A 93,072-nucleotide genomic window follows, 5' to 3' on the forward strand; every position below is an offset into this window, starting at 1 on the left:
TGGTCGGCGGAGCGGGCCAGGGCGGCGACGACGAGGCCATCCTCGTGGACCTCCAGCGGGTGCCGGTCCACATCGACCAGATCGTCTTCACGGTGAACTCCTTCACCGGTCAGACCTTCGCAGAGGTGCAGAACGCGTTCTGCCGCATCGTCGACGAGACCAACGGCCAGGAGCTCGCCCGCTACACGCTCACCGGCGGTGGTCAGTACACCGCTCAGATCATGGCGAAGGTGCACCGCGTGGGCGGCGGCTGGCAGATGACCGCGGTCGGCACCCCGGCCAACGGACGTACCTTCCAGGACCTGATGCCGACGATCCTGCCGCACCTGTAGGCGCGGAGCGTACGGCAGACACGCAGCTCCCGGAGGCACCAGGCCGCCGGGAGCTGCACCGCTCACCACCACCGCACAGCACTGAGGGGACAGAGCGATGACGGCCGAGCTGGTACGGGGGCAGAACCACCCCCTGCCCCACACCCGCCTGGAGATTCGGGTGTCGGCAGGCCATCCGGTCGTGGCCTGCGCCACCGGCTCCGACCCGCAGGGAGCCTTGCGGGACGAGTGGATCGCGCACCCCGGCGCACCCACGCTGCCCGGCATCGAGGTGCCTCGGCGGGCCACCGAAGCCCCCCGGTTCACCGTCGACCTGGATGCTGTGCCCGAGGCGGTGCATCAGGTCAATGTGCTGCTCGCCCTCCCCGAAGGCACCGGCGGCCCGGCCCAGTTCGGTGCCACCGCGGCTCCCTTCGTCGCCGTCATCGGCCAGGAGGACGCCGAGCTGGCGAGCTTCACCATCACCGGCCTGGACGCCGAGACCGCGCTCGTCGCGGTCGAGTTGTACCGCCGCCAAGGCGCCTGGAAGGTGCGCGCGGTGGGCCAGGGGTACGCGGGCGGGCTCGCGGAGCTGCTGGCCGACCAGGGGCTGCACAAGGCCCGTGAGACGGCCGCAGGCATCCAGGAAACGGCGGCCGGCCGCACACTACGGGCGGAGCCGGCACAGCTGCGTGCGAGCGGCGCCGACGGCGCTTACACCAGGCCGGCCATGCCGCGGCCGAATCAGACGCCCGGGCAGAATCAGACGGCGGGGCAGAGCCAGACGGCCGGACCGGACGCGACGCTTGCGCCGGACGCCACGCTTGCGCCGGGACCGGACGCGACGCTTCCGAACGGCCTTGCGGCTGCCGGCGCCCAGTCCGGCGCCGCGGGCTCCCAGCAGACACCCACGCCCGACGCCCCGCAGCCGACGGGCGGGCCGATCAACTATGCGCACCCGCGGCGCCAGTCCGTCGCGCCCCCGCCGCCGCCCCCGGCCGCCCATCCCGCCCAGCCCGGGCAGCCCGCCCGGCCCGTCGCGGGCGACGCCACCGGCTGGTCCATGGAGGAGCGGCTCTACAACCAGATCTGGGGCATGTTCGAGGACCTGGCCCGCAGCGTGGCCGCGTACCGCAGCGCCGTCGAGTTCGCCGAGACCCGGCTGGACCAGGAGCTCGACCAGGCGCTCTCCGACCCGCGCAGCCGCATAGGCGGCGCGGGGGACGCCGCCCGCGAGGCGGCCCGCGCCAAGTGCGAGCAGCTGACCGACCGGGCCCGTCAGGTCCTCGACCGAGACCTGGCCCAGCTCACCGCCGAGTCCGAGGTCGTCGAGCCCGCGCTGCCGCCCGCCTTCGCCCGCTGGGACAACCCGGCCTGGCATGCGTACCGCGTCCCGATGGAGATCCCGATGGCGCTGCGCCTGGGCGATCTCCAGCTGCCGGAGAGCCCCGAGCTGCGCATTCCGTTCCTGGTGCGGCTGCCGCTGGAGCGGGGGCTGTGGGTGGACAGCGGACGTTCCGGTTCCGAGGCGGCGATCGTGCTGGACGAGGCAGAGCTGCGCAAGCTAGCCATGGACTGCGCGGTCGCGCACGCGGCCCGGCTGCTCGCGGTCTATCCGCCGGGCGAGTTCACGGTCCATGTCATCGACCCGGCGGGCACGGCAGCCCCCTCACTCGCCCCGCTGGTCGGCTCCGGGGTCCTCGCCGGTCCGCCGGCGGCGGGCGCGCAGGGCGTGAGCGACACGCTCGCGAAGCTCCTCCAGCGGGTGGATCTGGTGACGATGGCGGTCCGCGGCGGCGCGGCCGACTCGCTCCCGCCCGACCTGGACACCGCGGAGCAGCTGCTGATCGTCAACGACTTCCCGCACGGTTTCGACGACCGCGCGGTCACCCAGCTGCGCTACCTCGCCGACGAGGGCCCGGCGGTCGGCGTCCATCTGCTGATGGTGGCGGACCGCGAGGACGCGAGCGCGTACGGACCGGTACTCGACCCGCTCTGGTGCTCGCTGCTGCGCATCACCCCGGTCCCGGACGACCATCTGGCCGACCCGTGGGTCCGGCACGCCTGGACGTACGAGCCGCTCACGGTGCCGCAGGGCAGCGCCGTGTTGCGCCAGGTGCTGGACCAGGTGGCCGCGGCCCGTCGTTCCTGGCGTCGCTGAACGTCGCTCCCGGCGTCGCTGACCTGCGCACTTGAAGCCCGCTTACCAAGCCCTTTACCTTCCCTTGGGGATTCCTGTACGCTCCTTTGAGCGGAGGGGAGTACTCCCGGCTGCGGCGTTCCCGTCAGTACGGACCGATACCGGTCCCGGGGCGCCGGCCCGTGGCGGCAGAGCCGTTCGGGCGGAGGAGACCTCCGGCAGCGACGACGCTGATCAGTAGCCGTACGACGCCGGAGGCGCAGTGGACGTTTCATGGACCATGTGGGTGCTGACCATTCTTGGTCTGAGTGCCCTGATTGCTGTCGACTTCTTCATCGGGCGCAAGCCCCATGACGTGTCGATCAAGGAAGCCGGAATCTGGACCGTCGTCTGGATCGTCCTGGCCGCTCTCTTCGGCCTCGGCCTGCTCGTATTCGGCGAGAGCCAGGCATCGGGAGAGTTCTTCGCGGGCTTCATCACCGAGAAGTCGCTGAGCGTCGACAATCTCTTCGTCTTCGTCCTGATCATGGCGAAGTTCGCGGTGCCGTCCCACCTCCAGCAGCGGGTGCTGCTCGTCGGCGTGCTGATCGCTCTCGTCCTGCGCGCCATCTTCATCGCCGCCGGCGCCGCGATCATCGCCAGCTTCTCGTGGGTCTTCTACATCTTCGGCGCGTTCCTGATCTACACCGCCTGGAAGCTCATCCAGGAGGCGCGCTCCGACGAGGAGGAAGAGGAGTTCGAGGAGAACCGCCTCCTGAAGTCCATCGAGAACCGCTTCGGCGTCGCTGACAAGTACCACGGCACCAAGCTCTTCATACGCAACAACGGCAAGCGCGTCCTGACCCCGCTGATGGTGGTCATGCTCGCCATCGGCACCACCGATGTGCTCTTCGCGCTGGACTCCATCCCCGCGATCTTCGGCCTGACGCAGGACCCGTACATCGTCTTCACCGCGAACGCCTTCGCGCTGATGGGCCTGCGTCAGCTGTACTTCCTCATCGGCGGACTGCTGAGGAAGCTGGTCCACCTCAGCTACGGCCTGTCGGTGATCCTCGGCTTCATCGGCGTCAAGCTGGTGCTGCACGCACTGCACGAGAGCGGGGTGCACGTCCCCGAGATCTCGATTCCGTTCTCGCTGGCGGTCATCTGTGGCGTGCTGATCGTCACCACGATCACCAGCCTGATCGCCTCGAAGAAGAAGGCGGAGCGCGAAGCGGCCGAGGCGGCAGAGGAGGCCGGGAAGGCCGGGAACGCGGAGAAGGACAGCGTGGAGGCCTGACGTTCAGGTCCGGACGTTCATGTCCTGAGGTTCGTTCCGACCCTCGTACGGCACAGTGCTCTCAGCACCGGGGCCGCCTTTGGGCGGACAGCCGGGCTCCGTCATGATCGGGAGCATGGCCGGGCAGTGTCAGCGAGGCATCGGATTGTGCCGGGCCCGAATCGGCAAGGACGTGACACCCATGCGCGTACAGGAAGAGGGGCGGCCGCCCGCCCCCGCTCTGCGGCTCGACCGGGCCGCAGAGCCGCCGCAGGGCGCCGTTCTGCTGCTGCACGGCGGTACTGCCGACGCCCTGGAGCCACCGACGCAGTGGAACCTGCCCGGCATCCGGATGCGCCCTTTCGCCCGGGCGATCGCGCGCGCCACGGTCGACCACGATGTGGTGCTCGGCAGAGTCAGCTACCGCCACCGCGGCTGGAACGGCGTGCGCGCCGACGCGGCAAGCGACGCGCTGCGCGCCCTGGACGAACTGGCGTTCCTCACCGGGCCGGTCCCGGTCGTCCTGGTCGGCCACTCGATGGGCGGCCGGGCCGCCCTGCGGGCCGCGAGCCACCCCCTCGTGGAGGCCGTGGTCGGCCTCGCTCCGTGGTGCCCGGCGGGAGAGCCCGTGGCTCATCTGGAGGGCAAGCGCATCGTCCTGGTGCACGGCGACCGCGACCGGGTGACCGACCCGCGCGGCTCCTGGGAGCTGGCGGCCGCGGCACGCGCCGCCGGCGCCGAATCCTGCGCGCTGCGGATGCCCGGCGGCGACCACGCCATGCTCCGCCGCGCCGGCGTCTGGCACGCCCTCGCTGCCCGTCTGGTCACCGGACTCCTGCGGCTGGGACCGCTGCCGTCGGCGGTGGCGGACAGCTTCGACGACTTCGACAGGTTCGGCGACTTCGGGCCGAGCGACGTCCCGTCGGCGGACGGCAGTTGAGGCGGCCGCGTACGAGCGCACGGAACGCGAGCATGGAACGGGGCGCGCGGAACGAGACCCGCGTGGATTGAGACCCGCGTGGATTGAGGCGCGCGCGGAGCGAGGCGCGCAAAGAGGGCGCCGAGCGAGGCCCGCGCGGACTGAGGAGGCGGAACAAGGGCGCGCAGCGAGCGCGCTACCAGCCGCGCTTGCGCCACTCCGGCAGATGCGGCCGCTCGTCGCCCAGCGTCGTGTCCTTGCCATGTCCCGGGTAGACCCAGGTCTCGTCCGGAAGCACGGCGAAGAGCTTCGTCTCGACGTCGTTGATCAGGCTCGCGAAGGCCTCGGGGTCCTTGCGCGTGTTGCCCACCCCGCCTGGGAAGAGGCAGTCGCCCGTGAAAACGTGCGGGGGACCGTGCGGGTCGTCATAGACCAGGGCGATCGAGCCGGGGGTGTGCCCCACGAGATGACGGGCGGTCAGTTCGACGCGGCCCACCCGGATCGTGTCCCCGTCCTCGACGGGCACGTCCGTCGGGACGGGGATGCCCTCGGCGTCGTACCGGCCGGCGTAGGTGCGGGCACCGGTCGCGCGGACGACATCGGCCAGCGCCTGCCAGTGGTCGCCATGGCGGTGGGTGGTGACGACCGACGCGATGGAGTCGTCGCCGATCAGCGTCAGCAGTGTCTCGGGTTCACTGGCCGCGTCGATCAGCAACTGCTCGTCGGTGGCCCGGCAGCGCAGCAGATAGGCGTTGTTGTCCATCGGGCCGACCGCGACCTTGGAGATCATCAGGTCCTGGAGTTCGTGCACATCCGCAGCGCCGCCGACCTTCACTACTCCGCTGTACGTCATGGGATCAGCCTATAGCGGGGGCAGCGCCGGAAGCAGGCCCCCTGAGGAGTCCAGATCCGCACCGTCGCGGCGGCCGGCGAGCCACCCGAGAAGTGCGGGGGCAGGGCCGGTGACCGTCACCGGGACGCCCCCCGTGCCGCCCGTGTGCCACTCGCCGGAGGCTTCGCCCGCGCTGCCGACCGAGCCGCCGACCGAGCCGTTGACCGAACCGCCGCCGGAGGCTTTGCCGGCCGCGACGATGCGGGTCGGCGGTACGTCCGCGCGCCCGGCGAAGCGCTGGGCGAGGAAGGTGATCTCCCGGTCGGTGAACTCCTCGGGCAGGTCTTCCAGCTCGTAGCCGATGCCCAGGTCGACGTGGTGCAGCTCGACCTCGACGAGCCGGCGGAAGGGGAGGCGGGCCGCGGCGTCCGTGATGCCGTTGCGCAGCTCGACCGTGCGGCTCCAGTCGGCGGGAGCCGCGCACGCCGACTGGAAACGGGCGGCGCTCTCTCGTACGTCGGCGAGCTGTTCGGCGAGCGGGCGGCGCGCGTCCCGCTCGATGTCGCTCTCGCGTGCCTCGGCGCTCACATACATCGGGCGGCCCTCGAGAACATTTACGAGCGCGTCAGCGTTACGGGAAAGGTGGGCCAGAACATGGCCGCGGCTCCAGCCCGGGAGCCGGGACGGTGCCGAGGCTCCGGAGTCGTCAAGACCGGCGGCTGCGGTGAGGAGCCGATCGGTGGCTTCGCGTACAGAGGCCAGGTCATGCAAGGGATCGATCATGGGGCCGACGATAGTCCCGGCACTCGATCGGGTGAAGGTGGCAGAGCCTGGCCGTAATTCGAATGCGCGTGCTATAGGCTCAGTGGAGCATCCTGGTTGCAGCAGGCATTTCTCAGCTTGGAATCCAAACGATCCGGCGGCCCCCATAGTCTGGGACGGGGGCTGTGCCCCCCGCTTCTCTCAAGAAAGGTGCGGACCGGCGTGGCCGACCGTCTCATCGTTCGTGGCGCTCGCGAGCACAATCTCAAGAACGTCTCGCTCGACCTACCGCGTGACTCCCTCATTGTGTTCACCGGGCTCTCGGGGTCGGGCAAGTCGTCCCTCGCGTTCGACACGATCTTCGCCGAGGGGCAGCGCCGGTACGTCGAGTCGCTCTCCTCGTACGCCCGGCAGTTCCTCGGTCAGATGGACAAGCCGGACGTCGACTTCATCGAGGGCCTCTCCCCGGCCGTCTCCATCGACCAGAAGTCGACCTCGCGCAACCCGCGCTCGACGGTCGGCACCATCACCGAGGTCTATGACTACCTCCGGCTGCTCTTTGCCCGCATCGGCAAGCCGCACTGCCCGGAGTGCGGCCGGCCCATCTCGCGCCAGTCGCCGCAGGCCATCGTGGACAGGGTGCTCGAGCTGCCCGAGGGCAGCCGCTTCCAGGTCCTCTCGCCCCTCGTGCGGGAGCGCAAGGGCGAGTTCGTCGACCTCTTCGCCGACCTCCAGACCAAGGGATACAGCCGCGCGCGGGTCGACGGACAGACGATCCAGCTCGCCGAGCCGCCCACGCTGAAGAAGCAGGAGAAGCACACCATCGAGGTGGTCGTCGACCGCCTCACCGTCAAGGACAGCGCAAAGCGCCGGCTGACCGACTCGGTGGAGACCGCGCTCGGGCTCTCCGGCGGCATGGTCGTCCTCGACTTCGTGGACCTGGCCGAGGACGACCCTGAGCGCGAGCGGATGTTCTCGGAGCATCTCTACTGCACGTACGACGACTTGTCCTTCGAGGAGCTGGAGCCCCGCTCCTTCTCCTTCAACTCACCGTTCGGCGCCTGCCCCGACTGCACCGGCATCGGCACGCGCATGGAGGTGGACCCCGAGCTGATCGTCCCGGACGAGGAGAGGTCCCTCGACGAGGGCGCGATCCACCCCTGGTCGCACGGTCACACCAAGGAGTACTTCGGGCGGCTGATCGGCGGTCTCGCCCAGGCGATCGGCTTCTCCACCGACATGTCTTGGGCCGGGCTGCCGCAGCGTGCCAAGAAGGCCCTGCTCTATGGCCACAAGACCCAGGTCGAGGTGCGCTACCGCAACAGATACGGACGCGAGCGGGCGTACACCACGCCCGCCTTCGAAGGGGCGGTCCAGTTCGTCAAGCGGCGGCACAGCGAGGCCGAGAGCGACTCCAGCAGGGAGCGCTTCGAGGGCTATATGCGCGAGGTGCCCTGCCCGACCTGTGAGGGCACCCGGCTGAAGCCGATCGTCCTCGCGGTCACGGTGATGGAGAAGTCCATCGCCGACGTCGCCGCGATGTCGATCAGCGACTGCGCGGACTTCCTCGGCGAGCTGCGACTGAACGCCCGCGACAAGAAGATCGCCGAGCGGGTGCTCAAGGAGGTCAACGAACGGCTGAAGTTCCTGGTCGACGTGGGTCTCGACTACCTCTCGCTGAACCGCGCGGCGGGCACGCTCTCCGGCGGCGAGGCCCAGCGCATCCGGCTCGCCACCCAGATCGGCTCCGGCCTCGTCGGAGTGTTGTACGTACTGGACGAGCCGTCCATCGGGCTGCACCAGCGCGACAACCACCGGCTCATCGAGACCCTGGTCCGGCTCCGCGACATGGGCAACACGCTCATCGTCGTCGAGCACGACGAGGACACCATCAAGGTGGCCGACTGGGTGGTCGACATCGGCCCGGGCGCCGGCGAGCACGGCGGCAGGGTCGTGCACAGCGGCTCGCTGAAGGAGCTCCTCGCCAACAAGGACTCGGTGACCGGGCAGTACCTCGCCGGTAAGCGGTCCATCCCGACGCCCGACATCCGCCGGCCCATGGACCCGACCCGTCTGCTCACGGTCCACGGCGCCCGTGAGAACAACCTGCGCGACATCGACGTCTCGTTCCCGCTGGGCGTGCTCACCGCGGTCACCGGCGTCTCGGGCTCCGGCAAGTCGACCCTGGTCAACGACATCCTCTACACCCACCTCGCCCGCGAGCTGAACGGCGCCAAGTCGGTGCCGGGCCGCCACACCCGGGTCGACGGCGACGACCTCGTCGACAAGGTGGTGCATGTCGACCAGTCGCCCATCGGCCGTACGCCGCGCTCCAACCCGGCGACGTACACCGGCGTCTTCGACCATGTCCGCAGGCTCTTCGCGGAGACGATGGAGGCCAAGGTCCGGGGCTACCTGCCCGGCCGGTTCTCCTTCAACGTCAAGGGCGGCCGCTGTGAGAACTGCTCGGGCGACGGCACCATCAAGATCGAGATGAACTTCCTGCCGGATGTGTACGTCCCGTGCGAGGTCTGCCACGGAGCGCGCTACAACCGGGAGACCCTGGAGGTCCACTACAAGGGCAAGTCCATCGCCGAGGTGCTGGACATGCCGATCGAGGAGGCGCTGGACTTCTTCGGGGCCGTCCCGACGATCGCCCGTCATCTGAAGACCCTCCACGAGGTGGGCCTGGGATATGTGCGGCTCGGCCAGTCCGCGCCGACGCTCTCGGGCGGCGAGGCCCAGCGCGTGAAGCTGGCCTCGGAGCTCCAGAAGCGCTCCACCGGCCGCACGGTCTACGTCCTGGACGAGCCGACGACCGGTCTGCACTTCGAGGACATCAGCAAGCTGATCAACGTGCTGTCCGGCCTGGTCGACAAGGGCAACACGGTCATCGTGATCGAGCACAACATGGACGTCATCAAGACCGCGGACTGGGTCGTCGACATGGGCCCGGAGGGTGGCAACGGCGGCGGACTGGTCATCGCCGAGGGCAGCCCGGAGCAGGTCGCGGGAGTGCCGACCAGCCACACCGGCAAGTTCCTGCGCGACATCCTGGACGCCGAGCGGATCAGCGACGCGGTGGTGCCGGCGGCGCGCAAGGCACCGAAGAAGGCCGCGGCCAGGAAGACCGCCGCGGCGAAGAACGCGGTCGCCGCGAAGGCGGCGCCGGTGAAGAAGACGGCCACGGCCAGGACCGCCCGGGCCCGCAAGGCCTGACGCCGGTCACCGTCGTGTCCTCAATCTCCCGCAGACTTCGTCCGGGGGGAGACCCCCAACGGGCTGGAAATTCCAGCCCGTTGGGCGATTGAGGGCGAACCGGCTGCCGGACGGCCCCGGCTTCTTCCGCAGCCGTCAGCCGTCAGCCGTCAGCCGTTCAGCTCCGACGCGTACGGCGGCTCCGCGCCCGTGCGGGAGCAGGTCACCGCGGCCGCCCGGGACGCGAAGTGCAGCACCTCGTGCCACCCCTCCGCGCCCAGACCGGCCAGGGCGTTCGCCGACAGGGCGGCGCGGGCCGCGAGGCCGTGCAGCAGGGCCGCGTTCACCGTGTCTCCCGCGCCGATCGTGTCCGCGACGGTCACCGCCGTGGCCGGGACCGAGACCTCAAGCCCGCCCCGCGTCCGCACCGACAGCCCAGCCGCACCCCGCGTCAGCACCACCGCCGCGGGCCCCTCCGGCACGCCGCCGAGCCAACGGGCGTCGTCCTCCGACAGCTTCAGCAGCGACACATACGGCAGCCAGCCGGCGAAGCGCGCCCGGTAGGCGTCCGCGTCCGGGATCAGACCGGCCCTTATGTTCGGGTCGAGCAGCGTGAAGATCCCGCGCCCCGCTTCCCGTCGCAGCAGCGCTTCGTACGCAGTCGCGCCCGGCTCCAGCACCAGCGAGCAGGTCCCGAAGGCCAGTGCCCGTACGGAATCCGGCAGTTGGGGCGGCAGCTCGAAAAGCCGGTCGGCGCTGCCCTGCACATAGAAGCGGTACCCGGCGGAGCCGTCCGCGCCGATGCTCGCTACCGCCAGCGTCGTCGGCTCGGGCCCGCGCTGGACGAGGGACGTCCCCACCCCTGCCCTGTGCAGCCCGGCCAGCAGCGCCTCGCCGAAGCCGTCCGTCGAAACCCGGGAGCAGAAGCCGACCGTCGCGCCGAGCCGGCCGAGCGCGACAGCCGTGTTGTACGGACCGCCGCCGAGCCGCGGCAGCAGCATCGGCAGCGGGTCGCCGACCTGCTGCGGGACCAGGTCGATCAAGGACTCTCCGGCGACGACGATCACGGCGAGAACGTAACCCATCGCCTCCGGGGGCGACAGGGAGCCCGCCAGGAGGGCCGCCGATCTCCGCCGGTATCGTCGGGTCTGTCACCGACGCCCTGATCAGTGGAGTTTCCATGTCCGGCCAGCCAGCCGCCCGCCGTACCGTGCTGAAAGGCGCTGCCCTCGCCGGGGCAGCCGGGCTGGGGGTCGCGGCCTGCTCCACCGAGTCGAAGCTCGGCCACGCCGAGAACCCCACCCCCACCGCGCCCGTCGATCTCGGCGCGGCCGACGCCGTCCCGGTGGGTGGCGCCAGGCTCTACCGCGAGCAGCGCCTGATCGTGAGCTGCCCGGCAAAGGGCCAGTACAAGGCATTCAGTGCGCAGTGCACCCACGCGGGTTGCGTCCTCGACAAGGTCGAGGGCACCGAAGGCAACTGTCCCTGCCACGGAAGCCGCTTCGACGTCACGACCGGCAAGGCGCTCCAGGGCCCGGCGACCGTGCCGCTCCCCGAGGTCCCGGTCAAGGCGGAGGGCGGCAAGCTCGTCGCCGGTCCGGAGGCGTAAGCCACAAGCTGGTCGCCGGCCCGGAGCCGTAGACCACAGAGGCGAGCGTCAGTCCCAGTCCCAGTCGATCCCCAGCACCCCCGGCCGTACGCCCTGCTCCACCAGGTGGACCGTGCGGTGCCGCCCGCTCAGCGTCAGATCCGTCCTGGCGCCGCGCGGCGCTCCGGTCGTGGCCTGCGCGAACCGCCGGCACCGCAGCGGCAGCGCACCCTCGTCGAAGTGCACCTGCAGGACGTACTGCCCGCCCGCGAAGCTGAAGCCGCGGACGTACTCCTCGCTCGGCCCGCCGGTTCCGTCCTCGAAGCCATAGCCGAAGAGGTACGTCTCACCCGCGCGCAGCCGGGCGTCGAAGAGCAGCTCGGCGATCAGCACCCTGGTCTCCCGGTGCCACCGCACCCGTCCCACGCGGCAGTTCTCCAGCGCGCTGACCTCCACCCGCGCGGGATCGCAGCCCGGATCGCCGTGGTGGATGGCCAGATAGCGGTCGACGCCGTCGCGGTGGGCGCGTACGACATGCGCCGAATCGCGCCCCAGCAGCTCGCGCCCCGCTCCGATCCGTACACGCTCGTGGTGGCCCACTGTGTGCAGCCCGCCGTCCGCCGGCGACTCCAGATCGGCAAGCAGCTGCTCCACCGCGCCGGAGGCCTCCACCAGTGACCGGTAGGAGCGCGTCGCGGGGGGCTCGACATCACTTCGCGCGCCGCCTTCGCCCACGTCGAGCAGCCGGATCAGCGAGTTCCCGGGCAGTTCGAGTACGTCCTCCAGAGCACGCACGGCGCGCAGCGACTCGGGGCGCTGCGGGCGGCGCGCGCCCTGCTGCCAGTAGCTGAGGCTGGTCACGCCCACCTTTATCCCGCGGTGCGCGAGATGGTGCTGGACGCGCTGGAGCGGCAGCCCGCGCACCGCGAGGGCGGCGCGCAGCGCCAGATGGAACGGGCCGGTGTGCAGCACCTGTGCCAGATCGGCCTCGGTGTGCCCCATGGTTCCTCCAGCGACTTGCGGGAATTGAGTTCACGACAGGGGCGAGCCGCTGTGGGTGGGCGGCGACCGGCGTCCAGGTGGAGCGGGACGGAGGTGTTCACATCCCGGCCGCAGTGTTCACAGCGCCGTGTCACCCCGCATTGAAGCGTGTTGCCCCGTCTCCGACAAGGACTGATGCTGATCCGCAGCTGTTCACTCTGCCCCTGTCGACGGCCACCGTCGCGCCGACCGACGACCAGACCGACTGGTCCGACTCGTCAGCCCTCGGTTCGGGCCGGAGCCCCGAGCAGGGTCGGAGCCCCGAGCAGGCCGGAGCCCCGACGAGTGCCGGAGCCGCGACGAGTGCCGGAGCCCGACAATGGCCGGCACCCAAGGGCCGGCACCCCGGCGAGGGCCGGACCCGGCCCGTACTGTCACTGCCCGCCAGTAGGCTGGTCGACATGGCAGACCCCTCCAGCTACCGCCCCAAGCCGGGACAGATCCCCGACTCGCCGGGGGTCTACAGATTCCGCGACGAGCACCGCCGGGTGATCTATGTCGGGAAGGCCAAAAGCCTGCGCCAGCGCCTCGCCAACTACTTCCAGGACGTGGCGAATCTGCACCCGCGCACCGCCACCATGGTCACCACGGCGGCGTCCGTGGAGTGGACGGTGGTCTCCACCGAGGTCGAGGCGCTCCAGCTGGAGTACTCCTGGATCAAGGAATTCGATCCGCGGTTCAACGTCAAGTACCGGGACGACAAGAGCTATCCGTATCTCGCGGTCACCCTCAATGAGGACTTCCCGCGGGTCCAGGTGATGCGCGGCGCCAAGAAGAAGGGCGTGCGCTATTTCGGTCCGTACGGCCACGCCTGGGCGATCCGCGAGACCGTCGACCTGATGCTGCGGGTCTTTCCCGTACGCACCTGCTCGGCCGGGGTCTTCAGGAACCACCAGCAGAAGGGCCGCCCCTGTCTGCTCGGCTACATCGGCAAGTGCTCCGCGCCCTGCGTGGGCCGCGTCACCCCTGAGGAGCATCGCGAACTGGCCGAGGAGTTCTGCGACTTCATGGCCGGCCGCACCGGCACCTACATCCGCCGTCTGGAGAAGCAGATGATGGCGGCCGCCGACGAGATGGAGTACGAGAGGGCGGCCCGGCTCCGCGACGACATAGGGGCACTCAAGCGTGCCCTCGAGAAGAACGCCGTCGTACTCGCGGACGCCACCGACGCCGATCTGATCGCCGTCGCCGAGGACGAGCTCGAAGCCGCCGTGCAGATCTTCCACGTCCGCGACGGTCGGGTGCGCGGCCAGCGCGGCTGGGTCACAGACAAGGTCGAGGCCGTCGACACCGCCGGCCTCGTCGAGCACGCGCTCCAGCAGCTGTACGGCGAGGAGCGCGGCGACGCCGTCCCCAAGGAGGTCCTCGTCCCGGCCCTCCCCGACGACGCCGACGCGGTCAGCCTGTGGCTGAGCGGCCGACGCGGCTCGAACGTCTCGCTCCGTATCCCTCAGCGCGGTGACAAGAAGGACCTGATGGAGACGGTCCAGCGCAACGCCGTGCAGGCGCTCGGCCTGCACAAGACCAAACGCGCCAGCGATCTCACGACCCGCTCGCGGGCCCTGGAAGAGATCGCCGAGGCCCTCGGCCTGGACTCGGCGCCGCTGCGGATCGAGTGCTTCGACATCTCGCACCTCCAGGGCGAGGACGTGGTGGCGTCCATGGTGGTCTTCGAGGACGGCCTGGCGCGCAAGAGCGAGTACCGCCGTTTCCAGATCAAGGGTCGTGTCGGAGACACACAAATCTGGCACGGCGAGGGGCAGGACGACGTCCGCTCGATGCACGAGGTGGTCGCCCGCCGCTTCAGGCGGTACCTCGCAGAAAAAGACAAGACGGGAGAGTGGATCGGCGACGACAACCCCGAGGACGACGGCAGGCCCAAGCGCTTCGCGTATCCGCCGCAGCTCGTCGTCGTGGACGGCGGACAGCCGCAGGTGGCCGCCGCCCAGCGTGCCCTCGACGAGCTCGGCATCGACGATGTCGCCGTGTGCGGACTGGCCAAGCGCCTCGAAGAGGTCTGGCTGCCGCACGACGCCGACCCAGTGGTCCTGCCACGCTCCAGCGAGGGGCTGTATCTCCTTCAGCGGGTCCGTGACACTGCTCACGACTTCGCCATCCGCTACCAGCGCTCGAAGCGGACAAAGCGCATCAGGACCAGCCCGCTGGACGCGGTCCCGGGTCTCGGCGAGACCCGGAAACAGGCGCTGATCAAGCATTTCGGCTCGGTGAAGCGGCTCAAGCAGGCGACAATCGAGCAGATCTGCGAGGTTCCCGGCATGGGCCGCAAGACGGCGGAGTCCGTCGCGGTGGCCCTCGCCCAGGCGGCTCCGGCCGCCCCTGCCGTGAATACGGCAACAGGAGAGATCATTGAAGAGAACGACGGGGGCAGCAGGACATGACTGAGCACGATGGAGACGGAGCAGCAGACGTGAGTACGGGCACCACGATCGAGCCCGGCGAGGCCGCGGACGCGGCAATCCCCGAGCTGGTGATCATCTCCGGAATGTCGGGCGCGGGGCGCAGTACGGCCGCGAAGTGTCTGGAGGACCTCGGCTGGTTCGTCGTCGACAACCTGCCGCCCGCGCTGATCCCCACCATGGTGGAGCTCGGCGCGCGCTCGCAGGGCAATGTCGCCCGGATCGCCGTCGTCGTCGACGTACGCGGCCGGCGGTTCTTCGACAACCTTCGCCAGTCCCTCGCCGACCTGGACGCCAAGGAGGTCACCCGGCGGATCGTCTTCCTCGAGTCCTCCGACGAAGCCCTGGTCCGCCGCTTCGAGTCGGTCCGCAGGCCGCACCCCCTCCAGGGCGACGGCCGGATCGTCGACGGCATCGCGGCCGAGCGCGACCTGCTGCGCGAGCTGCGCGGCGACGCAGACCTGGTGATCGACACCTCCAGCCTCAACGTCCATGAGCTGCGCGCCAAGATGGACGCCCAGTTCGCGGGCGACGAGGAGCCGGAGCTGCGGGCCACGGTGATGTCGTTCGGATTCAAGTACGGACTGCCGGTCGACGCGGACCTCGTCGTCGACATGCGCTTCCTGCCGAACCCGCACTGGGTCCCGGAGCTGCGTCCGTTCACCGGCCTGAACGAAGAGGTGTCGAACTACGTCTTCAACCAGCCCGGCGCCAAGGAGTTCATCGACCGCTACACCGAGCTGCTCCAGCTGATCGCCGCGGGCTACCGCCGCGAGGGCAAGCGGTACGTGACCATCGCGGTCGGCTGCACCGGCGGTAAGCACCGTTCCGTCGCCACGTCCGAGAAGCTCGCCGCCCGGCTCTCGTCCGCGGGGATCGAGACCGTCGTCGTCCACCGGGACATGGGGCGCGAGTGACCGGACGTAACCTCCGTCTGCGGCGGCTGCGCAGGTCCACGCACGCGCCGACCGGGCGGAAACGCGGCGCGCAGCCCAAGGTCGTCGCGCTCGGCGGCGGCATGGGCCTGTCCGCGTCGCTCACGGCCCTGCGCCGTATCACCGGCGACCTCACCGCGGTCGTCACCGTCGCCGACGACGGCGGCTCCAGCGGCCGGCTCCGCGACGAGCTCGGCGTGCTGCCGCCCGGTGACCTGCGCAAGGCCCTGGCGGCGCTGTGCGGCGACGACGACTGGGGCCAGACCTGGGCCCGGGTGATCCAGCACCGCTTCCAGTCCAAGGGCGACCTGCATGAACACGCGGTCGGCAATCTGCTGATAGTCGCCTTGTGGGAGCAGCTCGGCGACCATGTGCTGGCCCTCGATCTGGTCGGCAAGCTGCTGGGTGCGCACGGCCGGGTGCTGCCGATGTCCGCCGTCCCGCTGGAGCTGCAGGCGCTGGTCCGGGGCCACGACCCGGCCCGCCCGAACGACGTGGAAACCGTGCGCGGCCAGGCGACCGTCGCGCTCACGCCGGGTGAGGTGCAGTCGGTGCACCTCGTCCCGCACGATCCGCCCGCCGTCCCGGAGGCCGTTGCCGCCGTCCTGGACGCCGACTGGGTGGTGCTCGGCCCGGGTTCCTGGTTCTCCTCGGTGATCCCGCATCTGCTCGTGCCCGAGCTGCTGGACGCGCTGATCGAGACGAAGGCCCGCCGGGTCCTCTCGCTCAACCTCGCGCCGCAGCCCGGCGAAACAGATGGCTTCTCACCGCAGCGTCATTTGGAGGTTTTGGGACGACACGCGCCTAAACTCGCCCTGGACGTGGTGCTGGCCGACGAGGCCGCCGTGCCCGACCGTGAGTCTCTCGCCGACGCCGCCGCGCGGCTCGGCGCCGCGGTCGAGCTGGCCCCCGTGGCCTCGCCCGACGGCGTTCCGAAGCATGATCCGGAGCTGTTGGCGGCCGCGTACGACCGTATTTTTCGGATGCATGGAAGGATCGGCCCATGGCGATGACGGCAGCGGTGAAGGACGAAATCTCCCGGCTTCCCGTCACCCGGACCTGCTGCAGAAAAGCGGAGGTCTCGGCGATCCTTCGGTTCGCGGGGGGGCTGCACCTGGTGAGCGGCCGCATCGTGATCGAGGCGGAGCTGGACACCGGCATCGCGGCGCGCCGGCTGAAGCGGGACATCCTGGAGATCTTCGGGCACAGCTCCGAGCTGATGGTGATGGCGCCCGGCGGACTGCGCCGCGGCTCGCGCTACGTCGTACGGGTGGTGGCAGGCGGCGACCAACTGGCCCGCCAGACCGGTCTCGTGGACGGCCGGGGCCGCCCGATCCGTGGGCTGCCCCCGCAGGTCGTCTCCGGCGCCACCTGTGACGCGGAGGCCGCCTGGCGCGGCGCGTTCCTGGCACACGGCTCGCTCACCGAGCCGGGCCGCTCCTCCTCGCTGGAGGTCACCTGCCCCGGCCCGGAGGCAGCTCTGGCTCTGGTCGGCGCGGCCCGTCGGCTCTCCATCGCCGCCAAGGCGCGCGAGGTTCGCGGCGTGGACCGCGTCGTCGTGCGCGACGGGGACGCGATCGGTGCGCTGCTGACGCGCCTCGGGGCACACGAGTCCGTGCTGGCCTGGGAGGAGCGGCGGATGCGCCGCGAGGTGCGTGCCACCGCCAACCGCCTCGCCAACTTCGACGACGCCAACCTGCGCCGCTCGGCGCGCGCCGCGGTCGCCGCGGGCGCCCGGGTGCAGCGCGCGCTGGAGATCCTCGGCGAGGAGGTGCCCGAGCACCTCGCAGCGGCCGGCCGGCTGCGGATGGAGCACAAGCAGGCTTCGCTCGAGGAGCTGGGCGCGCTAGCCGACCCGCCGCTGACCAAGGACGCGGTCGCGGGCCGTATCCGCCGGCTGCTTGCGATGGCCGACAAGCGGGCCCAGGACCTCGGCATTCCGGGCACGGAGTGCAATCTGACCGAGGAAATGGCCGACGGTCTCGTCGGCTGAGTCCGTCCCGATTCCCGACCGTTCCGAGCGTTCCGAGCGTTCCGAGCGAGTTCCAACCCAGTTCCGATCGAGTCCGACCGAGGGAGTCCCGGCTGAATGTCCAGCACCATGATCGACCCACCGCTGTCGGCGCCTCCCCGGCGCCGACAGCGGCGTCTTGTCTATTTGTATGCTCTTGACATGATCATGAAGTGTCATGAGCCTGGCGTCTGTCCACTTTCGTGGCACACAAGAGCAAGGGGGGCTTATGAGACGTAGAGCGAGATCGATCCTCGCCGCGGCTTCACTGCTGATTGCCGGACTGGCGGCCGCGCCGATCGCCCAGGCGGAACAGGCGGGTGACGACGACGGACTCTCCGTATGGCACGCGAAGGTCACCAAGGCCCAGGTCCCGCTGATCCTCGCGGCGGGTGCCGACGGACATGAACTCAGCGAGCAGGTGCCCGACAAGGGCGCCGCCACCGTCGAGCTCTACCTCACCGAACAGCAGGCCGGCGAACTGCGCGAGCAGGGCGTCGGCGTCACCGAGCACACCGTCTCCGCCAAGGCCGAGAAGCGCGTGGCCGCCGCGGGCGACGGCGTCTTCCGCCCGTACGGCGGCGAGACGGGCCTGAAGCGCGAGATCCTCGCCACCGCGCAGGCCAACCCCGCCCTCACCAAGGTCGTCAGCATCGGCAAGACCGTGGGAGGCCAGGACATCCTCGCCCTCAAGCTCAGCAAGGGCGCCAAGAAGTACAAGGACGGCTCCAAGCCGGCCACGCTGTATCTGTCCAACCAGCACGCCCGCGAGTGGATCACCCCGGAAATGACCCGCCGGCTGATGCACCACTACCTCGCCGGCTACGGCAAGGACCCGCGGATCACGAAGATCGTCGACTCCACAGAACTGTGGTTCGTCATCTCCGCCAACCCCGACGGCTACGACTACACGTTCAAGGGCGCCGCCGAGCGCCAGTGGCGCAAGAACCTCCGCGACAACAACGGCGACGGCAAGACCGCCCCCGGCGACGGCGTCGACCTCAACCGTAACTTCACCTACAAGTGGGGCTACGACAACGAGGGTTCGTCCCCCGACCCGGCCTCCGAGACCTACCGCGGCACCGGTCCGGCCTCCGAGCCCGAGACGAAGGCGCTCGACGCCTTCCAGAAGCGCATCGGCTTCGAGTACGGCATCAACTACCACTCCGCCGCCCAGCTGATCCTGTACGGAGTCGGCTGGCAGGTCGCCACCCCGACGCCGGACGACGTGCTCTACGAGTCCCTCGCAGGGACGCCCCAGAACTCCGCCGTCCCCGGCTACCGCCCCCAGGTCTCTTCCGAGCTCTACACCACCAACGGCGAGGCCGACGGCCATGCGGCCAACGTCAACGGGATGATGATGTACACCCCGGAGATGTCGACCTGCGCCACCGCCTCCAGGATCGACCCGAACGACCCCTGGAACGCTGCCGACTGCGCATCCATCTTCACCTTCCCGGACGACGAGAAGCTGATCCAGCAGGAGTTCGCCAAGAACATCCCGTTCGCGCTCTCCGTCGCCGAGACCGCGGCCCACCCCGACCAGCCGTCCTCCTCGATCGGCCTGAAGGCCGCGGACTTCACCCCCGCGGCCTTCACCACCTCCTACGCCCGCGGCGGCGACCAGGAAGTCTCCGTCATCGCGCGCAAGTCCGTACGCGACAAGGAGCTCAAGTACCGCGTCAACGGCGGCCGTACGCACGACCAGGCGCTCAGGGCCTGGAAGGGCGGCGAGGTCTACGGCGGCGAGGACAACATCCGCTTCGACGAGTACCGCGCCAAAGTGCAGGACGGCGACGTCGGCGACAAGGTCGAGGTCTGGTTCACCGGTGAGACCAAGGCCGGAGAACCCACCTCCAGCGAGCACTTCACCTACACGGTCGCCGAACGGCCGCGCGGTGACACGCTGGTGATCGCCGAGGAGGGCGGTACCTCCCCCGCGCAGAACACCGCCGCGTACACCAAGGCCCTGGCGGACAACGGGCGCAGGGCCGCGGTCTGGGACGTCGCCACGCAGGGCGTCCCGGACGCCCTCGGCGTGCTCGGCCACTTCAAGACCGTCGTCTGGTACACCGGCGCGGGACAGCCCTCCGCGGCTACCACGGGCGTCGTGCGGGACTACCTCAACGAGGGCGGGAAGCTGATCAACGCCGGTGAGCTGGCCGGCGGCGACGTCGACCTCGGCGGGGCCGTCTCCAACGACTTCGCGCAGTACTACCTCGGCGCGTACAACCGCGTCGGGCTGAAGTCCCCGTTCTCCTTCGCGGGCACCGGAAGGCTCGCGGGCGCGAAGGCCTCACTCGCCGCCGCGGCCGGGAACCCGCTGGACCTGGCCGGGGCGTACACGATCACCTCGGACACCCTGAAGCCGGACCAGTTCCCGCAGTTCAAGAGCGCCGCCGCGGGCGGCTACCCGGGCATCCGCACCCCGTTCGAGCCGGCCGACGGCTCCTGGTTCGCGGCGGCGAAGCACGAGGACGACGCGTACATGCGGCTGTCGCGCACCGTGGATCTGACCGGCACCGCGGCCGATGCCGAGCCGAGCCTGCAGTTCCAGCTCAGCCATGACACCGAGCGCGGCTACGACAACGTCGTCGTGGAGGCGCACACGGTCGGCCAGGACGACTGGACGACCCTGCCGGACGCCAACGGCAGCACCACGACCCAGGTGCCCGTCCAATGCGAGGAGGGCTTCTACGTAGCGGGCCACCCGTTCCTCGCCCACTACCTGACCGTCGCCGAGAGCGGCTGCACGGCGACCGGCACCACGGGCGCCTGGAACCGCTTCACCGGCTCCTCCAACGGCTGGCAGCCCGTCTCCATCGACCTCAGCGCCTACGCGGGCAAGCAGGTCGAGCTCTCCATCTCGTACATCACGGACCCGGGCACCGGCGGAATCGGCGCCTTCGTCGACGACACCAAGCTCGTCGTCGGCGGCACCCCGCAGGGTCCCGAGGGCTTCGAGACCGCGCTGGGCCCGTGGACCGTCGCGGGACCGCCGGCCGGCAGCCCCGGCAACACCGGCGACTGGGCACGCGCCCAGGCGCTGTTCCGCGCCCATGCGGCCGTCACCACCCGGGACACCGTGCTCATCGGCTTCGGCCTGGAGCATGTGCCCGGCGCGGCCGACCGCAAGCAGCTCATCGGAAAGGCTCTCAGCGCGCTGCGTCGCTGACGCTGCGTAGCCGGCAGGGCGGTCCGTGACCCCTACTGGGGGGTACGGACCGCCGTGCCACGCACAGAGCCACTCGATGTCACTCCGGGGCCCTCATGGAGGTAGGGTCGTAGGCGGTCGGGGACATCCCTATACAACTCGCCGGCGTCTAAAACCGGCGTACCAACGAGGAGATCGGTTCGTGACGATCCGCGTAGGCATCAACGGCTTTGGCCGCATCGGTCGTAACTACTTCCGCGCGCTGCTGGAGCAGGGTGCAGACATCGAGATCGTGGCTGTCAACGACCTGGGTGACACTGCGACCACAGCCCACTTGCTGAAGTACGACACCATCCTGGGCCGCCTCAAGGCCGAGGTGACCCACACCGCCGACACGATCACGGTCGACGGCCACACCATCAAGGTGCTCTCCGAGCGCAACCCCGCCGACATTCCGTGGGGCGAGCTGGGCGTCGACATCGTCATCGAGTCGACCGGCATCTTCACCAAGAAGGCCGACGCCGAGAAGCACATCGCCGGCGGCGCCAAGAAGGTCCTCATCTCGGCTCCGGCCAAGAACGAGGACATCACCATCGTGATGGGCGTCAACCAGGACAAGTACGACGCGGCCAACCACCACGTCATCTCCAACGCCTCCTGCACCACCAACTGTGTGGCGCCGATGGCCAAGGTTCTCCTGGAGAACTTCGGCATCGTCAAGGGCATGATGACCACGGTCCACGCGTACACGAACGACCAGCGCATCCTGGACTTCCCGCACTCGGACCTGCGCCGCGCCCGCGCCGCCGCCGAGAACATCATCCCGACCACCACCGGTGCCGCGAAGGCCACCGCCCTGGTCATCCCGGAGCTGGCGGGCAAGCTCGACGGCATCGCGATGCGGGTCCCGGTCCCCACCGGCTCCGTTACCGACCTGGTGATCGAGCTCGAGCGCGAGGTCACCAAGGACGAGGTCAACACCGCGTTCCAGAAGGCGGCCGAGGGCCAGCTCAAGGGCATCGTGGACTACACCGAGGACCCGATCGTCTCCTCGGACATCGTCAACTGGCCCGCCTCCTGCACCTTCGACTCCTCCCTGACCATGGTCCAGGGCAAGAACGTCAAGGTCATCGGCTGGTACGACAACGAGTGGGGCTACTCCAACCGGCTCGTGGACCTCACGGTCTTCGTCGGCGGCCAGCTCTGATCTGCAACGAGAGCACCTCGATGTGAGCGACAGGGCTCGGGCAGCGCAACGCAGCGCGGTTCGAGCCCTGTCGCACGTCCCAGCCCTCTGAGGAGCAGTACACATGAAGACGATCGACCAACTTCTCGCCGAAGGGGTCGCCGGCAAGCGGGTATTCGTCCGCGCCGACCTCAACGTGCCGCTCGACGGCACCACGATCACCGACGACGGCCGCATCCGCGCCGTACAGCCGACCGTCGCCAAGCTCGCCGAGGCGGGCGCGCGCGTCGTCGTCGCCTCCCACCTGGGCCGCCCCAAGGGCGCCCCGGACCCGGCCTTCTCGCTCGCCCCCGCGGCCGCGCGGCTCGGTGAACTGCTCGGCGCCGATGTCGCCTTCGCCACCGACACCGTCGGCGAGTCGGCCAGGGCCGTCGTCGCGGGCCTCGCCGACGGCCAGGTCGCCGTCATCGAGAACCTCCGCTTCAACGCCGGCGAGACCAGCAAGGACGACGCCGAGCGCGGCGCCTTCGCCGACCAGCTCGCCACTCTTGCCGATCTGTACGTGGGCGACGGTTTCGGCGCCGTACACCGCAAGCACGCCTCGGTGTACGACCTCCCGGCCCGCCTGCCGCACGCCGCCGGATACCTCATCGCCACCGAGGTCGGCGTCCTGAAGAAGCTCACCGAGGACGTCAAGCGCCCGTACGTCGTCGTCCTCGGCGGAGCCAAGGTCTCCGACAAGCTCGGCGTCATCGACCACCTCCTGGAGAAGGCCGACCGCATTCTGATCGGCGGTGGCATGGCGTACACCTTCCTCAAGGCCCAGGGGCACGAGGTCGGCATCTCCCTGCTCCAGGAGGACCAGATTCCGGCGGTCCTGGAGTACCTGGAGCGGGCCAAGTCCAAGGGCGTGGAGTTCGTGCTCCCCGTCGACGTCCTGGTCGCGCACGAGTTCCCGGACCTCAAGACCAAGGCGCCGGCCAACCCGGCCACCGTCGCCGCGGACGCGATCCCGGCCGACGAGGAGGGTCTGGACATCGGTCCCGAGACCCGCAAGCTGTACGCATCGAAGCTCGCCGACGCGGCCACCGTCTTCTGGAACGGTCCGATGGGCGTCTTCGAGCACCCCGACTACGCCGAGGGCACCAAGGCCGTCGCCCAGGCGCTCGTCGACTCCCAGGCATTCTCGGTCGTCGGCGGTGGCGACTCCGCCGCGGCCGTGCGGATCCTGGGCTTCGACGAGAAGGCATTCGGCCACATTTCGACCGGTGGCGGCGCGAGCCTCGAGTACCTCGAGGGCAAGACGCTTCCCGGCCTCGCCGCACTGGAGGACTGACCCTTAATGACTGCTCTTGAAGAGGGCCGCACCCCGCTCATGGCGGGCAACTGGAAGATGAACCTCAACCACCTCGAGGCCATCGCCCATGTCCAGAAGCTCGCTTTCGCCCTGGCGGACAAGGACTACGAGGCCGTAGAGGTCGCCGTACTGCCGCCCTTCACCGACCTGCGGTCCGTGCAGACCCTGGTCGACGGCGACAAGCTCAAGATCAAGTACGGCGCGCAGGACCTCTCCGCGCACGACTCCGGCGCGTACACCGGCGAGATCTCGGGCCCGATGCTGTCCAAGCTGAAGTGCACCTACGTCGCCGTGGGCCACTCCGAGCGCCGGCAGTACCACGCCGAGACGGACGAGCTCTGCAACGCCAAGGTGAAGGCCGCCTACAGGCACGGCCTGACCCCGATCCTCTGCGTGGGCGAAGGCCTCGACATCCGCAAGGCCGGCCAGCAGGTCCAGTACACGCTCGCCCAGCTCGACGGGGGCCTCGACGGCATCCCGGCCGAGCAGGCCGAGTCCATCGTGATTGCGTACGAGCCGGTCTGGGCCATCGGCACCGGCGAGGTCGCCACGCCCGAGGACGCGCAGGAGGTCTGCGGGGCGATCCGCGGGCGTCTTGCCGAGCTGTACTCCCAGGAGCTGGCCGACAAGGTCCGCATCCAGTACGGCGGCTCGGTGAAGTCCGGGAACGTCGCGGCGATCATGGCGCAGCCCGACGTGGACGGTGCTCTGGTGGGCGGCGCGGCGCTGGACGCGGACGAGTTCGTCAAGATCGTCCGGTTCCGCGACCAGTAAGTATGCGGTAGCGCGGATCCGTCGTACCCTTGCGGGGGCCTGAGGCTTTTCCGAGCCCGGGCCCCCGTCGTCCATTTCAGTCCGAGGAAGTTGGTCCAGCCGTGATTATGGGGTTTTCGATCGCCCTGATCGTCTTCAGCCTGCTGATGATGCTGCTGGTGCTGATGCACAAGGGGAAGGGCGGCGGCCTCTCCGACATGTTCGGTGGCGGTATGCAGTCCTCAGTAGGCGGCTCCTCGGTCGCAGAGCGCAACCTCGACCGCATTACGGTGGTCGTCGGTCTGCTGTGGTTTGCGTGCATTGTCGTACTTGGGCTGCTGATGAAGCTGGACAGCTGACCCGTGCCGTCAGCGTCTCGGTGCGGGGTGTAACTCCAATCACTGGACGCACGTTGGGCCTTACGTAGACTGGGGCATCTTCGAGCACCATCACGCAGGGAGTTACGACCGTGGCAAGTGGCAACGCGATCCGGGGAAGCCGGGTCGGAGCGGGGCCGATGGGTGAGGCCGAGCGGGGCGAGTCCGCGCCGCGCCTGCGCATCTCCTTCTGGTGCTCGAACGGGCACGAGACGCAGCCGAGCTTCGCCAGCGACGCACAGGTTCCGGATCATTGGGACTGTCCTCGCTGCGGATTCCCGGCCGGACAGGACCGGGACAATCCGCCGGACCCGCCGCGCACCGAGCCGTACAAGACGCACCTCGCCTATGTACGCGAGCGGCGCAGCGACGCGGACGGCGAGGCGATCCTCGCCGAGGCGCTCGCGAAACTGCGCGGCGAGATCTAGAAGTTGTTACCCGGCCGGATGCCTGTGGGCATCCGGCCGGAGTGCGTTCGCGGCTGAATGTCAGTGGCACCCTCTACGGTTCTGAATCAACGGGCCCGAGGGGGATGTTGTGACGGTGACCGAAACCGTGCAGCCGCGAACACCCGCGTGGCGCGGGGGGTTCGGACGGCTGTGGACGGCCGCCGTCGTCTCGAAGTTCGGCGACTCGCTGCGTATCGCCGCGATGCCGCTGCTTGCCGCCTCGCTGACCGACGACCCGCTGCTCATCGCCTCGGTGACGGCGTGCGGTTATCTGCCCTGGCTGCTGTTCGGCCTGCTCGGCGGCGCGGTCGCCGACCGGGTGGACCAGCGGCGGGCGATGTGGGCCGTTGATCTGCTGCGCGGCCTGCTGATGGCGGGCTTCGCGGGTGCCGTGTGGCTGGGCCTGGGATCCATCGCACTGCTGCTCGCGCTGGCCTTCGCCCTCACCACGCTCCAGACGCTCTTCGACAACGCCGCGACGGCCCTGCTGCCCTCGCTGGTGCCTGCCGAGGCGCTGGGCAGCGCCAATGCCCGGCTGATGACCGCGCAGCAGATCGTCGGGGGCTTTGTGGCCGCGCCCCTGGTTCCGGTGCTGCTCGTGGTGGGCGCCGCCATGCCGTACGCGGCGGATGCGGCCACCTATGTCGTGGCGGCGGCGCTGGTGGCATCCCTGCGCGTCGGGGCGCCGGAACGGGACCCCGGACCGGCCGGGAGCACCCTGCGCGGGGAGATCGGGGAAGGGCTGCGCACCCTGTGGCGAGATCGGGCACAGCGCGGGCTCTGCATCGCCACCACACTCTGCAACATCGGCATGGGCGCGCTCATCGCCACCCTCGTCATCCATGTCACCGGCTGGCTCGGCGCGGGGGCGGGCGGATACGCGGCGGTGATCACGGCCTTCGGGGCCGGCAGCGTGGCGGGCGGTCTGCTGGCCCGCAGGCTGGCCGACCGCTTCGGGCGAATACGGAGCGTGTTCGCCGCCGGGCTTGTGCAGACCGGATGCCTGGTCGCCATGGGGTCCGTGCGTGCGCTGTGGGTCACGATCGCCGCGATGGCGGTGTTCGCGGTCATGGGCATGGTGTGGAACGTCAACCAGACGACGCTGATCCAGGAGCGCAGCCCGGCGCGGCTGCTGGGCCGGATCAGCTCCGCCTTCCGTACGCTCGCGGTCGCCGGTGCTCCGCTCGGCGCGCTGCTCGGCGGAGCGGCGGCGGCAGCCTGGGGACCGAACATACCTGCCTTGCTGGCGGCCGCACTGTTCATCCCGGCAGTCGCGTCGCTCGCCCCGCTGATCAATTAGGTTGGAGACGCAGCGGGGCACGCAGGCAGGTACGAGAAGAAGTGGGCTGATGTCCAAGATGCTGTGTCTTGCCGGGGGACAACCCCCGCACCCCCGGCCGAAAAGCAGGTCAGCGGGGCTGAACCGACCGTCCACGCGAGGTGAATCTCTGTGAACGCAGAAGGCCGTACCAGGCTCAATCAGATGCCCGAATGGACTGCTCTCGGCAAGCACCGCGAGCAACTGGGACAGACGCATCTGCGGGAGCTGTTCGCAGCCGACCAGGCACGCGGCAGCCGGTACACCCTCCAGGTCGGCGATCTCTACCTCGACTACTCCAAGCATCTGGTGACCGACGAGACGCTGGCGCTGCTGCGCGAGCTGGCCGAGGCCACCGACGTCGCCGGGCTGCGGGACGCGATGTTCCGAGGCGAGAAGATCAACACCACCGAGGACCGGGCTGTCCTGCACACGGCGCTGCGCGCCCCGCGGGACGCCGTGATCGAGGTGGACCGCGAGAACGTGGTGCCGGCGGTGCACGCCGTGCTCGACAAGATGACCGCCTTCTCCGACCGCGTCAGGTCGGGCGAGTGGACCGGCCACACCGGCAAGCCCATCAAGAACGTGGTGAACATCGGCATCGGCGGCTCCGACCTGGGCCCGGCCATGGCGTACGAGGCGCTGCGCTCCTACACCGCACGCGATCTGACGGTCCGTTTCGTGTCGAACGTCGACGGAGCCGATCTGCACGAGGCCGTAAGGGACTTGGACCCGGCCGAGACGCTCTTCATCATCGCCTCCAAGACCTTCACCACCATCGAGACCATCACCAACGCCACCTCCGCCCGCGACTGGCTCCTCGCCGAGCTGAAGGCCGGCCAGGAGGCCGTCGCCAAGCACTTCGTGGCGCTGTCCACGAACGCCGAGAAGGTCTCCGAGTTCGGCATCGACACGGCGAACATGTTCGAGTTCTGGGACTGGGTCGGCGGGCGCTACTCCTTCGACTCGGCGATCGGTCTCTCGCTGATGATCGCGATCGGCCCGGACCGCTTCCGCGACATGCTCGCCGGCTTCCACCTGGTCGACGAGCACTTCCGTACGGCTCCGGCGGAGGCCAACGCGCCGCTGCTGCTCGGCCTGCTGGGCGTCTGGTACGGCGAGTTCTTCGACGCGCAGTCGCACGCGGTGCTGCCCTACTCCCACTATCTGAGCAAGTTCACCGCCTATCTCCAGCAGCTCGACATGGAGTCCAACGGCAAGTCCGTGGACCGCGAGGGCAACCGCGTCGACTGGCAGACCGGTCCGGTGGTCTGGGGCACGCCCGGCACCAACGGACAGCACGCGTACTACCAGCTGATCCACCAGGGCACCAAGGTCATCCCGGCGGACTTCATCGGATTCGCCAAGCCGGTCGGGGATCTGCGGCCCGGTCTGGTCGCCCAGCACGATCTGCTGATGGCCAACTTCTTCGCGCAGACGCAGGCGCTCGCCTTCGGCAAGACGCCTGAGGAGGTACGGGCGGAGGGTGTGCCCGAGGAACTGGTGGCGCACAAGACGTTCCAGGGCAGTCACCCGACGACCACGATCCTCGCCAACGAGCTCACGCCGTCCGTGCTCGGCCAGTTGATCGCGCTGTACGAGCACAAGGTGTTCGTTCAGGGCGCCATCTGGAACATCGACTCCTTCGACCAGTGGGGCGTGGAGCTCGGCAAGGTGCTCGCCAAGAAGATCGAGCCGGTGCTGACCGAGGGGACGGGGGGCGAGCAGCTCGACAGCTCGACCTCGACGCTGGCCACCAAGTACCGCACGCTGCGGGGGCGTTGAGCCGATGGGGGAGGGGGTGAGGCTGAGGCCGCCGAACAGCACACTGAACGAGCGGGTGGTCGGCTGGTGGCGGGTGCAGTTGCTGTTGACGACCGCGATTCCGGTGACCGTGCTCGCCGTACTGGGCCTGCTCATCGAGCCGGCCCGGCTGTGGCTCCTGGCGCCCGCCGTCGTACTGGCGGTGCTGGGCCTGGCCTGCACCCTCTTCCTCCCCAACTGGTGGTTCCGGGTGCACCGCTGGGAGGTCACGGACGACGCGGTCTACGTCCGTACGGGCGCGCTGTGGCAGGAATGGCGGATCGCGCCCATGTCCAGGATCCAGACTGTGGACACGATGCGCGGGCCGCTGGAGCAGGCGTTCCGGCTCGCCACGGTCATCGTCACCACCGCGTCCTCCAAGGGCGCGATCAAGATCGAGGGGCTCGACCATGAGCTCGCCGCGGAGCTCGCGCAGCGGCTGACCCGTATCACCCAGGCCACGCCCGGGGACGCGACATGAGCGCGCTGGAGCCGGAGCTGGAGCCGGTGGTCGAGGGGGAGTGGCGGCGGCTCGACAGGCGCACCGTGCTCGTCACCGCCTTCGTCATTGCGGGGGTGGCCGCGGGCGCCGGGCTGCCCACCACGCTCGGCCTCGCCGGCGGAATGCCGCTCGGGCAGGCGCTTGGCTGGGTGCTGGCCGGTGCCGTGCTGCTGATGGCGGTTGGCGCGGGCGCGGACTACATACGGTGGCGCCGGACGCGCTACCGCATCGGCGTCGAGCGCGCCGAGCTCCACACGGGGCTGCTGCTGGTCAAACGCCGTTCGCTGGCCCGCGAGCGCATCCGTAGCGTCGATCTGTCCGCCAACCCGCTGCTGCGCGTCCTCGGCCTGGTCAAGGTACGTATCGGCACGGGCGACCAAACCGGCGGCGAGTCCACGCTGGAGCTCGATCCGGTCAGCAAGGCGGAGGGCGAGCGGTTGCGCACACAGCTGCTGGCCCGGGCCGCGACGACCGCTCCCGGCGCCCACCGGGAGGGCGACCTCGCTGCCCTCGATCCGTCCTGGATCCGGTACGCACCGGTCAGTTTTGTCGCCCCGCTGCTCGGCGGCGCCGCGGCCGGTGGTGTGATGCAGGTCAGCGAGTGGTTCGGGGCGCAGGGCAAGGTCATCGCCTGGGTGGGCGACCGGTTCCAGGACACCTCCATCGCCTTGATGGTCGCGGTGCTCGTCGCCGCGGCCGTGGCCGCCGGAGTCGTCGGCGCACTCGGCCTGTGGATCGAGATGTGGTGGAACTACCGCCTGGAGCGCGAGCCTGGCGGCACCCTGCGAGTGCGGCGCGGCCTGTTCACCGCGCGCTCCATCTCCATAGAGGAGCGCCGCCTGCGCGGCGTCGAACTCGTCGAGCCGCTCGGCGTCAGGCTGTTCGGCGCGGCCCGGGTGGACGCGGTCGCCACCGGTCTCACCGACGACGCGCAGGACAAGCACGCCGATCTGAAGGTGCTGCTGCCGCCCGCCCCGCGGGTGGTGGCGGACGAGGTGGCCGCGCAGGTGCTGCGCGAGCCCGTGGCCCCGACGAGCGCTGCCCGCCTTACCGCCCACCCCCGGGCGGCGCGCACCCGGCGGCTGCGCTGGGCGCTGGCGTCGGCGCTGCTGCCGCTGCTGGTGCTGACGGTTCTGGGCGCCTGGCTCACTTCCGTGCTGCTGTACATCGCGGCGGCGTGCGCGGTCGTGGCGCTGCCGGCCGCGGTGATCCTCGCCCTGGATGCGTACCGCAGTCTGGGGCACGGCATCAGCGGTGCGTATCTGGTGGCCCGTTCCGGGACGGTCCGCCGCGCGACGGTCGCGCTGCAGCGGGGTGGGGTCATCGGCTGGACGGTGAAGCAGTCGGTCTTCCAGCGCCGCGCCGGAGTGCTGACGCTGACCGCGACGACGGCCGCGGGGGCGGGGGCGTATTCGGTGTACGACGCGGGGGAGAGCGAGGGGCTGGCGTTCGCGTCGGACGCGGTGCCGGGGCTGCTGGAGCCGTTCCTCATACGGGGCGACGGGGCAGCGGGATGCGGTTCGGCCGAGGTCGGCGCGAGAATCCCCGTATGACCGCGTCCGGTTACCCGGGCACCCCGCGCCTCAATCGCCGGCGGGGCTGGAAGATGCAGCCCGTTGGGGGTCCCCCCGGACGAAGTCTGGGGGAGATTGAGGACAACGCCCGAAGGGCGTACGGGGTCTGGGGGGCGCAGCCCCCTCCGTCAGGGCGACGCCGGTGGGTACAGGTCTCGCGGGAGCTGCGACGCCGCCGCCGCGTCGAGCAGCCACAGAGTCCGGCTGCGGCCCCTCGCTCCCGCCGCCGGGGCCTGGATCTCGCCCGCGCCCGACAGCGCTATCGCCACCGCGTTCGCCTTGTCCTCGCCCGCCGCCAGCAGCCATACCTCGCGCGCCGACCGGATCGCCGGGAGCGTGAGCGAGATACGCATCGGAGGCGGCTTGGGCGCGCCGTGCACGCCGACCACCGTGCGGTCCGTCTCGCGGACCGCGGGCAGCTCGGGGAAGAGCGACGCCACATGAGTATCGGGCCCCACCCCCAGCATCAGCACATCGAAGCTCGGCACCGGGCCGTGGTCCTCCGGGCCCGCCGCCGCGGCGAGTTCGGCCGCGTACGCCGCGGCTGCCGCTTCCACGTCACTGCCGTACACATCGCCCGACGCGGGCATCGCGTGCACCCGCTTCGGGTCCACCGAGACGCTGTCCAGCAGGGCCTCGCGGGCCTGCGTGACATTGCGCTCCGGGTCGCCCTCCGGGAGGAACCGCTCGTCGCCCCACCACAGATCGAGACGCGGCCAGTCGATCGCGTCCCGGGCCGAAGAGGCCCCGAGGGCGGCGAGCAGGGCGTTGCCGTTGCGGCCGCCCGTCAGGACCACCGACGCGGAGCCGCGCGCGGCCTGGGCGTCCACGATCTTCGTGATCAGCCGGGCCGCCGCGGCCTGCGCCATCAGCTCCTTGTCGCGGTGGACGACGAGCTGCGGGGCACTCACTTCGCCGCCGCCTTCTTCGCCGGAGCGGCCTTCTTCGCGGGGGCGGACTTGGCCCCGGACTTCGCTCCGGACGTGGCCTGCGACGCCCCGGCTTCCGACGCCCCGCCCTGCGACGCCTCGGCGCCGTAGCCGAGCCGCTCCACGCCGAACCGCAGCGCCGACGCGTACGTGTCGTCCGGGTCGAGACGCCGCAGTTCCTCCGCGATCAGCTCGGCCGTCTCACGGCGCTGCAACGCCACCGCCCGGTCCGGCTGCCCCTCGATGGACAGCGTCGCCAGCGAGCCGTCCGCCCGGTCCAGCACGATCGGGCCGCAGTTCGTCTCCATCCGTACGGCCGTGAGACCGGGGCCCGACGACAGCGAGCGCGTCACCGGCACCTTCAGCCGGTCGGCGAGCCACATCCCGAGCAGTTCGCAGCTTGGGTTGAACTCCTCGCCCTCCACCTCCACCGAGGTGACCTCGCACGTCACTTGGTCCAGCGCGGCCGCGAGCATGGAGCGCCACGGCGTGATCCGGGTCCAGGACAGATCGGTGTCGCCGGGGGTGTACGCGTCGGCGCGCGCCATCAGGTCCTGCACCGGCTGTTCGGAGGCGTACGTGTCCGTCACCCGGCGCTGCGCCAGCGCGCCCAGCGGGTCACTGGCCGGGTCGGTCGGCCCGCTCACCGGCCACCAGACCACGACCGGCGCGTCCGGCAGCAGCAGCGGCAGAACCACCGACTGGGCGTGGTTGATGACCTCGCCGTACAGCCGGAGGACGACCGTCTCGCCGGTGCCCGCGTCCGCGCCCACCCGCACCTCGGCGTCCAGCCGTGCCGCCGCCCGGTCGCGCGGCGAGCGCGAGACCCGCTTGATGACGACCAGCGTGCGCGAAGGGTGCTCGCGCGACGCCTCGTTGGCCGCCTTCAGCGCGTCGTAGGCGTTCTCTTCGTCGGTGACGATGACAAGGGTGAGCACCATGCCGACGGCCGGCGTGCCGATCGCCCGCCGCCCCTGCACCAGCGCCTTGTTGATCTTGCTGGCCGTGGTGTCCGTAAGGTCGATCTTCATGGCCGACGCCAGCTCCGTCCGTCTCGTGCGAGCATTTCGTCCGCCTCGACCGGCCCCCACGTACCGGCCGGGTACTGGGCGGGCTTGCCGTGCTTGTCCCAGAATTGCTCGATCGGGTCGAGGATCTTCCAGGACAGCTCGACCTCCTCCAGCCTCGGGAAGAGGTTGGAGTCGCCGAGCAGGACGTCGAGGATGAGCCGTTCGTACGCCTCCGGGCTGGACTCCGTGAAGGACTCGCCGTACGCGAAGTCCATCGAGACGTCCCGCACCTCCATCGAGGTGCCAGGGACCTTCGAGCCGAACCGCATGGTCACGCCCTCGTCCGGCTGGACGCGGATGACCAGGGCGTTCTGGCCGAGCTCCTCGGTGGCCGTGTGGTCGAAGGGGGAGTGCGGGGCGCGCTGGAAGACCACCGCGATCTCGGTGACCCGGCGGCCGAGCCGCTTGCCCGTACGGAGATAGAAGGGGACGCCCGCCCAGCGGCGGTTGTCGATCTCCAGCTTGATCGCGGCGTAGGTGTCGGTCTTCGACTTGGGGTCGATGCCGTCTTCCTGGAGATAGCCGGCGGCCTTCTCGCCGCCCTGCCAGCCCGCCGTGTACTGCGCGCGCACCGTGCTCTCGGCCAGGTCCTGGGGCAGCTTCACCGCGCCGAGGACCTTGGTCTTCTCGGCCGCGAGCGCGTCCGCGTCGAAGGAGGCGGGCTCCTCCATCGCGGTCAGCGCGAGCAGCTGGAGGAGGTGGTTCTGGATGACGTCACGGGCGGCGCCGATGCCGTCGTAGTAGCCGGCGCGGCCGCCGATGCCGATGTCCTCGGCCATGGTGACCTGGACATGGTCGACGTACGACCGGTTCCAGATCGGTTCGAACAGGGTGTTGGCGAAGCGCAGCGCCAGAATGTTCTGGACGGTCTCCTTGCCCAGGTAGTGGTCGATCCGGAAGACCTCGTTGGCCGGGAAGACCTCGTGCACAACCTTGTTGAGCTCCACGGCGGAGACCAGGTCGTGGCCGAACGGCTTCTCGATGACCGCGCGGCGCCAGGAGCCTTCCTTCTGCTCGGCCAGCCCGTGCTTCTTCAGCTGCTGGACGACCTTGGGGAAGAACCTCGGCGGCACGGACAGGTAGAAGGCGAAGTTGCCTCCGGTGCCCTGCTTCTTGTCGAGGTCTTCGATGGTGGCCTTCAGTCGCTCGAAGGCGTCATCGTCGTCGAAGGTGCCCTGGACGAAGCGCATCCCCTGGATGAGCTGCTGCCAGACCTCCTCGCGGAACGGCGTACGGGCGTGAGCCTTGACGGCGTCGTGGACTTCCTGGGCGAAGTCCTCGTCCTGCCATTCACGGCGGGCGAAGCCGACGAGCGAGAAGCCCGGTGGCAGGAGCCCGCGGTTGGCCAGGTCATAGATGGCAGGCATCAACTTTTTACGTGACAAATCGCCCGTGACACCGAAGATGACCAGGCCCGACGGCCCCGCGATACGCGGGAGCCGTCGGTCTGCTGGGTCACGGAGCGGATTGGCTCCGCCAGTACCGGACAAGGTGGTCAGCCCTCCGAAGGGGCGAGGCGCTGGAGCTCGGCCTCGGTCGACTTGAGCAGGTCGTTCCAGGACGAGGCGAACTTCTCGACGCCCTCGTCCTCGAGCAGTTGCACGACGTCGTCGTAGGAGATCCCGAGCTTCTCGATGGCTTCGAGTTCGGCGCGGGACTGCTCGTACGTGCCGTGCACCGTGTCACCGGTGATCCGGCCGTGGTCGGCGGTGGCTTCGAGGGTGGCCTCCGGCATGGTGTTCACCGTGCCGGGCGCGACCAGCTCGTCGACGTACAACGTGTCCTTGTACGCCGGGTCCTTGACGCCCGTCGAGGCCCACAGCGGACGCTGCTTGGTGGCCTGCGCCTTGTCGAGCGCGGCCCAGCGGTCCGACGGCGGCGTCGAATTGTCGGCAGAGCCGAACACCTCTTCGTACGCCTCGTACGCCAGACGCGCGTTGGCCAGCGCGGCCTTGCCGCGGGCCTCCTTGGCCTCGGGCGTGCCCAGCGCGTCCAGACGCTTGTCGATCTCGGTGTCCACCCGCGACACGAAGAAGGAGGCCACCGACTGGATCTTGGAAAGGTCCAGGCCCGCGGCCTTCGCCTTCTCAAGACCGGCCAGGTAGGCGTCCATGACCTCGCGGTAGCGCTCCAGCGAGAAGATCAGCGTGACATTGACGCTGATGCCCTTGCCAATGACCTCGGTGATCGCCGGCAGACCGGCCTTCGTCGCCGGGATCTTGATGAGGGTGTTGGGACGGTCCACCAGCCAGGCGAGCTGCTTGGCCTCGGCGATGGTCGCGGGGGTGTTGTGCGCCAGGCGCGGGTCGACCTCGATGGAGACCCTGCCGTCCTGGCCGCCGGTGGCGTCGAAGACCGGCCGCAGAATGTCGGCGGCGTCCCGGACGTCCGCCGTCGTGATCATGCGTACGGCTTCCTCGACGGTCACCTTGCGCACGGCGAGGTCGGCGAGCTGCTGCTCGTAGCCGTCACCGTGCGAGATCGCCTTCTGGAAGATCGACGGGTTGGTGGTGACGCCCACAACGTGCTGCTGGTCGATCAGTTCGGCGAGATTGCCGGTCGTGATCCGCTTGCGCGACAGGTCGTCGAGCCAGATCGCGACGCCTTCGTCGGAGAGGCGCTTGAGTGCGTCTGTCATGAGAGTTGCATCTCCTACTTGTCGTATACGGGCGTCAGCGCGCCGCGGCTTCCAGAGATTCCCGCGCGGCGGCGGCCACCGCATCGCCAGTGAAGCCGAACTCGCGGAAGAGGACCTTGCCGTCGGCAGAAGCGCCGAAGTGCTCCAGCGAAACGATGCGACCGGCTTCGCCCACGAAGCGATGCCAGGTGAGACCGATACCGGCCTCGACCGCCACCCGCGCCTTGACGGCCGGCGGCAGAACGCTGTCCTTGTACGTCTGGTCCTGCTCCTCGAACCACTCGACGGAAGGCATCGAGACGACCCGGGTCGGCACGCCCGCGGCCTGCAGCTGCTCGCGCGCCTCGACGGCGAGCTGCACCTCGGAGCCGGTGCCGATCAGCACGACCTGCGCGTCGCCGCCCTCGGCGTCGAACAGGACGTAACCGCCCTTCGCGGCATCCTCGTTGCGCTCGTACGTGGGCACACCCTGACGGGTCAGCGCCAGTCCGTGCGGGGCGCCGACCCCGAACTCCTTGGTGTAGCGCTTGAGGATCTCGCGCCAGGCGATCGCGGTCTCGTTGGCGTCGGCCGGGCGGACGATGTTCAGACCCGGGATGGCGCGCAGCGAGGCCAGGTGCTCCACCGGCTGGTGGGTCGGGCCGTCCTCGCCGAGGCCGATCGAGTCGTGCGTCCAGACGTACGTCACCGGCAGGTGCATCAGCGCCGAGAGCCGTACCGCGTTGCGCATGTAGTCGGAGAACACCAGGAAAGTGCCGCCGTAGACACGGGTGTTGCCGTGCAGCGCGATGCCGTTCATGGTCGCGGCCATGGCGTGCTCGCGGATGCCGAAGTGGACCGTGCGGCCGTACGGCTCAGCCCCCGGCAGCGGGTTGCCCTTCGGCAGGAACGACGAGGTCTTGTCGATCGTCGTGTTGTTAGAGCCGGCCAGGTCGGCCGAGCCGCCCCACAGCTCGGGGACGATCGCGCCCAGCGCCTGGAGGATCTTGCCGGAGGCCGCGCGGGTGGCGACGCCCTTGCCGGTCTCGAACTCCGGGAGGTGGTCCTCCCAGCCCGCGGGGAGCTCGCCCGCGCGGATCCGGTCGAACTCGGCGGCGCGCTCCGGGTTGGCGGTGCGCCATGCGGCGAAGGTCTTCTCCCACTCGCCGCGGGACTCGCGGCCGCGGTCGAGCGCCTCACGGGTGTGCGCGAGGACCTCGTCGGAGACCTCGAAGGACTTCTCCGGGTCGAAGCCCAGGACGCGCTTGGTGGCCGCGACCTCCTCGTCGCCGAGGGCCGAGCCGTGCGCGGCCTCTGTGTTCTGGGCGTGCGGGGCAGGCCAGGCGATGATCGAGCGCATAGCGATGAAGGACGGGCGCTCGGTCTCGGCCTGCGCCGCCTTCAGGGCGTTGTACAGACCGGCCGGGTCGAGGTCGCCGCTCGGCAGTTGCCCGACACGCTGGACGTGCCAGCCGTACGCCTCGTACCGCTTGAGGGTGTCCTCGGAGACGGCCGTCTCCGTGTCGCCCTCGATGGAGATGTGGTTGTCGTCCCACAGCAGCACCAGATTGCCCAGCTTCTGGTGGCCGGCCAGCGAGGACGCCTCGTGCGAGATGCCCTCCTGGAGGCAGCCGTCACCGGCGATCGCCCAGATGGTGTGGTCGAACGGAGAGGTGCCGGGGGCCGCGTCCGGGTCGAACAGACCGCGCTCGTAGCGGGAGGCCATGGCCATGCCCACCGCGTTGGCGACACCCTGGCCGAGCGGGCCGGTCGTCGTCTCGACGCCCGGCGTGTGCCCGTACTCCGGGTGGCCGGCGGTCCTCGAACCCCAGGTCCTGAACGCCTTCAGATCGTCGAGCTCCAGGCCGTACCCGGCCAGGTAGAGCTGGATGTAAAGGGTCAGCGACGAGTGGCCCGCGGAGAGCACGAACCGGTCGCGGCCGGTCCAGTCCGGATCGGCGGGGTCGTGCTGCATCAGTTTCTGGAACAGCACGTACGCGGCGGGCGCGAGGCTCATGGCCGTACCGGGGTGGCCGTTGCCGACCTTCTGTACGGAATCCATGGCCAGGACGCGGACGGTATCAACGGCCCGCTGGTCCAGATCTGTCCACTCGAGGTCTGTGGTGGTCGGCTTGGTGCTCACCCTGGGTCAGGGCTCCTCTCCACATGTTCGTATCCCGGTGACGACGGAAGCACCGGGCGTTGTCGAGCCTACCCCCGACACAACGCGCAACTTTTCGAGTGCAGGTCTTTGAAAGAATCCGGTACAGCCAGGGTGCAATCGCTGGGTCCTCTTCGCCTCCTGGCGAGGTATACGCACGGGCCGGGGCTGCTGCTCAACACGTGCCCACCCCCGCGAAGATCGGCGTATCGGCAACGTCTAGAGTGGCGTGGTACGCGCAAGTCTTTACCCGGTCTTCACTCCGGGAGCTTGCTGGGAATTTCTCTGTCAGGGGTGTGCGTGACGGCCGTCGAGTCCCGACCCGCAGGGGTCGTCTTGACTCCCAGCCCGGGGGGCCATCGGCCGTTCGGGGCCCGCGTCAAGGCATTCGTGGCGCTCACCAAGCCGCGGATCATCGAGTTGCTGCTGATCACCACCGTCCCGGTGATGTTCCTGGCCGCGCAGGACGTGCCCGACCTGTGGCTCGTGCTCACGACGTGCATCGGCGGCTACCTCTCGGCCGGCGGCGCCAACGCGCTGAACATGTACATCGACCGCGACATCGACGCCCTGATGGACCGTACGTCGCAGCGCCCGCTCGTCACCGGAATGGTGTCGCCCCGCGAGGGCCTGGTCTTCGGCCTGGTACTCGCCGCCGTGTCCACCCTCTGGTTCGGGCTGCTCGTCAACTGGCTGTCCGCGGCCCTGTCGCTCGGCGCGCTCCTCTTCTACGTCATCGTCTACACGATGATCCTGAAGCGCCGGACCTCGCAGAACATCGTCTGGGGCGGCATCGCCGGCTGTATGCCGGTCCTGATCGGCTGGTCGGCCGTCACCAACTCGATGTCATGGGCCGCGCTCATCCTCTTCCTCGTCATCTTCTTCTGGACGCCGCCGCACTACTGGCCGCTGTCGATGAAGGTGAAGGAGGACTACGCGCGCGTGGGCGTCCCGATGCTTCCTGTCGTCGCCTCCAACCAGGTCGTCGCCCGCCAGATCGTCCTCTACAGCTGGGTGATGGTCGCGGTCTCGCTGCTGCTGACGCCGCTCGGCTACACCGGCTGGTTCTACACCGTGGTGGCGCTGGCGACGGGCGGCTGGTGGCTCTGGGAGGCGCACTCCCTGCAGAACCGCGCGAAGGGCGGCGCCACCGGCGGCAAGCTCAAGGAGATGCGGCTCTTCCACTGGTCCATCACCTACGTCTCGCTGCTCTTCGTGGCCGTTGCCGTGGACCCCTTCCTGCGCTAGCTACCAGTGGGTAGCATCCTGTTCATGGCAGATACGAAGCAGGCCAAGCAGGACAAGCAGGCGGAGCACAAGGCGGCCAGGCTCGCCAAGCAGATCGGCGCCTTCGCCAAGACGCACGGCGGCGCCGAGGGGCAGCTCGCGTACCTCGGTCAGATGGGCACCCGCATCGTGCTCGTCGGCGAGGACGGCGCCTGGGGCGACCTCGTGGCACAGAGCCACGACATCGCGCAGGCCGCGGCCGAGAAGGCCGGGATCACGCTGCACGAGTCCTTCGACGGAGAGTTCGCGGCGAAGGTCCGCACTGGGCCGTACGAGTGGACCCGGATGGCGGGCATCCAGGTCGGAGGCCCGTCCAACGGCTGAGCAACACCTCGTGCGGGTGTCACCCGTTAGGACTGTGCAAGCACAGTCCATGCTGGGAGCCCGGATGATCGAAACCCCGACCCTCGTGGACCAGTACTGCCACGGTGTGCTCCGGACGGAGCTCGGCCTTGGCACCTTCGAGGCGCATCTGGGCCGGACCACGGGGCCGCCGGCCCCCGGCACGACCTTCTTCGACACGCAGACCGGCTTCGCGGTACGGCGCTGGTGCCCGCCGCTGCTCGATCTCGAGCCGCACTGCCCGCCCGCCCGCTATCTCGCCCGCCGGCGTGAACTGGGCGTGCTGGAGGCGGGCAGGCGGCTGCTGAGGGGCAGTGGCATCTCCACCTATCTGGTGGACACCGGGCTGCCGGGGGATCTGACCGGTCCGCCCGAGATCGCCGCCGCGGGCGCGGCCGAGGCCCGCGAGATCGTCCGCCTCGAACTCCTCGCCGAACAGGTCGCCGACACCTCGGGCACCGTCGAGAGCTTCCTCGCGAACCTCGCAGAGGCCGTCCACGGAGCCGCCGCGTCCGCCGTCGCCTTCACCTCCGTCGGCGCCGTGGGCCACGGGCTCGCCCTCGCGCCCGAACCGCCGGGCCCCGGAGAGGTGCGCGGGGCGGCAGCCCGCTGGCTGGCCGCACGGCACGTCGGCGGCAAGCTCACCGATCCCGTACTGGTACGGCATCTGCTGTGGATCGCGGTCGCGTCGGGACTGCCGCTCCAGCTCCATGTCGGCGTGGAGGACCCGATGCTGATGACCGGCTTCGCGGCCGCCACCGCGGGCCTCGGCACCGATCTGGTGCTGCTGCACGGCTATCCGTACCACCGCCATGCCGCGCACCTGGCGAGCGTGTTCCCGCATGTGTACGCCGATCTGGGGCCCGCCCTGGTGCACACGGGGGCGCGCGCCGCGGCCGTGCTCGCGGAGATCCTGGAGCTGGCGCCGTTCGGGAAGCTGCTCTTCTCCAGCGGCGCGCGCGGGCTGCCCGAGCTGCATGTGGTGGGCGCCCGGATCTTCCGCGAGGCGCTCGCACGGGTGCTCGGCGGCTGGGTCGGCGACGGCGCCTGGGCACGTACGGACGCGGAACGGGTCGCGGGGATGATCGCGGCGGGCAATGCCGCCCGCGTCTACGGACTGGGGTGAATCACCAGGGACCGGGTCGTTCACCCAGGTGCCGCGCGCTTCTGTGGGGATGGTCCCCGGATGTAGCCGATCGCGCCTTGCGCAAGTTGTTGCTCCCCGCCGGCGCGCGGCACCCCTCAGGCAGCTGAGAGAGCCGCGTCGCCCACCTGGGGCACCGGGGCCGTGGTACTCGGCCGCTCGCGCAGGCTCAGCGCGAGCCGCACCACCGCGATCCACATCAGCGCGGAGCCGAACATATGGGCGGCGACCAGGGCCTCGGGAACCCCGGTGAAGTACTGCAGATAGCCCACTCCCCCTTGCAGGAGCAGCACGATCAGCAGGTCCCGGGCGCGCGCCCGGGTGTCGTCGGGGGCGTCGACCACCCGCAGCACCAGCCACATCGCGACGGCCAGTGCGCAGACCACCCAGGCGGCGATCGCGTGGACGTGTGCGGCGTCCGCCCAGTCCCAGGGCATGCGCGGCACATCGCTGCTGTCACCCGCGTGCTTGCCGGAACCGGTCACCGAGGTGCCCAGCGCGATCAGCAGTACGGAGGTGACGACGATCGCCCACGACAGCTTGCGGACCGGGCGCGGTACGCGTGGGCGCGGTGCGCCGTCGCCCTCGCGGGCCCGCTGCCAGGTGACAGTGGCGACCGTGAGCAGCCCGGTGGCGAGCATGAAATGCCCGGCCACGGTCCACGGGTTGAGGCCCGCCCACACGGTGATGCCGCCGAGCACCGCGTTGCCCATCACGATCCAGAACTGCGACCAGGCGAGCCGGGTCAGCCCGCGCCGCAGTGGCTTGACCGCGCGCGCCGCGATGATCGTCCAGCCGACCGCGGCCGACAGGACGTACGTCAGCATCCGGTTGCCGAACTCGATCGCGCCGTGGACGCCCTGCTCGGGCGTGGCGAAGAGACTGTCGTCCGTGCACTTGGGCCAGGTGTCGCAGCCGAGGCCGGAGCCGGTCAGCCGGACCGCGCCGCCGGTGACGATGATGACCACGCTCATCACGACGGCGGAGAGCGCGGCGCGCCGGAGCGTTTTGGGAGTCGGCGTCCAGCGCTGGGCGATATAGGCGAGGGGGGTCAGCACGCGCCCTATCGTAAGCGGGCGATTGTGCACGTTTTCACGAGGGGTCGGGTCCGGGTGTCGGGTCCGGGTGTCGGGTCCGGGTCCCGTCCGGTGCCAGTCCGTATACGGCCGGGCGCGCGGTCCAGGTCAGGGCGGTGCGCACGTCAGCCGGAAGCGCGCGCCGTCGAGGTGTTCCTCCTCCTCCCACCACACGGCGATCCGCCAGTGCACCGACGGCGGCGGCCGGTCGGGCGAGTGCAGCAACGCGTCGGTCAGCTCGGCGGCCACCGCCTCGGCGCTGCGGTCGGTCACCGCATCCCTGCCGCGCCAGGGGTACGTCATCGGGGTCCACGAGCCGTCGGCCTCAAGGACGTCGAACCGCCACACCGCACGCCAGGAGCGCGCCCGCAGGATCCGGCGGACCTCTGCCTCGTCCAGCCGCAGCCCCTCGGCGATCGCGTCCGCTTCCACGCCCTCGATACGCGCCGCCACCACCGCCAGTGGCAACAGCCGCGCCGGAAGCAGGTCCTGCTCCCGCAGCCGGGTCAGACCGCCGTCGAAGGGGCAGCGTCGCAGCCTGCGCTCCAGCTGGTCGCCGAGGTGCTCGAGAGCCGCGGCATGGGCCGCCTCGCGCGCTTCGGGCGCAGGTGCTTCGGAAGACGCCGGCCACAGGGTCTGGAACTCGCGCTCCGCCCGTACCGCCCAGGCCGCCGCGTCCACCGGCTCGCCCAGCTCCTCCAGCCGGTCGCCCAGGAAGACATGAGCCTGAGCCAGGCCCTCCCGGTTGCGCGGCTCCGACCCGTCCAGGCGCTCCCAGACCTCGACGGCCCGGCGGGTGGCGGCCAGCGCCGCGAGCCCGTCCTCGCGGTCACCGGGCGGGGGCTGCTCGCCGTGCGGGTGGAAGGCGTACCGCGGCATGCCGAGCTCGTCGCTGAGCGGCTCTGCGAGATACACGGACTGGTTGATCAGCGCCCTGGCGTACCAGCGGGCGTGCTCCTCGTCGTGCCTGGCCGGCTCCTCGCAGCGCCTGACCGCCTCGCCGACGGCGGTCAGCGCTTCCTCCCGTCGGCCGGTGTCGAAGTGGTGCCGAGCCAGATCGCCGTAGCGCAGACTCAGCCTCGCGGCGAGTGAGAGATCGTCATCGGCGTGCGGGGCGAGCGCGGCGATCAGATCCGTCAGCATGCGCTCGCGCTCGCCGGGCGAGACGCCGGACTTGCCGGACCTCACCTTGGCCCATTCGGCATCCAGTCGCAGCGCGGCAGTCCGGTCCATGGAGGCCTCCTACCGTGCGGATCCCGGCAGGCTCATCCTGGCGCTTGCGTCACTCCCAGCGGAAGAGCCGGGCGGCCGCGCCCAGTGAGAGCGCTGCCCAGACGGCGAGGATGCCGAGATTGCCCCACGGCATGGCGGCACCGTGCTGGAGCACATCGCGCAGACCGTCCGAGAGCGCGGAGATCGGCAGCAGCGCGAGCACCGACTGGACGGCGTCCGGGAACCTGTCCAGCGGCACGATCACGCCGCCACCCACCAGGAGCAGCAGAAAGACCAGGTTGGCGGCTGCCAGCGTCGCCTCGGCCCGGAGCGTCCCGGCCATCAGCAGACCGAGGCCGGAGAAGGCGGCCGTGCCGAGGACGAGTAGCAGCAGTACGGAAAGGGGGTTGCCGTCCGGTGACCAGCCGAGCGCGAACGCGATCACGGTCAGCAGCACGATCTGGAGGATCTCGGTGGCCAGGACCGAGAGCGTCTTGGCGGTCATCAGCGCCCAGCGGGGGAGCGGCGAGGCGCCGAGCCGCTTGAGGACTCCGTACCGCCGCTCGAAGCCGGTCGCGATGGCCTGCCCGGTGAAGGCGGTGGACATCACGGCGAGGGCGAGGACGCCGGGGGCCAAGAAGTCGACCGGCCTGCCCCCTCCGGTGTCGATGATGTCGACGGTCGAGAACAGCACCAGCAGGAGCGAGGGGATGACGACGGTGAGCAGCAGCTGCTCGCCGTTGCGCAGCAGCATCTTCGTCTCGAACGCGGTCTGCGCCGCGATCATGCGGGGCAGGGGGGCGGCGCCGGGCGCCGGGGTGTACGTACCGACGCTCATGAGCGCAGCTCCTTGCCGGTCAGCTCCAAAAACACGTCCTCCAGGGTGTGGCGCTCGACCGAGATGCCGTCCGGCATCACGCCGTGCTGTGCGCACCAGGACGTCACGGTCGCCAGCAGCTGCGGGTCCACCTGGCCGGTGATCCGGTACGCGCCGGGCGTGAGCTCCGCCGCCTCCGTGCCGTCCGGCAGCGCCTTCAGCAGCGAGCCGACGTCCAGGCCGGGCCGCCCTGTGAAGCGCAGCGTGTTCTCGGCGCCGCCGCGGCACAGCTGTTCCGGGCTGCCGTCGGCGACGACCTTGCCCGCGTCGATGATCGCGACATGGTCCGCCAGCTCTTCGGCCTCGTCCATGAAGTGGGTGGTGAGGACGGTGGAGACGCCGTCCGCGCGCAGTTCGCGTACGAGCTCCCAGGTGGACCGGCGGGCGTGCGGGTCGAGGCCGGCGGTCGGCTCGTCCAGGAAGACCAGTTCGGGACGGCCGACCACGGCCATCGCCAGCGCGAGGCGCTGCTGCTGGCCTCCGGAGAGCCGCCGGTAGGTCGTACGGCCGCAGCTGCCGAGGCCGAGCCGCTCGATCAGCGCGTCCACGTCCAGCGGGTGGGCATGCAGTTTCGCCATGTGGCGGAGCATCTCGTCGGCGCGAGCGCCGGAGTAGACGCCGCCGGACTGGAGCATCACACCGACCCTGGGCCGCAGCTTCGCGGCGTCGGCGACCGGATCGAGGCCGAGTACCCGAACCGTTCCGGCGTCGGGGCGGCGGTAGCCCTCGCAGGTTTCGACCGTGGTGGTCTTGCCCGCTCCGTTGGGGCCGAGGACGGCGGTCACGGAGCCCTGGGGAACCTCGAGGTCGAGGCCGTCCACGGCCGTCTTGGATCCGTACCGTTTGACCAATCCCCGGATCTGGACGACGGGCTCGCTTCGCATGCCGGGAAGTCTAGGCGGGGCGGCAAGACCGCCGGGGGGCGGGGCCCAGGTCCCCGGCGGAAGGGCAGGGACGCCCGGGACGGGAATGGCCTGAACTGACTCTTGAGGCGTTCTTCACATGAACCTGCCAATTCCTTCACGATCGAGTGTCGGTACGAACCCACTCACGAAGGAGCGTTCGTGGCTAGACGCAGACCGGGGCGGCGGGCAGCACTCGCCGCCCTGACCGCCATATCCGTAGCCCTGCCCCTCGCCCTCGGCGCCGCCCCCGCGCAGGCACAGGACCCCGACGCCGCCTTACCCTCCGCACCCTCCGCGTATCGGATCAAGACCGAGGCCGGCGTCCTCGCGCAGCTCGACGCCAAGGACAGGGCGACCTTCTGGGTCGCCCTGACGCATGAGGCCGACACCTCGGCCGCCCGCCGGGCCAAGGGCAAGACTGCCAAGGCACGCACGCTCTACGAGACGAAGCTGGCGTACGCCAAGAAGTCGCAGGCCCCGCTCAGGGCCCTACTCGACAGCGCCGGTGTCCGCTACGAGTCCTTCTGGATCGCCAACACCCTCAAGGTCACCGCCGACAAGGCCCTCGCCGAGAAGATCGCGGCGCGCACCGACGTCGCCGCGCTCGAGGCCGACGACCCGATCACCATCCCCGACCCGCTGCCGGGGAAGAACGAACCGCGACCTGACGCCGTCGAGTGGAACATCGACCGGATCAACGCCCCCAAGGTCTGGTCCGAACTCGGCGTACGCGGCGAGGGTGTGGTCGTCGCCAACATCGACTCCGGCGTGCAGTTCGACCACCCGGCAGTCAAGGCGAAGTACCGCGGGCTGAAGTCCGACGGCAGCTACGACAACGCCTACAACTGGTTCGATCCGGCCAAGGTCTGCACCGGCACAGCCCCCTGCGACAACAACGGCCACGGCACCCACACCATGGGCACCATGGTCGGCGACGACCGCGCGGGCAATCAGGTGGGCGTCGCCCCCGACGCCGAGTGGATCGCCGCCAAGGGCTGTGAGTCCAGCTCCTGCAGCCGCGACTCGCTGCTCCGCTCCGGCCAGTGGATCGTCGCCCCGACCGACCCGGCGGGTGCCAACCCCCGACCCGACCTCGCACCGGACGTGGTGAACAACTCCTGGGGCAGCGCTCTCATCGACCCCTGGTACAAGGAGGTCGTTCAGTCCTGGCGGGACGCGGGCATCTTCCCTGCGTTCTCCAACGGCAACAGCGGCCCCGGCTGCAACACCTCGGGCTCGCCCGGCGCGTACACCAACTCGTACTCCTCCGGCGCCTTCGACATCAACAACGCCATCGCGTCCTTCTCCTCGCGCGGCACCGGCGAGGCCGGCGGGCTCAAGCCCAACCTCGCCGCACCCGGCGTCAACGTCCGCTCCTCCTGGACGGGCGGCGGCTACAACTCCATCTCCGGTACGTCGATGGCCTCACCGCACACCGCCGCCACCGTGGCGCTGATGTGGTCGGCGTCGCCCGCGATCCGCGGCAACGTCGCCGAGACCGAGAAGCTCCTCGACTCCACCGCCGTCGACGTGGACAACACCAGTTGCGGCGGTAGCGCCGCCGACAACAACGTCTTCGGCGAGGGCCGCCTCGACGCGTACGCCGCCGTCACCGCCGCCCCGCGTGGCGCGCTCGGCGCGGTCAGCGGAAAGGTCAGCACGGCCGCCGGCCCGCTCGCCGACGCCGCCCTGCGCTTCGAAGGCCCGATGAAGACGACCGTCACCACCGGCGCCGACGGCGGCTACGCCCTGCCGAAGCTGATGGTCGGCGACTACACCGTCAGGGTCGCCAAGTTCGGATACGTCACCGCCCAGGGCGCCGTCACCGTCGTCGAGAACGGCAGCACGGTCAAGGACTTCGCGCTCGACGAGGCCGCGTCCGCCGACGTCACCGGCAAGGTCACCAGCCACGGCGGAGCCGAGGCGAGCGCCGTCGTCACCGCCCAGGGCACCCCGGTCACCACCAAGTCCGGCGCCGACGGCGGGTACACGCTGCGGCTCCCGGTCGGCACGTACGACCTCGCCGTCACCCCGGGCCACCGCTGCGCATCGGCGACCAGCGTCCGCGTCGAGGTCACCGGGAACACGGTCAAGGACATCGTCCTGCCCGACCGGACCGACGCCTTCGGCACCGCCTGCACGCTGGGCGGCGGCGACTTCCCGGCCGGTGCCACCAAGCTGGCGTACACCAGCACCACCTTCGGGACGGCCTCCTTCGAGCTGCCGTTCCCGGTGGCGCTCTACGGACGCACCTACCGGTCGGCGAGCGCCTCCATCGACGGGGTGCTCTCCTTCGGGACCGCCTCCACCTCCAGCAGCAACACCACCCTGCCCACCGCCTTCGCGCCCAACGGCTCGCTCTATCCGTTCTGGGACAACCTCACGGTCGACGCCGACGCGGGCGTGTACTGGTCCGCGACCGGCACCGCCCCGCACCGGAAGATCGTCGTCGAATGGCGCAACGCGCTGATCGCGGCGACCACGGCAGAGCGGGTCTCCTTCGCCGCGGTCCTCGGCGAGGACGGCTCCGCGTCCTTCCAGTACAAGGACATCTCCGGAACCGGCTTCGAGAACGGCTCCGGCGCGACCATCGGCGCCGAGAACGCGACCGGCACCGACGCGCTTCTCTACTCCTTCAATGAGGGCACCGTCCGGGACGGAACGGTCATCGCCTTCCGTACGACCAAGACCGCGGTCGTCGCGGGCCGGGTCACCGACGCCAACGACGGCAAGCCGGTGCCGGGCGCGTCCGTCGCGGTGAGCAGCGCAGGCACGGCGACCGGCAGCGACACCACCGGCGCCGACGGCGGCTATCTCCTCCAGGTGCCCGCCGGCGCTCCGTACGACATCGCCGTCTCCGCCGCCGCATACACCGGGGCGAGCGCCCAGCAGACCCCGAAGCCCGGTGAGATCGCGGTGTCCGACGCGGCCCTCAAGACCGGCCGGGTCGCCGCCGACAGCACGGCCCTCACCGTCGTCGTACCGGCGGCGCAGCAGCGCACCCGTACGCTCACCCTCGCCAACACCGGCTCCGCCAGCCCCTTCACGGTCGCCGAGAAGGACGGCAAGAGCTGGATCAAGGCGGCGCCCGGCGCCGGACAACTGGCGGCCGGCGCATCGCAGCAGATCGCGCTCAGCGTCGACACCACCGGGGCCGCCCCGGGCACGGTCCTGACCGGGACCCTGCAGGTGAAGTCCGACAGCGGCCGCAGACCGGTGATCGACATCCCGGTCACCGTGGTCGTGCCCGCCTATCAGACGGCGATCGACACCGGCACGGCCAGATCCTCGGTGGACGCCCTCGGCGACACCTGGGGGCCGGATCGCAAGCACGCCGACGGCGCGTACGGATATCTGGGCAGCGCCAGTGAGCTCTCCACCACCCGTTCGATCACGGGCGCGGCCGACCCGAAGCTCTACCGGACCGCCCGCCAGGGCATGTACGAGTACCGCTTCGACGGCCTGTCGGCCGGCACCTACCGGATCGAGCTGGGCTTCGCGGAGCTGAGCTCCAAGGATCCGACGGACCGGGTCTTCGACGTGATGGCCGAGGGGACGCAGTACGTTCCCAACCTCGACCTGGCGCTGGAGGCGGGCGTCCGCACCGCGCACGATCGGGCCTTCACGGTGCGGGTCACCGACGGCCGGCTCAACCTGCGTTTCGTGGCGAATTCCGGCAAGACTCTGGTGAATTCGATCAGGGTCACCGACCGTCCGGATCTTGCCGGGTAATTTCCCGGTTATTCCCAGGTCAGGGCCCGTTCGGCAGCCGCCGGACGGGCCCTGTTCTTAGGTGACCCTTAGTGATGAAGCGCACCGGTTCACGCCTCGGACGGCAGTTGTCACTGTCAGAGGAATTACGCAACAATGGCGTTGTGAAAAACGTCGGCGAGGCTCCGCACGAGGAACTCGCGACCGGTGAGCACTCCACGCGCAACCGGGTCGCGCGGTCCATCCTGGACCACGGCCCGTCCACCGTGGCCGATCTCGCGGGTCGCCTGGGCCTCACCCAGGCCGCCGTCCGCCGCCACCTCGACTCGCTCGTCAGCGAGAACGTCATCGAGCCCCGTGAGCAGCGGGTCTACGGCGCACGCACCCGTGGCCGACCCGCCAAGGTGTTCGCGCTGACCGACTGCGGCCGGGACGCTTTCGACCAGGCGTACGACGCACTGGCCGTGGACGCTCTCCGCTGGATCGAGCGGGCCGCAGGCGGAGGGGCAGCAGGAGAGGCGGCGGTCGCCGCCTTCGCCCGCGACCGCCTCGAGGCGCAGGCGGTGGCCTACCGCAAGGCGATAGAGGCCGCTGCCCCCGAGCAGCGCACCGAAGCGCTGGCCAAGGCCCTGAGTGCCGACGGGTACGCTGCTACGGCGCGTAACGCACCGGTCGGTGAGCAGCTCTGCCAGCACCACTGCCCGGTCGCCCATGTGGCCGAGCAGTACCCACAGCTGTGCGAGGCGGAGACCGAGACCTTCTCGCGCCTGCTGGGAACGCATGTACAGCGACTGGCCACCATCGCGCACGGCGACGGGGTCTGCACGACGTTCATCCCCAAGACCACGACACCATCAGCATCCGCAAGCACGGCCGGGAGGAACCCCGCATGACTCTCCCCACGGAGACTGCCCACCCCGAACTCGAGGGTCTGGGTACGTACGAATTCGGCTGGGCCGACTCCGACGCGGCCGGTGCCACGGCGAAGCGCGGCCTGTCCGAGGAAGTCGTCCGCGACATCTCGATGAAGAAGAACGAGCCGGAGTGGATGCTGAAGCTGCGCCTCAAGGGGCTGCGGCTGTTCGACAAGAAGCCCATGCCGAGCTGGGGCTCCGACCTGTCGGGGATCGACTTCGACAACATCAAGTACTTCGTACGGTCCACCGAGAAGCAGGCGGAGTCCTGGGAGGACCTGCCCGAGGACATCAAGAACACGTACGACAAGCTCGGCATCCCGGAGGCGGAGAAGCAGCGCCTGGTCGCCGGCGTCGCCGCCCAGTACGAGTCCGAGGTCGTCTACCACCAGATCCGTGAGGACCTGGAGGAGCAGGGCGTCATCTTCCTGGACACGGACACCGCGCTGAAGCAGCACCCGGAGCTCTTCCAGGAGTACTTCGGCACGATCATCCCGGTAGGCGACAACAAGTTCGCCTCGCTGAACTCAGCCGTGTGGTCCGGCGGATCGTTCATCTACGTGCCGAAGGGCGTGCACGTCGACATCCCGCTGCAGGCCTACTTCCGTATCAACACGGAGAACATGGGCCAGTTCGAGCGGACGCTGATCATCGTCGACGAGGACGCCTACGTCCACTACGTCGAGGGCTGCACCGCCCCGATCTACTCCTCGGACTCGCTGCACAGCGCCGTCGTCGAGATCATCGTCAAGAAGGGCGGCCGCTGCCGCTACACGACGATCCAGAACTGGTCGAACAACGTCTACAACCTGGTCACCAAGCGCGCCGTGGCGTACGAGGGCGCGACCATGGAGTGGGTCGACGGCAACATCGGCTCCAAGGTCACCATGAAGTACCCGGCCGTCTACCTGATGGGCGAGCACGCCAAGGGCGAGACCCTGTCCATCGCCTTCGCGGGCGAGGGCCAGCACCAGGACGCCGGCGCCAAGATGGTCCACATGGCCCCGAACACCTCGTCCAACATCGTCTCCAAGTCGGTGGCGCGAGGCGGAGGCCGCACGTCCTACCGTGGTCTGATCGAGATCGGCGAGGGCGCGCCGGGCGCGAAGTCCAATGTGCTCTGTGACGCGCTGCTGGTCGACACGATCTCGCGGTCCGACACCTACCCGTACGTCGATGTCCGCGAGGACGACGTGTCCATGGGCCACGAGGCGACCGTCTCCAAGGTCTCCGAGGACCAGCTCTTCTACCTGATGAGCCGCGGCATGACCGAGTTCGAGGCGATGGCGATGATCGTGCGCGGCTTCGTCGAGCCGATCGCCAAGGAACTGCCCATGGAGTACGCGCTGGAGCTCAACCGGCTGATCGAGCTGCAGATGGAGGGCTCGGTGGGCTAGCACAGCCTGTCGGTCCCGAGCAGCGACTGTTTTTCTGTCTGACGTAGGAAGAGAGCAAGACGACAGCCATGGCTGAGGCTCAGAACATTCCGGCGGGGTCCACCACTGCCGGTTCGATCGCGGTGGCCGCCGAGTCGACCGTCGCCACCCGCATGAGTGCGCCCCCGTCCTTCGACGTGGCGGACTTCCCGGTACCGCACGGCCGCGAGGAGGAGTGGCGCTTCACTCCGCTGGAGCGGCTGCGCGGTCTGCACGACGGCAGCGCCGTCGCGAACGGCACCGGCATCAGGGTCGACATCGACGCCCCCGAAGGCGTCGTCGTCGAGACCGTGGGCCGTGACGACGCGCGGATCGGCAGGGCCGGCACTCCTGTGGACCGGGTGGCCGCCCAGGCGTACTCCTCCTTCGAGAAGGCCTCTGTCGTCACCGTGCCCAAGGAGACCGTGCTCACCGAGCCGGTCCGGATCGCCGTGCACGGCGAGGGCGGCACCGCCTACGCCCACCAGGTCATCGAGCTCGGCGCCTTCGCCGAAGCCGTCGTGGTCATCGACCACACCGGTGACACGGTCGTCGCGGCCAACGTCGACTTCCTGCTGGGCGACGGCGCGAAGCTCACCGTCGTCTCCGTCCAGGACTGGGACGACAAGGCCGTCCACGTCGCCCAGCACAACGCCCTGGTCGGCCGGGACGCCTCCTTCAAGTCGATCGTGGTCACCTTCGGCGGCGATGTCGTACGTCTCCACCCGCGCGTCCGGTACGCCGGCACCGGAGGCGAGGCCGAGCTCTTCGGCCTGTACTTCACCGACGCGGGCCAGCACCAAGAGCACCGTCTGATGGTCGACCACAACGCCCCGCACTGTCGCTCCAACGCCGCCTACAAGGGCGCCCTCCAGGGCCAGGACGCACACGCCGTCTGGATCGGCGACGTCCTGATCGAGGCCAAGGCCGAGGGCACCGACACATACGAGATGAACCGCAACCTCGTCCTCACGGACGGCGCGCGGGTCGACTCCGTGCCGAACCTGGAGATCGAGACCGGCGAGATCGTCGGTGCGGGACATGCCTCCGCCACCGGTCGCTTCGACGACGAGCAACTCTTCTACCTGCAGTCCCGCGGCATCCGCGCCGACGAGGCGCGACGTCTGGTGGTCCGCGGCTTCTTCGCCGAACTGGTCCAGAAGATCGGTCTGCCCGATGTCGAGGAGCGCCTGCTCGCCAAGATCGACGCCGAGCTGGAGGCTTCCGTCTGATGGGCTTCGTCAAAGCCTGTGCGCTGAGCGAGCTGGAGGAGGACACCCCGAAGAGGGTGGAACTCGACGGCACGCCGGTGTCCCTCGTCCAGACCGGGGGTGAGGTTTTCGCGATCTATGACGTCTGCTCGCACGCGAATGTGTCGCTGTCCGAAGGCGAGGTGGAGGACTGCCAGATCGAGTGCTGGCTGCACGGCTCCAGCTTCGACCTGCGCACCGGCAAGCCGTCCGGCCTTCCCGCGACGCGCCCCGTCCCCGTATACCCCGTAAAGATCGAAGGGGACGATGTGCTCGTCTCCGTCACCCAGGAGTCCTGAGTCACCCATGGCAACGCTTGAAATCCGCGACCTGCACGTTTCCGTCGAGGCCGAGAACGGCCCCCGGGAGATCCTCAAGGGCGTCGACCTGACCGTGAAGCAGGGCGAGACCCACGCCATCATGGGCCCCAACGGCTCCGGCAAGTCGACGCTCGCGTACTCCATCGCGGGTCACCCCAAGTACACGATCACCAGCGGCACCGTCACCCTGGACGGCGAGGACGTCCTGGAGATGACCGTCGACGAGCGCGCCCGCGCCGGCATGTTCCTCGCCATGCAGTACCCGGTCGAGGTCCCCGGCGTCTCGGTCTCCAACTTCCTGCGCACCTCCGCCACCGCGATCCGCGGCGAGGCCCCGAAGCTGCGTACCTGGGTGAAGGAGGTCAAGTCCGCCATGGAGCAGCTCCAGATGGACCCGGCCTTCGCCGAGCGCAATGTCAACGAGGGCTTCTCCGGCGGTGAGAAGAAGCGCCACGAGATCCTCCAGCTGGAGCTCCTCAAGCCGAAGATCGCGATCCTGGACGAGACCGACTCCGGCCTGGACGTCGACGCTCTGCGCCAGGTCTCCGAGGGCGTCAACCGCGTCCACGAGAGCGGCGAGGTCGGCACCCTGCTGATCACGCACTACACGCGCATCCTGCGCTACATCAAGCCCGACTTCGTGCACGTTTTCGCGAACGGCCGCATCGCCGAGTCCGGCGGCGCCGAGCTCGCCGACAAGCTCGAGGCCGAGGGCTACGAGGCATACACGAAGGGTGGCGTATCCGCGTGACAGTGGCCCGCCAGGGGCTCCCCGGCCTCCTCGACACCGAGGCGATCCGCAAGGACTTCCCGATCCTGGACCGCTTGATCCATGACGGGAAGAAGCTCGTGTACCTGGACAACGCGGCGACGTCACAGACGCCGCGCCAGGTGCTCGATGTGCTGAGCGAGTACTACGAACAGCACAATGCCAACGTCCACCGGGGCGTGCATGTGCTCGCCGAGGAAGCCACGGCGCTGTACGAGGGAGCCCGCGACAAGGTCGCTGCCTTCATCAACGCGCCGAGCCGCGACGAGGTCATCTTCACCAAGAACGCCTCGGAGTCACTCAACCTCGTGGCCAACATGCTCGGCTGGGCGGACGAGCCCTACCGCGTGGATCACGAGACCGAGATCGTCATCACCGAGATGGAGCATCACTCCAACATCGTGCCGTGGCAGCTGCTCTCGCAGCGCACCGGCGCGAAGCTGAAGTGGTTCGGCCTCACCGACGACGGCCGTCTCGACCTGTCCAACATCGAAGAGATCATCACCGAGAAGACGAAGATCGTCTCCTTCACGCTGGTCTCCAACATCATGGGCACGGTCAACCCGGTCGAGGCGATCGTGCGCCGCGCGCAGGACGTCGGCGCGCTGGTCCTGATCGACGCCTCGCAGGCCGCGCCGCACATGCCCCTGGACGTGCAGGCGCTGCAGGCCGACTTCGTGGCCTTCACCGGCCACAAGATGTGCGGCCCGACCGGCATCGGCGTGCTGTGGGGCCGCCAGGAGCTGCTCGAGGACCTGCCGCCGTTCCTCGGTGGCGGCGAGATGATCGAGACCGTGTCGATGCACTCCTCGACGTACGCCCCCGCGCCGCACAAGTTCGAGGCCGGTACGCCCCCGATCGCCCAGGCCGTCGGCCTCGGCGCGGCCGTGGACTACCTCTCCGCGATCGGCATGGACAAGATCGCCCAGCATGAGCACATCCTCACCGAGTACGCGGTGAAGCGGCTGCTCGACGTCCCGGACCTGAGGATCATCGGCCCCACCACGGCCGAGGAGCGCGGCGCCGCGATCTCGTTCACGCTTGGCGATATCCACCCGCACGACGTGGGCCAGGTCCTCGACGAGCAGGGCATCGCGGTCCGGGTCGGCCACCACTGCGCGCGGCCGGTCTGCCTGCGGTACGGAATTCCTGCGACCACGCGGGCGTCGTTCTATCTGTACTCCACGCCCACGGAGGTCGACGCGCTGATCGACGGGCTGGAGCACGTACGGAACTTCTTCGGCTGAAGGGCTGGGACGTGAAGCTTGATTCGATGTACCAGGAAGTCATCCTGGACCACTACAAGCACCCGCACGGGCGGGGCTTGCGGGATGGCGATGCCGAGGTGCACCACGTCAATCCGACCTGCGGCGACGAGATCACTCTGCGTGTGCGGTACGAAGGCTCGCTGATCGCGGACATCTCGTACGAGGGCCAGGGCTGCTCCATCAGCCAGGCCAGCGCGTCCGTGCTGAACGAGCTGCTGGTCGGCAAGGAACTCGCCGAGGCGCAGAAGATCCAGGCGAGCTTCCTGGAGCTGATGCAGTCCAAGGGCCAGCTGGAGCCCGACGACGCGATGGAGGAGGTGCTGGAAGACGCGGTCGCGTTCGCCGGCGTCTCCAAGTACCCGGCCCGGGTGAAGTGCGCGCTGCTGAGCTGGATGGCGTGGAAGGACGCGACCGCCCAGGCGCTGGGTGAGGCCCCCGAGAGGAAGACGGCATGACTGAGAACGCAGGCACCGCACTGAAGCCGGCCTCCGAGGAGGAGGTCCGCGAGGCGCTTTACGACGTCGTCGACCCCGAGCTGGGCATCGACGTGGTCAACCTCGGCCTGATCTACGGCATCCACATCGACGAGTCCAATGTCGCGACCCTGGACATGACGCTGACGTCCGCGGCCTGTCCGCTGACCGATGTGATCGAGGACCAGGCGAAGTCGGCGACGGACGGCCTCGTCAGCGAACTGAAGATCAACTGGGTCTGGATGCCGCCGTGGGGACCGGACAAGATCACGGACGACGGACGCGAGCAGCTGCGCGCGCTGGGCTTCAACGTCTGAGCCGTCTGAGACCAGCCGTCCGAGACCCGGCTCCGCCGAGTTCCACGAAACGGCCATGCCCGCCAGGCACACTGGCGGGCATGGCCGTTTCGCTGTACACCGTCGTCGTCGACGCCCACGATCTGCCGGCCCTCGCCCGCTTCTGGAGCCAGGTTCTGAACTGGAGGGTGGTCTTCGAGGCCGATGACGAAATCGTCATCGGGGCCGACGAGTCCGCCCTGCCGGGGATCACCTTCGTGCCCGTGGCCGAGCGCAAGAGTGTCAAGAACCGGCTGCACATCGACCTCACGCCCGACGACCAGGCCGCCGAGGTCGAGAGGATCATCGGGCTCGGGGCGCGACGGGCCGACGTCGGGCAGGGGCCCGAGGCGACCTGGGTGGTGCTCGCCGACCCCGAGGGCAACGAGTTCTGTGTGCTGCGGCCGAAGAAGACGCTGCTCGACTAGGGCGGGCGACGCGGCGGCCCCGGTAGCGTTGTGTACGCGCGTACCCAACGTTGTGTACTGTCGTACGCATGGGATACGGACTGCTGGCCGCGGCCATCGCGGCGGAGGTGGCCGGGACGACGGCCATGAAGTACAGCGAGGGCTTCACCCGGTTGTGGCCTTCGCTGCTCACCGTCGCGGGATATGTGCTCGCCTTCTCGCTGCTCGCCCAGACGCTCAAGACCATGTCGGTGGGCACCGCGTACACGATCTGGGCCGGCGTCGGCACGGCCGCGATCGCCGCCATCGGCATGATCTTCCTGGGTGAGTCGACCAGTCTGGTAAGGATCACGGGCATCGCGCTGGTGATCGTCGGCGTCGTGGTGCTCAACGCGGGCGGTGCTCACTGATGGCGCGGCGGTACGACCCCGAGCGGCGTCAGCGCATCATCGACGCGGCGATCCGGGTGGTCGGCAAAAGCGGGATCGCCGGGCTCAGCCACCGCACGGTGGCGGCGGAGGCCGATGTGCCGCTCGGCTCGACGACGTATCACTTCGCCTCCCTCGACGAGCTGCTGGTCGCCGCGTTGCGCCAGGCCAACGAGGGGTTCGCGGCAGTGGTCCGGAAGAGCGGCGCGCTCGCAGACCCGGACGCCGACCTCGCCGAGGAGCTCGCCCGCGTGATGGGGGAGTGGCTCGCCGGGGAGCGTACGGGCGTGGAGCTGGAGTACGAGCTCTATCTGGCGGCCCTGCGGCGGCCCGCACTGCGGCCGGTCGCCGCGGAGTGGTGCCTGGAGCTCGCCGAGATCCTGGCCGGGCGGACCGATCCGGTCACGGCGCGGGCGCTGGTGGCGCTGATGGACGGGATCTGTCTGCAGGTGCTGCTGACGGACGCGCAGTACGAGGCGGAGTACGCGCGGGAGATGCTGGCGCGGATCATCGGCTGAGGGGATTCGCCGGGATCGATGCGTCGAGGGGGTGCGGCCGAGGTGGCGTGAAGCGCCGTCGCTGCCGGGCTCGGCGCGCACCTCGCCGAGGGGTGCGTCCGTGGGCGACGCGCCTGAGGGGGTACGTCCAACGGGGTGCCTCCGACGGGGTGCCTCCGAGGTGACGCGGCCTGAGGGCGGTGCGGCCGAGGGCGATGCGTCCCTGCCGTTGTTGACCCGCGGCGCCCCCGCTGACATAGTCCGTTCCCAAAAGGAACTCACTGGGGGCGGGGAGCATGGGGATGCTGCGGGACGTGCCGCGGGCGGTACGGCTACTGGCCTTCGGCGGGTTCTTCAACTCCGTCGTCAGTCTCACCTTCGTCTACCTCTTCGTGTATCTGACGGGCCCCCGCGGGCTGACCGTCACCCAGGCCGGGCTGATCAGCGGCATCGGCGGTGCGGGGCTGGTCGCCGGGAACTTCACCGGCGGCTGGTTCGGCGACCGCTACGGCCACCGCCGTGCCCTCCTGGCCGGGGCGACCGTGAGTGGCGCGGTCCTTGTCACCCTCCCGCTGCTCCCCGTCGTCGCGCTGTACGCGGCGCTGCCCCTCGCCGAGTACGCCTCCGGCGTCGTACGTGCCGCCAACTCCGCGCTCGTCGCCGTCTCCGTCCCCGAGGGCGCACGCCGCCAGGGCTTCGCCGTGATGCGCTTCGCGGGCAACGCCGGCTTCACCGTCGGCCCCCCGCTCGGCGCGCTGCTCGCCGCCCACACCTCGTACGACTGGCTCTTCGCCGTCGACGGCCTCGGCACGCTCGCCTTCGCGGCGTACGCATCGCGCGTGCTCCCGGCCCGCGCCGCGGTGCACACCAAACCCGCCCACGACCCGGACGCCCCGTCCGTCTGGCGCGAGCTGCGCGCCAGACCCGCGGTCGTGGTGCTGCTCGCCGCGATCCTCTGCGTGGACCTCGTCTACCGGCAGCAGTACTCCACACTGCCCGTCTTCCTCGCCGACCACGGTCTCGGCACTCAGGTCTACGGCTGGCTGCTCGCCATCAACGGCGGCGTCATCCTCTGCCTCGAACTCCCCGCGACACACGCCCTGCGCAAACGCGCCCCGCTCTCCATCGTCGGCGTCGGGCTGCTGCTCGTCGGCCTCGGCTATGCCGTACTGATACCGGGCGCGGGGCTGCTGTTCGCGATCACCATGATGCTGTCGCTGACAGCGGGCGAGATCCTCTACAAGACCACCGCCACCGCCTACGTCGCCGACGAGGCCCCCGCCCATGCGCAGGGCCGCTTCCAGAGCTTGTACGCGGGGGCCTCCGTCAGCGGCCAGGTACTCGCCCCGCCGCTGGGCGGAGCCCTCTACTCCACCGCGCCCGGCCTGCTCTGGCCCGCCTGCGCGGTGATCGCGGGGGCCGCCGGAGCCATGGTTCTCGCGGCCGGGAGGCTCCGTACGCGCCCGTCAACTGAGACCGGTTCGCTCCCGCGGGCCCTTGCCGGTTAGCGTTCCACCATGACTGACTCGCCCGACAGCACCACTGCTACTCGCACCACCGGCGCCGTCGCCGCCGGACTCGCCACCCTGACCCCCGACGGCACTGTCCTGGACACCTGGTTCCCCGCCCCCGGGCTCGTCGCCGAGCCCGGGCCCGCCGGGACCGAGCGGCTGACCGCCGAGCGTGCCGTCGAGCTGCTCGGTGAAGGCGCCGCCAGGGCCATCGGCCCGGATGCCCGCCGCGGCGTAGAGATCGTCGCCGTCCGCACGGTCATCGCCTCGCTCGACGACAAGCCGCTGGACGCACACGACGCGTATCTGCGCCTGCACCTGCTGAGCCACCGGCTGGTCAAGCCGCACGGCCAGAACCTGGACGGTCTCTTCGGGCTGCTCGCCAATGTCGCCTGGACCTCGCTCGGCCCGGTCGCCGTCGACCAGGTGGAGAGCGTGCGGCTGAACGCCCGCGCCGAAGGCCTGCACCTGGCCGTGACGAGCATCGACAAGTTCCCGCGGATGACGGACTACGTCGCGCCCAAGGGCGTACGCATCGCCGACGCCGACCGCGTCCGGCTCGGCGCGCACCTCGCCGAGGGCACCACCGTGATGCACGAGGGCTTCGTCAACTTCAACGCCGGCACGCTCGGCACGTCGATGGTCGAGGGCCGTATCTCCGCGGGCGTCGTCGTCGGCGACGGCTCTGACATCGGCGGCGGCGCCTCCACCATGGGCACCCTCTCCGGCGGCGGCAACGTCCGCATCATCATCGGCGAGCGCTGCCTGATCGGCGCGGAGGCGGGCGTCGGCATCGCGCTCGGCGACGAGTGCGTCGTCGAGGCCGGTCTGTACGTCACCGCGGGCACCCGGGTCACCATGCCCGACGGGCAGATCGTCAAGGCCCGTGAGCTCTCCGGCGCGAGCAACATCCTCTTCCGCCGCAACTCGGTCACCGGCTCCGTCGAGGCCCGCCCGAACAACGCGGTCTGGGGCGGCCTGAACGACATCCTGCACAGCCACAACTAGTTGCCCGGGGCCGCCGCCCGGGCAGCCGGTTCGTCCTCAGACTCCCCCCAGACTTCGTCCGGGGGGACCCCCAGCCGGGCCTGATTCCGCCAGCAGCTCCTCGTACGCCACGCGCAGCCCGTGGGTCGCCTCGCGGCCCGCGGGCTGCAGTGGTTCGCGGACCGGGCCCGCGTCCAGCAGTGCCTTCGCCGTCACCGTGCCGGGCAGGCCCGACGCCATCATCAGTTCGGCCAGGGGGAGCGTGAGCCCGTTGAGGCGGGTGGCCTCGGCGGTGGCGCCCTTGTCGTATGCGTCGAGCACCGCACGCAGCTGCCGCGGCGCGACATTCGCGACCGTGCTGACGAAGCCCGCGCCGCCCACCGCATACAGCGGCAGATTCAGCTCCTCGCAGCCCGAGTAGTACGCGAGCGAGGTGCACGCGATCACCTTGGCCGAGCCGAGCAGGTCGTACGCGCAGTCCTTGACCGCGACGATGCGGGGGTGCCCGGCGAGGCGCAGGACAGTGCCGGGCTCGATGCGGGTGCCGGTGCGGCCGGGGATGTCGTAGAGCATCACGGGCAGTGCGGTGGCGTCGGCGACGTTGCGGAAATGAGCCTCGACCGCGTCCTGCGGCGGGCGGCTGTAGTACGGCGTGACCACCAACAGGCCGTCTGCGCCCGCCTGTTCGGCCGCGCGCGCCAGCTCGACGGTGTGCCGCGTGGATGCGCTGCCCACGCCCGCGACGACGGCGGCGCTGTCGCCGACCGCTTGGCGCACGGCTCGTACCAGCGCGGTCTTCTCGGCGTCCGTAGTGGTCGGGGACTCGCCTGTGGTGCCGTTCAGGACCAGTCCGTCGCAGCCCTCGGACACCAGATGCACGGCGAGGCGCGCGGCCGCGTCCAGGTCCAGCTCACCGGAGTCGGTGAAGGGCGTGATCATCGCGCAGAGGGCGCGGCCGAACGGCCGTGGTGTTGTCATGCTCCGCAGTTTCGGCCCGACGGACAGTGAAGGTCCACTTAGATCTTCTTGAGCTGAGGGGCAAGCAGTGCTGAACAGTGATCCGTCCGCTGTGGTTGTTGACCCCAACCATGGTTCACGTTTCACGATGGTGATCAGCGGCGCACCGCAACGGCGCGCTCGGTGAGGAGATTCGTCATGACCGCGAACGTGAGTGTGCAGCCCGACGCCCGGCCCGACCTCGGCCGGCCCGGCGTCGGCGTCGGCGTCGTCAAGGTGTCCACCTGGGACGTCGGCACGCCCGATCGGCAGCGGGCGGCCGTCGAGGCCGTCTCGAAGGTGTGGCAGAGCCGGGACTGGCCCCATGCCGGGCTGCTGTCGTACACCGTGCACATCGGCGAGGACGGCAGGACGCTCCTCCACTACACACAGTGGACGGACGAGGACGCCTACCAGGAGTTCTTCCGCACCTTCAGGGACGAGCGGAACGCGGAGATCGACGCCGCGGTGCCCGGCATCGAGCGGCTCGGGATCCATTCGTACGCGCTCTACCGCAGCGGCGGCCTGGGCCCGGACGACCGGCGGGTCCCCGGGTGCGTCGTGATCGTGGACGTGGAGTTCGACGGGCCGGACGCCGCGCGGCAGCGGGCCTGGGTGGACGCGGTCTTCGAGGCTCTGGAGTCCGATTCGGGTCTGCACCCGGGCGGGATCGCCGGACACTTCCACATCAGCCTGGACGGGACACGCGTGCTCAACTACGCGGAGTGGGAGAGCGCCGAGGCCCACCGCGAGGCCCTGGCCGGCCCCGGCGACGGGGTGGGGTCGAGAACCCCGCAGTGGGCGAAGGTGCAGAGCTTCCCGGGCGTGACCGGCGGCGGCGTGAACCGGTACACGCCCGCGCTGAGCTTCAGCGCGGGCGCGTAGCGGGACGGGTCTTACGGGCGGAAGCGCAGTACCTGCGGGTCGTGGTCGCTGTTCTGGTCCGCGAACTCCGCGTTGATGTGCACGCTGTCGTACGCGAAGTCGTCGATCGACGGGCTGGTCAGGATCTGGTCGAGGACCTGGCTGTTGCCCTGGAAGACGTACGAGTAACGCTCCGAGCGCGGCAGCGACTTGACCGCCGGGTAGAGCGCGCCGCCGTCGGTGAGGGCCTTCGTCGTCGCCGAGAACTCGAAGTCGTTGATGTCCCCGAGGACCAGCACGTCGGACCGGCGGTCGGCCTTCAGAATGTCCTTGACGAAGGCATTGACCGCCTGCGCCTGCTGCAGACGCTTGGTCTCCGAGGAGCGGACCGGCGGCTGGTGGTGCGAGGCCAGGCCCTCGTCGCCGCCCTTCGAGCCGAAGTGGTTGGCGATCACGAAGACCGTGCGTCCGCGGAAGGTGAACTCGCCCGCCAGCGGCTTGCGGCTGTTCTCCCAGGCGGCGTTCGCCGGGTCGATCCGGCCCGGGGAGAGCGTCAGCGCCGCCCGGCCCCGCTCCTGCACGACGCCGGTCGCCGTCTTCGCGTCTCCGCCCGGCCGGTCCGTGAAGGAGACCCGCTCCGGGTTGAAGAGGAAGACCTGACGGATGTTGCCGCCGGGCTCGCCGCCGTCCTTGTTGTTCTCGGGGTCGAGGGTCCGCCACTCGTACGCCGGGCCGCCCGCCGCCGCGATCGCCGCGGTGAACTTCTTCAGCGTCTCGCCCGCCGCGACCGTGCCGTCGTTCTTGGCGCCGTTGTCGTCCTGGATCTCCTCCAGGGCCAGGATGTCCGGCGAGGCGAGGTTGTTCACCACGGCGGCCGCGAGCGCGTCGAACTTCGCCTGCGGGTCGGAGGGGTCGAGGTTCTCCACGTTGTACGTGGCGACCGCCAGCTCGCCGCGCCTCTGCTTGCGCGTCGACTCACGCTCCAGACCCCGGTCGGCGACCGTGCCGAGGGTGCGGGCCGTGATCGTGTAGCCGCCGAACTGGTTGAAGTCCAGGGGCCCTTCGGTCGTCCCGGCCAGCACATCCCCGACATTCGCCTTGGGGAAGGGCTTCTGGGCGAGCGGCGTCAGCGACTGGATCTGCAGCCGGCCGGTGTTCTGCGCGGTGTACGAGCGGTAGACCGTGCCGCCGCGGCGGCTCGGGTTCTCGAACGGCTTCACCGTCACCCACAGCTCCGCGAAGGGGTCGGTGGCGCCGACGACGCGGGAGGTTCCGATGCGGACGTTCGCGCCCTCCAGCGACTCGTAGTAGTCCAGGGCGTACTTACGGGGCTCGAGGGGGAGGGCGTTGATGCTGCCGCCCGCCGCCGCGTCGCCGGCCGGGGCGTACGCCGAAGGCACCGACCACGCGGAGATGGTGACCGGCGCGGGCAGTTCGTTGCCGGAGGAGACGACGGTGACGGCCGGCTTGGTGATCTCCGTCAGCGACTGGTTGCCGGAGGACGTGCCGCCCGGGACGTACTCGATGACCGTGCCGGAGACCAGCACCTTGTCGCCGACGGCGACGGTCGGGGCGGAGCCGGTGAAGACGAAGACACCCTCGCTGGTGGCGGGGTTGGCGTCCGCCTCCGGGTCCTGGAGCCAGAAGCCCCTGGAGCCGTAGGTCCGTACACCCGTGACGATTCCGGGAACCTCGGTCACCTGCTGACCGGCCAGCGGAGATGTGCGGGTGGTGCCCTGAATGTCGTGGATCCGGACCGCGGCGGCGTCGGCGGAGGCGGCGGAGGAGCCGGCGAGCAGGCCGGCGGCCAGCGCGGCGGCGACGACGGCCGCGACAGCGGCCGTTCTCGGTGCGACGGAGGAAGGCATCAAGGAACTCCGGAGTTGAGGAATGAGAGGCGGGGATGAGATTCCCCGTATGGTTCTACGCGCGTCAATCTCTTGGTTGGGCAGGGGAGTTGTCAAGAGTGGGCGGGTGTACGCAGGCCGACGGATCGGTGAACCCACGCGCGGGACGCACAAGGCGGGGGGCGGGACGCACGAGGCGCGCGGGCGCTCTCCTGTGCCTCCTGCCCGGGCGCGGCGAAACCCGGTGAAATACGTCTACGCTGGGGGCCGCCCGGACCCCGTACGCCCGAGGAGAACCGCCAGATGCCCGAAGACCGCCCCACCCTGCCGCCGGTGCGGCTGCACTCGGAAGCGGAGCTGGCGCGGGACGCGCTCGCAACGCCGCTGCTGACCAGGGCCGTCCGGCTCGCCCGCTGGGCGGGTCGGGACACTCGGGTCGGCGCGGGCGGCGAACTCGTGGACGAGCAACTGCCCGCGGCCGCCGAAGAACTGGGCCTCGGGACCGGCGGCGACGGACCGGCGTACGCGAGTGAGGCGTGGCGCGTGGCCGTCGACACCGGGCTCGTGGAGGTCCAGGACTCGGACGACGACGCCGAGCACGGCACGGTCACCGCGGGCGAGAACCTCGCGCTGATCGCCTCGGGCGGGCCGCAGGACATCCTCGCCATCTGGCTGGAGGCCCTTGAGGCCGTGCACGCCGACGCCGTCGCGCCGCTGCTCGACGACCTGGCCGACGCGATCGGCGAGGACGGGGAGATCGACTACGAGGCGCTGGACTGGGACCCGGACGCCGAGGGGGAGTTCCTCGACGGCGTTCTCGGGAATCTCTATCTGCTCACCGTCACTCACGGCGGGGCGGGCGAGGGGCCGGTGCCGCTGCCCGCGCTCGCCGCGTCGATGATCGTGCCCGACGACATGGGTGAGCCCACCGACGACGTACTGGAGCAGGTGTCGGAGGCGATGATGCGCCTGGACGACCAGTTCCGGCTGTTCGAGCCGGTCGGCCTGGTCGAATACCGGCCGGTGGACGAGGCGTTGATGGTGGAGGAGGGCGAGGAGCCCGTGGCGCCGGTGGACGACGAGGACGTCTCCCGGTACGGAATGGTCAAGCTCACCCCGCTCGGTCTGTACGGCATCAGGGCCCGGATGCTGGAGGTGGGGATCGACGCGCCGGCGGTGGGGGATCTCGCGGACAAGGGCGCGGACGTACTCCTCGACGGGCTTGCGCAGTTCCCGGGGCCGGCGGCACGGGCCGAGACCGAACAGTGGCTCGCCCGGCGTGCCCCGGCCGACGCCGCGCGCGACCTGCTGACCGCGGCCCGGGGCACGGACGCGGGCGCTCCGCTGCGCCGCCTCCACTGTCAGCAGGCGCTGACCCTGGTGGGCCCGCGGGCCGAACCGGCGGTCCGCGCGGTCCTGGACGACGCGGAACTGGGTGGCCTGGCGCGGGTCTGGCTGGCGGAGCGCGGCGCGACGGACGTACCGGCGCCGCCCGAGCCGATGATCTTCTGGCTGGCGATCGACACGATCGCGGCGCAGCTGGACGCGGAGGGCGAACTGGAGGAACTCCAGGGCCTGGTGGAGGACCTGGTCGGCCAGCACAGCGGCTTCTTCGACGCGGCATGGCGGGTGGACCACCCGGCGACGGCGGAGGTGCTGGAGGCGATGGGCAGGCTGCACCGGGACAAGGCGGCGGCGAAGGAGGCCCGCAAGGCCGCCTTCAAGGCACGGTCGCGGCCGGGCGGCTGAGCCCTGAGTCAGCCGGGCGGCTGAGGGTCGTTCGGGGGGCGGCTGAGGCCCGGGCCCCGGTCACACGAGGGGCGGCGGACTCCCCAGGGTGTCCGCCGCCGCCCGTGAGACAACGTCAGCACTCGTACCGTGTCGTGTGCTTGAACGAGGACGTGGCGCCCTCGAAGCCGTACGTTCCCCGGTACGCCGGCGGGTTTGGTACTCGCCGACGATCGTGATCGTGTCCGCGCATGAACCCTGGCCCGCGCGCCTCGCGTCCAGTCGCGGCCCGATTGCTCGTCCCTCCCGGTGCCGCCACCGGTCACATTGGCCAGCCGGCCGTCAGGTGGGCCGCGAGCAGGCACGGTGGCCGGCGGCCGGATATTCATGGACCGTGGGGCTTTCGATGTCGGCCGGTGTTCAAGTGCCGTTTGTGCGCGGGCGGAAGTCTGAGGCCGTCATCAGCCCCAGCCGCATGCGTCACTTCAGGCCTTCAGGAGTACTCGATGCCGCTCACCCGCAGGGAATTCACCAGACAGTCCGCACTCACCGGCGCGGGAGTCGCGCTCACCGGCGTCGTCGGGGCGCTCGCCACCGCGCCCGGCGCCCTCGCAGCCGAGGACGGCGCCGACATCGCCGGAGAGGGCCACGAGGGCGGCGAGCACGGCCACGGCGGCCACGGGCCCGGCTACGGCCCCCTGATCCCCGACCCCGAGGGACTCCTGGCGCTGCCCGCCGGGTTCTCGTACCGCGTTCTCGCCCACGCGGGAGTCACCAAGCTGGAGTCGGGCGAGTTCACCCCCTCCAAGCACGACGGCGCCGCCGCCTTCGAAGGCCCGCGCGGAGTGACCCTCCTCGTCGTCAACCACGAGCTCAAGGGCGCCCGCACCAAGGTGAAGCACCCGGTCCCGCTCGCCGAGGGCCTCGTTTACGACTCCGCCGCGGCCGGCGGCTGCACGGTCGTCGAGACCCACCGCAGCGGCGAGGTCGCCCAGTGGGTCGGCATCGCCGGCACCTCGCAGAACTGCGCGGGCGGCAGCACTCCTTGGGGCACCTGGCTCACCTGCGAGGAGACCGAGGACCGGGCCGGCCAGAACGGCATGACCAAGGACCACGGCTACGTCTTCGAGGTCGACCCCTGCGACAGGCGTGCCAACCGGCACCCCCGGCCCATCAAGGCGCTCGGCCGGTTCGCCCACGAGGCCGTCGTCGTCGACCCCAAGCGCGCCCACCTCTACCTCACCGAGGATGCCGACACCCCCAACGGCCTGCTCTACCGCTGGGTTCCGCCGCACGGCTTCAAGCACGGCCGCGGCCACCTGAGGCACCTCGCCGACGACGCGGGCGTCCTGCAGGCCGCCAAGTGCTTCGACTCCGGCGGCCGTTTCGTCGACGACCTGTCCCGCGCCACGAAGATCGGCACGGTGTACGGCGTGGACTGGGCCGACGTGCCGGACCGCGACGGCCGTACCGTCCCGGTGCGCAAGCAGTTCGCCGACACGGACGTCACCCGCGCCCGCAAGCTCGAAGGCATGTGGTGGGGCGACGGCGGCGTGTACATCGTCTCCTCGTACGCCCGTGACGAGAGCCCCGTTCACCACGACGGCCAGGTCTGGTTCTACGACCCCAAGCGCCGCACCCTCACCCTGAAGGTGCTGCTCGGCGTCAACCCCGACCCGTCCAAGGACGGCGCGTTCGACGGCCCCGACAACATCACCGTGTCGCCGTACGGCGGGCTGGTCATCGCCGAGGACGGCGAGGGCGTCCAGCACCTCTTCGGCGCGACCGAGCGCGGGCGCACCTACCCGATCGCACGCAACGAACTGAACCTCGGCACCGCGGAGGACCCGGACTTCAGCGAGTTCGCCGGCATCGTCTTCTCGCCCGGCGGACGGACCCTCTACGCCAGCATCCAGACCCCCGGCATCATGTTCGCGATCACGGGACCCTGGAAGCGCCAGTCGCACCGCTGAAACACACCTTGACGGGTTGAACGCCCGTACTGCGGCCGTTGCGCTCCCGTGAGCTGACATCTAACATTTTAGTTCATGGGAGCACTGCGGCCAGTACAGCGGACCCTGCTGCGCGACACGGCGTACGCGGCCATCCGCGACGCCATCGTGCGCGGCGAACTCCCGCCTGGGGACCCCGTACGCGACGCCGACCTCGCCGAGCGGCTCGGGCTCTCCCGGGCCCCGGTCCGCGAGGCGCTCGCGCGTCTCGGCGAGGAGGGGCTCGTCGAGACCAAGCCGCAGAGTTATACGCGGGTCACCAGGCTCGAACCACGTGCCGTGCGCGAGGCCGCCGTCGTCGTGCGCGCCATGCATGAGCTGGCCGCCCGCGCCGCCGTGCCGCAGCTCACGCCCGAGGACATCGGCGCGATGCGTGAGGCGAACGGCCGCTTCGAGAGCGCGACCCGCGACGGCGCCGTCGGCGAGGCCCTGCGGGCCGACGACGAGCTGCACGACGTGCTCGTACGGGCATGTGGCAACCGCGCCGTCGCGGCGACGATCGCGCGGTACACCCCGCTGATCCGCCGGCTGGAGTGGCGGCAGTTCGCCGAGGCGAGCGCACTCGAGTCGGCCGCGCTGCATGCGCGGCTCATCGACGCCTGTGCGGCCGCAGACGCCGACCGGGCGGCCCTTATCACCGCACAGATCTGGCGCGCGCTCGAGGAACTGGCGGACGAAGCAGAAGAAACAGATGGAACGGATGACTCAGGCATGACCTGACCCGAAGGAGCCCGCATGTCGATCACGTCGTACGAGCGCTACCCGCTGCTGTTCGGCCCTTCCCCGGTGCACCGGCTCGACCGGCTGACCGACCGTCTCGGCGGCGCGGAGCTGTGGGCCAAGCGCGAGGACTGCAACTCCGGCATCGCCTACGGCGGCAACAAGACGCGGAAGCTGGAGTACCTCGTCGCCGACGCCCTCGCCAAGGGCTGCGACACGCTGGTGTCGATCGGCGGGGTGCAGTCGAACCACACCCGCCAGGTCGCGGCGGTCGCCGCCCGCGCCGGACTCCGCTGTGTGCTGGTGCAGGAGAGCTGGGTCGACTGGCCCGACGCGGTCTACGACAAGGTCGGAAACATCCTGATCAGCAGGCTCGCGGGCGCCGACGTCCGGCTGATACGCGCCGGGTTCGGGATCGGCGTCAAGGAGAGCTGGGAGCAGGCGCTGCGCGAGGTCGAGGAGAGCGGCGGCCGGCCCTACGCCATCCCGGCCGGCGCATCCGACCATCCCCTGGGCGGGCTGGGCTTCGCGAACTGGGCGTACGAAGTGGCCGGGCAGGAGCAGGCTTTGGGCGTGTTCTTCGACACGGTCGTGGTGTGCTCGGTGACCGGAAGTACGCAGGCCGGGATGGTCGCGGGCTTCGCGGCGCTCGAAGAAGCGGGTGGCCGGCCGCGGCGGGTGATCGGCGTCGACGCCTCCGCCGCACCGGAGCGCACCAGGGAGCAGATCGGGCGGATCGCGCGGAACACCGCCTCACTCATCGGGGTGGAGCGTGAGCTGCGGGACGCGGACATCGAGCTGGACGCGCGGTACCACGCGGGCACATACGGCATTCCGGACGACACGACCCTGGAGGCGATGCGGCTCGCCGCCCGTACCGAGGGGATGGTGACGGATCCGGTGTACGAGGGGAAGTCGATGGCAGGGCTGATCGACCTGGTCACACGTGGTGAGATCGGGGCCGCGTCGACGGTGCTTTATGCCCATCTCGGCGGCCAGCCCGCACTCAATGCCTACAGCGCCCTCTTCTGACGTGGCGTGGCGGGTGCCCGAGGGCGCATACTCCAGGTAATGACAAAGTCAGCCGGATCCCGGCGTTACCTGCCCTCCAGTCCCTTCAACAAACCGGCCGCGGCTGCCCCGCCGATTGAGCAGTACGAAGTGGGCGACCGGGTCTCGCACGACCAATTCGGGCTCGGAAGAGTCATCGCAGTCGAGGGCGACAATGCCGCTGTGCTTGTCGACTTCTCCGGGCGCCAGGGAAGAATCCTGAGCCCATACTCCAAACTGGCCAAACTCTGAGGACCGTGGCCCCCGGGCCCGCCACCACTCCATGGACGGCGGGCCCGGCGGCGTCGGTCACAGCGCCTGTGCTGCGGGCTTGACCATGCCGCGTACGGTGCGGGACTTCACGAAATCGCCCATGGCCGTCATGTCCCACTCGCCCGAGAACTGCTTGATCAGCTTGGCCATCATCACGCCGGTCTGCGGCTCGGCGCCGGTCAGATCGAAGCGGACCAGCTCCTCGCCCGTCGCCGCGTCGATCAGCCGGCAGTAGGCCTTGGCGACCTCGGTGAACTTCTGTCCCGAGAACGAGTTGACGGTGAAGACCAGGCCCGTCGCCTCCGCCGGCAGCCGGCCGAGATCCACGACGATCACCTCGTCGTCGCCCGCGCCCTCGCCCGTCAGATTGTCGCCGGAGTGCTTGATCGAGCCGTTCAGAATCGACAGCTTGCCGAAGTAGCAGCTGTCCAGGTGATTGCGGTTGGGGCCGTACGCGATCACGGAGGCGTCGAGGTCGATGTCCTTGCCGCGGAAGGCGGGCTCCCAGCCGAGGCCCATCTTGACCTGGGAGAGCAGCGGGCGGCCGCCCTTGACCAGCGAGACCGTCTGATTCTTCTGCAGGCTGACCCGGCCCTTGTCCAGGTTGATCTTCCCGGCGCCGGCGGCGGGAGCGGCCGGCGGCGCGGCGGGCGCGGGCGGCGGCGGCGAGGCCAGACGCGGGTCGACAGGGGCGGGCGGCGCGACCGGCGCCGGCGGCGCGACCGGTGCGGGGGCCGTGGCGGGCTCCTCGTCGACCGAGACGCCGAAGTCCGTGGCGATGCCCGCCAGCCCGTTCGCATAGCCCTGGCCGACCGCACGGGCCTTCCAGGCGCCGTTGCGCAGATAGATCTCCACGACGACCAGCGCGGTCTCGGCGCCGAGCTGCGGCGGGGTGAAGGTGGCGAGCGCGCTGCCGTCGTCGGCGCTGCGGATGGTGGCGGTCGGCTCGATGCCCTGGAAGGTCTGCCCCGCGGCGTCCGGGCTCGCCGTGACGACGATCTTCTCGATGCCGGGCGGGACGGCGGAGGTGTCCACCACGATCGCGTCGGGGGCGCTGCCGCCGCCGGAGCGATAGCTGACGCCGGGGCCCGCCGGCTGGTTGTAGAAGATGAAATCGTCGTCGGAGCGCACCTTGCCGTCGGCGGTGAGCAGCAGGCCCGATACGTCGAGCCGCACCGGAGCGGTGACGTCCACCGCCACGCGGGTGACGGCGAGAGGGATGTTCGAGCCGGGGGTCATAGCTGTCATGCCAGGGGTAACGAGCGACGCCGCTTTACCGTTCCCTTACTCTTTTCGACGGTTGCGGGGGTGGTTCCGGGCCGTGCGCTCATCGCCGACGGGCCCGGCCGGCTCCCCCGCGAAGTGCTTGGCCGAGCACCGGCCGGTCAGTAGGGCCAGTGGGGCGGGTTGGTGGTGAAGTGGCCGCCCAGATGTGCGTGGTCGGGGTTTTCCGGATCGAGTTCGCCCAGCTCGGCGACGAGCTTCTCGGCGTACTGCTCGGAGTCGTCCTGCGGCTCGTAGCCCAGCGCCCGCGCCGTCGAAAGGTCCCACCACAGACGGGTGTTGGCGGAGGAGCCGTAGACGACGGCGTGGCCGACGCCCTCAGCGGTGAGCGCGGCGTGGAAGAGGCGGGCGCCGTCGCCGGGGCTCATCCAGACCGACAGCATCCGCACGGACGTCGGCTCCATGAAGCAGGAGCCGATGCGCACCGAGACGGTTTCCAGGCCGTGCAGGTCCCAGTAGAGCTGCGCCAGGTCCTCGCCGAAACCCTTGGACAGGCCGTAGTAGGTGTCGGGGCGGCGCGGGGTGTCGATGGGGATCAGTGCTTCGGGTGGGAAGGGCGCCTCGCCCTGCGGACGCGGAGTGAATCCGACCGCGTGGTTGCTGGAGGCGAAGACGATGCGGCCGACGCCCTCTTCACGGGCCGCCTCGTAGAGGTTGTAGGTCCCCTCGATGTTCGAGCGGAGGATCTTCTCGAAGGGGGCTTCCAGGGAGATGCCCGCGAGGTGGACGATCGCGTCGACACCCCGTACCGCCTGGCGCAGCGCCGCCTTGTCGGCGAGGTCTGCGGTGACCGCGTCCGGCACTCCCTCTATGGGGGTCGCGTCGAAGAGGCGGAGCTCGTAGCCGTACGCGGGCAGCAGCCCCCGCATCAGTGTGCCGAGGCCTCCGGCGGCGCCGGTGAGCAGGACAGTGCGGGGAGCGGGCATGGGGGGATCTCCTTGAAATGCTCAGGTCCGTAGACGGCATTCACATGCATGAAAACGCTCGGGAGCGGTCGGGGCAGCGTCCAGTGTCGCGCGGAGGGGCCGACTCCGCCCCTGAGTTGCGGTTTTCCGTCTTGACCCGGGCGATGCGGCTGCCATAGCGTGACGGCGTTCAGAGATATGGACGTCGATCAGAATTGTGCACGGGGTCCGCAGGCTCGGTGCACGGCCCAGGGAGCGCCCGTGACCTCAGCCCCGCTCGCCGCCCGGCTCACCCGGGTCCAAGGACCGCTGTTCTTCCCCGTCACCGCGTACGGACCGGACGGCGCTCTGGACCTCGATGTCTTCCGTACCCATGTGAGGAGCGGCATCGACTCCGGCGCGGCCGCGGTCTTCGCGTGCTGCGGCACGGGCGAGTTCCATGCCCTGACTCCCCAGGAGTTCGGCGACTGCATCGCCGCCGCCGTCGCGGAGACAGCCGGCGAGGTCCCGGTCGTGGCCGGAGCGGGCTACGGCACCGCGCTCGCGGTCCAGTACGCGAAGACCGCCGAAGCGGCGGGCGCGGACGGACTGCTCGCCATGCCGCCCTACCTCGTCGTCGCCGACCAGGCCGGGCTGCTGCGCCACTACACCGCGCTCGCCGCCGCGACCTCCCTCGACGTCATCGTCTACCAGCGCGACAACGCCGTCTTCACCCCCGATACCGTCGTAGAACTCGCCCAGGTGGACGGCATCATCGGCCTCAAGGACGGCTACGGCGACCTCGACCTGATGCAGCGCATCGTCGGCGCCGTCCGCCGCGACCTGCCCGACCGGGACTTCCTCTACTTCAACGGCTTGCCCACCGCAGAGCTCACCGGCCTCGCCTACCGCGGCATCGGCATCACCCTGTACTCCTCCGCCGTGTTCGCCTTCGCCCCCGACATCGCGCTCGGCTTCCACCGCGCGCTGACGACGGGCGACGACAAGACCGTCAACCGGCTGCTCGACGGCTTCTATGCGCCGCTGGTCGAACTGCGCAATCTCGGCCGCGGCTACGCCGTCTCGCTCGTCAAGGCCGGGGTACGCCTCGGCGGCCTCGACGTCGGCGAAGTGCGGCCACCGCTGAGCGAACCCCTCGACGTCCACATCAAAGCCCTGACGGCGCTCATCGAACGCGGCCGCTCCCTGCTGGAGGACGGCGCGTGAAGACCTCCGCGTTCCTCTACCCCTGGGACGTCGTCGGCGACCCGGACGCCGCAGCCCGCATCGCGGACCTCGGCGTCCAGCAGGTCACCCTCGCCGCCGCCTACCACTCCACGCGCGCCCTGACCCCGCGCCACCCCCGGCACCGGATCGTCACCGCGCAGCACGCCGCCGTGCTCTACGAAGTCGACGAGGAGCGCTGGGCGGGCCGCGAGCTGCGCCCGTACACCGCCGGGGACTGGGCCCCGGGCGACGCGTACGGCGAGGCCGCCGCGGCCCTGGCCGACGCCGGCATCGAGGTCCACAGCTGGGTGGTCCTCGCCCACAACTCCCGCCTCGGCGCCGAGCATCCGGACACCTCCGTCGTCAACGCATACGGCGACCGCTACCCTTGGGCGCCCTGCATCGCGCAGCCCGCGGTACGCGCCCTGGTGACGGATCTCGCGGCAGAGGCGGCGACCCGGCCGGGCGCGCGCGGCACCGAGCTGGAGTCCTGCGGGTGGTACGGCCTCGCGCATCTGCACGCCCACGACAAGATCGCGGGCGTGGGCCTGGCCGACGCGGCGCAGTATCTGATGTCGCTGTGCTTCTGCCCCGCCTGCCGCGACGGCTACGCGCAAGAGGGACTGAAGCCGACTCTGCTGGCCGCTGCCGTACGGGACGCCCTGGAGCCGGTCTGGGCGGGCGCCGCGGGTGCCGACGCCGGGGTCGAGAAGCTGCTCGGCGCCGAACTGTCCGCCGCGACCCTGGTCTTCCGGACGCGGACCGCCCGTACGTTCCAGGAGGCCGCCGTCGCCGCGGTGCGGGCCGCCGCCCCGCAGGGCTTCCAGGTGCTGCTGCACGCCGACCCCGTCGCGCACCACTGCGGGGCGAACGCGGGCGTCGACCCGGCGCACGTCCTGTCCGTCGCGGACGGCGTGGTCGTGCCGTGCACGGGCGGGCCGCGACTGCTCGCGCCGTTCGCGGAGCAGGAGGTGGAGGGGGCTGTGCTGGCGGCGAACTTCACGGTGGTCAGCGGGATGGGCGGCAGTCCCGGCACGCTCGTGGACGACGCGGCCCGGGCGGTGGGTCTCGGGGCGACTGAGGTCCGGCTCTACCACGCGGGGCTGGCGTCGGAGGGGGACCTTGCGCTGGTGTCGGACGCGGTGCCCCGCCTGGGGTAGGGCTTGGGGGAGCTCGGCATCACCGCCGACCATGTGCTGGTGCTCCAGGGCGCGGGCGCCGACACCGGTTGCGACTTCGCCTTTCTCGCCCGCCGGGGCAACAGTCCCGAACCGTACGCGGGTTGAGAGGGCCGGTCCGGTCCGTAGCCCCGAGCCGGTCAGGTCCGTCGTCCCGGGCCGGTCCGGACAGTGGTCCCGGGCGGCCTTGACGATCAGGCGCCGGCCGGTCGTGACGTAACACGCCCATAACCTGAAACGCTGTTCCCGGGGGAACAATCCAGCTACCCGCCGGCAGGAACGTCCCCCGAGGAGAGCCATGTCCGCACAGGTCGACCGGTACTTCCACATCAGCGCACGAGGTTCGACCTTCGCGCGGGAGATCCGTGGCGGCTTCGCCACGTTCTTCACGATGGCCTACATTCTCGTGCTCAACCCGATCATCCTCGCCGGCGCAGAGGACAAGTTCGGCGCCCATCTCTCCGGGCCCCAACTGGTCACCTCCACCGCTCTGGTGGCCGCCGTGATGACCGCCATCATGGGGCTCGGCGGCAATCTGCCGCTCGCCATCGCCGCCGGACTCGGCCTCAACGTCGTCGTCGCCTACCAGATCGCGCCCCTGATGAGCTGGCCCGACGCCATGGGCCTGGTGGTGATCGAGGGGATCCTCATCTGCGTGCTGGTCGTCACCGGACTGCGCGAGGCGATCATGCACGCCATCCCGGGCTCGCTCAAGGTGGCCATCAGCGTCGGCATCGGCCTGTTCATCGCGTTCATCGGCTTCATCGACGCGGGCTTCGCCACCCGCATCCCCGGGGAAACCGGCGCCGTGCCCGTCCAGCTCGGCGCGACCGGTCGGCTCTCCGGCTGGCCCGTCCTGGTCTTCTGTGCCGGCGTGCTGCTGACCGTCGCGCTGATGGCCCGCAAGGTGAAGGGCGCGATCCTCATCTCCATCGTCGCGACGACCGTCTTCGCGATCGTCGTCAACGAGATCGCCGTCATCGATCCGCTCGCCTGGGGCCTGACCGTCCCGTCCGTGCCCGAGGACATCGTGGCCGCCCCGGACTTCGGGCTCGTCGGCTCCTTCAGCCTCTTCGGCGCCTTCGAGCAGATCGGCGTCATCACACTCGTCCTGCTCGTCTTCACCCTCATCCTGAGCGACTTCTTCGACACCATGGGCACGGTCGTCGGCATCTCCAGCGAGGCCGGTCTGCTCGACGAGAAGGGCAACGTCCCCAACCTCGGCCGGGTGCTGCTGATCGACGGCGCCGCCGCCGTGGCGGGCGGTGCGGCATCCGCCTCCTCCAACACCTCGTACATCGAATCGGCGGCCGGTGTCGGCGAGGGCGCCCGCACCGGACTTGCCTCCGTGGTCACCGGCGCGCTCTTCGGCGTCGCCCTCCTCCTCACCCCGCTGGCCACCGTCGTGCCCGCGCAGGCCGCTGCCCCCGCGCTCGTCGCCGTCGGCTTCCTGCTGATGGCGCAGGTGCGGCACATCGACTGGGAGCGGTACGAGATCGCCATCCCGGCCTTCCTGACGATCGCGGTCATGCCGTTCACGTACTCCATCACCAACGGCATCGGCGCAGGCTTCCTCGCCTATGTCGTCATCAAGACGGTGCTGGGCAAGGCGCGCGAGGTGCACTGGCTGCTGTGGGGAACGGCCGCGCTGTTCGTGGTCTACTTCGCGATCGACCCGATCGAGCAGCTCCTCGGCGTCAAGTAGCGGACGGCAGCCGTCGTCATTCGTCGTCAGCTCTTGAGGGCCGCGGCCATCGTCTTCTTCGCGATGGGCGCGGCCAGGCCGTAGCGTCAGCGCGGCGAGATGAACCCCGACTCGTACGCCGCGATCACCGCCTGGGTACGGTCCCTGGCGCCCGTCTTCGCGAGGACCGACGCCACATGCGTCTTCGTCGTCGCGGGACCCACGCCCATCCGCCCGGCGATCTCGGCGTTCGTCAGTCCCGTCGCCATCAGCCGCAGCACCTCTCTCTCGCGCTCGGTCAGCCGCGCCGCCCACGGCGTGGGAGCGGCCGGCTCTCGTCGGCCGTACTCGGCGGCCAGCGAACGCACGGCCGACGGGAACAGCAGCGAGTCGCTGCGGGCCACCAGCCGGACGGCCTGGACGAGATCCTCCGCCGCCGCCCGCTTGAGCAGAAAGCCGGCGGCTCCGACGCGCAGCGCGTCGTACACGTAGGAGTCGTTCTCGAACGTCGTCACCACCACGATGCGCGGCGGCGCGGTGAGCGTGCCCAGGATCTGCTCGGTGGCCCGGATGCCGTCGATCTCCGGCATCCGTACGTCCATCAGGACCACGTCGGGGCGCAGCTCGCGCACCACCGACACCGCCTCCGCGCCGGTCGCCGCCTCGCCGACGACCTCCAGGTCGGGCTCGGCGTCCAGGATGACGCGCAGCGCCGTACGCACCATCCGCTCGTCGTCGGCGACGACCACGCGGATCGCGCTCATCGGTGGCCCGCCAGCGGGAGCCGGGCGGACAGCCGCCACACCGCACCTTCCGGACCGGCCTGCGCATGCCCGCCGAGCAGCGCGGCCCGTTCGGTGATGCCCCGCACTCCGCGGCCGCCTCCCGGGCGGACCGGCGGTGCCCTGTCGGGCAGCGGATTCTCCATCGTGATCTCCAACTCCTCGCCCCGCAGGGCGATCCACAGGGACACGGGGGACGCCCCGGCGTGACGCAGGGCGTTGCTCAGCCCCTCCTGGACGATGCGGTACGCCTCGCGGGAGACGGCCGCGGCGACGGCGGACAGATCACCGTCGGCGGTGAGCGAGACAGGCAGCCCACTGCGGGCAAGCAAGCCGTCCAGGCAGTCCAGTGCGGGCCCGGAAGTGAGCGGCGCGGCGGCGTCGTCCCGCCGCAACAGGCCCAGTACGGAGTCGAGTTCGCCCACTGTGCGCCGAGTGGTCTCCTCGATCGCGGCCAGCGCCTCCCGTACGAACTCCACATCGCTGTCCAGCACCTTGCGGGCCGCACCCGCCTGCAGGGTGACGGCGCTCAGCGCATGGCCGACCGAGTCGTGCAGCTCGCGGGCGAGGCGGTTGCGCTCGGCCAGCTCGGTGGCCCGTCGCTCGGCCGCGGCCAGCCGGTCCGCGGGCGTCGGCCCGAGCAGCACCGGTGCCTGGCGGGCCAGCAGCGCCCCGGCCCCCGCCGCGCACGCCGCGAGCCCCAGCAGCATGGCGGCCCCGGCGAACGGGGCGAGGGCCAGGAACCACGCCTGGTCGAGATGCCCGGGCAGCTTCACCCAGTCCCTCACCCCTGCGAACAGCGGCAGCAGCATCACGGTCACCGCGAACGGCGGCAACGCCAGGCTGGCACTGCTGACCAGCCCGCCCAGGGCCAGGTGCAGCGTGAACCAGCCCGAGGTCCGCAGCCGCGCCGCCCGCGTCCGCGCCGGTCCTTCCGCGAACCGGTCGGCGGGCACCCCGCACAGCGCCCGCGCGGCCGCCACCGACATCGGCCGGGTCAGAGGGAAGAGCGCGGTCACCGCTGCGAGCGGCAGGGCGACGGTGTACGAGCCGAGCTGCACCCTCAGCGAGTCGGCGAACATGCTGTCGGCGCCGGCGATCGGTCCGACGAAGACGGCGGCGAGAAGCCAGTAAGGCGTCAACAGGGCGCCGCCCAGGATCAGATGGACCCAGCGCAGCCGTGCCCGGCCTCCGAACAGCGCCCCGAGGACTCTCTTCACGCGCCGCGCCGCCGCAGAAAGGAGGCGGTGCCGGTGGCGACGAGCAGACCGACGATCATGCCGACAGCGTAGGTCAGGGTCATCAACCCCGTTGCCCGCTCGCTCTCTCCGGCCCCGGGCAGCAGTGCGGCGATCAGCAGCCAGACTCCCCAGCAGCCCACCGCGCCCGAGCCCAGCCAGGCCATGGTCAACGGTGTCCTCAGCGACAGCGCGGGGCCCCGGCGGAAGGCGAGCAGCAGCGCTCCGGCCACGGCGACGACCACGAAAAGGGCGCTGATCCCTTCGAGTACATAGAAGTCGGCCGTGCGCTGCTCGATCCGCGCACCGGTCAGACCGGTCGTTGCGCCGCACGCCCACAGCAGCCGCATCGTGGCCGGGAACAGCGCGAGCACGGCGGCGGCCACGGCGGTCACCTTCAGCGTCCGCCCGGTGTCGGCCGTGGGAAGGTCCCAGATCCGGCCGCGCCACACATGGCTCCAGCGCTCTTTCGCGTACAGCGCGAAGAGCGTGCCGAGGGTCAGTCCCTGGACGGTGAAGCCTGTGTAGACGACGCCGAAGACCCAGTCGTCGAGGAAGGGCTCACTCGCGGAGCGGTCGGCAGCCCCGGTCCCGGTGAAGGCCGCGACCAGCAGCTGGACCGGGAAGCCGGTCATGATCGGGAGCAGCAGTCCGCCCGCGATCCACATGGGGGCGGCCGGCAGCCACCCGGGCACCCGCCTGCCCCAGCCCTGGGTGAGCAGGAGCGCCAGGACGATGACGGCGCCGTCCATCAGGACCGTGACGCTGTTGACGACGGCGATCAGCGCCCGGTCGTCGAGCAGCGCACTGCCCTCCGGGATGCCGATCCGGCTGCCGGCGATCCAGGCGGACTTGAGCGAGAGATACGGGACGCAGGAGGCGATCGCGACGGCGCGCAGCAGCGCGCGGGCACGGCCCGGGCCTGCGGGATCCAGTGGCTGGGGAGCGGGTGCGAGCGGTGTCTGTGTCATGGCCCCTACGCTCCCGGGCGGCCGCCCGGAGCAAATCACGCCTGGCGACGATCCTCCTCCGCCGCACGGCGGAGGAGGGGCCCTGCGGGGGTCACAGCCTCCGGGTCGCCAGCGTCAGCCGGTCGCGTGCGTCGAAGAGCGCATCCTTGATCATCTGCTCATGGGCGGGGGTGAGCCGGGCCACCGGCACCGAGCAGCTGATCGCGTCCCGCGCCGGCGTGCGGTACGGAATCGCGATGCCGAAGCAGCGCAGCCCGAGGGTGTTCTCCTCGCGGTCCACGGCATAGCCCTGCTCGCGGATCTGATGCAGTTCCTCGATGAGTTTCTCGCGGTCGGTGATGGTGTGCTCGGTCAGTGACGCCATGGTCTCCGGCAGCATCTTGCGCACCTGCTCGTCGCTGTGGGTGGCGAGCAGCGCCTTGCCCAGCGAGGTGGAGTGCGCGGGCAGCCGGCGGCCGACGCGGGTGAAGGGGCGCAGATAGTGCTGCGACTGGCGGGTGGCAAGATAGACGACATTGGTGCCGTCGAGGCGCGCGAGGTGGATGGTTTCCGTGGTGTCGTCGGAGAGCCGGTCCAGGGTGGGCCGGGCGGCCGCCACGACCTCGTCGCCGTCGATGTACGAGGTGCCCACCAGCAGGGCCCGAACACCGATGCCGTACCGCGTGCCCGTGGCGTCCGTCTCCACCCAGCCGAGCTCGACCAGGGTGCGCAGCAGCATGTACAGGCTGGACTTGGGGTAGCCGACGGCCTCCTGGACCGCGGCGAGAGAATGCATGCCGGGGCGCCCGGCGAAGTATTCGAGCAATTCCACCGTCCGCACCGCGGACTTGACCTGTGCTCCACCGGAATCCGCAGTTGACATTGGACTTCGCCCCTTCTTGACCGCGCAGAACGCCCGGAAATAGAGTCCCCCACACATTCACCATCAGGAACCCTGTTCAGAATACCGAACAAAACCCCTGATGGGTGGCAGTAGACCCGGAAGGAAGCCGCGGTGGCAGCAGCACCAGTCTGGAGTGTCGACCCCCGAACCGGGAACCCGCGTGAGCAGGTTGCGGACGAGTCCACGGCCGAGGAGATCGACAGCGCGGTCCGCGCCGCACACGCCGCCCGCCCCGCGCTCGCCGACCGGAGTGTACGCGCCCTCCTGCTCCGTACCGCCGCCGGCCTGCTCGACGAGGCGAGCGAGTACGTCATCGAGGCCGCCGACGCCGAGACCGCGCTCGGTCCCACCCGCCTCACCGGTGAACTCGCCCGCACCACCGCCCAGTTGCGCGCCTTCGCCGAGGTCGTCGAGGAGGGAGGCTTCCTCGACATCCGCATCGACCACGAGGACGGCTCCAGGACCCCGCCCTGGCCGGATCTGCGCCGCTACAAGATCCCCCTCGGCGTCGTCGCCGTCTACGCCGCGAGCAACTTCCCGCTCGCCTTCTCCGTGCCCGGCGGCGACACCGCCAGCGCCCTCGCGGCCGGCTGCCCGGTCGTCGTCAAGGCGCACCCCGACCACCCCGGCACCTCGGAGCTCTGCGCTTCCGTCCTGCGCAGGGCCGCCCAGCGCGTCGGTCTGCCCGAGGACGTCGTGACCCTCGTGCACGGCTTCGAGGCGGGCATCGAACTGATCAGGCACCCGCTGGTCGCGGCGGCCGGCTTCACCGGTTCGGTACGCGGCGGGCGCGCGCTCTTCGACGCCGCGGCCGCCCGGCCCGCCCCCATCCCCTTCCACGGCGAACTCGGCTCGCTCAACCCCGTCGTCGTCACAGAGGCTGCCGCCGACGAGCGGGCAGAGCAGCTCGGGGCCGGGCTCGCGGGCTCGATGACCCTGGGGGAGGGGCAGTTCTGCACCAAGCCCGGCTTCGTCCTGGCCCCCGCGGGCGACGCGGGCGACCGGCTGCTCAAGTCCCTGACGGCCGCGGTCAGCGAGACCGAGCCGGGCGTGATGCTCGACCACCGGATGCGCTCGGCGTTTGTCGAAGGCGTACGGGAACGGGCCGAACTGCCCGGCGTGGAGGCCCCGATCACCCCCGGCGCGGGCGGCGAGCACACCGTGAGCGCCGGCTTCCTGTCCGTACCGGCACGGCTGCTGGCCGTCGAAGGGCCGCACGACCTGCTGCTCGAAGAGTGCTTCGGCCCGGTCACCGTCGTCGCCCGCTACGAGTCGGACGCCGAGGTGACCGCGGTGCTCGGCCGGCTCCCCGGCAACCTCACCGCCACCCTGCACCTCTCCTCCGGCGAGGCCGGCGGCGATGGCCGCGGCGCCGAACTGCTCGCCGAACTCACCCCGCTCGCGGGCCGCGTGCTCGTCGGCGGCTGGCCGACCGGCGTCGCCGTCGCCCCCGCCCAGCACCACGGCGGTCCCTACCCGGCCACCACCTCCACCTCCACCTCGGTCGGCGCCACCGCGATCGAGCGCTGGCTGCGCCCGGTCACGTACCAGACGACGCCCGAGGCGCTGCTGCCGCCCGAGCTGCGCGACGACAACCCGCTCGGTCTGCCGCGTCGGGTGGACGGCCGCCGGGAGACTCCGGGATCCTGAGCGATGTGACCGACCCGATCGACCTGCCCGAACTGCCCTTCCCACTGCGTCCGTACGGTCCTGAGGCCAACTGGTCGTACGACAAGGGCGCGCTCACCGGCTGGGCGGGAGCCCGGCAGGACCTCTTCGTGCCGCCCGCGGGCGAAGCCCTGAACCCCGTCTCCGACGCGCCGCGCCTGCTCGGCGCGCCGGAGGGCGACTTCCAGATCATCGCGCGGGTCACCGTCGGTTTCACCGCGGCATTCGACGCCGGCGTGCTCTATCTGCACGTCGGCGAGCGGGAGTGGGCCAAGCTCTGCCTGGAGCTCTCCCCGGACAAGCCCACCATCTGCACGGTCGTCACCCGCGGCCACTCCGACGACGCCAACTCCTTCGTGGTGGACGGCGACAGCGCCTGGCTGCGGATCAGCCGCACCGGCAAGGCATTCGCCTTCCATGCCTCGACGGACGGCGAACACTGGACCTTCGTCCGGATCTTTGCCCTGGGCGACGAGGAGCGGGCGGGCGCGGCTCTGGTCGGGTTCATGGCCCAGTCACCGGTGGGAGAAGGGTGCGTGGTCACCTTCGACGGGATCGAGTACCGCCCGAGCTGGCCGGCAGGTCTGCGCGACGGCTCCTGATCGTACCTGGCGAATGGTCCGAGAAGCCGGAATGGTTGCAGCGGTCCGGTGATGTGCAGGGTTGGTCCGGCCAATGGTGTGACGCGGATCACCGCAGCGCGGTCCTCGCAGAGGACAGGGAGGAGTGTGGAGATTTCACTGCGCGCTCGCGTGCGAGCCGGGGATCCGGATGCGTTCAGGCAACTCTTCGACGAGCACGCTTCGGTGGTCCACCGGCACGCCGTCCGGATGACCGGCAACTGGGTCATGGCCGACGACATCGTGTCGCTGACCTTCCTGGAGGCATGGCGGCTGCGTGAGCGGGTGCTTCCGGGTGACGACAGCCTGCGTCCGTGGCTGCTGGGGATCGCGACGAACGTCACGCGCAACACCGCGCGGGCGGCGCGAAGACACCAGGCCGCGCTCACCAGAGTCCCACCCCCCGACCCCGTGCCGGACTTCGCCGACGAGGTGACACAGCGCCTGGCCGACACAGAGGAACTGGCCGCCGCGCAGAAGGCGTTGAGCAAGATGCGCCGCGGGGAGCGCGAGGTGTTCACGCTCTGCGTGTGGGAGGGCCTGGACGCCGCCACAGCGGCCGAGGCCCTGGGCGTGGCCGTCGGCACCGTACGGGCCCGGCTCTCGCGCGCGAGAAAACGCCTGCGCAAGCTCACCGAACTCGAGCTCGACGGCGGCGCGAGCGGCACAGGCGGCAATAACGGCACGGGCGGCAACCGCGGCACCCAAGGCGGCACCGGGCAGAGCGGAGTGCAACGCCCGGCCGCGGTCGGACAGTCACCGGGCAGCCGCCATCAGGCGGCTCGGTCCACGCAGGAGAAGAAGCGATGAACACCAACCCGCGACGACGCGATCAGCCGGTCGACTACCAGGATCTGGCCGAGTTGCTGCCCGCGCCGGGCCGTCCGGTGCTCGCGCAGGATCGCCACCGCGTCCTAAGGGAACACCTGATGGAGCAGATCACCAACGAGACCGCCCACGAGCAGTTGGGTGCGACGAACACATCACCGAGCACATCACCGAGCACATCACCGAGCGCATCGCCTGTGCCCCCCGCACGCCGGCACCCCGGCCGGCGCCTCGTTCTCGTCGCCGCGCTGCTTGCACTGGCCGCCGTCGTGAGCCTGGGCGTAGTGGCGGTCGACAGCGCGCAGGACGGCCGGCGCGACACAGCTGCCGCAGGTGTCACCGCGGACGACCACCGGAAAGCCACGCAGTTGCTGGACCGGATCGCCTTGGCGGCGGCCGACCGCCCGGCGGTCACGGTGCGCGACGCCCAGTACATCTACACCAAGTCCCAAGGATCGGCGGGCGAGTTGGGCGTCGATTTCAGCAATCTTGAAGAGCTCGCGAAGGGTAAGGGGAGCTTCAAGGTGGAGGAGTACAAGGGGCCCGTCCGACGAGAGCAATGGGATTCGGTGGACGGCAAGCGGGACGGTTTGAGGAAGGGCGTCGCGCTCCCCGACCCTTCCAAGAAGATGGTCATGGACATGAGCGGCGTTGGATACCTGACCTTCCGGCAGCTTCAGGCTCTGCCCACCGATCCCGACGCGCTGCTGAAGAAGCTCTACGGCGACGCCAAGGGTGTGGAATCGAGCCGCTACACGGAAACGGTCGTCGAGAACCTCGGAGCCATCATCGACAACGCCACCCTGCTGCCCGACCTCAGCGCCGCGATCTATCGCGCCATGGCCAAGCTCCCGGGCGTGCGCGTCGTGGACCATGTCAAGGACGCCGCGGGGAGGGAGGGTGTCGGCCTTACGTTCCAGGACTCCTCAAAGGGCTACGCCTGGGTCTTCGACTCGTCGAGTCTCGTCTACCTCGGAACAACCAAGAGCGCGCTCCTGGGAATTGGCGTCGCGGACAAAACGGGTGAGGTGCCGGTCAGCTCATCCTGATCAGCCTCGGCGCCGCCGCCCAGCCAGAGGGCGTCCGCTCCGGCGGACGCCCTTCTGGAGTTCCGGCGGCACCGAAGGCGCCGTGAACCGCATCAAGCCTGCTTCAGTGACGCGCCGCGACCGCTCCCCAAGATCTTTGCCAGAAGCCGGAATCCGTGTACACGACCTGCGCGGCACCAGCCGGAACCGCGATCCGACCCTCCGCGTCCCCGTGATCATGATCAGAATCGCCACCCCCGACGACCTCGACGCCATCGCCGCCCTCCACGCCGAGGCGCGCGCGAGTTACTACCGCGGCCACCTCCCCGAGGAGGCCTTCAACAGCCCCGCCGAGCACGCCCGCACTCGCGAGGGATGGGCCGCGGCGATCGAGCGCGGCGCGGTGCTGTGCGCGGTACGGGACCAGATGGTCGCGGGAGTCGCCGCCTCCCGCGAGGTGGACGGCGTCATGACCCTCACCCAGCTCCACGTCGACCCCAAGCGCTGGCGCTCCGGCGTCGGCACCGCCCTGCACACCGCGTGCGTCGAGGCCTGGCAGCGCGCGGGAGTCGGCGACGTACGCCTCGAGGTCTTCGAGCACAACACCCGCGCCCAGGCCTTCTACGCCCGCCAGGGCTGGCTCCCGGACCCGAACGAGCCGCGCGCGGGGAACCACCTGGTGCTGCGCCTCACCGTGCCGCCCGTCGCGGCTTGACAGGGCGGTGACCTGCGCAGGTTCACCTGCCGACTCCCAATCACGGGTGTGGACCGAGCTGGTCCTCGTCCCGAAGTAGCCGAGGCCAGGCACACCGGACACACGCACTCCTGCGAGTGAACTTCCTCAACTCCCCGGCGCTGAGACCGCCTTGCCTTCCTACGCTCGCAACGAGAGTCGCCGTCGGCACGTGCCATTGGCACCTCTACCGCACGACTCGCGCCACCCCGTACCGACAAGGACCCGCATGGTCAGCTCGCCCCACGAGGCAATGCACCGCATCTTCCAGGAGTACCCCGGACTCTTCTCCCGGGTCTCCGAAGTACTGGGCGTCGACTTCGCCCCACCCACCTCGGTTACCGTCCTGCCCACCGATCTCACCGAGGCACGGCCGGTCGAACGCCGCGTCGACACCCTGTTACGACTCGATGCCGAAGACGGCGACTCGCTCCTCCTCGCAGTCGAAGCCCAGGGCAAGAAGGACCCGGCCAAACCCGCCAGCTGGGCCTACTACCTGTCCTACCTGCACACGAAGTACCAACTCCAGCCTCTTCTGCTGGTCGTCTGCCAGGACCGCACCACCGCCGAATGGGCCTCCCGCACCACCCACATCGGGCCGTCCCAGTGGCCCGCCCTCACCCTGCGTCCCCTCGTCGCGGGCCCTCACAACATGCCGCGGATCCGGACATCGGTGCCATACTCAAGGCACTGTCCACCGCACTGCGGGACACACCGGAAACCATCGCAGACCCCATCGTCGAACTCACAGCACAAGGCCTGGGCAGACTCCCGGCCGCACAACATTGGAGGAACCTGGTGGCCGTGGACCTCTCCTTCTACACCTCACCCCTCTCGGAAGAGATCCGAGACGAAGGCCGCGCCCAGGGCATCGCGCAGAGCATCCTTCTCCTGCTCGAGCAGCGCGACATTGTCGTTCCCGTCGACGCCCGCGAACGCATCACCAGTTGCGGCGATCCCGAGATCCTGCGGCACTGGCTCGCCCGGGCCATCTCCGCATCCTGCGCAGACGAGATCTTCGCGGAGGAATAGTCCTGCCGCGGCGAGGCGCAATCGGCCAGAGCGGACCGCCAATGGTGCCCGCCCACCTGCCACGGGGGGAACGGCAGGCAGGCGGGGCGACGAGCACAAAGGCTCTGCGCTGCGGATAGCCGCTCAGGCTGACGGCATGAGTCCCACAATGATCACGTTCTGGACAGCCCGCCACGCGAACGCCCGAGACTAGAGCCCGGTGTAGGGATCCGTCAGTCGTCGCGGGGTTTGCCGAACTCTTCGATCAGTACGGGATACTGCTCCCCACCGTGTCCGGCGGCGATCGAGCGGTCCGCCATCGCCTTGATCAACTTCGGCAGCTCGGCGTTGACGCCCCCCGCCTCGCTCTCCTCGATCAAGTGCGCCATCGCCCGCGCGTCGGTCTCCAGGGCCGACACCTCGGCAGGGAAGGAGCCGCTGTCGATCTGCTCGGCATATCCCGGCAGCCATGCGGCCACACCGGCAGCGATCTGCTGCGCGAACGGCGCATACGTTGCGGCGTCGACACCGGCCGTCCTGAGCAGGGCAGTGCCCTGGAGCCAGGCGTTCAGGACACTCCACATCATGGCCAGGCCGGCCACGTCGTACAGGGACGCCAGCCCATGGTCCGCGCCAAGGTGGGTGACGGTACCGAGCGCGTCGAGTGTTGACTTGTGTGCCTCGAAGTCCGACTGCGGCCCGCTGTGCAGAATCACCGCCTCGGCGGTCCCGATCCCCGACGGGATGGCCATGATGGCGCCGTCCAGGTAATGGGCGCCGCGCTGCTCGGCCCATTGGGCGGCTTCCCGGGCCTGGGCCGAATCGCCCGAGGTCAGATTGATCAACATCGTGCCACCCAGCTCGACATCGCTCGCGCCGAGCAGCTCGTGCATGGCTTGGTAGTCGGTGACGCAGATGATCGTCAGGGAACCTGCCTTGAGCGCGTCGCCAACCGTTGGCGCCAGCCGTGCGCCCTCGGCCACCAGCTGGTCGGCCTTGGAGGTCGTCCGGTTCCACACGGTTGTGGGATGCCCGGCCTTCAGGAACGCGCCGGCGAGTGCCTGGCCCATCCGTCCGAGTCCGATGACTGTCACGGGTGTATCGGTTTTGTTGTTCATGGCAGCATCGTCAACGTTGATACCGGTGTGAAGGTCAAGCGAGGTTTCGATGCGGATCGGGGAACTGAGTCGTCGGACGGGCGTCAACGCCCATCAGTTGCGCTACTACGAGGCCCAGGGGCTGCTGGAGGCAGACCGCGGCGCGAACGGTTACCGCGAGTACGACGAGAGCGCCGTGCTGCGGGTGAAGCAGATCCGGCACCTGCTTGGCGCCGGTATGTCCTCCGAGGACATCGCGTACCTGCTGCCCTGTGCGGTCGGAGAGGCCCCGGAGCTGCCCGGCTGTTCCGAGTTGCTTGCCGCGATGCGGTCACGGCTGCGGCGACTGGACGATCAGATGGACAGGCTCGCTCAATCCCGCGACGCTCTTGCCGACTACATCGATGCGGCCGAGCGAATGGGCAACGCGAGCTATCCACCCTTTGACGATGCTGACCTGGAGCCCGTCCCCGCCTGAGCAGCCGGGGTGCCCCGCCTTGCGGAACCGTCTCGACCAGCAGCACCGCCGACCTGGTGAGTGACTTATTTCCCGCGGTGGACGGAGCCTTCGACAAGCGAGGTCCCGCAGACCGCGTCCTGACGGCACACCGCCTGTTCAACACAGCTGAACGGTGCCCCGCAGCAATTCGTGATTGACCACAGCTGCGGGGCGTCGGAGGGTGATCCCATGGAGACCCTTCGTACGCTGGCCGACGCCGAGTTCGCGCCCGGCACGACGTATCTGAACACTGCGAGCTGCGGGCGGCTGCCGCGCCGGGCGGTCCAGGCGGTGAAGACGCTCGCCGACGAGCTGGCCGCCGGGCGACCCGGTGGCGCCGGGGACTACTCCGCGATGAACGCCGCCCGCCGGTCCTTCGCCCGGCTCAGCGGCGTGGACGAGGACCGGGTCGCCGCCGGAGGCTCGGTCTCGGTGCATGTGGGGCTGATCGCGGCCTCGCTGCCGTCCGGCGCGGAGGTCCTGTTCCCCGAGGGTGAGTTCTCCTCCGTCATCACGCCTTTCACCGTGCGCGGCGACCTCAAGCTGCGCTACGCGCCGCTGGACGCGCTCGCCGACGCGGTACGGCCGGGCACCGCGCTGGTCGCCTTCTCCGCGGTGCAGTCCGCCGACGGCCGGGTCGCCGATCTGGCCGCGGTGCGGTCGGCGGCGGCCGCGCACGGGGCCCGTACGCTTCTCGACACCAGCCAGTCCGCGGGCTGGCTGCCGCTGGACGCGGGCGCCTGGGACTTCACGGTCACCGGCGGATTCAAGTTTCTGCTCTGCCCGCGCGGTGTCTCCTTCCTCACCGTGACGGAGCAGGCGCAGGAGTCGGTGCCGCCCCTGCACGCCGGCACCTATGCCGCAGAGACCGAGAAGCTGTACGGCCCGATCGAGGAGCTCGCACGCTCGGCCCGCCGCTACGACGAGCCCCCGTCCTACCTCGCCTACCACGCGGCCGAACAGTCCCTGGCGCTGTTGGAGGAGATCGGGATCGAGGCGGTGCACGCCCATGACGCCGCGCTCGCCAGGCAGTTCAGGGCGGGGCTTACGGATCTGGGGTACGAGCCGCTCCCGGGCGACTCGGCGATCGTCGCGGTACCCGGGCTCGGGGACCGCGTGCCGGAACTGGCCCGCGTGGGGATCGTCGTGTCCGATCGCGCGGGCAACCTGCGGGCCGCGTTCCATCTGTACAACTCCGCAGCCGATGTTGAACGGGTGCTGGACCGCCTCGCCGACAAGAGCGGAACCGCCCGTCCCGGAGGCTGTCGATAGGGGTGTCGGGGATGTCTTCGTCACTTCGCCTGGGCAAGGTCACACCGGACATCGTTCTCGACGAGTGCCGGTTGAAAGCGCGGCCTGAGCAGGAGGAGTTCGTGGCCCCGGTCGCGCGCAGGTCGTCGGCGAGCTGGACCTGACCGGGGTCTGAGGGCATCGGACCGGATGCCAGCGGCGCGGCGCTCGAAAGCCTCGCCGCAGAGCCGGCGATCATCGGCGGCCGGCCCGAGCATGACCTACGCCCGAAGGCCGGGGCAGTCCGCCGTCTGGACGCAGAGGTTCTCCTCGACCTTCCCGAGCAGCCGGGTCAGCTCCCGGCGCTCGGCCGGGTCGAGCCCGGCGAGCGTGTACTCCTCCAGATTCGCCCATGCCGCCTCCACCGCTGAGTGCAATGCGCAGCTCTCCTTCGTGGCCTCGACGAGCACCGCGCGCCTGTCGCCCGGGTCGGGGCAGCGGCGGACGTGTCCGGCCTGCTCAAGACGCTGGAGCATCTTCGTCACGGTGGAGGGGTCGAGCTCGACCGCCTTGATCAGCTCCGCCTGGCGCACAGGGCCCGCGTCCCACAGATGCATCATCACGAACTCCTGCCCCGGGTAGAGGCCGGCTCCCCTGAGCAGCTTGCCCGCCGCCATGCGGTGCAGCCGGGCGACCCGGGAGACGGCATGGCTGACGGGCCCGCCGAGCGCGGAGCTCGGCAGCGGCTCGGTACAGACGGGGTCGGCCGCGGTCTCGGGCTTCATCGGGCCTCCTCAGGAGGGGTGGCGACTGTCTGGTGGACAGTGTCTCCGAAAATTTTATCTTGGTCGGCCAATTAATGGTCTACAGTAGCTCTCGGTCGCGATTACTTGGCCGACCACATAAATTCTGGGGAGCTTTCATGACCACCGCATTCGACCCGATCGACCTGTCCGGCACCCAGCTCGGCAACCGGATCGCCATGGCGCCGATGACCCGCAGCAGGGCGCACGGCGAGGGCCTCACGGTCACCGACTCCACCGTGGAGTACTACGGCCAGCGCGCCTCGGCAGGGCTGATCATCACCGAGGGCATCCAGCCCTCGGTCATCGGCCAGGGCTACCCGAACACCCCGGGCCTGCACAGCGCCGAGCAGGTGGCCGCCTGGCGCAAGGTCACCGACGCCGTGCACGCCGAGGGCGGGAAGATCTTCGCCCAGATCATGCACGCCGGACGCATCGGCCACCCGGTGCTGTTCCCGGACGGCCAGGTGAGCGTGGCCCCGTCCGCCGTCGCCGCCGCGGGTCAGCTCTACACGCACGAGGGTCCCAAGGACTTCATCGCCCCGCGCGAGCTGTCCGGCGACGAAGTACGCGCCACCGTCGGCGAGTTCGTTGAGGCGGCCCGCAACGCCATCGAGGCCGGTTTCGACGGCGTCGAGCTGCACGGCGCCAACGGCTACCTCATCCACCAGTTCCTCGCCCCCAACACGAACCTGCGCACCGACGAGTGGGGCGGTTCCGTCGAGAACCGCATCCGCTTCGCCGTCGAGGTGACCAAGGCCGTGGCCGCGGCGATCGGTGCGGAGCGGACCGGGCTGCGGATCTCTCCCGGCAACCCGTACAACGACATCGCCGAGACCGACTCGGAGAAGGTCTACCCCGCGCTGGTCCAGGAGCTGGAGCCGCTGGGCCTCGGCTATCTGCACATCGTCGAGACGGACCCGGGGCTCAGGGACGTGACGCTCGCGCTGCGCAAGCAGTTCAGCGGCACGTTCATCCTCAACCCGGCGACCGAGGGGCCGACCGACCACCGGGCGCTGGGGCTCATCGAGGACGGCATCGCGGACATCCTCGCCTTCGGCGCGCTGTTCCTGGCCAACCCGGACCTGCCCGTCAGGCTCAAGACCGAAGGCCCGTACAACACCCCGGACACGGCCTCGTTCTTCGGCGGCGACGACAAGGGGTACATCGACTACCCGACCCTGTAAGGCAGTTGTACGCAAGGGCGGGGCGCCCCTCCCGGAGAGGGGCGCCCCGCCCTTGCGTACACAAACACCGGCTAGCGCACCGGAGTGAAGTCCCGCGCCCCGATGAACGAGGGCCTCGGCACCGGCGCCGAGAAGGGCTTGACCGCCGCGTTCTCCACGCTGTTGAAGACGATGAAGACGTTGCTGCGCGGGTACGGGGTGATGTTGTCCCCGGAGCCGTGCATGCAGTTGCAGTCGAACCAGGTCGCGGACCCCGCCCTGCCGGTGAACAGCCGGATGCCGTGCCGGTCGGCGAACCGCGTCAGCGCCGCGTCCGAGGGCGTGCCCGCGTCCTGCATCTGCAGCGACTTCTTGTAGTTGTCCTGCGGCGTCTCGCCCGCGCAGCCCAGGAACGTCTTGTGCGATCCGGGCATGATCATCAGCCCGCCGTTGGTGTCCAGGTTCTCGGTCAGCGCGATCGAGACCGAGACGGTGCGCATGTTCGGCAGACCGTCCTCGGCGTGCCAGGTCTCGAAGTCCGAGTGCCAGTAGAAGCCCGAGGCGCCGAAGCCCGGCTTCACGTTGATACGGGACTGGTGGACGTACACGTCCGAGCCGAGGATCTGCCGGGCTCTGCCCACCACCCGCTCGTCACGCACCAGCGAGGCGAAGACCTCGCTGAGCCTGTGCACCTCGAAGACCGAGCGCACGTCCTGGGACTTCGGCTCGATGATCGAGCGCTCGTCGGCCCGTACGGCGGGATCGGCGACCAGCCGGTCCAGCTCGGCGCGGTAGAGCGCGACCTCGTCCTGCGAGATCAGCTCGTCGACGGTGAGGAACCCGTCCCGCTCGAACTCCATCAGCCCGGACGGGACGATCGGCCCCGGTGCACCGGGCGCCGACCACACGACCGGGTCCTGGCGCGGGGTCGTCACCTCGTTCACGCCACGAGTCGGGTACAGGTCGGTGCGTACAGCGGCAGTGGTCATGGATCAGCCCTCCTCGGTGAGCAGCGGATAGACGCCGTTCTCGTCGTGGTCCTCCCGTCCGGTGACGGGCGGGTTGAAGACGCAGACACAGCGGAAATCGGTCTTGGGGCGCATGGTGTGGCGCTCGTGGCCGTCCAGCAGATACATCGTGCCGGGCTCGATCCAGTGCGTCTCGCCGGTCTCGTCGTTGGTGAGCTCGGCCTCGCCCTCCACACAGAGCACCGCCTCGATGTGGTTCGCGTACCACATCGACGTCTCCGTGCCCGCGTAAAGCACGGTCTCGTGGAGCGAGAAGCCGACCTTCTCCTTGGCGAGCACGATGCGCTTGCTCTCCCAGGTCCCGGACGCCGCCTTCACATGGCGGTCGGTGTTCTCGATGTCCCTGAACGATCGGACAATCACGGTGAGTTGTTGCCTTTCTTCTTCCTGCGGGGTTTCTGCCGGTTCCCGCAGGGGTTCGTACGGGGTGTCAGGCCGTCTCGCGGACGGAGCGGGCCAGGATGCGCAGACCCTCGTCCAGCTCCTCGGGGGAGATGGTGAGCGCGGGCAGCAGTTTGACCACCTCGCTCTCCGGGCCGGACGTCTCGAGGAGCAGCCCCAGCTCGAAGGCGCGGGCGCAGATCGCCGAGGCGCGCGGCTTGTCCTCGAACTCCAGGCCCCACACCAGACCGCGGCCCCGGAAGCTCACGCCCGGCTCGCCGCTCTCGGCGACGATGGCCAGCAGCGCCTGCTCGACCTGCTCGCCGCGCGCGAGGGTCTGCTTCTCCATCTGGCCGTCGGCCCAGTAGGTGTCGAGCGCGGCGGCGGCGGTGACGAAGGCGGGGTTGTTGCCGCGGAACGTGCCGTTGTGCTCGCCCGGCTCCCAGATGTCCAGCTCCGGCTTGAACAGGCAGAGCGACATGGGCATTCCGTAGCCGCTGATCGACTTCGACAGAGTGACGATGTCCGGCGTGATGCCCGCCTCCTCGAAGGAGAAGAAGCCGCCGGTGCGGCCGCAGCCCATCTGGATGTCGTCGACGATCAGCAGCATGTCCTGGCGGTGGCACAGCTCCTGGAGCGCGCGCAGCCACTCGGCGCGGGCCACATTGATGCCGCCCTCGCCCTGCACGGTCTCGACTATCACGGCGGCCGGCTTGTTGAGCCCGGAGCCCTGGTCCTCCAGGAGGCGCTCGAACCAGAGGAAGTCGGGGACCTGGCCGTCGAAGTAGTTGTCGAACGGCATCGGTGTGCCGTGCACCAGCGGTATGCCGGCGCCGGCGCGCTTGAATGCGTTGCCGGTGACGGCGAGCGCGCCGAGCGACATGCCGTGGAAGGCGTTGGTGAACGAGACGACGGACTCGCGCCCCTTCACCTTGCGGGCCAGCTTGAGCGCCGACTCGACAGCGTTGGTGCCGGTCGGGCCCGGGAACATGACCTTGTACGGAAGGTCGCGCGGCCGCAGGATCACGTTCTGGAACGACTCCAGGAACGCGCGCTTGGCCGTGGTGGCCATGTCCAGGCCGTGCGTGATGCCGTCGCGCTCGATGTAGTCGATCAGGGCGCGTTTCAGAACCGGGTTGTTGTGTCCGTAGTTGAGCGATCCGGCTCCGGCGAAGAAGTCGAGGTAGGTGTGGCCGTCCTCGTCGTGGAGGTAGCTGCCCTGCGCACGGTCGAACACAGCGGGCCAACCGCGGCAGTAGCTGCGCACCTCCGACTCCAGGGTCTCGAAGACACTCAGGGCGGGCGGGGTGATGGTCACAGCAAGTCTCCAGATGTGGGGGGTCAGGCGGAGAAGGGGCCGATGCGGTACAGCACTTCCGGCTGGTGTGTTCCCTCGGGGAACAGTCCGCCGTCGAACAGGACTTCACGCGCGAGTGGCGCGCCATGGCGCTCGGCGTACGAGGTGAACAGCCGGTCGGACGCGGTGTTGTCCGGGGTGATGGTCGTCTCGATCTCGCGCACCCCGCGCTCGTAGGTGACCTTCGTGGTCAGTGCGTCGAGCAGCGCGCCGGCGAGTCTTTGGCCGCGGTGCACCTGGTCGACGGCGACCTGCCAGACGACCAGGGCCTCCGGGCGGTCGGGGCGCACATAGCCGGTGACGAAGGCGATCGGCTCGCCGTCACGGCCGCGGGCCACCAGCGAGGTGGCTGCGAAGTCGCGACACCACAGCAGATAGCTGTACGAGGAGTTGAGGTCGAGGACCTCGGAGTCGCGGGCGATGCGCCAGATCGCGGCTCCGTCCTCCACTCGGGGGGTGTCGATCTCCGGGAATTCGCTCTGGGGGTTGGCTCGTACAAGGTCTTCTTGTGCGGCGGTCATGTCGATGCAATTTACCGAGCTAATTCTGAAAATGCATTGAGGGAAGGGGTTGGGTGGAGCGCCCCTTTGTGTTATCGCGCGGGCGCGGGCGCTAGTGCTGCACCCCGCTGTTTTCAGGGTATTTGTCCCGAAAATAAGGGACGAAAAGGACGTGTTGTGGGGTCGGTCACATATCCGTAACAGCAGCGAGACCCGTCCGAATTACGCCGTTCGAACCTTAGCGAAACCTTGGCGTTTAGGAACGCGGATCGGGGGCAGGAGGATATGGGAAGCTGCCTGGAATAAAGCAGCTTCCCGCATTTTTAATTCACGCCGACTTTGATACCAGGAGAAATGCTGTTCACCGTCACCGGCAGGCCCCGGTGACCGCCCGGCGGTCCGCCTCCGCGGCGCCTCGTACAGTGCTCGATATGAGCGATCACACAGTGCTGCATGTGAAGGGGCGGGTGCTCGTCGGGCCCGAGGAGGCACGGGACGAACTGTGGGTGGTGGACGGCCGGATCACCTACGACCGGCCCCGGGCCGAGGTCGTCACTGTGCAGGGCTGGGCGCTTCCCGGCCTGGTCGACGCGCACTGCCATGTCGGGCTCGACCACCATGGCGCGGTCGACGAGGCGACCAGTGAGAAGCAGGCCCTCACCGACCGGGACGCGGGCACGCTGCTCATCCGCGACGCGGGATCACCGTCCGACACCCGCTGGATCGACGACCGGCCGGACCTTCCGAAGATCATCAGGGCGGGCCGTCACATCGCGCGCACCCGCCGCTACATCCGCAATTTCGCCCATGAGATCGAGCCCGAGGACCTCGTCGCCTACGTCGCCCAGGAAGCCCGGCGAGGCGACGGCTGGGTCAAGCTCGTCGGCGACTGGATCGACCGGGACGCCGGAGACCTGACCGCCTGCTGGCCGCGCGGAGCGGTTGAGGCGGCGATCGCCGAGGCGCACCGGCTGGGCGTGCGGGTGACCGCCCACTGCTTCGCAGAGGCGGCACTGAGGGACCTGGTCGAAGCGGGCATCGACTGCGTCGAGCACGCCACCGGGCTCACCGAGGACACCATCCCGCTGTTCGCGGAGCGGGGCGTCGCCATCGTGCCGACGCTGGTCAACATCGCCACGTTCCCGGACCTCGCGGCGGGCGGCGAGTCCAGGTTCCCCGTCTGGTCCGCCCATATGCGGCGGCTGTACCAGCGCCGCTACGACACGGTGCGCGCGGCGTACGACTCGGGGGTGCCCGTCTTCGTCGGCACGGACGCGGGCGGCTCGCTGGCGCACGGCCTGGTGGCGGCCGAGGTGGCCGAGCTGGTGAAGGCCGGCATCCCGCCGCTGCAGGCCCTGTCGGCGACAACCTGGGGAGCGCGTCAGTGGCTGGGCCGCCCGGTGCTCGAGGAAGGCGCTCCGGCGGATCTGGTGGTGTACGACGAGGATCCGCGGGCCGACGTCCGCGCGCTGGCGGGGCCGCGGCGGGTGATCCTGAACGGCAGGGTGATCGGCTGACGGACACCGCCGCCGCGTCGACCGAGCGTGACTCCTGGCCGGAAACGTTCGTTGATGCACGCCTGGTGCGCCGGGGGGCCCCCCCCCCCCCCCCCCGGGGGCCCCGCCCCCCCCCCCCCCGCCCCGGGCCCCCCCCCCCCCCGGGCCCGCCCCCCCCCCCCCCAAACAAAAAGGGGCCCCCACCCCCCCATTGGG

Annotated in this window: 84 protein-coding genes and 1 pseudogene (1 of these 85 running past the window's edge); 58 read left to right on the top strand and 27 right to left on the bottom strand. The window is 70.1% G+C overall.

Annotated elements, in window-relative coordinates; genetic code table 11:
* The 4 genes from ACFYWY_RS18240 to ACFYWY_RS18255 all read left to right on the top strand — a co-directional run.
* On the top strand, positions 1–332 hold the 3' portion of the coding sequence (locus ACFYWY_RS18240) for a TerD family protein (RefSeq protein WP_389187110.1). It extends 247 nt beyond the left edge of the window; the window shows 332 of its 579 coding nt (coding positions 248–579); its start codon lies beyond the left edge, outside the window; it ends in the stop codon at positions 330–332.
* Between the two features lie 97 nt (positions 333–429).
* The gene (locus ACFYWY_RS18245) at positions 430–2,472 is read left to right on the top strand and encodes a TerD family protein (RefSeq protein ID WP_389187113.1); all 2,043 of its coding nucleotides are present in this window, start codon (positions 430–432) and stop codon (positions 2,470–2,472) included.
* 241 nt (positions 2,473–2,713) lie between these two features.
* Positions 2,714–3,730, top strand: a complete 1,017-nt coding sequence (locus ACFYWY_RS18250) for a TerC/Alx family metal homeostasis membrane protein (protein WP_389187117.1) — start codon at positions 2,714–2,716, stop codon at positions 3,728–3,730.
* 181 nt (positions 3,731–3,911) lie between these two features.
* Positions 3,912–4,649, top strand: a complete 738-nt coding sequence (locus tag ACFYWY_RS18255; RefSeq protein ID WP_389187120.1) for an alpha/beta hydrolase — start codon at positions 3,912–3,914, stop codon at positions 4,647–4,649.
* Positions 4,650–4,824: 175 nt separating this feature from the next.
* Here ACFYWY_RS18255 and ACFYWY_RS18260 read toward each other — a convergent pair whose 3' ends face one another.
* Together ACFYWY_RS18260 and ACFYWY_RS18265 are read right to left on the bottom strand one after the other, a co-directional pair.
* On the bottom strand, positions 4,825–5,481 hold the full coding sequence (locus tag ACFYWY_RS18260) for an MBL fold metallo-hydrolase (RefSeq protein WP_389187123.1): 657 nt from the start codon (positions 5,479–5,481) through the stop codon (positions 4,825–4,827).
* 9 nt (positions 5,482–5,490) lie between these two features.
* On the bottom strand, positions 5,491–6,243 hold the full coding sequence (locus ACFYWY_RS18265; protein ID WP_389187126.1) for a maleylpyruvate isomerase family mycothiol-dependent enzyme: 753 nt from the start codon (positions 6,241–6,243) through the stop codon (positions 5,491–5,493).
* A 201-nt stretch (positions 6,244–6,444) separates the two neighbouring features.
* On the opposite strand from ACFYWY_RS18265, the gene uvrA reads away from it, so the two are divergent.
* The gene (gene uvrA, locus ACFYWY_RS18270; protein ID WP_389187129.1) at positions 6,445–9,441 is read left to right on the top strand and encodes an excinuclease ABC subunit UvrA; all 2,997 of its coding nucleotides are present in this window, start codon (positions 6,445–6,447) and stop codon (positions 9,439–9,441) included.
* 149 nt (positions 9,442–9,590) lie between these two features.
* On the opposite strand, the gene ACFYWY_RS18275 is transcribed toward uvrA, so the two are convergent.
* Positions 9,591–10,487, bottom strand: a complete 897-nt coding sequence (locus ACFYWY_RS18275; protein ID WP_389187482.1) for a carbohydrate kinase — start codon at positions 10,485–10,487, stop codon at positions 9,591–9,593.
* A gap of 113 nt (positions 10,488–10,600) precedes the next feature.
* Between ACFYWY_RS18275 and ACFYWY_RS18280 the strand changes: the two genes are divergently transcribed.
* Positions 10,601–11,029, top strand: coding sequence for a Rieske (2Fe-2S) protein (locus ACFYWY_RS18280; RefSeq protein WP_389187132.1), 429 nt, complete (start codon positions 10,601–10,603; stop codon positions 11,027–11,029).
* A 48-nt stretch (positions 11,030–11,077) separates the two neighbouring features.
* On the opposite strand, the gene ACFYWY_RS18285 is transcribed toward ACFYWY_RS18280, so the two are convergent.
* Complete coding sequence (locus ACFYWY_RS18285) at positions 11,078–12,010, bottom strand: hypothetical protein (protein WP_389187135.1); 933 nt, start codon at positions 12,008–12,010, stop codon at positions 11,078–11,080.
* 440 nt (positions 12,011–12,450) lie between these two features.
* On the opposite strand from ACFYWY_RS18285, the gene uvrC reads away from it, so the two are divergent.
* The 14 genes from uvrC to ACFYWY_RS18355 all read left to right on the top strand — a co-directional run bounded on the left by uvrC (position 12,451) and on the right by ACFYWY_RS18355 (position 29,864).
* The gene (uvrC, locus tag ACFYWY_RS18290; protein ID WP_389187138.1) at positions 12,451–14,448 is read left to right on the top strand and encodes an excinuclease ABC subunit UvrC; all 1,998 of its coding nucleotides are present in this window, start codon (positions 12,451–12,453) and stop codon (positions 14,446–14,448) included.
* On the top strand, positions 14,445–15,383 hold the full coding sequence (gene rapZ / locus ACFYWY_RS18295; protein ID WP_389187141.1) for an RNase adapter RapZ: 939 nt from the start codon (positions 14,445–14,447) through the stop codon (positions 15,381–15,383). Before uvrC ends, rapZ begins: the two co-directional genes overlap by 4 nt.
* Positions 15,380–16,414: a uridine diphosphate-N-acetylglucosamine-binding protein YvcK gene (yvcK, locus tag ACFYWY_RS18300; protein ID WP_389187144.1), complete on the top strand. Its 1,035-nt coding sequence runs from the start codon at positions 15,380–15,382 to the stop codon at positions 16,412–16,414. Before rapZ ends, yvcK begins: the two co-directional genes overlap by 4 nt.
* On the top strand, positions 16,405–17,394 hold the full coding sequence (gene whiA / locus ACFYWY_RS18305; RefSeq protein ID WP_108148054.1) for a DNA-binding protein WhiA: 990 nt from the start codon (positions 16,405–16,407) through the stop codon (positions 17,392–17,394). The genes yvcK and whiA overlap by 10 nt, the downstream gene beginning before the upstream one ends.
* A 247-nt stretch (positions 17,395–17,641) precedes the next feature.
* Positions 17,642–20,587 (top strand): M14 family zinc carboxypeptidase, encoded by a 2,946-nt coding sequence (locus ACFYWY_RS18310; RefSeq protein ID WP_389187148.1) that lies wholly within the window; start codon positions 17,642–17,644, stop codon positions 20,585–20,587.
* Positions 20,588–20,768: 181 nt separating this feature from the next.
* Positions 20,769–21,773, top strand: coding sequence for a type I glyceraldehyde-3-phosphate dehydrogenase (gene gap / locus ACFYWY_RS18315; protein ID WP_389187151.1), 1,005 nt, complete (start codon positions 20,769–20,771; stop codon positions 21,771–21,773).
* Between the two features lie 103 nt (positions 21,774–21,876).
* A complete protein-coding gene (locus ACFYWY_RS18320) occupies positions 21,877–23,088 on the top strand; it encodes a phosphoglycerate kinase (protein WP_389187154.1) in 1,212 nt (403 codons plus the stop codon).
* Positions 23,089–23,094: 6 nt separating this feature from the next.
* Positions 23,095–23,883, top strand: a complete 789-nt coding sequence (gene tpiA, locus ACFYWY_RS18325) for a triose-phosphate isomerase (protein WP_389187157.1) — start codon at positions 23,095–23,097, stop codon at positions 23,881–23,883.
* Between the two features lie 107 nt (positions 23,884–23,990).
* A complete protein-coding gene (gene secG, locus ACFYWY_RS18330; RefSeq protein ID WP_215093480.1) occupies positions 23,991–24,221 on the top strand; it encodes a preprotein translocase subunit SecG in 231 nt (76 codons plus the stop codon).
* A gap of 110 nt (positions 24,222–24,331) precedes the next feature.
* A complete protein-coding gene (locus tag ACFYWY_RS18335) occupies positions 24,332–24,667 on the top strand; it encodes an RNA polymerase-binding protein RbpA (RefSeq protein WP_351570973.1) in 336 nt (111 codons plus the stop codon).
* Between the two features lie 109 nt (positions 24,668–24,776).
* Complete coding sequence (locus ACFYWY_RS18340) at positions 24,777–25,988, top strand: MFS transporter (protein WP_389187160.1); 1,212 nt, start codon at positions 24,777–24,779, stop codon at positions 25,986–25,988.
* A gap of 150 nt (positions 25,989–26,138) precedes the next feature.
* Positions 26,139–27,791 carry a glucose-6-phosphate isomerase gene (gene pgi / locus ACFYWY_RS18345; RefSeq protein ID WP_389187163.1) on the top strand — a complete coding sequence of 551 codons (1,653 nt, stop codon included), beginning with the start codon at positions 26,139–26,141 and terminating at the stop codon, positions 27,789–27,791.
* Positions 27,792–27,795: 4 nt separating this feature from the next.
* Positions 27,796–28,290 carry a PH domain-containing protein gene (locus tag ACFYWY_RS18350; RefSeq protein WP_389187166.1) on the top strand — a complete coding sequence of 165 codons (495 nt, stop codon included), beginning with the start codon at positions 27,796–27,798 and terminating at the stop codon, positions 28,288–28,290.
* Positions 28,287–29,864 (top strand): PH domain-containing protein, encoded by a 1,578-nt coding sequence (locus ACFYWY_RS18355; RefSeq protein ID WP_389187169.1) that lies wholly within the window; start codon positions 28,287–28,289, stop codon positions 29,862–29,864. The genes ACFYWY_RS18350 and ACFYWY_RS18355 overlap by 4 nt, the downstream gene beginning before the upstream one ends.
* 149 nt (positions 29,865–30,013) lie before the next feature.
* On the opposite strand, the gene pgl is transcribed toward ACFYWY_RS18355, so the two are convergent.
* From pgl to tkt, 5 genes are read right to left on the bottom strand one after another with little or no spacing between them, the layout of a single operon-like run.
* A complete protein-coding gene (gene pgl / locus ACFYWY_RS18360; protein ID WP_389187172.1) occupies positions 30,014–30,796 on the bottom strand; it encodes a 6-phosphogluconolactonase in 783 nt (260 codons plus the stop codon).
* Entirely contained in the window at positions 30,793–31,845 is a 1,053-nt protein-coding gene (gene opcA / locus ACFYWY_RS18365; RefSeq protein ID WP_389187174.1) for a glucose-6-phosphate dehydrogenase assembly protein OpcA, read from the bottom strand. Before opcA ends, pgl begins: the two co-directional genes overlap by 4 nt.
* Positions 31,842–33,374, bottom strand: coding sequence for a glucose-6-phosphate dehydrogenase (gene zwf, locus ACFYWY_RS18370; RefSeq protein ID WP_389187177.1), 1,533 nt, complete (start codon positions 33,372–33,374; stop codon positions 31,842–31,844). The genes opcA and zwf overlap by 4 nt, the downstream gene beginning before the upstream one ends.
* 5 nt (positions 33,375–33,379) lie before the next feature.
* The gene (gene tal, locus ACFYWY_RS18375; RefSeq protein ID WP_389187180.1) at positions 33,380–34,522 is read right to left on the bottom strand and encodes a transaldolase; all 1,143 of its coding nucleotides are present in this window, start codon (positions 34,520–34,522) and stop codon (positions 33,380–33,382) included.
* A gap of 34 nt (positions 34,523–34,556) precedes the next feature.
* Entirely contained in the window at positions 34,557–36,644 is a 2,088-nt protein-coding gene (gene tkt, locus ACFYWY_RS18380) for a transketolase (protein WP_389187183.1), read from the bottom strand.
* Between the two features lie 318 nt (positions 36,645–36,962).
* Here tkt and ACFYWY_RS18385 point away from each other — a divergent pair, with 318 nt between their 5' ends.
* The 3 genes from ACFYWY_RS18385 to ACFYWY_RS18395 all read left to right on the top strand — a co-directional run bounded on the left by ACFYWY_RS18385 (position 36,963) and on the right by ACFYWY_RS18395 (position 39,417).
* Positions 36,963–37,910: a heme o synthase gene (locus ACFYWY_RS18385; protein ID WP_389187186.1), complete on the top strand. Its 948-nt coding sequence runs from the start codon at positions 36,963–36,965 to the stop codon at positions 37,908–37,910.
* 24 nt (positions 37,911–37,934) lie between these two features.
* On the top strand, positions 37,935–38,273 hold the full coding sequence (locus ACFYWY_RS18390; RefSeq protein ID WP_389187189.1) for a hypothetical protein: 339 nt from the start codon (positions 37,935–37,937) through the stop codon (positions 38,271–38,273).
* 64 nt (positions 38,274–38,337) lie between these two features.
* The gene (locus ACFYWY_RS18395; RefSeq protein ID WP_389187191.1) at positions 38,338–39,417 is read left to right on the top strand and encodes an amidohydrolase family protein; all 1,080 of its coding nucleotides are present in this window, start codon (positions 38,338–38,340) and stop codon (positions 39,415–39,417) included.
* Positions 39,418–39,533: 116 nt separating this feature from the next.
* On the opposite strand, the gene ACFYWY_RS18400 is transcribed toward ACFYWY_RS18395, so the two are convergent.
* From ACFYWY_RS18400 to ACFYWY_RS18415, 4 genes are all read right to left on the bottom strand, one after another.
* A complete protein-coding gene (locus tag ACFYWY_RS18400) occupies positions 39,534–40,493 on the bottom strand; it encodes a heme A synthase (RefSeq protein ID WP_389187194.1) in 960 nt (319 codons plus the stop codon).
* Between the two features lie 126 nt (positions 40,494–40,619).
* Positions 40,620–41,744: a hypothetical protein gene (locus ACFYWY_RS18405; RefSeq protein WP_389187197.1), complete on the bottom strand. Its 1,125-nt coding sequence runs from the start codon at positions 41,742–41,744 to the stop codon at positions 40,620–40,622.
* Positions 41,745–41,793: 49 nt separating this feature from the next.
* The gene (locus ACFYWY_RS18410) at positions 41,794–42,561 is read right to left on the bottom strand and encodes an ABC transporter permease (protein ID WP_389187200.1); all 768 of its coding nucleotides are present in this window, start codon (positions 42,559–42,561) and stop codon (positions 41,794–41,796) included.
* Complete coding sequence (locus ACFYWY_RS18415) at positions 42,558–43,484, bottom strand: ABC transporter ATP-binding protein (RefSeq protein WP_389187202.1); 927 nt, start codon at positions 43,482–43,484, stop codon at positions 42,558–42,560. The genes ACFYWY_RS18410 and ACFYWY_RS18415 overlap by 4 nt, the downstream gene beginning before the upstream one ends.
* 180 nt (positions 43,485–43,664) lie before the next feature.
* Between ACFYWY_RS18415 and ACFYWY_RS18420 the strand changes: the two genes are divergently transcribed.
* The 14 genes from ACFYWY_RS18420 (at position 43,665) to dapD (ending at position 57,811) form a co-directional block, all read left to right on the top strand.
* Positions 43,665–47,237: a S8 family serine peptidase gene (locus ACFYWY_RS18420; protein ID WP_389187205.1), complete on the top strand. Its 3,573-nt coding sequence runs from the start codon at positions 43,665–43,667 to the stop codon at positions 47,235–47,237.
* Positions 47,238–47,380: 143 nt separating this feature from the next.
* Entirely contained in the window at positions 47,381–48,109 is a 729-nt protein-coding gene (locus ACFYWY_RS18425; protein WP_389187208.1) for a helix-turn-helix transcriptional regulator, read from the top strand.
* Entirely contained in the window at positions 48,106–49,527 is a 1,422-nt protein-coding gene (gene sufB, locus ACFYWY_RS18430; RefSeq protein ID WP_389187211.1) for a Fe-S cluster assembly protein SufB, read from the top strand. Before ACFYWY_RS18425 ends, sufB begins: the two co-directional genes overlap by 4 nt.
* Before the next feature lie 68 nt (positions 49,528–49,595).
* On the top strand, positions 49,596–50,777 hold the full coding sequence (gene sufD, locus ACFYWY_RS18435; protein ID WP_389187214.1) for a Fe-S cluster assembly protein SufD: 1,182 nt from the start codon (positions 49,596–49,598) through the stop codon (positions 50,775–50,777).
* A complete protein-coding gene (locus tag ACFYWY_RS18440) occupies positions 50,777–51,094 on the top strand; it encodes a non-heme iron oxygenase ferredoxin subunit (protein WP_389187218.1) in 318 nt (105 codons plus the stop codon). The genes sufD and ACFYWY_RS18440 overlap by 1 nt, the downstream gene beginning before the upstream one ends.
* Positions 51,095–51,101: 7 nt before the next feature.
* Complete coding sequence (gene sufC / locus ACFYWY_RS18445) at positions 51,102–51,866, top strand: Fe-S cluster assembly ATPase SufC (protein WP_389187221.1); 765 nt, start codon at positions 51,102–51,104, stop codon at positions 51,864–51,866.
* Between the two features lie 2 nt (positions 51,867–51,868).
* A complete protein-coding gene (locus ACFYWY_RS18450; RefSeq protein WP_389187486.1) occupies positions 51,869–53,131 on the top strand; it encodes a cysteine desulfurase in 1,263 nt (420 codons plus the stop codon).
* 11 nt (positions 53,132–53,142) lie between these two features.
* Positions 53,143–53,607 carry a Fe-S cluster assembly sulfur transfer protein SufU gene (gene sufU / locus ACFYWY_RS18455; protein WP_389187224.1) on the top strand — a complete coding sequence of 155 codons (465 nt, stop codon included), beginning with the start codon at positions 53,143–53,145 and terminating at the stop codon, positions 53,605–53,607.
* On the top strand, positions 53,604–53,942 hold the full coding sequence (locus ACFYWY_RS18460; RefSeq protein ID WP_389187227.1) for a metal-sulfur cluster assembly factor: 339 nt from the start codon (positions 53,604–53,606) through the stop codon (positions 53,940–53,942). Before sufU ends, ACFYWY_RS18460 begins: the two co-directional genes overlap by 4 nt.
* An 80-nt stretch (positions 53,943–54,022) precedes the next feature.
* On the top strand, positions 54,023–54,388 hold the full coding sequence (locus tag ACFYWY_RS18465; RefSeq protein ID WP_389187230.1) for a VOC family protein: 366 nt from the start codon (positions 54,023–54,025) through the stop codon (positions 54,386–54,388).
* Positions 54,389–54,456: 68 nt separating this feature from the next.
* Positions 54,457–54,777, top strand: a complete 321-nt coding sequence (locus ACFYWY_RS18470; protein WP_389187233.1) for a DMT family transporter — start codon at positions 54,457–54,459, stop codon at positions 54,775–54,777.
* Positions 54,777–55,313, top strand: a complete 537-nt coding sequence (locus ACFYWY_RS18475) for a TetR/AcrR family transcriptional regulator (protein ID WP_389187236.1) — start codon at positions 54,777–54,779, stop codon at positions 55,311–55,313. The genes ACFYWY_RS18470 and ACFYWY_RS18475 overlap by 1 nt, the downstream gene beginning before the upstream one ends.
* Before the next feature lie 275 nt (positions 55,314–55,588).
* Positions 55,589–56,800, top strand: coding sequence for an MFS transporter (locus tag ACFYWY_RS18480; protein ID WP_389187239.1), 1,212 nt, complete (start codon positions 55,589–55,591; stop codon positions 56,798–56,800).
* A 9-nt stretch (positions 56,801–56,809) separates the two neighbouring features.
* The gene (dapD, locus tag ACFYWY_RS18485) at positions 56,810–57,811 is read left to right on the top strand and encodes a 2,3,4,5-tetrahydropyridine-2,6-dicarboxylate N-succinyltransferase (RefSeq protein ID WP_389187242.1); all 1,002 of its coding nucleotides are present in this window, start codon (positions 56,810–56,812) and stop codon (positions 57,809–57,811) included.
* A 36-nt stretch (positions 57,812–57,847) separates the two neighbouring features.
* Here the strand turns inward: dapD and dapA are convergent, their stop codons facing one another.
* Positions 57,848–58,768: a 4-hydroxy-tetrahydrodipicolinate synthase gene (gene dapA / locus ACFYWY_RS18490; protein ID WP_389187245.1), complete on the bottom strand. Its 921-nt coding sequence runs from the start codon at positions 58,766–58,768 to the stop codon at positions 57,848–57,850.
* A 177-nt stretch (positions 58,769–58,945) separates the two neighbouring features.
* Here dapA and ACFYWY_RS18495 point away from each other — a divergent pair, with 177 nt between their 5' ends.
* Positions 58,946–59,671 carry an antibiotic biosynthesis monooxygenase gene (locus ACFYWY_RS18495; protein WP_389187248.1) on the top strand — a complete coding sequence of 242 codons (726 nt, stop codon included), beginning with the start codon at positions 58,946–58,948 and terminating at the stop codon, positions 59,669–59,671.
* An 11-nt stretch (positions 59,672–59,682) separates the two neighbouring features.
* On the opposite strand, the gene ACFYWY_RS18500 is transcribed toward ACFYWY_RS18495, so the two are convergent.
* Positions 59,683–61,518: an endonuclease/exonuclease/phosphatase family protein gene (locus tag ACFYWY_RS18500; protein ID WP_389187251.1), complete on the bottom strand. Its 1,836-nt coding sequence runs from the start codon at positions 61,516–61,518 to the stop codon at positions 59,683–59,685.
* Between the two features lie 282 nt (positions 61,519–61,800).
* Here ACFYWY_RS18500 and ACFYWY_RS18505 point away from each other — a divergent pair, with 282 nt between their 5' ends.
* The 5 genes from ACFYWY_RS18505 (at position 61,801) to ACFYWY_RS18525 (ending at position 67,259) form a co-directional block, all read left to right on the top strand.
* The gene (locus ACFYWY_RS18505; protein WP_389187253.1) at positions 61,801–63,246 is read left to right on the top strand and encodes a hypothetical protein; all 1,446 of its coding nucleotides are present in this window, start codon (positions 61,801–61,803) and stop codon (positions 63,244–63,246) included.
* Positions 63,247–63,731: 485 nt separating this feature from the next.
* Complete coding sequence (locus tag ACFYWY_RS18510) at positions 63,732–65,198, top strand: alkaline phosphatase PhoX (RefSeq protein ID WP_389187256.1); 1,467 nt, start codon at positions 63,732–63,734, stop codon at positions 65,196–65,198.
* A gap of 75 nt (positions 65,199–65,273) precedes the next feature.
* Entirely contained in the window at positions 65,274–65,957 is a 684-nt protein-coding gene (locus ACFYWY_RS18515) for a GntR family transcriptional regulator (protein ID WP_389187259.1), read from the top strand.
* A gap of 15 nt (positions 65,958–65,972) precedes the next feature.
* Positions 65,973–66,989: a 1-aminocyclopropane-1-carboxylate deaminase gene (locus ACFYWY_RS18520; RefSeq protein ID WP_389187262.1), complete on the top strand. Its 1,017-nt coding sequence runs from the start codon at positions 65,973–65,975 to the stop codon at positions 66,987–66,989.
* Between the two features lie 39 nt (positions 66,990–67,028).
* On the top strand, positions 67,029–67,259 hold the full coding sequence (locus ACFYWY_RS18525; RefSeq protein ID WP_215093417.1) for a hypothetical protein: 231 nt from the start codon (positions 67,029–67,031) through the stop codon (positions 67,257–67,259).
* A 57-nt stretch (positions 67,260–67,316) separates the two neighbouring features.
* On the opposite strand, the gene ACFYWY_RS18530 is transcribed toward ACFYWY_RS18525, so the two are convergent.
* Together ACFYWY_RS18530 and ACFYWY_RS18535 are read right to left on the bottom strand one after the other, a co-directional pair.
* Positions 67,317–68,528 (bottom strand): TerD family protein, encoded by a 1,212-nt coding sequence (locus ACFYWY_RS18530; protein ID WP_389187266.1) that lies wholly within the window; start codon positions 68,526–68,528, stop codon positions 67,317–67,319.
* A gap of 137 nt (positions 68,529–68,665) precedes the next feature.
* Positions 68,666–69,490 (bottom strand): NAD-dependent epimerase/dehydratase family protein, encoded by an 825-nt coding sequence (locus tag ACFYWY_RS18535; protein ID WP_389187270.1) that lies wholly within the window; start codon positions 69,488–69,490, stop codon positions 68,666–68,668.
* Between the two features lie 240 nt (positions 69,491–69,730).
* Between ACFYWY_RS18535 and ACFYWY_RS18540 the strand changes: the two genes are divergently transcribed.
* The 4 genes from ACFYWY_RS18540 (at position 69,731) to ACFYWY_RS18555 (ending at position 73,558) form a co-directional block, all read left to right on the top strand.
* Positions 69,731–70,675 carry a 5-dehydro-4-deoxyglucarate dehydratase gene (locus ACFYWY_RS18540; RefSeq protein WP_389187273.1) on the top strand — a complete coding sequence of 315 codons (945 nt, stop codon included), beginning with the start codon at positions 69,731–69,733 and terminating at the stop codon, positions 70,673–70,675.
* Positions 70,672–71,835, top strand: a complete 1,164-nt coding sequence (locus ACFYWY_RS18545) for a hypothetical protein (RefSeq protein WP_389187276.1) — start codon at positions 70,672–70,674, stop codon at positions 71,833–71,835. The genes ACFYWY_RS18540 and ACFYWY_RS18545 overlap by 4 nt, the downstream gene beginning before the upstream one ends.
* Positions 71,836–71,838: 3 nt before the next feature.
* Positions 71,839–71,961 carry a hypothetical protein gene (locus tag ACFYWY_RS18550; protein ID WP_389187279.1) on the top strand — a complete coding sequence of 41 codons (123 nt, stop codon included), beginning with the start codon at positions 71,839–71,841 and terminating at the stop codon, positions 71,959–71,961.
* A gap of 190 nt (positions 71,962–72,151) precedes the next feature.
* Positions 72,152–73,558 (top strand): NCS2 family permease, encoded by a 1,407-nt coding sequence (locus tag ACFYWY_RS18555; RefSeq protein ID WP_389187283.1) that lies wholly within the window; start codon positions 72,152–72,154, stop codon positions 73,556–73,558.
* Between the two features lie 86 nt (positions 73,559–73,644).
* On the opposite strand, the gene ACFYWY_RS18560 is transcribed toward ACFYWY_RS18555, so the two are convergent.
* The 4 genes from ACFYWY_RS18560 to ACFYWY_RS18575 all read right to left on the bottom strand — a co-directional run bounded on the left by ACFYWY_RS18560 (position 73,645) and on the right by ACFYWY_RS18575 (position 77,390).
* The gene (locus ACFYWY_RS18560) at positions 73,645–74,301 is read right to left on the bottom strand and encodes a response regulator (protein WP_389187286.1); all 657 of its coding nucleotides are present in this window, start codon (positions 74,299–74,301) and stop codon (positions 73,645–73,647) included.
* Positions 74,298–75,539, bottom strand: a complete 1,242-nt coding sequence (locus ACFYWY_RS18565) for a sensor histidine kinase (RefSeq protein WP_389187289.1) — start codon at positions 75,537–75,539, stop codon at positions 74,298–74,300. Before ACFYWY_RS18565 ends, ACFYWY_RS18560 begins: the two co-directional genes overlap by 4 nt.
* The gene (locus ACFYWY_RS18570) at positions 75,536–76,528 is read right to left on the bottom strand and encodes a hypothetical protein (RefSeq protein ID WP_389187292.1); all 993 of its coding nucleotides are present in this window, start codon (positions 76,526–76,528) and stop codon (positions 75,536–75,538) included. Before ACFYWY_RS18570 ends, ACFYWY_RS18565 begins: the two co-directional genes overlap by 4 nt.
* Positions 76,529–76,619: 91 nt before the next feature.
* A complete protein-coding gene (locus tag ACFYWY_RS18575) occupies positions 76,620–77,390 on the bottom strand; it encodes an IclR family transcriptional regulator (protein WP_389187295.1) in 771 nt (256 codons plus the stop codon).
* Positions 77,391–77,522: 132 nt separating this feature from the next.
* On the opposite strand from ACFYWY_RS18575, the gene ACFYWY_RS18580 reads away from it, so the two are divergent.
* The 6 genes and pseudogenes from ACFYWY_RS18580 (at position 77,523) to ACFYWY_RS18605 (ending at position 83,320) form a co-directional block, all read left to right on the top strand.
* Positions 77,523–79,061, top strand: a complete 1,539-nt coding sequence (locus ACFYWY_RS18580) for an aldehyde dehydrogenase (NADP(+)) (RefSeq protein WP_389187298.1) — start codon at positions 77,523–77,525, stop codon at positions 79,059–79,061.
* Positions 79,062–79,066: 5 nt separating this feature from the next.
* The gene (locus ACFYWY_RS18585; protein ID WP_389187301.1) at positions 79,067–79,681 is read left to right on the top strand and encodes a DUF1349 domain-containing protein; all 615 of its coding nucleotides are present in this window, start codon (positions 79,067–79,069) and stop codon (positions 79,679–79,681) included.
* 126 nt (positions 79,682–79,807) lie between these two features.
* On the top strand, positions 79,808–80,509 hold the full coding sequence (locus ACFYWY_RS18590; protein ID WP_389187304.1) for an RNA polymerase sigma factor: 702 nt from the start codon (positions 79,808–79,810) through the stop codon (positions 80,507–80,509).
* Positions 80,506–81,576, top strand: coding sequence for a CU044_5270 family protein (locus tag ACFYWY_RS18595; RefSeq protein ID WP_389187307.1), 1,071 nt, complete (start codon positions 80,506–80,508; stop codon positions 81,574–81,576). The genes ACFYWY_RS18590 and ACFYWY_RS18595 overlap by 4 nt, the downstream gene beginning before the upstream one ends.
* A gap of 217 nt (positions 81,577–81,793) precedes the next feature.
* Entirely contained in the window at positions 81,794–82,270 is a 477-nt protein-coding gene (locus ACFYWY_RS18600) for a GNAT family N-acetyltransferase (RefSeq protein WP_389187489.1), read from the top strand.
* 247 nt (positions 82,271–82,517) lie between these two features.
* A pseudogene (locus tag ACFYWY_RS18605) lies at positions 82,518–83,320 on the top strand (hypothetical protein).
* 212 nt (positions 83,321–83,532) lie between these two features.
* Here ACFYWY_RS18605 and ACFYWY_RS18610 read toward each other — a convergent pair.
* Entirely contained in the window at positions 83,533–84,417 is an 885-nt protein-coding gene (locus tag ACFYWY_RS18610) for an NAD(P)-dependent oxidoreductase (protein ID WP_389187310.1), read from the bottom strand.
* Positions 84,418–84,466: 49 nt separating this feature from the next.
* Between ACFYWY_RS18610 and ACFYWY_RS18615 the strand changes: the two genes are divergently transcribed.
* The 3 genes from ACFYWY_RS18615 to ACFYWY_RS18625 all read left to right on the top strand — a co-directional run bounded on the left by ACFYWY_RS18615 (position 84,467) and on the right by ACFYWY_RS18625 (position 86,310).
* Positions 84,467–84,874, top strand: coding sequence for a MerR family transcriptional regulator (locus tag ACFYWY_RS18615; RefSeq protein ID WP_389187313.1), 408 nt, complete (start codon positions 84,467–84,469; stop codon positions 84,872–84,874).
* 210 nt (positions 84,875–85,084) lie between these two features.
* A complete protein-coding gene (locus ACFYWY_RS18620) occupies positions 85,085–86,167 on the top strand; it encodes an aminotransferase class V-fold PLP-dependent enzyme (protein ID WP_389187316.1) in 1,083 nt (360 codons plus the stop codon).
* An 11-nt stretch (positions 86,168–86,178) separates the two neighbouring features.
* On the top strand, positions 86,179–86,310 hold the full coding sequence (locus ACFYWY_RS18625; RefSeq protein WP_389187319.1) for a hypothetical protein: 132 nt from the start codon (positions 86,179–86,181) through the stop codon (positions 86,308–86,310).
* Positions 86,311–86,406: 96 nt separating this feature from the next.
* Here the strand turns inward: ACFYWY_RS18625 and ACFYWY_RS18630 are convergent, their stop codons facing one another.
* Positions 86,407–86,910, bottom strand: a complete 504-nt coding sequence (locus ACFYWY_RS18630) for a MarR family winged helix-turn-helix transcriptional regulator (protein WP_389187321.1) — start codon at positions 86,908–86,910, stop codon at positions 86,407–86,409.
* 137 nt (positions 86,911–87,047) lie between these two features.
* On the opposite strand from ACFYWY_RS18630, the gene ACFYWY_RS18635 reads away from it, so the two are divergent.
* Positions 87,048–88,115: an alkene reductase gene (locus ACFYWY_RS18635; RefSeq protein WP_389187324.1), complete on the top strand. Its 1,068-nt coding sequence runs from the start codon at positions 87,048–87,050 to the stop codon at positions 88,113–88,115.
* 71 nt (positions 88,116–88,186) lie between these two features.
* Here the strand turns inward: ACFYWY_RS18635 and thpD are convergent, their stop codons facing one another.
* From thpD to ectA, 4 genes are all read right to left on the bottom strand, one after another.
* The gene (thpD, locus tag ACFYWY_RS18640) at positions 88,187–89,083 is read right to left on the bottom strand and encodes an ectoine hydroxylase (RefSeq protein WP_389187327.1); all 897 of its coding nucleotides are present in this window, start codon (positions 89,081–89,083) and stop codon (positions 88,187–88,189) included.
* Positions 89,084–89,086: 3 nt separating this feature from the next.
* Positions 89,087–89,485, bottom strand: coding sequence for an ectoine synthase (locus tag ACFYWY_RS18645; RefSeq protein ID WP_389187330.1), 399 nt, complete (start codon positions 89,483–89,485; stop codon positions 89,087–89,089).
* Positions 89,486–89,552: 67 nt separating this feature from the next.
* A complete protein-coding gene (ectB, locus tag ACFYWY_RS18650) occupies positions 89,553–90,821 on the bottom strand; it encodes a diaminobutyrate--2-oxoglutarate transaminase (RefSeq protein WP_389187333.1) in 1,269 nt (422 codons plus the stop codon).
* Positions 90,822–90,844: 23 nt separating this feature from the next.
* Entirely contained in the window at positions 90,845–91,381 is a 537-nt protein-coding gene (ectA, locus tag ACFYWY_RS18655) for a diaminobutyrate acetyltransferase (RefSeq protein ID WP_389187335.1), read from the bottom strand.
* A gap of 410 nt (positions 91,382–91,791) precedes the next feature.
* On the opposite strand from ectA, the gene ACFYWY_RS18660 reads away from it, so the two are divergent.
* Positions 91,792–92,877: an amidohydrolase family protein gene (locus tag ACFYWY_RS18660; RefSeq protein ID WP_389187338.1), complete on the top strand. Its 1,086-nt coding sequence runs from the start codon at positions 91,792–91,794 to the stop codon at positions 92,875–92,877.
* Positions 92,878–93,072: the final 195 nt, after the last annotated feature.

This window comes from Streptomyces sp. NPDC002870, assembly GCF_042888505.1.
GTDB lineage: Bacteria > Actinomycetota > Actinomycetes > Streptomycetales > Streptomycetaceae > Streptomyces.

What these genes read in the sequence shown, in the direction of transcription:
- ACFYWY_RS18470 (WP_389187233.1), top strand. Translation starts at nt 54,457, where the DNA reads ATGGGATACGGACTGCTGGCCGCGGCCATCGCGGCGGAGGTGGCCGGG.
- tal (WP_389187180.1), bottom strand. Translation starts at nt 34,522, where the DNA reads ATGACAGACGCACTCAAGCGCCTCTCCGACGAAGGCGTCGCGATCTGG.
- ACFYWY_RS18625 (WP_389187319.1), top strand. Translation starts at nt 86,179, where the DNA reads ATGTCTTCGTCACTTCGCCTGGGCAAGGTCACACCGGACATCGTTCTC.
- ACFYWY_RS18350 (WP_389187166.1), top strand. Translation starts at nt 27,796, where the DNA reads ATGGGGGAGGGGGTGAGGCTGAGGCCGCCGAACAGCACACTGAACGAG.
- ACFYWY_RS18610 (WP_389187310.1), bottom strand. Translation starts at nt 84,417, where the DNA reads ATGAACAACAAAACCGATACACCCGTGACAGTCATCGGACTCGGACGG.
- ACFYWY_RS18460 (WP_389187227.1), top strand. Translation starts at nt 53,604, where the DNA reads ATGACTGAGAACGCAGGCACCGCACTGAAGCCGGCCTCCGAGGAGGAG.
- tpiA (WP_389187157.1), top strand. Translation starts at nt 23,095, where the DNA reads ATGACTGCTCTTGAAGAGGGCCGCACCCCGCTCATGGCGGGCAACTGG.
- ACFYWY_RS18510 (WP_389187256.1), top strand. Translation starts at nt 63,732, where the DNA reads ATGCCGCTCACCCGCAGGGAATTCACCAGACAGTCCGCACTCACCGGC.
- ACFYWY_RS18245 (WP_389187113.1), top strand. Translation starts at nt 430, where the DNA reads ATGACGGCCGAGCTGGTACGGGGGCAGAACCACCCCCTGCCCCACACC.
- ACFYWY_RS18320 (WP_389187154.1), top strand. Translation starts at nt 21,877, where the DNA reads ATGAAGACGATCGACCAACTTCTCGCCGAAGGGGTCGCCGGCAAGCGG.
- ACFYWY_RS18555 (WP_389187283.1), top strand. Translation starts at nt 72,152, where the DNA reads ATGTCCGCACAGGTCGACCGGTACTTCCACATCAGCGCACGAGGTTCG.
- rapZ (WP_389187141.1), top strand. Translation starts at nt 14,445, where the DNA reads ATGACTGAGCACGATGGAGACGGAGCAGCAGACGTGAGTACGGGCACC.
- ACFYWY_RS18520 (WP_389187262.1), top strand. Translation starts at nt 65,973, where the DNA reads ATGTCGATCACGTCGTACGAGCGCTACCCGCTGCTGTTCGGCCCTTCC.
- ACFYWY_RS18660 (WP_389187338.1), top strand. Translation starts at nt 91,792, where the DNA reads ATGAGCGATCACACAGTGCTGCATGTGAAGGGGCGGGTGCTCGTCGGG.
- dapD (WP_389187242.1), top strand. Translation starts at nt 56,810, where the DNA reads ATGACTGACTCGCCCGACAGCACCACTGCTACTCGCACCACCGGCGCC.
- ACFYWY_RS18390 (WP_389187189.1), top strand. Translation starts at nt 37,935, where the DNA reads ATGGCAGATACGAAGCAGGCCAAGCAGGACAAGCAGGCGGAGCACAAG.
- sufD (WP_389187214.1), top strand. Translation starts at nt 49,596, where the DNA reads ATGGCTGAGGCTCAGAACATTCCGGCGGGGTCCACCACTGCCGGTTCG.
- ACFYWY_RS18480 (WP_389187239.1), top strand. Translation starts at nt 55,589, where the DNA reads ATGGGGATGCTGCGGGACGTGCCGCGGGCGGTACGGCTACTGGCCTTC.
- ACFYWY_RS18405 (WP_389187197.1), bottom strand. Translation starts at nt 41,744, where the DNA reads ATGGACCGGACTGCCGCGCTGCGACTGGATGCCGAATGGGCCAAGGTG.
- ACFYWY_RS18530 (WP_389187266.1), bottom strand. Translation starts at nt 68,528, where the DNA reads ATGACAGCTATGACCCCCGGCTCGAACATCCCTCTCGCCGTCACCCGC.
- ACFYWY_RS18535 (WP_389187270.1), bottom strand. Translation starts at nt 69,490, where the DNA reads ATGCCCGCTCCCCGCACTGTCCTGCTCACCGGCGCCGCCGGAGGCCTC.
- ACFYWY_RS18500 (WP_389187251.1), bottom strand. Translation starts at nt 61,518, where the DNA reads ATGCCTTCCTCCGTCGCACCGAGAACGGCCGCTGTCGCGGCCGTCGTC.
- ACFYWY_RS18525 (WP_215093417.1), top strand. Translation starts at nt 67,029, where the DNA reads ATGACAAAGTCAGCCGGATCCCGGCGTTACCTGCCCTCCAGTCCCTTC.
- ACFYWY_RS18570 (WP_389187292.1), bottom strand. Translation starts at nt 76,528, where the DNA reads ATGACACAGACACCGCTCGCACCCGCTCCCCAGCCACTGGATCCCGCA.
- whiA (WP_108148054.1), top strand. Translation starts at nt 16,405, where the DNA reads ATGGCGATGACGGCAGCGGTGAAGGACGAAATCTCCCGGCTTCCCGTC.
- ACFYWY_RS18575 (WP_389187295.1), bottom strand. Translation starts at nt 77,390, where the DNA reads ATGTCAACTGCGGATTCCGGTGGAGCACAGGTCAAGTCCGCGGTGCGG.
- ACFYWY_RS18600 (WP_389187489.1), top strand. Translation starts at nt 81,794, where the DNA reads ATGATCAGAATCGCCACCCCCGACGACCTCGACGCCATCGCCGCCCTC.
- ACFYWY_RS18560 (WP_389187286.1), bottom strand. Translation starts at nt 74,301, where the DNA reads ATGAGCGCGATCCGCGTGGTCGTCGCCGACGACGAGCGGATGGTGCGT.
- ACFYWY_RS18620 (WP_389187316.1), top strand. Translation starts at nt 85,085, where the DNA reads ATGGAGACCCTTCGTACGCTGGCCGACGCCGAGTTCGCGCCCGGCACG.
- ACFYWY_RS18280 (WP_389187132.1), top strand. Translation starts at nt 10,601, where the DNA reads ATGTCCGGCCAGCCAGCCGCCCGCCGTACCGTGCTGAAAGGCGCTGCC.
- opcA (WP_389187174.1), bottom strand. Translation starts at nt 31,845, where the DNA reads ATGAAGATCGACCTTACGGACACCACGGCCAGCAAGATCAACAAGGCG.
- ACFYWY_RS18395 (WP_389187191.1), top strand. Translation starts at nt 38,338, where the DNA reads ATGATCGAAACCCCGACCCTCGTGGACCAGTACTGCCACGGTGTGCTC.
- ACFYWY_RS18595 (WP_389187307.1), top strand. Translation starts at nt 80,506, where the DNA reads ATGAACACCAACCCGCGACGACGCGATCAGCCGGTCGACTACCAGGAT.
- ACFYWY_RS18475 (WP_389187236.1), top strand. Translation starts at nt 54,777, where the DNA reads ATGGCGCGGCGGTACGACCCCGAGCGGCGTCAGCGCATCATCGACGCG.
- sufC (WP_389187221.1), top strand. Translation starts at nt 51,102, where the DNA reads ATGGCAACGCTTGAAATCCGCGACCTGCACGTTTCCGTCGAGGCCGAG.
- ACFYWY_RS18410 (WP_389187200.1), bottom strand. Translation starts at nt 42,561, where the DNA reads ATGAGCGTCGGTACGTACACCCCGGCGCCCGGCGCCGCCCCCCTGCCC.
- ACFYWY_RS18630 (WP_389187321.1), bottom strand. Translation starts at nt 86,910, where the DNA reads ATGAAGCCCGAGACCGCGGCCGACCCCGTCTGTACCGAGCCGCTGCCG.
- dapA (WP_389187245.1), bottom strand. Translation starts at nt 58,768, where the DNA reads ATGACAACACCACGGCCGTTCGGCCGCGCCCTCTGCGCGATGATCACG.
- ACFYWY_RS18255 (WP_389187120.1), top strand. Translation starts at nt 3,912, where the DNA reads ATGCGCGTACAGGAAGAGGGGCGGCCGCCCGCCCCCGCTCTGCGGCTC.
- ACFYWY_RS18415 (WP_389187202.1), bottom strand. Translation starts at nt 43,484, where the DNA reads ATGCGAAGCGAGCCCGTCGTCCAGATCCGGGGATTGGTCAAACGGTAC.
- ACFYWY_RS18355 (WP_389187169.1), top strand. Translation starts at nt 28,287, where the DNA reads ATGAGCGCGCTGGAGCCGGAGCTGGAGCCGGTGGTCGAGGGGGAGTGG.
- ACFYWY_RS18265 (WP_389187126.1), bottom strand. Translation starts at nt 6,243, where the DNA reads ATGATCGATCCCTTGCATGACCTGGCCTCTGTACGCGAAGCCACCGAT.
- ACFYWY_RS18515 (WP_389187259.1), top strand. Translation starts at nt 65,274, where the DNA reads ATGGGAGCACTGCGGCCAGTACAGCGGACCCTGCTGCGCGACACGGCG.
- uvrC (WP_389187138.1), top strand. Translation starts at nt 12,451, where the DNA reads ATGGCAGACCCCTCCAGCTACCGCCCCAAGCCGGGACAGATCCCCGAC.
- thpD (WP_389187327.1), bottom strand. Translation starts at nt 89,083, where the DNA reads ATGACCACTGCCGCTGTACGCACCGACCTGTACCCGACTCGTGGCGTG.
- ACFYWY_RS18260 (WP_389187123.1), bottom strand. Translation starts at nt 5,481, where the DNA reads ATGACGTACAGCGGAGTAGTGAAGGTCGGCGGCGCTGCGGATGTGCAC.
- ACFYWY_RS18615 (WP_389187313.1), top strand. Translation starts at nt 84,467, where the DNA reads ATGCGGATCGGGGAACTGAGTCGTCGGACGGGCGTCAACGCCCATCAG.
- sufB (WP_389187211.1), top strand. Translation starts at nt 48,106, where the DNA reads ATGACTCTCCCCACGGAGACTGCCCACCCCGAACTCGAGGGTCTGGGT.
- ACFYWY_RS18635 (WP_389187324.1), top strand. Translation starts at nt 87,048, where the DNA reads ATGACCACCGCATTCGACCCGATCGACCTGTCCGGCACCCAGCTCGGC.
- secG (WP_215093480.1), top strand. Translation starts at nt 23,991, where the DNA reads ATGGGGTTTTCGATCGCCCTGATCGTCTTCAGCCTGCTGATGATGCTG.
- ACFYWY_RS18495 (WP_389187248.1), top strand. Translation starts at nt 58,946, where the DNA reads ATGACCGCGAACGTGAGTGTGCAGCCCGACGCCCGGCCCGACCTCGGC.
- ACFYWY_RS18310 (WP_389187148.1), top strand. Translation starts at nt 17,642, where the DNA reads ATGAGACGTAGAGCGAGATCGATCCTCGCCGCGGCTTCACTGCTGATT.
- ectA (WP_389187335.1), bottom strand. Translation starts at nt 91,381, where the DNA reads ATGACCGCCGCACAAGAAGACCTTGTACGAGCCAACCCCCAGAGCGAA.
- ACFYWY_RS18440 (WP_389187218.1), top strand. Translation starts at nt 50,777, where the DNA reads ATGGGCTTCGTCAAAGCCTGTGCGCTGAGCGAGCTGGAGGAGGACACC.
- ACFYWY_RS18505 (WP_389187253.1), top strand. Translation starts at nt 61,801, where the DNA reads ATGCCCGAAGACCGCCCCACCCTGCCGCCGGTGCGGCTGCACTCGGAA.
- ACFYWY_RS18285 (WP_389187135.1), bottom strand. Translation starts at nt 12,010, where the DNA reads ATGGGGCACACCGAGGCCGATCTGGCACAGGTGCTGCACACCGGCCCG.
- ACFYWY_RS18465 (WP_389187230.1), top strand. Translation starts at nt 54,023, where the DNA reads ATGGCCGTTTCGCTGTACACCGTCGTCGTCGACGCCCACGATCTGCCG.